The sequence below is a fragment of the uncultured Tateyamaria sp. genome, assembly GCF_947494755.1.
Taxonomy (GTDB): domain Bacteria; phylum Pseudomonadota; class Alphaproteobacteria; order Rhodobacterales; family Rhodobacteraceae; genus Tateyamaria.
In genome coordinates, this window is record NZ_CANLVZ010000013.1 from 1 (window position 1) to 108,776 (window position 108,776).

A 108,776-nucleotide genomic window follows, 5' to 3' on the forward strand; every position below is an offset into this window, starting at 1 on the left:
CCTACGGGTTCTGAAATGTGCTGATCTTGATGCTGGAACGAACAAGAATGGTGGAGCATAGCGGGATCGAACCGCTGACCTCCTGCATGCCATGCAGGCGCTCTCCCAGCTGAGCTAATGCCCCATTCTTGGGCGGCTGTTGCCAGCCGTGCGCCGCTGATTAGGCGCTTTGCACTGCGGGATCAAGCGAAAAAGATCCCGCGTGCAGGGTCGATTTACGTGTCGTCGTCATCGGCAGCGACGTCTGCTATTTCTTCGAGCGGGACGGTGTCCTCGTCATCATCATCGTCGTCCAGCAGATCATCGTCCAACTCGACGTCGACGTCATCATCGTCCAGCACCTGATCCTCGTCCTCGGCCGCAGTCGAAGCCTTGGCTTTGGCTGTGACCGCATCCTCGTCGTCAGCGGCGATCATCCGGGTCTTGGTGCTGTCGAGCTGCACCGCTTCGCCCGTGTAGGGGCTGATGATGGGTGTGCGGTTCATGTCGTAAAACCGTTTACCCGTGGTTGGGCACAGGCGCTTGGTGCCCCATTCTTCCTTTGGCATGCGAGATCCTTGTCTGTCAGTGCAGGCCCCGGCGCGGATGCGCAAACAGGCCGTCCATATTGCGGCGATTCTGGGCAAGTGCCATAAGGCCGGGACGGAGTCAAAGCCTTATGGTCAGATGGGGAAGATGGGATGGATGAACGTGTCCTTCAAGGGGACCCCGACATTGCATTGACACTGCGTCGTTCGGCCCGGGCCCGCCGGATCACCTTGCGGATTTCGCAGCTTGATGGGCGGGTCACGCTGACGTTGCCTCATCGGGTGTCGGAACGCGACGCGTTGGCTTTTGCCGCCGAAAAACGCGATTGGATTGCCCGTCATCTGGCCTCCCGACCTCAGGAAAACATTGTTGGCCTTGGTTCGACCTTGCCGCTCGAGGGGCAGGTGTGCACCCTTGTCCAAGGGGCAGGGCGCGGAATCCGACTTGAGGGGGCTAGGTTGATCGTGCCCGGTCGGGCGGACACGGCTGCGCGTCGGACATTGGGGTTTCTCAAGGCGCGCGCACGGGACCAGTTGGCCTTGCAAAGCGATGTCTATTCTGACCGCCTTGGGGTTGGATATTCGAGCATCACCATCCGTGACACCCGGTCCAGGTGGGGGTCGTGTTCCTCCGAAGGGCGTCTGATGTATTCATGGCGCCTGATCCTCGCCCCGCCCGAGGTGCTGAACTACGTCGCCGCCCACGAGGTTGCGCATCTGGCCCAGATGAACCACTCGCCCGCGTTCTGGGCCGAGGTGGAGAGGATCCATGGCCCCTACAAGGCCGTGCGGCGGTGGCTCAAGACCGAAGGCAATGCACTGCACCAATATCGGTTCGGTGATTGACGGCTTGGTGTGTTTGTGATCACAAACGCATATGCAGCCCAACCTACGCCCCCGAGATGCCACCACTGCCGCCCATGACCGGGTCTATCGCCGCTTGCGCACGCGGATCATGCACGGGGATATTCCACCGGGGCACGCGCTGACTCTGCGTGGGATTGGCAAGCAATACGACGTATCGATGACCCCCGCACGCGAGGCGGTGCGCCGGTTGGTTGCCGAAGGAGCGCTCACTCTATCGCCCTCAGGCCGGGTTTCAACGCCGGAACTGTCCAACGAGCGGATCGAAGAGCTGGCGGCCCTGCGAGCCCTGATCGAGGTGGAATTGGCCACCCGTGCCTTGCCCCGTGCACACCTCGCCCTGATCGAGCGGTTGCAGACCATCAACGGGGCCGTCGCCGAAGCGGTCGCGCACCGGGATGCGGTCAGCTACATCCGCACGAACCTTGAATTTCACCGCACCCTTTATCTGCGCGCCCAAGCCCCGGCTATGCTGGCCATGTCCGAAACGGTTTGGCTGCAAATGGGGCCGACCATGCGGGCGCTTTACGGGCGGTTGCGGCGCACCGAGCCGCCCCATTATCACCGGCTGATCATCGCGGCCCTGCGCGCAGGGGACGAGCCGGGGTTGCGCCTTGCGGTTCGATCCGATGTCACCCAAGGGTTGAGAATGCTCGCCAGCTGACACGTTAAAGCTTTGGTAGGTGCCCGTGCGGTATACCGGCTCAGACGGAGGAGTCGCGCCATGACAGCTATTGATTTCAGCCCCTACGACTTTGTGGATCAGCCGATCTTCGTATTGGTGGCAGGCAAGAAGGGGCTTCCGGTCTATGGATTTGCAAATCAGGCGGTGCGCGATCGGCTTGCCCTGACGCTCGATCAGATTGTCGGGCGTCCCGCCTACGATCTGTTTACGGGCCGGGCCGCGTATTCCGTGTTTCGACGCCAGTGCAAGGCGTGGGAGGGTGGCGAGGCGACGGAGTATGAAATCGCACTGCCCATAGGCACGCACCAGACATGGGTGCACACCCAATTGCGCCCGGTACATGATGCCGATGGGCAGATGACGCATATGGTGGGCATTTCCCGCGATATCACGAAGGACCGTGCCCGGGCGGCGGAACAATCCATGACCGTGGCGTCAGCGCACGAGATGCAGGATTTGATCTGCATGGCAGCCCATGACCTGCGCAGTCCGGTTGGAAACCTCAAGTCGCTGGCTGATGTAATGCGGATTGATTTTGTCGATCACGGCGATGGCAAGGCGCAGTTGATCGACATGATCGATGCACTGGCCGATCAGGCGCTTGAGGTGATCTCCGGGATCATGCTGAGGGCGATGGCACCCGATGCACAGGGGCACAATCGGGTCTTTGATCTGGGCGGATTATGTGACGATGTCCTGGTGCTGCTGGACCCGCAGAGGACGCACAGCGTGTCCTATGAGCGGTTGCTGGTGGACACGGATTATGCCGCCGTTCAGATCGTTCTGCGCAATTTGATCGACAACGCGTTCAAGCACGGACCAAACACGCCCCGCCGCGTCTCTGTTCAGGTCGAAGAGATGAACGCGCAGCGGCTCCGGTTTTCGGTCTGTGATGACGGACCGGGGTTTTCCACAGCGGCCATCACGAAAGGACCGGGGCGCGGTCGCGACGGAACCGGGTTCGGACTGATGGGCATCAGCAAACTCGCGCGCTCTCATGGCGGGGTCGTCAACATTGTGCCACCGCATTCAGGTCACGGAGCTGAGGTGCATCTGGAACTACCGGGCAAGATCGTGCGGCACAGCGCAAGCATCCATGCCTTTGGCTGATCAGGCCGCGAGGCCCTTGGACCCCAGATCAAGGAATTTGTTGCGCCGATCCGAAATCAGGGCTGCCCGGTCCTTGGCATCAAGGTCCTGCAACATCGCAGCGATGGCCGAACTGACGGCCGCCATTGTCGCCTCGGGGTGACGATGCGCTCCTCCGACAGATTCAGGAATGATACGGTCGATCACATTCAACTGCTTGAGATCTTGTGCGGTCAGACGCAGGGCCTCTGCCGCTTCGCGCATCTTTTCGGCATCCTTCCAAAGGATTGAAGCACAGCCCTCGGGGCTGATCACCGAATAGACTGAATGTTCAAGCATCGCGACACGGTTGGCCGTAGCAAAAGCAACCGCGCCGCCAGAGCCACCTTCGCCGATCACCACGGACACTAATGGCACGCCGATCTGCAGGCACTTTTCGGTGGAGCGTGCGATGGCTTCGGACTGGCCGCGCTCTTCTGCGCCCTTGCCGGGATAGGCCCCGGGCGTGTCGACCAACGTGATCACCGGCAGCCCGAAGCGATCCGCGATGTCCATCAGCCGGATCGCCTTGCGGTATCCTTCGGGGCGGGCCATGCCGAAATTACGCTCAATCCGTGATTTGGTGTCGTTGCCCTTCTCGTGGCCGATGACGACCACCGGGCGATCCTCGAACCGGGCAAGGCCGCCCATGACCGCGTGGTCATCGGCAAAGTTCCGATCCCCGGCCAAAGGCGTGTATTCGGTGAACAGCGCCTCTATGTAGTCTACGCAATGGGGCCGCTCGGGGTGCCGTGCGACCTGACATTTCCGCCAGGGCGTCAGATCCTTGTAAAGATCATCAAGCAACGAGACCGCTTTGGCATCCAGCGCCGCCGCCTCATCGGTGACATCCATATCTTCGCTTTGGCGGGCAAGGGCGCGCAGTTCCTCTGCTTTGCCCTCAATTTCAGCCAATGGCTTTTCGAATTCCAGATATTGCGTCACACAGCGCTCCCGATGCGGTTTGGCGATATATGGCCGGGCCGCAGGGGATTTGCAATATTCAGGGGAAAACGACCGGATAAAGCGAGGCAATGAGCAGTGCGGCCATGGTCCAGTTGAATGCCGTCAGCCGGGCGGGATTTGTCAGCACGCGCGCCATTTGCTGGCCAAGCACGGTCCATGAACTGACGGCCGGCAGGTTGATAGCGCCAAAGACCAAGGCCACAACCCCGATCCCCCAAAGCGTGGTGTCGGGCGTGTAGACGGTCACTGCTGTCAGGGCCATCGTCCACGCCTTGGGATTGACCCACTGAAAGGCGGCGGCTTGCAGAAACGTCATTGGCGTGCCCTGACCCTGCCCATCATGAACCGGTGCGGCGGTTGCGATCTTCCACGCCAGAAACAGCAGATAGGCGACGGATGCGACTTTGAGCACAGTGTGGCTGAGCGGGTAGGCGTCAAAGATCTGGATCAGCCCCGCACCGACCAGCATCACCATGAACACAAAGCCTAGCCCGACCCCCAGCATATGCGGGATGGTGCGGCGAAAACCAAAATTGGCCCCGGACGCCATCAGCATCAGGTTGTTTGGCCCCGGTGTGATCGAGCTTACAAAGGCAAAGGCCGCAAGGGCAGAGAGCAGATCAAGTGTCATGACGCAATAAGTGACCGGCTGGCGCGATTTTGGTTGCGAAGTTTGGGACAAGAGACGTATTTTCGCAATATATGGTGAAGATGGATCGCATAAACGAACGGATATTGCATGAGCTTGGCCAAAACGGTCGCATCAGCAATATCGAACTGGCCGATCGTGTGGGCCTGTCCCCCTCGGCGTGCTTGCGTCGGGTGCAGGAATTGGAGCGCGCCGGGATCATCACCGGCTACCGCGCTGTGCTGGATCGGACCAAGCTAGGGTCAGGGTTTGTGGCTTATATCGGCGTTGGCCTCAACAATCACTCAAAGGCCAGTCAGGAAGCGTTTGAACGTGCGATCTCGCGCGCGCCAGAAGTGCGCGAATGCCACAATATCACCGGGACCATTGAGTATCTGCTGCGTATCGAATGCGCTGACCTGCCAAGCTACAAGACCTTTCACACCGACATGCTGGGTGCCTTGCCGCAAGTGAACGGGATCACGTCCTATGTGGTGATGGGCTCGCCGAAGGACGAACGGGCCTAGCGCTACTGCGTCGCCTGCGCGCTGATATCGGCAAAGATGGCGTCGAGTTCACCCGCGATCCGTTCCAGTTCCGGCCCGGCCTCGGCCATGTAGGGCGCAAAGACGGTCGAGGGCAGCTTGTAGCTGAGCGTTGCCGTTTCATCATCGTTTTCAGTGACATAGACCCGGATCGGAGCCTCGATCATTGCAGGGGTCGACAGGCCAAGCACTTCGACCGCGTAAAGGTTGTTGAACAGGCCGATCACCCGATTGCCCGGGATCGTGACCCCTCGGTTCGCAGCGGCCCCCGTTGGTCCGGCTTGGGTCACGACGCCCATCTTGTTGGCTTTGGCCGCCCTTTTCACGTCGTCAATCAAAGCATCGTAGGATTTGGTCGTGGGTGTCACCGACCATCCATCACGGGGGGCCATTTCGGCGTGTGATGTGCCTGCAAACAAAACGAGGGCGAGGGCGGAAAGGGTGCGGTACATGGCGGTCTCCTGATAGGTTTGGCGCAGTGAACATGGTGACGCGCGCGATGCCCAATCACGTCTGTGTGCGTCAATTGGCAAAACGTTGCTTACGATGGACGTTTCCGGGTGGGCAGGATTGTGGCCTCATGTTAGGGCGCGGCCATGAAATGGTTTGTCCTTTTGATTGCGGTCACGTTGGCTGCATGCACATCCGCTCCGGCCCCAGAACCGGTGCCCGTCGTTCCGCTTTATCCCAATGAGACGCCGCAATTGCGCGCCCAGATCGAGGCGGCGGCGGCGACCAATGACATACCCGTCGCTTTGGTCCAAAAGGTAGTGATCCGCGAAAGCACACATCGCCCAAGTGCGCGCAACGGGCCCTATTACGGATTGATGCAGATCTTGCCTGCGACCGCCCGCAGCATGGGTTTTCGCGGCCAGCCGAACGATTTGCTGGATGCCGAAACCAACCTGAAATACGCAACCCGCTATTTGCGCGGCGCGTGGCTGGTTTCGGATGGTGATCTGGACCGGGCCGTGATGTGGTATGCGCGTGGTTATTATTACGAGGCCAAGCGTCGGGGTCTGGTTGCCGAAACCGGCGTCGACGGGCGCAAGGTCTGGCCTGACTAGGACATTGCGTGACGCGCTTTGCCTTTGGCAAAGACGCCCCACCCACCGTCCCTGAGGGCGTCAGTGCCCGGCAATCATCTCGGATTGTTTGACGATGACTTCGGCCTGTTTGATCGATGCGATATCGACAAGTCGCCCTTTGTAGACGGTCGCCCCCTCGCCATTGGCTTTGGCCGTTTCCATGGCGGCCAGGATTTCGCGCGCTTCGCTTACCGCCTCTTCGGACGGGGTGAATACTTCGTTCGAGATGGCCACCTGTTTGGGGTGGATTGCCCACTTGCCCACCATGCCCAAGGTCGCGGATCGCCGTGCCTGCGCGCGGAACCCGTCGTCGTCTGAGAAGTCGCCAAAGGGTCCGTCGACGGGCAAGACACCATGCGTCCGGCACGCTGCGACGATGGCCGCCTGCGCCCAGTGCCAGGGGTCGGACCAGTGCTGCTGGCCCTCGTGCAGCATATAGTAATTGGCCTGCGTGCCACCAATCCCTGTTGTTTGCATCCCCATGGACGCCGCGAAATCCGCCGCCCCAAGGCTCATCGCCTGCAAACGGGGCGAAGCCGCCGCGATTTCCTCGACATGGGCGATGCCTGCCGCGGATTCGATGATCACCTCGAAGGCGACAGGTTTGCTGCGCCCCTTTGCGGTCTCAATGGCGGACACAAGCGCATCCACTGCGTAGATATCAGCGGCATTGCCCACCTTGGGGATCATGATCTGATCAAGCCGGTCGCTCGCCTGTTCCAGCAAATCCACCACATCGCGATACCAATAGGGGCTGTCGAGCCCATTGATCCGCACGCTGAGGAACTTGTTGCCCCAGTCAATTTCGTGGGTCGCCTTGATGATATTTTCGCGCGCGCTGTCTTTGTCAGATGGGGCCACTGAGTCCTCAAGATCAAGGTTGATGACATCTGCCGCCGAGGCCGCCATCTTCTCGAAAATGGCGGGGCGAGAGCCGGGGCCGAACAACTGGCAGCGGTTGGGACGTGCGGGGGGCGTAGGTTGCAGGCGGAACGACATGATCGGCGACCTTTCGGTAAGATTATTGCGTAGGAATTGTGCATTCAGGTATTAAATTACATGAGGTGGTGCAAGCGTGATTGTGCAGGTGCAGCATGACATGGGCGATCCTGTTCTGATCGGTAGTGCGGGCGCAAGAATCTCGTGAAATCTTTCGGCATCTGCAAAATTCTTCGTGATACTGTCGATAGGATGCGCGTTTTGCGATGTCATTGCAGCGGTTATGCGCAAGATTGAAGTGTCACATATCTTTGAGAGGCCGCTATGATTCAGACACCCTATCTTTTGTTTCTGGGCGATGCCCCCGACCAACTGGCCGCCAAGGTTGCCCAAGGGATCAAGGATTGGCGTCCCGAGAATGCCGTGGGTCAGTTTCGTCTGCCCGGTTGCGGTGCCGATATGGGCCTGACCGACATGTCTCTCGAAGAGGGGCTGAAAGCCGGTGCCAAGACTTTGGTGATCGGTGTGGCCAATCGCGGCGGGATCATCTCGGACGAGTGGAAAGTGGTCTTGGTGCAGGCCCTTCAGATGGGCTATGATCTGGCCGCGGGTTTGCACAATCTGCTGCGCAATGAGGATGAGTTGCAGGCCGCTGCCAAGGTGAACGGGCGCACTCTGCACGATGTGCGCGTTCCGTCTGTCGCCTATCCCATCGCCAACGGTGTCAAACGCACGGGCAAGCGCGCCCTGGCCATCGGCACCGATTGTTCCTGCGGCAAGATGTATACGGCCATGTCGATGGATGCCGAGATGCAGAAACGGGGCATGAAATCCTCGTTTCGCGCCACCGGTCAGACCGGCATTTTGATCACGGGCAAGGGCGTGCCGCTGGATGCGGTCATCGCCGATTTCATGGCCGGGGCGGTCGAATATCTGACGCCCGACAATGATGCCGATCACTGGGATCACATTGAGGGGCAGGGCAGCCTGTTTCACGTATCCTATTCCGGCGTCACCATGGCCTTGATCCATGGCGGTCAGCCGGACGCGCTGGTCTTGTGCCACGAGCCGACCCGCACCCACATGCGGGGCCTGCCGCACTATGGGCTGCCCTCGCTCGAGCAACTGCGCGACACCGCACTGCCCATCGCCCAGGTCGCGAACCCGGCCGCGCAGGTGACCGGCGTTTCGGTCAACACCAAGGCGCTGGACGAGAATGCCGCGCGGACCTGTTTGCAGGAGATCGAGGATCGCATGAACCTGCCTGCCACAGATCCGTTCCGGTTCGGTGCGGGCAAGTTGATCGACCCGCTTGTCGACCTGTGAGCATCCGCGCGACGCTGTGCCTCCTTTCAGGACAGATTTCAATGAACTAAACAAGGCGGTTTGATGCGTATTGAAGTGACCCAAGATGTCTTCAGGCTGGCGCAGGTCTTTACGATTTCGCGTGGGTCCCGGACCGAGGCGCAGGTGCTGACCGTCCGCGTGTCGGACGGCGCGCATGCAGGCATGGGCGAGTGTGTGCCCTATGCCCGCTATGGCGAGACGCTCGACGGCGTGACGGCTGCAATCGAAGGACTGCCCGCTGATCTGTCACGCAGGGATTTGTACGATCTGTTGCCTGCAGGTGCGGCCCGCAATGCGGTCGATTGCGCGTTGTGGGATCTGGAGGCGAAGCAGGCGGGCGAGCGCGCGTGGGAACTGGCCGGATTGCCGGTGCCCGGTCCTGAAATCACCGCCTACACCCTATCGCTGGATACGCCCGAAGTGATGCAGGCGCAGGCTGCAAAGAACGCGTTTCGCCCGCTGCTCAAGATCAAGCTGGGCACGCCGGACGATATGCCACGGCTTGAGGCGGTGCGCGCCGGTGCGCCCACATCCCGAATCATCGTGGATGCGAACGAGGGGTGGTCGGCGGAGGTGTACGCCGATCTGGCCCCGCACCTCGTGCGTCTTGGCGTCGATCTGGTCGAACAGCCACTGCCCGCGGGCGATGACGAAGCGCTGATCGGGATGGACCGCCCCGTGCCGGTCTGTGCAGATGAATCCTGCCATGATCGCGCCTCGCTGGCGGCGCTCAAGGGCAAGTACGACATGGTGAACATCAAGCTCGACAAGACCGGTGGGCTGACCGAGGCGCTGGCTTTGCGCGCGGCAGCGCAGACCGAGGGCTATCGTATCATGGTCGGCTGCATGGTCGGCTCGAGCCTTGCCATGGCCCCGGCCACGCTGGTGGCGCAGGGTGCGGCGGTGGTGGACCTTGACGGCCCGCTGCTCTTGGCCGAAGACCGGGCAACACCGTTGAAATTTGATGACGCCGGGATCCACCCGCCCGCGTCCGAGCTATGGGGATGAACATGCGCACAGTCTATGTAAACGGCGAGTATATGCCCGAGGCGGACGCCAAAGTGTCGATCTTTGATCGTGGGTTTCTGATGGCTGATGGCGTCTACGAAGTCACCTCGGTTCTGGACGGCAAGCTGATCGATTTCGACGGGCACGCGGTACGACTTCAGCGCTCGCTCGATGCGCTCGACATGGCCAACCCGATCTCGAAAGACGACCTGCTTGAAGTGCATCGCGAGTTGGTGCGTTTGAACGGGATCGAAGAGGGGATGATCTACCTCCAGATCACGCGCGGTGCGCCGGAGGATCGTGATTTCGTCTTTCCCGATCCCGAAACGACGCCCTGCACCGTCGTGCTGTTCACCCAGAACAAGCCCGGTCTGGCCGACAACCCCGCGGCCAAACGTGGCATGAAAGTGATCAGCATCGACGACATTCGCTGGGGCCGTCGCGACATCAAGACGGTGCAGCTGCTTTATCCCTCCATGGGCAAGATGATGGCCAAGAAGGCGGGGGCGGATGATGCCTGGATGATCCAGGACGGGTTCGTGACCGAAGGGACCAGCAACAATGCCTATATCGTGAAGGGCAACAAGATCATCACCCGCGCCAAATCCAACGACATCCTGCACGGCATAACCCGCGCGGCCGTTTTGCGCTTTGCCCAAGAGGCGCAGATGGAGGTCGAGGAGCGCAACTTTACCATTGAAGAGGCCCGCGAGGCTGATGAGGCGTTCATTACGTCCGCTTCGACCTTTGTGATGCCTGTGGTAGAAATCGACGGGCAGCCGTTGGGCGACGGCACGCCGGGCAAGGTCGCCCCACGTCTGCGCGAAATCTATCTGGATGAAAGCCGCAAGGTCGCCATCTAGGGATAGACCGGGTCGCGCCCGAGCAATTCGTCTAACTGCCGCGCGATCCAGCCGTGCGGGATGAAGTGCCCGCCGGGGTGGATATCGAGTGCAACTTTGGTGTCACCAGCGCAGTCCCATTCCGTCCGGCTCAGCGTCAGGAAGTCAACGGCGGACCAGTCGCGTGTCGCCGTGGGCGTGCCGCAATCGAATTGTGAGCGCCACAGGGCCACCGGGTACGTTTCATCGCCGTCCCGCCCGTACGGAAAATCCAGCACATTGTCGTTCAGTCCGTGGACGTGCCGCACTTCTTGCGGGGCCTGTGCGCAGTCTTCCTGCTGGTTTAGCGTGCCTGATATGCCAAGCAGTGCGCGCACATTCATTTGGGTGCCCCGGTCACAGGCGACGCGCCACGCCATGATCGATCCATAGGAATAGCCGGACAGAAAGATGTTTTCCGGATCAATGGGATAGCGATTGGCGACGTCTTCGAGAACCTCGTGGGCAAAGGCGACGTCTTCGGTTTCGGGCGACCACATGTTCCACGTCTTGCGATTGCCGTTAGGGGCGATCAATAACACGCCCCGCCGCCGGGTCGCCCCGGAAATGCGTTGGTGCTGCACCGGCAGGGCACCGGTGCGCTGCCAGCCGTGAAAGTGGATCAGAACGGGCAGGGGGCTTTCGCCATCCCAGCCATCCGGTTCCTTGACGTGGTAGGAGCGCGCGCCGACCTCGCAGGGCACGTCCAGCTGGCAGTCACGTTGCCATGGGCCCATGGCGGCGGCGGGGAGGGCCCAAAGGGCAAGCAGTGCAAAAAGGTATCTCATGGCGGGCACGCTACGCCACCGTGCGGCGGTGTCATGTCAAATTATCGTGGTCGCAGGAATTGCGCCGCTTCACCGCATCAAGCCAGCGGTCGATCAGGAATATGGGGGCCAGAATGATCGCCCAGCCCGTGAAATTGATGATCGTGAAGGTGATCTTGAGGCCCGTCGCCATATCCGAGCGCCACAGGAACACGTGGGCGATCAGGATCAGGACAACCATTGCGGCGACGAGGTATGTTTTCATGGATCGCAACCTAGCACATGAGCGCCGGATTTCAGCCGGCAAAGACGGACCAGCCGGTAAATTGCGCCAGACGGTGCGCGGCCTCGGTCCCAACTTTGGAATTGCCGTAGTTGTTCAGCCCCGGCGACCAGACGGCGATCGATGCCTTGCCGGGCGCGATGATCAGAATACCGCCGCCAACGCCACTTTTGCCCGGCAGGCCGACCCGAAACGCGAAATCGCCCGACCCGTCATAGTGCCCGCAGGTCATCATCAGCGCGTTGATCCGCCGCGCACGTTCCGAGGATAGCAGGCGCGGGGCATTTTGAAATCGCGCCAGCACCGTACCCGCGCGTGCCAATTGATCCGTGTTCATCGCGATGGCGCATTGATGAAAATACGTCTCGAGCGTGCTGTTCGGCGGGTTGTGCAGGTTCTTGTGCGAGGCGAGGTAGTAGGCGAGCGCGGTGTTGCGGTGCCCTGTGACCTTTTCCGAGGTCGCCACGTCGCCATCGATGTGGATATTCGTGTCACCCGCGGCAGTGCGGATAAAGCCCAGGACCTCGGCTAGCGCATCGGCGGGCATACGACCATCCAGCAAGGCGTCGGTCGTCACAAGCGCGCCTGCATTGATGAACGGATTGCGCGGGCGCCCCTGTTCGCGTTCGAGCAGAACGATAGAGTCAAAGGAGGTCCCCGAAGGCTCGCGCCCGACCCGATCCCAAAGCTCATCTCCGATCCGGCCCAACACGCAAGCCAAGGTGAACACCTTCGACACGCTCTGGATCGAAAAGGGTTGGTCGTGGCAGCCTGCCGACAAGACTTGCCCATCTGGTAATGCGACGGAGATCGCGAATTGATCCGGGGCGATGCAGGCCAGCTCGGGTATATAATTCGCAGGCGTGCCCCAGTCGTTTGCGGCATGCACGGACATGTCCAGATCCGTCAGAAACGATTGTAGGTCGGGGGGCGAAACGCGTGTCATTCTATCCGCCCTTTCGCACGCCCTATCTGCTCAACCCGCCGTGCAGCGTTGGCACGTCGAGGGCGGCAAAGCCGTAATGGCGCAACCACCGCAGATCGCTGTCAAAGAAGGCACGCAAATCGGGGATGCCGTATTTCAGCATTGCAATCCGGTCGATTCCCATGCCAAAGGCAAAGCCCTGCCATTCGTTCGGATCGATGCCGCCCGCCTGCAAGACTTTGGGGTGCACCATGCCCGAGCCGAGGATTTCAAGCCAATCGTCGCCTTCGCCGACCTTGAGTGTGCCACCCTCCCACGAGCAGCGGATATCGACCTCGGCTGACGGCTCGGTGAAGGGGAAGTGCGAGGCGCGGAAGCGCAGATCGACGCCGTCCACCTCGAAATAGGCTTTCACGAACTCTTCGAGCACCCATTTGAGGTTCGCCATGCTGATGTCCTTGTCGATGGCGAGGCCTTCGACCTGGTGGAACATTGGCGTGTGCGTCTGGTCATAGTCCGCGCGATAGACACCGCCGGGGCAGATGATGCGCGTCGGCGCGCCGCTCGCTTCCATGCTGCGGATCTGCACGGGGCTGGTGTGTGTGCGCAGCACATGCGGCGGGCGATCATCGCCGTCGGCACGGTGCATATAGAACGTGTCCATCTCGGCGCGGGCCGGATGGTGGCCGGGAATGTTGAGGGCGTCGAAGTTGTACCAGTCGGTGTCGATCCGGGGGCCTTCGGCCACGCTGAACCCCATCTCGGCGAAGATGGCGGTGACCTCTTCGCTGACCTGACTGATCGGGTGGATGGAGCCCTGACGTTGGGGGCGCACCGGCAGTGACACATCGAGCCATTCCGAGCGCAGGCGTTCATCAAGCGCGGCGTCCGCAAGGCCTGCCTTCTTGGCCGCAAGCGCGCTGTTGATCTCGTCCTTGAGCGCGTTGAGCGCGGGGCCCGCGACCTGCCGCTCCTCCGGGGTCATCTTGCCCAATTCGCGCATCTTGAGCGCGACTTCGCCCTTCTTGCCGACGGCAGCGATGCGGATGTCCTCAAGCGCGGCCTCGCTGCCAGCATCGGCAATCTGGGTCAGGTATTTCGCTTTGAGATCGTCCATGGCATGCGGCTCCTTACGTGCGTCGCCGTGCTATCACATCGCTGCGCTTTGGCAAGGTCACCTGGTGCGGGTGACGACACTGTCGCGCACCGTCGGTGCGTCGCACGGCACCGCAAAACAGAAAAAAGCCCCGCTCGGATCAGAGCGGGGCCTTGCTGAATGTAAATTGTGATCGACTGGCTTAAGCGAGTTGCGCTTTGGCCTGATCCACGATTGCGGCGAATGCGGCAGGCTCGTTGACGGCCAGATCGGCCAAAACCTTGCGGTCCACTTCGATGCCAGCCAGCGTCAGGCCGTTGATGAAGCGGCTGTATGTCAGTGCCTCGTCATGTGCACGCACGGCCGCGTTGATCCGCTGGATCCACAGCGCGCGGAAGCTGCGCTTGCGGTTATGCCGGTCGCGGGTCGCGTACTGGTTGGCCTTGTCGACAGCCTGACGGGCGACCTTGAAGGTGCTCTTGCGGCGGCCGTAATAGCCTTTGGCGGCCTTGATGACCTTCTTGTGACGGGCGTGGGCGACGGTTCCACCTTTGGTGCGGGACATATGTCTATCCTCCTATCAGCGGTCGTAGGGCATGAAGCCCTTGACGATTTTGGCGTCGGGGGCCGACAGGGTCGTGGTGCCACGGGCGTCACGGATGAATTTGCGGGTGCGTTTGATCATGCCGTGGCGTTTGCCGGCCTGACCTGCCAGGACCTTGCCGGTCGCGGTCACTTTGAAGCGCTTTTTGGCGCTCGATTTCGTCTTCATCTTGGGCATTTCCGTCTCCATCATTTGAGTTCGGTAGAACGCGCGACTCGGCATGCCACTGTGGCCGGACGCGCGGAACGAAGCCGCTCTTTAGGGGGGGACCGCATCAAGTGCAAGTCAAATATGGGGCCTGATTGATGGTCAGGGCATGAGTTTCGCAATCACGCGCACAAAGACGTCGGGGATGTTTTCGAGCCGATAGCCGCCGGGCTGCGTCTGGATGGCCAGCAGGATAAGTCCGCCTGCAATCAAGACTGTAATCGCTGAGGCCCGCGGCGCACGCCTGTCGGACAACGCAGACAACACCGAAGGGATCGAAAGCCCGGCAAGAACAATGCCGAGCACCAAATACATATCCGGAGTCATCTCTTTACCCTACTTGATCGCGGGGCGACGTTACTCTGGATCGGTGGAATAAATCAAACGTTCATCGCAAGGGGCAACGCGCAGAATGTTCGTGGTGCCGGTGACGTTGAAGGGAACACCGGCCGTGACCACGATCCGATCCTCGGCCGTTGCAAACCCCTTGTCGCGTGCAGCCTTGGCCGCCCCCACAACCGCCCCTTTGAAGCGATCCATCACGCCGGTCACAACGCAATTGCAGCCCCAGGTCAGCGCGATCCGACGTGCAGTGCCCTTGAGCGGTGTCAGCGCGAGGATCGGCACACGGGGCCGCTCGCGTGCGACCAGCAACGCAGTGGTCCCGCTTTGGGTAAAACAGCAGATCGCCTTGATGTCGGCCGTCTCCGCAATCTCGCGCGCGGCGGCCACGATACCGTCCGCAACCGAGGCGCGGTTGGCGCTGCGGCTGGATTCGATAATCTGCGTGTAGGTCGGATCCTGTTCGACCTCTGCAGCAACCCGGTCCATGGTTGTCACAGCCTCGATGGGAAAGCTGCCCGCCGCACTTTCGGCGCTCAGCATCACGGCATCCGCACCTTCATAGATCGCCGTGGCCACATCGCTGACTTCGGCGCGGGTCGGCATGGGGCTTTCGATCATGCTTTCGAGCATTTGGGTCGCCACGATCACAGGCTTGGCCGCATGGCGACATTTGCGCACGAGGCGTTTCTGGATCGGCGGCACGTTCTGGACCGGCAGTTCAACGCCCAGATCACCACGAGCCACCATGATCCCATCGCTAACAGCCAGAATGTCGTCAAAGCGATCCACGGCGTTGGGTTTTTCGATCTTGGACAGGATTGCGGCGCGCCCTTTGACAAGCTCGCGGGCCTCTTCCACGTCAGCTGCGCGCTGCACAAAGGACAAGGCCATCCAATCGACACCCAACTCGGCGACATATTCCAGATCGGCACGGTCCTTGTCGGACAGGGCGGCGAGGGGCAGTTCCACGTCAGGAACATTGACACCCTTGCGGTTGGAAATCACACCACCGGCGATCACCACACAATCCGCGAAATCGGCACCGCAGGCTTCTACGCGCAGCCGGATCTTGCCGTCATTGACCAATAGGGATTTCCCGGGCTCGAGCGCCGCGAAAATCTCGGGGTGGGGCAGGCAGACACGGCTCGCATCACCGTCGGTCTTGTCCAGATCAAGGCGGAACTTCGCGCCTTCATCGAGCATCTCGCTGTCACCGGCAAAGACACCTACGCGCAGCTTGGGACCCTGCAGGTCGGCCAGAATGGCGATGGTGGACCCGCAATCCTCTTCAACCTGACGGATGATCTTGTGCTTTTCGGCGATCTCTTCATGGCTGCCATGGGACATGTTCAAGCGAAACACATCCGCGCCCGCCTCGTGCAATGCGCGGATCATCTCGTATGTGTCCGAAGCCGGGCCAAGCGTGGCCACAATTTTCACGTTGCGCTGGCGTCGCATATGACAGAGTCCTTTTTGGTGATACCGCTAACACGTGCCTTATTGCCCAATTCACATCGTGTGGCAACTGGCCTAAACCTAGCGCAACGCGGGCGACAACAGCATGACATACTCTCCATTTTCCATTCACGGCGCAGACCGGTCAGGGCACTGGGTGATCACCTGTGATCATGCCTCAAACACGGTGCCCGAGGTCGTGGGTGGCGGCAGTCTGGGGCTGCCCGAGGCCGAAATGGAACGCCATATTGCCTATGACATCGGGGCCATGGGAACCGCACTCGCACTCGGCGAGGTGCTTAACGCGCCGGTGGTCTGCTCGAACTTCTCGCGACTGGTGATTGATCCGAACCGGGGCGCGGATGATCCAACGCTGATTCCGCAGCTTTATGATGGCACGATCATAGAAGGAAACCGACGCATCGACGGGGTTGAACGAGCCCGCCGGATCGCAGCATTCTATCAACCCTATCACAACGCGATTGTCGAAACCGCACGGGGCAAGGACATCGCGTTCCTGTCCATACACAGCTTTACCAGGCAGCTTCAGGCCCGCGCGCCACGACCGTGGGAAATCGGCGTGCTGTCGGCTCAGGATCGCCGGATCGCGAACCCGCTGATCAGACGCCTTCAGGGGGCGCTGACCAGTCCCGTCGGCGACAATCAGCCCTATGCAGGCTTCTTTCCCGGTGACGCAATGACACAGCATGCACATTCAAAAGGGCGGCCAAACGTCATCCTGGAACTGCGTCAGGACCTGATCGAGACTGAGGCGGGCCAAACCAACTGGGCCCAGTTCCTCGCCGCCCATCTTGAAGCGGCGAGCAAAGACGCCAATCTTTGATCCAACTTCATTTCGCCCAATAAACCGCGGGGTCTGGGGCAGCGCCCCAGTCCGACATAACATAGGAACCAGACCGATGGACGCACAAACCCAGCTTGAACTCGAAGCCGCAGCCTTCCGCCGTTTGCGTCAACACCTGATGCAGGACCGCACGGATGTGCAAAATATCGACATGATGGACCTGACCGGCTTTTGCCGGAACTGCCTCGGCCGCTGGTATCAGGAGGCTGCAAATGAACGCGGGATCGACATGACCAAGGACGAAGGGCGCGAGGCGTTCTACGGGATGAGCATGGCCGAATGGAAAACGAACTTTCAAACCGACGCGAGCGGCGCGCAGCAGGAGGCGTTCAAGACCACCTTTGCCGAGAATGTCGACAAAAACTAGCCCGCGCGACGCAAGGCAGACACCCCGGCCATCGCGATTAACCCGCCCATGACTGCAATGTTTTTGAAAAACAATGACAGTTCTGTGCGAAAATCTTCTGCCGGTACTGACCAGAACGGGTGAAATACGACGTTCACCGGCAATGTGTAACCCGCCAATCCCAGCGCGATCAGGCCCGTGCCGCGCAGGCCTGACGCCACCCAAAGGCCACCGCCCAGCTCAAGTGCTATCACCAGCGGCAGAACGATGCTGGCAAAGGGCAACCCGCCTGCCTCGATCTGCGCCAGGGTTGCGGACGGATCGCCAATCTTGTTGAGGCCGGCCAGGATGAACAGGCTCGCCAAAACGGCGCGGCCAATGTGTAGCGCCCAGATCGCCTGCACTCGGCTCATCCTTCAGCCTCCGCCCGTGCAGCGGCCGCCATGCGCGCCATGGCCCCACCCAGATAGGCATCAAACGCACCCCGCCTCGAATTTACGATCCATCGCGCAAAAGCGTTCTTGGGCTTGATGCTATAGGTCCAGTCAAAGCGGGTCTCGCCCGCGCTCACTTCTGTAAAGGTCTGGACACCTACAATTTGCTCTACCGCACGACCGGCAGCATTGGTGAAAACCCAGATCTGATACTCAAAGCGCTCTGGTTCATTCCGCAAAATCCGCTCAATCACATAGTGCCCATCCTCAAGTCGTAGCCAGCGCACCGCGCCGGCCTGAGGCCAATCGCCCTCCAACACTTTGCCTTCGGCCGGCGGGGCCAAACCGTCAGCGGGTTCCAGGAAATCGATCAGCGGCGCACGTTGCAGAAAGGCGCGCAACTCCGCCAGGCTCAATGGCACGGTGGCCGTGGTTTCAATCACCACAGCCCCTTGCGTACTGACCGCGGGCGGGTGGGTGAACGCGGGCGGGCCATCCGGTGGCGCGGCGGTGCAATTGGCAAGGACAAACAAAACTGCGATGACAAGAAGATGCATGATGGGATCTCTTTGGTACGTTATACGTACCATATAGATAGTACGCAGGACGTATCAATGGTCAAAGAAGCAGAAATCGAAGAATTGGCAGGCGGCATCGCTCTGGTGATCCGCGCGTTGCTGGTCGCAGGGCGCAAAGGCCAACCCGCCGAAGGCAAAATGCCGTTCAATCCGCTCTATTTCAACATGCTGCGGATGCTGGATGAGGGGCCAACGCGGCCAACCCATATGGGCACCAAGCTGGGCGTCTCCAAAACCACCCTGTCCACAGCCGTCAAGGCGCTCGAAAAGCGGGGGCTGCTGCAACGTGCAGCGGACCCAGATGACGGACGTGCGCAGGTGCTGTCGGTCACCGATGAGGGGCGCGATGTGATGACGGCGATCAAACGTCAGGACAAACGCAACGCTGCCGCGATGCTGTCCGTGCTTGAGCCGGGCGAAACCGCTGCCTTTGCCTCGGCCTTTCGGCGGATTGGAGAGGCGCTCGATGACCAGTAACACATTGCGACAATGATCACCGAAAAGGATCGATGATGTCTGACAACCCTTACCGCGTGGGCGAACGCAACCCTGACGTCGCTGCCCCAACCGCCTTCACACCCGACCCGTTCAAGCGCGCCAAACCACCCCAGCCCTTGCAATTCGAGGTCAATCTGGTGGCCGAAGCGCAGTCCAAACAGCAAAAAACCGGCACCGTGTCGGTCAACATCCCCGGCTTTTCGCCGCTCAAACTCTACTGCGACGAACAGCCCCCAGTGGGCGATGATCAGGCCCCGCCACCGCTGGCCTATTTCTGTGCCGGGATCGGGTTTTGCCTGATGACGCACCTCACCGACATCTACACAGCCCGCAAGATCGAGATCACGTCGCTGCGCCTTGAGCAGCGGGTGCGCTTTGCTACGAACCTGTCGCATATGCGCGAATTGGGGCATGCAACAACAGGGCAAACCGAGCTGGTCGAGACCCATGTGTTGATCGACAGCCCTGAACCACGCGAGAAAATCCAAGAGTTGTTGGACGAGGCTGAAGGGGCCTGCATGGCGCATTTCGCCCTGCGCAACCCGATCCCGTGGTCCACGCGGCTGGTGCAAAACGGGGACGAAACCGTGAACCGCTCCGGCAATGGTGCCCCCTGAATGTAAGGCAGAGGTGTCCTCCGCCCGGCTTGCACCTCTGCGCGATCTTTGCCATTGCAGGCCGACACTCAAACCCAAGACCAAAGCGCGAAAAGGTGAAGGCATGAAATTCACACTCAGCTGGCTCAAACAGCACCTCGACACCACCGCATCCGTGGACGAGATCACCTACGCGCTGACCGATCTGGGCCTTGAGGTTGAAAAGGTCGAGGATCGTGGTGCCAAACTGGCCGATTTCACTATTGGCAAGGTTGTCAGCGCTGAAAAACATCCCGATGCGGATCGGCTAAGGGTGTGTCAGGTCGACACGGACGAGGGCATGAAGCAGATCATCTGCGGTGCCCCGAACGCGCGCGAAGGGATCACCGTCGTTGTTGCCAAACCGGGCGTGTATGTGCCCGGCATCGACACCACCATTGGCGTGGGCAAAATTCGCGGCATCGAAAGCTTTGGCATGATGGCCTCCGAGCGCGAGATGGAACTGTCCGAAGAACATGACGGCATCATCGAACTGCCCTCAGGCGAGGTCGGAGACCGGTTCGTGGACTGGCTGGCGCAGAACGATCCGGCCAAGGTCGACCCGGTGATCGAGATTGCAATCACCCCCAACCGTCCTGACGCCTTGGGCGTGCGCGGCATCGCCTTGGATCTGGCGGCGCGCGGTGTCGGCACGATGAAACCGGCACCCGAACCGTCGCTTGAGGGGGCATTCCCATGCCCGGTGAGTGTCAGCATCGACGAGGACACGCTTGATCAGTGCCCGGTGTTCTTTGGTCGCGTCATCCGGGGCGTCACAAACGGCCCCAGCCCCGCATGGTTGCAGGACCGCCTGCGCGCCATCGGGTTGCGTCCGATCTCGTTCCTTGTGGATGTGACCAACTACTTCACTTTTGACCGCAACCGTCCGCTGCACGTGTTCGACGCCGACAAGATCGCTGGAGACTCCTTGCGCATCCACCGCGCCAAAGGGGGCGAGACGCTCGTTGGGCTGGATGAGAAAGAATACACATTCCAACCCGACATGACTCTGATTTCGGGTGCCAATGGCGTCGAAAGCATCGGTGGCGTGATGGGCGGGCTGCCGTCGGGCTGTACGATGGACACCGTGAATGTCTTTGTGGAGGCCGCTTACTTCGACCCGGTCCGCACGGCCTATACAGGTCGCGCGCTCAAGATCAATTCGGACGCGCGCTATCGGTTCGAGCGCGGGATTGACCCAGCCTTCACGCCTGGAGGTCTTGATCTGGCATGCGAAATGATCGTCGAATATGCGGGTGGTGAGGTGTCGAGCCGTGTGCAGGCGGGTGCGATCCCCGACACGTCGCGCGCCTATCGTCTGGATGCGGCTCGCGTGCAAAGCCTCGTGGGTATGGACATTCCCGAAAGCGAACAGCGCCAGACGCTGACCGCCCTTGGCTTTCGCCTTGAGGGCGACATGGCGCACGTACCCAGTTGGCGGCCCGACGTGATGGGTGAGGCTGATCTGGTCGAGGAAGTCGCCCGTGTGGCCTCGCTGACGAAACTGCAGGGGCGCCCCTTGCCGCGTTTGACCAGCGGTGTGCCCAAGCCGGTGATGACCCCGATCCAGCGGCGCGAACAGATCGCACGGCGCACGGCGGCGGCTCTGGGGTACAACGAATGTGTGACCTACAGCTTCATTGATCAGGCGGCAGCAGCACTGTTTGGTGGCGGTGACGCTGCAACCAAGCTGGAAAACCCGATTTCGTCGGATATGAGCCATATGCGACCGGCCTTGCTGCCGGGGCTGCTACAGGCGGCGGCGCGCAATCAGGCGCGGGGTTTCATGGATCTGGCCCTGTTCGAAGTTGGCCCTGCCTTTCATGGTGGTGAGCCGGGCGAGCAGCATTTGCTGATTTCCGGTCTGCTGGTTGGGCGCACGGGGCCGAAAGATGTGCACGGGGCTTCTCGTGCGGTCGATGTCTATGACGTCAAGGCGGATGCCGAGGCGGTTTTGTCCGCAATGGGCGCACCTGCCAAGGTGCAGATCATGCGCGGTGCCGAAGGGTGGTGGCATCCGGGCCGTCACGGCAAAATCTGCCTTGGCCCCAAGAAAGTGTTGGGCGTGTTCGGCGAACTCCACCCCCGCGTGACCGAGGCGATGGACATCAAGGGACCGGCGATGGCCTTTACCCTGTGGCCAGCCGAGATTCCGCTGCCCCGCAAGGCGGGTGCCAACAAGGGCGCGCTGGATATCAGCGATTTGCAGGCGGTCGAGCGCGACTTTGCCTTTGTCGTGGATACCGAAGTCGAGGCACTTACGCTGATCAATGCGGCCATGGGGGCCGACAAGGCGCTTATCGAAGACGTGCGCGTGTTTGACGAATTTGTCGGTGGCAGTCTGGGCGAAGGTAAGAAATCGCTGGCCATTACCGTGCGGTTGCAGCCCCGGGATGGGACGCTGAAGGATGCCGATATTGAGGCCGTCGGCGCGAAGGTCGTGGAGAAGGTGACCAAGGCCACTGGTGGTGCTTTGCGCGGATAATCAGGGAGAGTGTCGATGCTGAAAGTCTATTTATCCGGTGAAATTCACACCGATTGGCGTGAGCAGATTGTTGATGGTGCCAACGATCTGGATGTTCAGTTTTCCGCCCCCGTGACCGATCACGGTGCCAGCGATGATTGCGGTGTTGCGATTCTTGGGGCGGAGGACAACAAGTATTGGCACGACCACAAGGGCGCGATGGTCAACGCGATCCGGACCCGCAGGGGGATTGCGGATGCAGATGTGGTCGTGGTCCGCTTTGGGGATCAGTACAAGCAGTGGAACGCGGCCTTTGATGCGGGTTATGCTGCGGCACTGGGCAAGTCGTTGATCATTCTGCACGGGCCCGATCACGCCCATGCGTTGAAAGAGGTTGATGCGGCGGCGCTGGCCGTGGCGCGGGAACCGGCGCAGGTGGTCGAGATCCTGCGCTATGTGCTGACCGGCGCGCTGCTAGGATAGTCGTCGGGCGGGACTGTTCCGGGCCGGTGGCCCGAAATGCGCCCACCCACCGACCCATGGTCACGCTTGTGTTGCGCGGGGTGTCCTCCTAGCCTTGGTGCAGGAGGAGCGCCATGAAGTTCGACTATGTGATTGTGGGCGGCGGGTCAGCCGGATGCGTTATGGCCTCTCGTCTGAGCGAGGATGCTGCTGTCAGCGTCTGTCTGATTGAAGCGGGCGGATCGGGCCGCGACATCTTCGTCCGTGCGCCTGCGCTGGTCGCGGGCATGATCTCTGGCCGTCCCAAGATCAACAATTGGGCGTTTCATACCGAGCCGCAGCCCGAACTGAACGGGCGGCGTGGTTTTCAGCCGCGGGGCAAGACCTTGGGGGGATCAAGCGCGATCAATGCGATGCTGTATGTGCGCGGTCATCCTGCTGACTATGATGAATGGGCAGATCTGGGAGCCACCGGGTGGGACTGGAACGCCGTGCTGCCCTGGTTTAAACACGCCGAAGGCAACGCCCGGGGCTTGGATGATCTGCACGGCAGTGATGGCCCCTTGCAGGTTAGGGACCAGTCCGAACCGCGCCCGATCTCCCATGCCTTTGTCGAGGCCGGGGCGCAGACACAGATCCCGGTCAGCACGGATTTCAACGGGCCCGACCAAGAGGGCATTGGCCTTTATCAGGTGACCCAGCATCATAAGGGCGATGCGAAGGGTGAGCGATGTTCTGCGGCCTCTGCCTACCTGCCCGATGCTGTCCGTGCACGGGCGAATTTGACCGTCTTGACCCGCGCGATGGCGCAGAAGGTCGAGGTCGAGGCGGGACGCGCCGTTGGCGTGCGTGTCAAACATCAAGGCCAGGTCAAACTGGTTGAGGCTGCCCACGAGGTCATCTTGTCCGCGGGCGCGTTCGGATCGCCACAACTGCTGTTGTTGTCTGGGATCGGACCACGTGATGAGTTGGCGGCCCATGGTGTCGAGACGGTGAAAGAATTGCCCGGTGTGGGCCAAAACCTTCAGGACCATCTGGATTACATCATCAGCTATCATTCCAAACGCGATGATGTCGTGGGTTTGGGCCCAAAGGGGCTGATGGCTTTGGGCAAGGCCGGGTTGAGGTGGCGCAAGGATGGCACGGGTCTGTTTGCGTCACCCATGGCCGAGGCGGGCGGGTTCATCAAATCCGAACGGGGTCTGGATCGCCCGGACCTGCAACTGCATTTCGTCGTCGGCATCGTGGATCAACACATGCGCAAGATCCACGTCAAGTTCGGGTATTCCTGCCACGTCTGTGTGTTGCGCCCTGAAAGCCGTGGCTCGGTTGGTCTGCAATCGGCAGACCCTGCTGCGCCGCCGCGGATCGATCCCGGATATCTGTCTGATCCACACGATCTGGCCGTCTTGATGAAAGGGGCGCGCGAGATGGAGCGTATTCTGGACGCGCCTGCGCTTGCCCCGTGGAAGGGCAAGAAGCTATACGCTCATGACGGGAGTGATGCCAGCCTTGAGGCCGACATTCGCGGCCGTTCGGACACAATATATCACCCGGTCGGGACCTGCCGTATGGGGACAGACGACATGGCCGTGACCGATGCGTCGGGCTGTGTTCATGGGGTTGAGGGCTTGCGCGTGGTTGATGCATCGCTGATGCCGCGTCTGGTTGGGGGCAACACCAACGCGCCAACCATCATGATGGCTGAAAAGATCAGTGCAGGGATGCGCGGCGCGCCAAACCTTTAAGATGCGCGCCGCTTGATCGTTGTGTTTCAGGTATTTTTGGCGAACGGAAGTCAGGGTCGGGGTGGCGTATTCATCCCTTTGGTCACCGCAGGCCGGGCCATGAAACGGTCCAGATAGGCCCCGAGGTTCTTGTGATCATCCCAGTTCACCATGTCCTTGGCTTCGTAGAAGTTAAGCGCGTTCAGCCACGGTGCGATCGCAATATCCGCGATGGAATAGGCACCCGTGATCCAGTCCTTGTCGGATAGCGCGGTGTCGAGCACGCCGAGCAGCCGCTTGGCTTCGTCAACATAGCGTTGCTGGGGTCGCTTGTCTTCCCACTCGCTGCCTGCGAATTTCACGAAGAACCCCATCTGTCCCAGCATTGGGCCCAATCCGCCCATCTGAAACATGAGCCATTGGATCGTCTTGGCGCGCTCGGTCGCCGTGTTGCCCATCAGTTTGCCTGACTTCTCAGCGAGGTAGATCAGGATTGCACCGGACTCAAACAATCCGATGGGGCCGTCCGGCCCATTCGGGTCGATGATGGCCGGGATCTTGTTGTTGGGGTTCAGCGACAGGAACTCGGGGCTTTTGACATCCGCGTCTGCGAGGGTGACGAGGTGTGCCTCATAGGGGATTTCCATCTCCTCGAGGGCGATGGATGCCTTGACCCCGTTGGGCGTGGGGAAGGCAAACAATTGCAGGATATCAGGGTTTTGAGGCGTCCATTTTCGGGTGATCGGGAAGGCGCTGAGGTCGGCCATATCGGGCATCTCCATGTAAACTACGGGTAGGACATAAGCGATTTTCCCCGTCAAAATAACCTTGGACCTGTGAGAACATGTGTTAACAGGTGTTCATCTGCGCACCAAAACAACAAAACGCGCAGCACTAAGCCAACAAGGGACAAGATATGCTAAACGAATTCAAAGACTTTATCGCCAAGGGCAATGTCATGGACATGGCCGTCGGTATCATCATCGGGGCGGCATTTACGGCCATCGTGTCGTCGCTGGTGGCGGACCTGATCAACCCCTTCATCGGTCTGTTTACAGGCGGTATCGACTTTACTAACATGTATTTTGTGCTGTCTGGCGATGTGCCTGAGGGCGCGTCTCTTGAAGCGGCGCGTGAGGCGGGTGCTGCCGTGTTCGCTTACGGCGCGTTTGTCATGGCTGTGATCAACTTCCTGATCATCGCGTTCGTTGTGTTTATGCTGGTCCGCAGTGTGAACAAGATCAAGGCGGCGGCTGAAAAGCCTGACGAGGTGGCCCCTGAGGTGGAAACTGGTCCAAGCGAGTTGGATATCCTGATGGAAATTCGGGACTCCCTGGCGAAGTAAGTCACTGGTTAGATTGTGAAAGGTGCTGCTTCTTTATTGAGGTGGCGCCTTTTTTTGCCCGGTTTCGAAAATGGGGCTGCTGGAGGATCGTAGCAGGCGGGTCTCGTGTGCCGCTGAGGTCAAAGCCCTGTGACCGCGAGAGCGAGAATACGGTCGCTTTCGATACCAATTTCGGAATATTGTGCGTCATTGGAAAGTCTCGTGCAAACAATGAGCGTATATGTCACTTGATCCAACTGATCGTCGTATCCTTGCCGCCCTGCAAAAGCGGGGACGCATGTCGAATGCGGATCTCAGCGAGGCTGCCAACCTGTCCCCGTCTGCGTGCCATCGCCGGGTGCAACGACTTGAAGAGTCGGGGTATATCCGGGGTTACGTCGCCCTTTTGGACGCGCGCAAGATGGGTGTGCCGACCACCGTGTTTGTGGAAATTACCCTTCAGGGTCAAGCGGATGAGGTGCTGGACGCCTTTGAAAAGGCGGTGTCGCGGATACCGGATGTGTTGGAATGTCATCTGATGGCGGGCACCGCGGATTACATCCTCAAGGTCGTTGCGGAAGGCACCGAAGATTTCGCGCGCATTCACCGTCAGCATTTGGCGCGCTTGCCCGGTGTGGCGCAGATGCAATCGAGCTTTGCGCTGCGGACGGTGTTCAAGACAACGGCGCTGCCGGTCTGAGATAGCCGCAATTAGCAGAATTTTTAGACCTGTCCTGTAGCACGCCTCACAACTCTTGTTTGTTTAGGTGTCGCGATGCGTATTTGGATCATGATGATGGCGTTGGTGCTGTCAGGCCCGGTGGCGGCACTGGCTGTCGCACCAGAGCCTGAAGAGGGCTTGGCTCTGGTCATTGTCGCGCCTTGGCAGGATCCAGCACCCATTCTGGCTGCGATGGAGGGGCATGAAATAGGACCCGTGCGCGCGCCAATGGCCTTTCTTGTTCAATCCTCCGATCCCGAGGGACATGCCAAAGCCTATGCCGCTGGCGCGATTTGGGTCACCAACAGCGCAGTATTGGCCACGATTTGTGGAGTGGCCTTATGAAAACTGACGTCCTGTCCGCGCTGGATCAATCCCGCTTTCAGGCGGCTGAGTGGATTTTGTACTGGTGCGCTGGAATCGGGTGCGTCGTTGCGGTGTTCGGGGTGGTACTGCCCGTGGAGTCAGTCCTGCCTGGGGTGATTGCCTTGGGGGCCACAGGGGTCGCCTATTGGTCGCTGAAACGACGACACAAACATCATCGCCTGTTGGTCGGTCAGGCCGCAGTTGCCCAAGCCATCGGCCTTGTCGCGGCATTTTCGGGGTCCGGGTGGCAGATCGATGCGCATATGTTGTTCTTTGTTGCCATGTCGACGCTTGTGGGCCTTGTCGATACGCGCGCGATTGTGTGGGCGGCGGTGACGACAGTCTTGCACCACCTTTCCCTCGGGGTCTTTCTGCCCCAATTGGTATTCCCGTCCTTTGATTTGATCGAGAATGTCAAACGCGTCTTGTTTCACGGCGTCATTGTCGGGTTTCAGGTGGGGGCGTTGTATTGGGCTGTGTCCAACAGACTGCAGCTGACGGAAGAAGTTCAGGGCGCATTGAGCACCGCTGAAACACAGGCGCGGCGCGCGTCACAGGCGGGTGACGTGGCCGAAGCAGCGCGTCAGGACGCCCAAGCCGAAGCACGCCGCGCGCAAGAGGCGCAGGCCAAGGCCGAGGAATTGGTGAAGGTCTTGCATGAGGAACAAGCGGCACGGGAGGAGGCGGATCAGGCCAAACGCGCAGCCGAGGAGCGTAGCGCCGAAACACAGCGTGCCCGCATGGAAGAACAGGACCACGTCGTCACAGCCTTGCGTGGGGGGCTCGAACGCATTGCAAGCGGTGACCTGTCGAGCCCGCTGGATGCTCCATTTCCGCACGCTTACGAGCCACTGCGTAAAGACTATAACCGTGCGATCTCCAAACTCGCGTCCGTGCTGACCCAAATTGTTGACAGCACCAATGATCTGTTGATGCGCGTCGCCGCGGTCAGCCGTTCAGCCGATGAATTGGCAAGCCAGACAGAAAGGCAGGTTGCTTCCCTGGATGCCACAAGCCACTCCGTTGACAATTTGCACGCCGTTGTGCGCGACTCGACCGAAAATGCTACCTCGACCGCAGCAGTCGCCGAGGCGGTCAAAGGCGACGCGATCGCGGGTGGAGATATCGTGCGCAAGGTCATCACCGCGATGAGTGAGATTGAAAGCTCCTCCCGAGAGATTGCTGAAATCAATGCCGCCATGGATGCGATTGCATTTCAGACAAACCTGCTTGCCCTCAATGCTGGGGTTGAGGCCGCGCGCGCCGGTGAAGCCGGACGTGGGTTTTCGGTTGTGGCGTCGGAGGTGCGCGCGCTGTCACGCCGCGCCACCGAAGCGGCGCAGGGCATCAATGAATTGACCCAACGCAGCGGGCGGCAGGTCAATGCCGGCGTGGTGTTGGTGAAAGACGCCGGGGATGCCTTGGATGGGATCGTGAAATCGGTGGCGGATATGACGACATCCGTCGATCATATCGCCGCAGCCGCGCTCAAACAGTCAGACGGGCTTGGTGTGGTCAAAACGTCTGTGACCGAGCTTGACGCCGTCGCCCAACGAAACGCCATGATGTTTGAAGAAACGACAACGGCCTGTCAGGCGTTGACCTCCGGGATGGAAACCATCGCCGCCAATCTCAAGGCGTTCAAATTGGCACCGTCCGTGCGCCCAGCACCGACTGCGTTTGAGGCCGCCCATGACCATCGTCAGGATGCGGCTGCGTCATAGTCGTCCTTTGATCGGCGCATAAAAAAACCCCGAGAGGTTGCCATCTCGGGGAATCACTATTCTCGAAAAAAGCCACAAAGGGTAACTTACATCATACCTTCGCGTTGCGCTTTTTTGCGTGCCAGCTTGCGGGCACGGCGGATCGCTTCAGCTTTCTCGCGCGCTTTTTTCTCGGACGGTTTCTCGAAATGTTGCTTGAGCTTCATTTCACGGAACACGCCTTCGCGCTGGAGCTTTTTCTTCAGAGCCCGGAGAGCCTGATCGACATTGTTGTCGCGAACACTAACCTGCATGTGGTTGTCACCACCTTTCTAGATTCGAGTTGCAAGGATTTGCAGGAAGTGGCCGTATAGCAAGCACGCCCTACCTTGTCCAGCATTCCCCTTGCGTCGGAGCACACCCATGTCGAGCGACTATGAAACCACCAAAGACACGCTGCTGGACGCGGCCTTGCTGCATGTTCCCTTCGATGGCTGGTCGGATGCGACACTCAAGGCAGCGGCCCGCGATGCGGACATCGACATGGCGATGGCCCGTGCCGTGTGTCCGCGCGGCGCGGTCGATCTGGCGCTTGCCTATCACGCGCGCGGAGACGCGGCTATGGTGGCCCGGCTCAAGGCGGATCCGCTGCCAGACCGGTTTCGCGACAAGGTGGCCGCCGCAGTCCGCGCGCGGATCGAAGCCGTCAGTGACAAGGAGGCCGTGCGCCGTGGCACAACGCTGTTCGCCCTGCCGACCTATGCGGCGGATGGGGCCAAGGCCATCTGGGGCACGTCGGATTTGATCTGGAACACGTTGGGCGACACGTCCAAGGATGTGAATTGGTATACAAAACGCGCCACCTTGGCTGGCGTCTACAGCACCACGGTTCTGTATTGGCTGGGCGATGATAGTGCCGACAACCAAGCGACCTGGGCGTTTCTGGACCGCCGAATCGACGATGTGATGCAGATCGAAAAGGTCAAAGCGCAAATCCGCGACAACAAGGTGCTGAGCAGTTTGTTGTCCGGCCCAAACTGGTTGCTTGGCCAGATCAAGGCCCCTCAGCACATGACGCCCCCGGACATGCCCGGAAGCTGGTCCTCGCGCAGCAAATAGACGTGTTTCGAGATGTGTGGCGCGGACCGCGAGGTGCCGACAGCGACGCCAATGGCTGCGGCACCAAGTCGGTCGTCTGCGCACAGCAAGCCGTATGTCTTCCATTTTCCAGCCCAAAGACGATACGCTGTCCCAAAGGGAGCAGATGCCGATGACCGAGCTGATGAATGCGATTGAGATCACCAAACCAGGCGGCCCCGATGTGCTGCGCGTTGTGGATCGTCCACGACCCGAGGCCGGGCATGGCCAGGTCGTCATCCAGGTTGCATGGGCGGGCGTGAACCGACCGGATGCGCTGCAACGCGCCGGTCTTTACAATCCGCCCCCGACCGCAAGTGACCTGCCGGGGCTGGAGGCGTCTGGCAAGATTGTGGCCATCGGTGCGGGCGTCAGCGGTTTGGCTGTCGGCGACCATGTTTGCGCGCTGCTGCCCGGAGGTGGCTATGCGGAATATGTCGCAACGCCCGCCGCGCATTGTTTGCCGATCCCAGAGGGGATGAGCTTGAGGGACGCGGCCTGCCTGCCCGAAAACTATTTCACGGTGTGGTCCAATGTTTTCACACGAGGTGGCCTCAAAGGCGGAGAGCGGTTCCTGGTCCATGGCGGGTCCAGCGGCATCGGAACAACGGCCATCCAGCTTGCCCATGCCTTTGGTGCACGGGTCTTCACCACGGCCGGTTCCGAGAAAAAATGCCAAGCCTGCCGCGATCTTGGTGCCGAAGTTGCGATCAACTATCGCGACGCGGATTTCGTCGAGATTCTGAAGGCACAAGGTGGCGCTGATCTGATCTTGGATATGGTCGGCGGGCCCTATATCCAGCGCAACCTGAGCGCCCTTGCGGATGATGGCCGCCTTGTTCAGATCGCCTTTCTTGAGGGGCCCAAAGTCGAGTTGAACATGGTGCAGATGATGACGCGCCGCTTGACCCTGACGGGCAGCACGCTGCGGCCGCAAAGCGATCTGGCCAAGGCGCGGATTGCGCAGGATCTACGCGAAGCCGTGTGGCCTTTGCTTGCGGCGGGACGAATTGCGCCGATTATGGACTCCGAGTTCTCCTTGAGCGACGCCACAGCGGCACATGAGCGGATGGAAAGCTCGGATCACATTGGTAAGATCGTACTAGAGGTGGCTGGCGGTTGAAGAGGGGGCCAGTCCCCTCGGTCTTTGGCCTCACCCCCGCGGTAATTCCGACCAGAAGAAACGCCAAGTTAATTCTGAGGTGCTGATATCAGCACACGGTACAGGCTGCGGAGCCGTTGGCCGTGTCAGAAGAAGCAATGCTTGTATAGCGCCTGCGGTGCTCACAGGGTGAGTGGCGCGGGCGTTTTTATTTCTTTTGACCGAAAATACCGCTGCCGGAGGCATCCGGACGGTTCGATTCGCGCGGACCCCAGCTTTGGTGGATTCGTCATGCAGATAGATTGCTCGGGCCTATCGGACGGGCGCAAATAACGCATTTTGCAGTGTGCAATCGCGAACAACATCCTGTCCGCAGGGGACCGGTTCAAGGTCGCGGGACAGGCAAATCCGGGCTTCCTGAATGTGCCCCTCGCGGCAGGTGATCGTGATACCGTCGGGCTCCATGGTGGGGTTGGATTGCAAGAACGCATCTTGCACCACAGATGCGGGCAGTCTCACTGTGTCCCCCAGCTTACGAAACACTGGTGGTCGCACGACCCGCGCGTAGGCATCGCGCGAGACGGCGTAATAGTCCGCTGCCGACAGGCCCGAACAGACCCCGTGTTTTTTCCATTGGTGCCATGCGAGACCAGATGTGCCCATGATATCTGCCATCTCGGCGGTCATTCCACGCGAGGGCGGGCGTTCCGATGTCGGACAATAAGACGGGTAGCCGCGATGAAATTGTGGCCACAGCCCGTGCATGATCCAGCCGTGATCGTGGCGCGCGTCACATTGGTCCGACCCACGTGCGTCACCCTCATAGGCGCACCAGTTGGGCGACCAGCTGAGGCTTAGCACGTAGTAGTCGAATACCCCCGACCGCTCCCCTTCGGCCCAGGCGGGCATCGCCAGCAATATCCAGATCACCACAGCACGCATAAGGCTTTCCTTTTTCGACCTCACCCCTTATATCCCGCCCAAGTTCCCCTACAACGGAAACCCGCCTTGGGCCCCAAGGCCGCCGATTTCAGGCGACGGGACAGATATGCGCGAAGGAGCATGACAATGGCAAAACCGATCATGGCCAAGGCCACCGCCGTCTGGCTGGTGGACAACACAACTCTCAGCTTCAAGCAGATCGCTGACTTTGTGGAAATGCACGAGCTGGAAGTGCAGGGCATTGCTGACGGCGATGTGGCCGCAGGTGTCAAAGGCTTTGATCCTATTGCCAACAATCAGCTCACGCAGGACGAAATTGACGCGGCTGAACAGAACCCGCTGCACAAGCTGGCGCTGAAATACAACGCCGCCGCCGTCGGCGAGGAAAAGCGTCGCGGGCCCCGGTATACCCCTCTGTCCAAGCGTCAGGATCGCCCCGCTGCGATCTACTGGCTGGTTAAATTTCACCCCGAACTGACCGATGGGCAGATTTCGAAACTGGTCGGCACCACCAAACCGACCATCCAGTCGATTCGGGATCGCTCGCATTGGAACATCTCGAACATCCAGCCCGTCGATCCGGTCGCTTTGGGCCTGACAAAGCAGTCTGAACTGGATGCCGCCGTTCAAAAGGCCGCCGCCAAGAAGGCCGCCGATGGTGTGGTCATGTCTGATGATGAACGCCGCAAGCTGGTCAGCACCGAACAAAGCCTTGGTATGGAAGCGGAACCCAAAATCCCGACCGCCATCGAAGGTCTCGAGACGTTCTCGCTGTCGATGGATACCGATGCCGATGAGGATGAGGACGACAAGTCTACCTTGGTGGATGCTGACAGCCTGTTCAACCTGCCCAAAGATGGCGGCAAGGATGAAGACGAACAGCCCTAAGCGTCGCACCATTTGAACCGACCAGATGGGCGCGCTTTCTTCTGAGCTGCGCCCATTTTTTTGCCCGAGGGATTCTGATGACCCAATATGCATCCACCCAGTTGACCACCGACATCATCGCGGATTTGCGCAGCGACACTGTCACGGCCCCTGATGCAGCCATGCGCGCGGCCATGGCTGACGCCGAGGTGGGGGATGACGTGTACGGAGAGGATGCAACCGTTAATCGGCTTGAGGCTGAGTTGGCCGAGCGCTTGGGCAAGGAGGCCGGTTTGTTTCTGACCTCTGGCACGCAAAGCAACCTGGTCGGCATGCTCGCCCATTGCCAGCGTGGCGACGAAATCATCACCGGGCGCGGCTATCACATCTACAAATACGAGGCGGCAGGCGCATCCGTGTTGGGCGGTGTTGCTCTTGATCCGCTGGATGTGGCGCGCGATGGCGCATTGGAACCCGACGCGATCACAGCCGCCGTCAAAGATGACGATCCGCATCATGCAATCACCCGTCTGCTTGGTCTTGAAAACACCCATAACGGTCACGCTGTCTCGCTGGCGCGGTGCCAGCAGGCGGCGGATGCTGCACGTGCTGCGGGTTTGTCGGTCCATCTGGACGGTGCGCGGTTTTTCAATGCGGCCGAGGTTTTGGGCTGTACAGAGACCGACCTTGCCGGCATTTTCGATACCGTTTCGATTTGCCTATCCAAAGGGCTGGGCGCGCCGGTTGGTTCGGTTCTGGTGGGGCAGCGTGACCTGATCGCGCGTGCGCGGCGCTGGCGCAAAATGCTGGGCGGCGGCACACGCCAATCTGGCATTCTCGCGGCTGCGGGCCTTCATGCGTTGCGGCACAACGTGGATCGCCTGACCGAAGATCGCCAGCGGGCCGCCCGTCTGGGGCAGGCATTGTCGGCTTACGGCGATGTCACGCAAGCGACCAATATGGTGTTCTTCACACCCAAGAATGGGATCACACCGCAGATCATTTCCCGTCTCGCAGCTTCGGGTGTCCGCCTGAGCGGTGCCTTGGGGACAACCCGTCTGGTGTTGCACAAGGATGTGACCGATGAGGGGTTGGAGACCGCGATTTCGGGGTTTGAGCGGGCGTTGGCCTGAGCCTTCAGATCGCTTTGCGCGCTTTGAGTGCGGCGCTGATTGTCCCATCATCGAGATAGTCCAACTCGCCCCCGATCGGCACGCCTTGCGCCAGAGAGGTCAGCGTCACCCGTCCCTCCAACTGGTCGGCGATGTAATGCGCGGTGGTCTGCCCGTCGATCGTGGCGTTCAAGGCGAGGATCACCTCGGTGATCTCTTCGGTGGCCACCCGGTCCATCAGGCGGGGGATGCGCAGATCGTCCGGGCCGATGGCGTCCAAGGCGGACAGTGTCCCGCCCAGCACATGATAGCGTCCCTTGAACCCGCCAGCCCGCTCCATCGCCCAGAGGTCGGCCACATCCTCAACCACGCATATTTCGCCGTTTTCCCGCTTGGGCGAGGTGCAGATATCGCACACATCCGCAGTGCCGACATTGCCGCAGTTGAGGCACTCGCGCGCGGTCACGGCGACGGTTTGCATCGTGTCGGCCAGCGGGGTCAGCAACAGCGCGCGCTTGCGGATCATATGCAGTACCGCGCGCCGGGCTGAACGTGGCCCAAGGCCCGGCAGCTTTGCCATCATCTCGATCAGGGCGTCGATATCGCGTGTACTGCTCATGCGGGCACAATCTATTGCGGTTTGGGTCGAACAGGAAGGGCGTTCATGGGCTTTTAACCATCGCTCGCTAGGCTTTGTCTGTCACGCTGTAAAAGTGAGGTTTTGATGCGTCGGATTGTGTTCATTGGCTATCTATGGGTCTGTGCGATGATGGTGTCGGGTCCTACGCTGGCTTGTGCGTATCCGCCGGGCATCCAGGTGTTGGTCAAGACGCTGAATGATGTGCGCCTCAGCGGGGCAGAGGTGGCAATTCATCAACGCAACCGGTTGCGCCTTGGGTTAAGCCGCCTCGATCCGGCGGTGGTGCGCACGACACTGCCCGGTGAACTCAGCCGGGCGAACATGCGGTCGGTGAATGCTGTCCTGGCGGTGTCTGCCGCGCTGGCCAAAGGCAATGGCGTGCGATTGTCGCCCGCTGACATGCGGCATACGGAACGTCTGGTCACCGCTATGCGCGAGGGCTGCGAAGATGGCAATTCCAGCATTGCAGGAACCGAGCCAGCGAAGGGCGTGGAAAGTGGTGCGCGCCGCGCGAACGAGGGCAGTGGCACAGCACTCACATTTCGCGAAGGGCTCAATCGGCTGAGCATCACGTTTGCCCTCTATGTGACGTTCCTAAGCACGGTCGTGATCATTCGGCGCACCCAACGTGCGGGGCAGTCGACACCAACGCCGGATCTGCTCATGGATGGGCTGATGCCGCCGACAGTCGTGCGGCCGTCGCGCAAGTCCTAGCGGAGTACCTGAATGTCGGGTTTAGAACGGTAGCTTCATACCGGCGGGCAGGCCCATCCCTTCGGTCAGCTTGCTCATCTCTTCCTGCGCGCGTTCGGAGGCTTTCACCTGCGCGTCCTTGATCGCCGCCAGGATCAGATCTTCAACCACTTCCTTGTCGTCTCCGTTGAAGATCGACGGATCGATATCAAGTGCGGTTAACTCTCCCTTGGCCGTTGCCGTCGCTTTGACCAGACCCGCGCCCGACTCGCCCGTCACCGAGATGCTGTGCAATTCGTCCTGCATCTCGGCCATCTTGGTCTGCATTTCCTGCGCTTTTTTCATCATCCCGGCCATATCGCCAAGGCCGCCAAGTCCTTTGAGCATTTGTCGTTATCTCCGTCTGTCAGTCGCCGCTTTTGTGCGGCATGGTGTACAAAACAACTGCAACACATATTGCAGCCGCCGCTGCAATGAACAAGGTCGGCGGACCAACGCAGCCCTCCGCCATGGCGGCTGGGCGCTGTCCGTCTGAGTCGGCCATGGTCACGAAGGTGATGAACGCTGTCCACAGCAGGACGGCAACCAGCCCACCCCATTGGCTGCGCACCAAAACCGCCATGACCGTCGCCGCCAACAAAAACAGGCCCATCGGCGCGGTCAGCAGCCCGACCGCTTCGCCAATGGCTGACACAGACGTGCCGTCCCAATCCGGGCGCAAGATGGCACAGGCCTCCGCATGCGCCATGGTCGGCCATCCCAACACTGCCGTACCAAGTGAGGCGAAGGTGCGCTTAGTCCTCTTCAAAGGGGTCCCATTCATCGTCGACTTCGGGCAGTGCTTCGATATGGGCCTCTTGCGCGATGTCTTCGGCGGTGCGGATGGCGGTGATCGTGGCCTTTGGGAATTGGGCGATGACGGCCTGGACCAGCGGATGCGCTTCGGCCTTCGACTTCAGGGCCAAATCCGCGGCATCGCGGACCTCGGCGACGGTCTCGGCACCGCCTTCGTTCACGACCGACACGGCCCACCGGTTGCCAGTCCACAACTGCAGCCGCGCGCCAAGCCGTTGGGCCAGATCGCGGGGTGCTTTTTCGGTGGGCACAAATTCGATCCGCCCCGGCTGGTAGGCCGCCAGCCGCAAGGTTGTTTCAACCTCGACCAGCAGTTTGACGTCCCGATTGGCGCGGATCAGCTCCAGAACGTGATCAAAGCTGGGGTAGCGGGCCAAGGCCGCGTCGCGATCTTGGGCCAAGGCAGTCGTCTGGCCTACGGCATTAGGCCGGGCCGCCATTCGGCTTTGCGCTTGCTGCACCGCCTGAACGCCGGAAGACGTGCCGCTTGGCGTCGGGGGGGCGGTCGGTGCTGGCGGCACCGCGTTTTGCAATTTGCGCACCAACTCGTCAGGGCTGGGCAGGTCGGCCACATGGGTCAGGCGGATCACGGCCATTTCGGCAGCCATCATAGCGTTGGGGGCTGCGGCCACCTCGTCCAGCGCCTTGAGAAGCATCTGCCAGAGCCGGGTCAGCACCCGCATCGGCAACGCCTCGGCCATGGTCAACCCACGCGCGCGTTCATCGGGGGAGATGGTCGGATCATCCGCCGCTTCCGGTGTGATTTTTACCACCGACACCCAATGCGTGATCTCGGCCAAGTCGCGCAGAACGGCCATCGGGTCGGCCCCGTCCGCGTATTGCCCGCCAAGCTCGGTGAGCGCACCGGCGGCGTCTCCCTTGAGGATCATGTCAAACAGATCAAGCACCCGCCCCCGATCCGCAAGGCCCAGCATCGCGCGCACCTGATCGGCGCTGGTTTCACCCGCCCCGTGCGAAATCGCCTGGTCCAGCAAAGATGTCGCATCGCGCGCAGACCCTTCGGCCGCGCGGGTGATCAGCGCCAGCGCATCAGCCGCAATCTCGGCCCCCTCGGCAGTGGCGATCTTGCGCAGCAGCGCGATCATCACTTCCGGTTCGATGCGGCGCAAATCGAACCGCTGGCAGCGGGACAGCACCGTCACGGGCACTTTGCGAATTTCAGTGGTCGCAAAGATGAATTTTACATGGGCGGGCGGCTCTTCCAGCGTCTTGAGCAGCGCGTTGAAGGCGCTGTTGGACAGCATGTGCACTTCGTCGATGATATAGATTTTGTAGCGCGCCGAGGCCGCGCGGTAGTGGACCGAATCGATGATTTCACGGATGTCATTGACGGACGTGTTCGAGGCGGCGTCCATCTCGAGCACATCGACATGCCGCCCTTCCATGATCGCCACGCAATGTTCGCATTGCCCGCAGGGTTCGGTGGTCGGCCCGCCGTTGCCGTCGAGCCCAATGCAGTTCATCCCCTTGGCGATGATCCGAGCGGTTGTGGTTTTGCCCGTCCCGCGAATCCCCGTCATGACAAAGGCTTGGGCGATCCGGTCCGCCTCGAACGCATTTTTCAGCGTGCGCACCATCGCGTCCTGACCCACAAGGTCAACAAAGGTTTCGGGCCGGTATTTGCGGGCGAGGACCTGATATTTCTGGGGTTCTTCGGACATGGGCCTCTGGCTTTGGTGGGGTGGATTCGGCGTGCGAGTGCAAACCTACGGGGCGCGCGCGGCGGCGTCCACCACCGGCGTCACCAAACCGCGCCCGGCGCGAAAACCTTTCAAATCGTCATGCGATGCAACTATTGTGCCCCATCAAGCGTTGACGCGCGAGGACACGGAGGAAACAGCATGCGACTGCGCGGGATTACCAGAAGCCGAAACATCGAAGATCGCAGAGGGCGCGGGCGTGGCCGTGCGGGTGCTGCGGGCGGTTTGGGGATCGGCGGTATCCTGATCGTTCTCGTCATTGGCTGGGTCACGGGCATCGACGTCATGCCGTTTTTGTCGGGCGGGCAGGCCCCTGCCACCGCAAGCCGGCCGGTGACCGAGGCCGATCAGCGCGAAGGCGAATTTGCCGCTCGCGTCCTTGCGACCACCGAAGCCGTCTGGGCGCAAGAGTTTCCCGAGCAGGTGGGCCGTCCCTATACGCCGCCGGTGATGGTTCTGTATTCAGGCGTTACGCAAAGCCCTTGCGGCGGAGCCTCCGGCGCGACGGGGCCGTTTTACTGCCCCGCCGATCAAAAGGCCTATCTGGACACGGCATTCTTTTCGACCATGCGTAACCGCCTTGGCGCGGGTGGAGATTTCGCCGCCGCCTATGTCATCGCCCACGAGGTCGCGCATCACGTTCAGAATGAATTGGGGATTTTGGGTCAGGTCCATCGCGCCCGCCAGCAGTCGTCTGAGGTTGAGGCCAACCAACTGACTGTCCGTTCCGAGCTGATGGCGGACTGTCTGTCCGGCATCTGGGCGCGCAATGTCGGGGATTTAATGGAACGTGGCGATCTGCAAGAGGCGTTGAATGCGGCCCGCATGATCGGCGATGACCACCTGCAGCGTCAGGCCGGGCGCGTGCCCCAGCCTCACACCTTTACCCATGGCACCTCCGAACAGCGCGCGCGTTGGTTCCAGCGCGGCTATGATTCGGGGCAGATGAACGATTGCGACACATTCGCTGCGCGTCAGTTGTAAGCCGCTAGAGCGACCACAAGACGGCACCCGTCGCCACGGTGGCGACCGTCAGCGCCAGCGCGATCAATGTGAAATTGCGCGGTGACTGCGTGATCACATCATTTTCCGTGAGCCGCACAATCGAGGTGCAGGCCTGTTTGCGGGCGGTCCAGTAGAGGATGATCGCGATGATCAGGAACAGGCTGGCGACCACTTTGGCCACCCATGTGGGGTCGGTTGCGCCAAACACAGCCTTGAGCGCGATGGCTATCCCGACACCACCCAGCCCCGTCCCGATCCAGCTTGCAAATGTTCGCTCGATGGCGAGGAGCGTGCGGTCTTCGGCCCAACGCGTGCGGGTCTTTGCGTCATCTTCAGATCTGTCTGCCATTGCTCTGCCCCATCCCTAACTTTTGCCGCCTTATAGCAGCGCGGGCAGGGTGCGCAAAACGTCCGAGTCGCGCCGGGCACGCGCCAGCATCCACCCACCTTGTATTAGCACGAACAGGTTTTCCGCGTTGGTTTGCGCCTCGTCCTCGGGCAGGCCGAAGCGTTCGGCGTGATCGTGTACTTCGGCGATCCAGCCTTCGTAAATGTGGCTGGCATGGGCGCGGAATTCAGTGTTGTCCGGCCCTTCGAACAGTGTTGCGGCAATCGGGCATGTGTCCCAGCCCGTCAGATCGAACAGTTTGGCCAGCTTGAAACACAAGGTCGTGGCCCCGTCCTTGAACGTCTTGGCCCCGTCGAAACTCGCCGCGATCAGCCGCAGCATCTGGTCTGAGGCCCACGTGGCCGCCGCCATTGCCAGGTCCGACTTCCCGTTGGGAAAGTGGTGATAAAGCGACCCTTTGGGCGCTTTGGCATGGCTCAGCAGATCGGCCAGACCCACCCCGTGATATCCGCGCGTGCGAAACAGCGTGGCCGCCGATTGGATCAGGCGGTCTTTGGTCGGAAGGGCGGGCGTCGTCATCATTTAATCTTGACAGGAATAGACCGATTGGTCCAGCGTCGAGATTAGACCATTCGGTCTAGTCCCGCCACGGTACCAAAAAGGGGGTTCACCATGTTCGATGCAGACGCGCTACAACGTGCTGTCCGTGAGCGATCGGTCGCGTTCAAGACCGAGGATGGGGCCGAGCTGGTCGGTCGCTTGTATCTGCCATCGGGGCGTCCGTTTGCGGCTGTGGTTCTGAACAGCGCAACCGGGGTGCCCCAGACGTTTTACACCCATTTTGCGCGCTGGCTGGCGGCGGAACGGGGGATGGCCTGTCTGACCTACGACTATCGTGGGACAGGGCGATCCTGTGCCGGGCCGATGCGCAAGGTGGTTGCAGATATGTCCGACTGGGGCATCCGCGATCAGACTGCGGCGCGTCGCATCATGCGCGATGAGGTGCCCGGCGTTCCGTTGTGGATCATCGGCCACTCCTTGGGTGCGATCATGTTACCCAACCAGTCCGATATGGACGATGTGGTGCGGGTGATCGGCGTGGCATCGGGCATGGTGCATCATTCAGACCATCCATGGCCTTATCGGGCGCTGGCCCTGAATTTCTGGTTTGCTCTGGGGCCTGTCGCCACCCGCCTGTATGGGTATCTGCCTGGCAAACCCTTGAAGTTCGGAGAGGACCTGCCCGCTGGAGTCTTCTGGCAATGGCGTAGATGGTGCACGTCCCGTGACTTTTATGATGCCGATATCGGCACCCGCATGCCCGCGCCGGATTGGCAAAGCGAGGCGCGAGTACGGCTCCATTCCTTTGCGGATGACGATCTGATCCCGGTCCATTGCGTGGAACGCCTGCGCAACGTCTTTGGGCCACGGGCCGAACATGTGACCATCGATGCAAAGGACCATGACCTCGACACGATTGGTCACCTGGGCGCATTCTCACGACGCAATCGGGCGATCTGGGGGACGCTGCTGGAGGGCTGAGTGGCCCGCCCCGCATCGCGCACGTTTGCGCAGATGGGGCGGCTGGTGAGAGATTGACAACGACCCAAGCGGGGCTCGTTACGGCTGCTTCCTTCCGGATCTGACCGGGTTGGCGAGGCGCTCGCCCGCGCCAACCTCTCGACCCGCATATAAGTCGGGCGCGCGCGCAACGCAAGATGTCCTCAGATCAAAACCTTGATCCGCAGAAAGCCTGCGTCGCTCAGTCCGATGGGGATTGGATCAAAGACGGCAATATCATCAAGATGTTGCGCCGCATTGGGTGAGGTTTCGATGATGGTTGGGGTGTCATGGGCCCCGTTGAAATGCCAGACCGGGTGCTGCTGGACAGGGATGGCGCCGCGCCTCGACAGTTGGTCGCGCAGTGCCGATTTCAACTCGACATCGGTGCGCACCAATGTCGTGTCGCGGGTGAGGCCCGGATATGCACCCCCGCCTGCACCGCGATAACTTGTCATCGCGACGAGAAATCTGGCGTCTTCGGCGATTGGCACCCCATTCAGCGTCAGCGCGGTCACCCGGCCCGCATTTGCTTGGGTCGGGATCCCTAGCGGGGTGTATTTCGGAAGTGCGAACGGGTCGATCAGGGTCATTGGCCCGTGCAGAAGATCAAAGTTGAAACAGGGGACCGTCGGGTTCACCAAGTTGCTGAGCCCAGTGCGCGAAGGGGAAAAATAGACTGCGGATCGTTCGGCCCAGGCCCACAAATCGCTGCCCGTCAGCACGGCCGCCCAGATCGCGTTGCGATAGGGGCACAGAGTCGACAGGTGGCCAGTGGTGAGCGGCCCCTTGGCGACCTCGACAAAGTTCGTGGGGCCGGCGCGCCCCCCAAGGGCCATGGGTGCAACAGAAGCTATGACCGGCAGTGCCGCCAGTTCCGTGCCCGCAACATGGTCGGTGATCGTTTCGGTCATTGCATCCGCAATCAGTTGCGTGCTTGGCCCGGATTGCAGCATGTCAAAATAGCTGTGAAATCCTGTGTCCGTTTGCGCAATGACTTCGCCAAGGGCGGCGCGGGTCTGTAGCACTGCGGGGGCCGCGATCTGGGTGATTGCAGCGTCGGGCATCTGGTCTGCGCGATTGCGCCGCAGGGCAACGCTGTGGCCTGTAACCTGCCAAGCGTCATCGGCATATGACAACGCCAGATCGATCACGCCCAACATCTCGGCCGCATATCCCGGCATGACTGCGGGCACATCGGACACGGTGCCTGCATCCGGGCAGACTTCATCGCCTCCGTCATGCTGGGTGGCCGGAAATTCCCGGTGGGTGTGCCCCATAATCATCGCATCTATACCGCTGACTTGCGCGGCGATGGCTGTGGCGAAATTCTCGCCGTCGGCGGGGCTGGCCAAACCGCTATGGCACAGCATGACGACCAGGTCGGCGCCATCGGCCCTGAGCGTCTGGACCGACCGGCGGGCGGCTGCAACGCCGCGCGCAAAGGCGACGCGCCCCGACAGGAACCGGTGGTTCCAGATGGCGGTCTGCGGGGGCAGGACGGATGTGACCCCGATGGTCAACGCCCGCGTTTCGCCGTCAGAGCACGCGACGTCCCGCTTGAGAACATGGCCAGCGCGGACTCCTTTGACGTCGCCAGCCCCGATGCTGGCACACAGCACAGGGGCGTCAATCTGCGTCACGATCTGTTCCAGAAACGCGAGCCCGAAGTCGAAGTCGTGATTGCCAAGCCCGACCGCATCGAAGTCCAACGCATTCAGAACATGCGCCCAGGGATGCGGCTCTGATCCCGGCATCTGAGCGCACACATCGCCCATCGGTGTCCCTTGCAGCGCATCACCATTGTCAAACAGCAGACAGGTCCCGGCAGCCTCCTGCCGTGCGGTGGCGATCAGTGGTGCAAGGTTGTCCATCCCCCGACCTGACACGGGCGCATCACGCAAGGCATCCCATCCAACGATGTGCATATGCACATCACTTGTGGCGAGAAGGCGCAGATGGGCTTTAGGCGAGTTCATCCGTTCACGTTCACCCAGAGGTAGAGTAATGGCAACCCGCATCACGGGAAAATCTGTTTGATGTCGCGCGCTTGTTCGCGCGTGCATTGCACCGCCGGGCGTGTCATGCCAAGCCTGCACGGCAGATACGCCAGCGCAGGGAGCACGCATCATGCGACACGCCGAAACGGTCACGTTTGGGGGATCCGGTCTGGACCGTGCAGGGGAATTGCGCGCGGATCCTGCCGCCCTGGCGGATGCCGCAGCGGACCCGGCGGCACGCACGATCCTGCTGTGGCAGGGCAAACCACTGATCTCGAAGACCCGGCCCGCCGCGCTGTTGCGCGTGCCGCTTGATCATCCCGCCTTGGCGGATGCGGCAGCCTCGCCGGTCTTTCTGGGCCGCGAAGATGGTGCGCCCCGCTTTGCCCATGATCTGTCGGGATGGACCCCTGTGGATATCGACAACGCGCAATTGGGCGCGTTTCTGGATCCGAGCGAGCAGCACCACCCCGCCTTTGCGCCTAATGAAGTCTTTGCCGAGCTCCGCCGCATCATGACGTGGCTGACCCCGCGCGATGCGGAACTGGCCGCGACGGCAAAGGCGATCTTTGGCTGGCACGAAAGCCACCGGTTTTGCGCCAGGTGTGGCGCTGCCTCGGATATGGGGCAGGGCGGGTGGCAACGCATCTGTCCGACCTGCGGTGCGCACCACTTTCCGCGCACGGACCCGGTTGTCATCATGCTGATCACCCATGGCAATTCGGTCCTGATGGGGCGATCGCCCGGTTGGCCCGAAGGGATGTTTTCACTGCTCGCGGGGTTTGTCGAGCCGGGCGAAACTCTTGAGGCCGCCGTGCGCCGTGAGGTGTTCGAAGAGGCGGGCGTGCGGGTGGGGGCAGTCGATTATCTGTCAAGCCAGCCCTGGCCGTTCCCGGCCTCACTGATGTTCGGGTGCCGTGGCATCGCCACCAGCCGTGAGATCACAATTGACCCTGTCGAAATCGAAGCCGCAATGTGGGTCAGCCGAGAAGAGATGATGCACATCTTTGCAGGCGAACACCCGACGATTCTGCCCGCCCGCAAAGGGGCCATCGCTCACTTTTTACTGGAAAACTGGCTTGCGGATACGCTGGATTAAGGGAACACTGCGCAAAATCCCGGCTGACAGGCACATTCCATGAAATTCTCAACGCGCGAAGATATCGCTGCCCCGATTGATCAGGTGTTTGAAGCATTGTGTGACTTCGAGGGGTTCGAGCGTCAGGCGATGCGGCGTGGCGCTGATGTGCAACGCATTGACCCACTCACCCAACCGGGCGTGGGCATGAAGTGGAAGACGGCCTTTGATGTGCGTGGGCGGCGGCGCAATGTCGGCGTCGAAATGGCCCGCTTTGATGCCCCCAACGAGATGGTGTTCGAGGTGAAGTCATCGGGGATGGAGGGCAGCTTTGATGTGGAGTTGCTGGCGCTGTCGCGCAGCCGGACCCGGATGAACATCGCGCTTGAGATCAAGCCGCTGAACCTGTCGGCCCGTTTGCTGGTGCAGTCCCTCAAGCTTGCCAAGACCAACCTGACCAAGCGGTTCAAGCTGCGGGTGGCCGACTACACCAAGGGGCTTGAGGACCGGTTGCAGCGCACCGCCTAGTCCCGTTTGGCCGCCGCTGGATAGACCCCCAGAATGTCGAGCCTGTTGGTGAAGTAGTCCAACTCCTCCAGCGCGCGGGCAAGATCTGGGTCATCGGGATGCCCTTCGACATCGGCATAAAACTGCGTGGCCGTGAACGCGCCGCCCACCATGTAGCTTTCGAGCTTGGTCATGTTGATGCCGTTCGTCGCGAAGCCGCCCATGGCCTTGTAAAGCGCGGCCGGGATGTTGCGCACCTCGAACACGAAGGTGGTAATCATTGTCTCGCCCCGGCGCGACATGTCCTCGTCCGGCGACATCAGCAGGAAGCGGGTGGTGTTGTGGCCCTGATCCTCGATGTCCGTTGCCAGCACGTTCAGCCCGTGAATGTCGGCGGCCACATGCGAGGCCAAGGCACCCACGCCCATTTCACCCGAGGCGGCAATCGCGGCTGCGGCACCTGCGCTGTCAGCGGCGGCTTCGGCGGTGATCCCGTTGGCATCCAGAAAGGCCCGCGCCTGGGGCAGCAGCACCAGATGGGCGCGCACATGTTTGATATCCTCAAGCGTTTGCCCCGGCAGCGCCATCAGCGAAATGCGCACCCGCACGAACGCTTCGTCCACGATGTGCATCCCGCTTTCGGGCAACAGCCGATGAATGTCCGCAACCCGCCCATAGGTCGTGTTTTCGACCGGCAGCATGGCCATATCGGCCCGCCCCTCGCGCACGGCGGCAAACACGTCTTCAAATGTGGTGCAGGGCACAGGCGTGCCAGAGGGGCGGGTACTGAGGCAGGCCTCGTGACTGTAGGCACCCAAATCGCCCTGGAACGCAATCCGCTCTGACATCGTTACATCCTTGTCCATGCGCCGCAGTCCGTGTCAGGGCAGGGCGATTGGTCGCGCTTTCTATACCTTGCCAGTACGGAGGGGAAGCAATAGATATCGCGCGGAACGCTAACAAAAGTCGCGGAACGGAATCCTTATGTTCGACACGATGACCTTCACCAAAATCGCTGCCAGCTTTTGTGGGGCGCTTCTGATCCTTTTGCTGGGCCAGTGGGCCGCTGATGAATTGTATCACTCCGGTGGCCATGGTGAGCAGTCCTATGTAATCGATACAGGTGCCGAAGAAGCGGACGAGGATACGGTCGAAGTCGCCTTCGCCGACGTTTACGCCTCCGCCGATGCCGAAGCCGGTGTGCGTCTGTTCCGCCAATGTAGCGCGTGCCACAAGGCCGAAGCGGGCGAGAACGGCGTTGGTCCCTACCTGCACGGCGTTGTGGGCCGCGAGATCGGCTCGACCGACTATGCGTCCTACTCCGGCGCTCTATCGGAAGTTGCAGAGGTGTGGACCCCTGAAAACCTCAACGGTTTCCTTGAAGACCCACGCGGTTGGGCCCCCGGCACCTCCATGGGCTACAACGGCCTGAGCGACGTCGAAGACCGAGCCAACCTGATTGCTTACCTCGACAGCCTAGACGACTGATTTTGGGCACTTTGACAGAATTGAGACCGCGTGCGCTCCCGCATGCGGTCTTTTTCGTTGTTATGTTTCAAATGCGGGGCCTCATGCCGCTGTGAGATCACGGAATCTCAAGTTGCAAATTGGCGCGGCAGCGATTTAGCTTAAATTCCAACGACAAGACGGCCCTGAACGCCACATTGGAGGACAACCGATGCGTGACACCAGATCCCGGACCCAAGCACAGGCGCGTACCAAGGCGGTGCGAGAGACATCTCTGCGATGGGGGGCTTTGGTCGTCTTGGGGCTGATTACCACGTTCGCATGGGCCAGTCTGACGCGCGCCGACGGGCATGAAACGATCATCGAATCCCACGGTTTCTCGTTTTACGGTGATCTGACCTATCCCGAGGATTTTCCGCACTTCGACTATGTGAACCCCGACGCACCGAAGGGGGGCGAAATCTCCCTTGGCACGGTCGGCACATTTGATTCCCTGAACCCCTATTCGCGCAAAGGCCGCGGCGCTGCCTTGTCGAGCGTGATGTATGAAAGCCTACTTGGCGAAGGGGTGAACGGAACGCCCGCCCCGGCGGACGTCTACGCCGAATATTACGGCTTACTGGCGAAACGCATAGAATACGACGAGGGCAAGAACTGGGTCATCTTCCACATGCGTCCCGAGGCCCGGTTCTCCACCGGCGATCCCGTCACCGCCCACGATATCTACTTTTCGCACAACCTGCTACTGGATCAGGGTTTGAAATCCTATGGCGACGCTGTCCGCAAGCGCATCCCCAAAGTCGAGGTGCTGGACGATCACCGCATCAAGTTCTACTTTACCGAAGGCATCTCGCGCCGATCGTTGATCGAACAGGTCGGCTTCGTCCCCGCCTGGTCCAAGAAGTGGTACGAGGAAACCGGCGCGCGTCTGGATGAAAGCCGCCTAACCACATCACCCGGTTCGGGGCCCTACATGCTCGACAGTTTCGATGTGAACCGGCGCGTGACTTACAAACGCAACCGCGACTACTGGGGCAACGATCTGCCCATCAACGTGGGCCGCAACAATTTCGACAGCATCCGCATCGAATATTTCGGCGATGCAGAGGCCGCCTTTCAGGGCTTTCTGGCTGGCGAGTTCACGTATCGCACTGAAAACGACTCCAAGAAGTGGGCGACCGGCTATGACACGCCCAAGGTCAACAGCGGTGCGATCCAGTTGCGCGAGTTGCGCGACGGCACGCCGCCCACTCCGTCAGGCATCGTTTTCAACCTGAATTCCCCTGTGTTCGAGGACCGCCGCGTGCGCGAGGCAGTGGCACTGGCCTACAATTTCGAGTGGACCAACGCATCACTGCAATACGGTCTGTTCCAACAGCGCGCGTCCTTTACCCAAGACACGCCGATCATGGCGACCGGTGTGCCTGAAGGGGCCGAATTGGAGTTTCTGCAAGGTCTTGGCGATCTGGTCCCGCCCGAAGTCCTGAGCGAAGAGGTGCGTATGCCGCATACCTCGAACGAGGCGCGATTGTTTGACCGGCGCAATGCGCGCAAGGCCATGGCGCTGCTGGACGAGGCGGGATGGGCCGTCGGTGATGACGGCATCCGTCGCAAGGAAGGGCAAACGCTGACCATCAACTATCTGTTCAATTCGTCCTCGCCCGACACGCTGTCCGGCGCGATGGAAAATTTCGTATCCAACGTCGAAAAGCTGGGCATCGACATCCGCCTCGAAAAAGTGGACCCGTCCCAATATACCTCGCGTGAACGCGATCGCGACTATGATCTGGTCTATGATTCCTACGCTGCGTTCTTGGGCACCGGCACGGGGCTTGCCCAACGCTTTGGCTCCGAAGCTGCCGAGTTCTCCCTGTTCAACCCTGCCGGGCTCGCCAGCCCCCTGATTGACGCCATCATCGAAGGATCGCTGCTGGCTGAAACCCGCGAGGAGGAGCAAGCCTCGCTCATGGCGCTCGACCGGGCGCTGCGCCACGAGTTCATCATGATCCCGTTGTGGTACAAACCCAATCACTGGGTCGCCTATTACGACATGTACGAGTTCCCTGACGTGTTGCCGCCCTATGGCCTGGGGCAGCTCGATTTCTGGTGGTACAACGAAGAAAAGGCAGCCGAGCTGCGTGCCTCCGGCGCGTTGAGGTAAGCGGATGGCCCCCTATATCCTGCGCCGGCTGCTGTTGGTCATACCGACATTGCTGGGCATTTTGCTGGTCAACTTTACGCTGACCCAATTCGTGCCCGGCGGCCCGGTCGAACAGGCCATTGCGCGCGCCCAAGGGGGCGGCGACGTGTTCGGTGGCTTTGCGGGGGGCAATAACGATGCCGGAACGGACGAGCTGAATACCGCCTCCGACAGCTCCTACGTGGGCGCGCGTGGCCTACCGCCCGAGTTCATCGCCGAGTTGGAGCGGGAGTTTGGGTTTGACAAACCCCCCGTACAGCGCTTCCTCAACATGGTGTGGAACTACGCCCGGTTTGATTTTGGCGAGAGCTACTTTCGATCTATCGGGGTGATTGATCTGGTCATCGAAAAGCTGCCTGTGTCGATCAGTCTGGGGCTGTGGTCGACCCTCATCGCCTATGTGATTTCGATCCCGCTTGGCATCCGCAAGGCGGTCAAGGACGGCACGCCCTTTGATACATGGACCTCCGGCGCGATCATCGCCGCTTACGCCATCCCGGGCTTTCTGTTCGCGATCCTCTTGCTCGTACTTTTCGCGGGGGGCAGCTATTACCAGATATTCCCGTTGCGCGGCCTCACCTCGGACAACTTCGATGAATTGAGCGCGCTCGGCAAAGTCGCCGACTATTTCTGGCACATCACCCTGCCGGTGCTTGCGGGCACCATCGGGGCCTTTGCCACGCTGACCCTGCTGACCAAGAACAGCTTTCTGGACGAGATCAAGAAGCTTTACGTCATGACCGCCCGCGCCAAGGGGCTGTCGGAACGGCGCGTGCTTTATGGCCACGTGTTCCGCAACGCGATGCTGATCGTGATCGCAGGCTTTCCGGCTGTGTTCATTGGCGTGTTCTTTGGCGGCTCGCTGATTATCGAAACGATCTTTTCGCTCGACGGTCTGGGGCGGCTCGGGTTCGAGGCGGCGGTCGCGCGTGATTACCCCATCGTCTTCGGCACGCTTTATATCTTCGGCCTCATGGGCCTGCTCGTCGGTATCCTGTCGGACCTCATGTACGTGCTGGTCGATCCGCGCATCGACTTTGAGCGGAGGGAGGGCTGATGGCTGTACAAGACACCGACGCGCCCGTGGTCGTCCCGGCCCCCAAGCGGAAATTCTTTTCGCTCTCGCCGCTCAATCAACGCCGCTGGCGCAGTTTCAAGAAGAACCGCCGCGCCTATTGGTCGCTGTGGATTTTTGCCGTGCTTTTCGGATTGTCGCTGTTTGCCGAATTTCTCGCCTATGACAAACCGATCCTCGTGCGCTATCAGGGCGAATTCTACACCCCCATCTGGAACTTCTATTCCGAGACAGACTTCGGCGGTGATTTCCAGACCGAAGCGTCCTACCGCGACCCCGAGGTCGAATGCCTGATCGTGTCGGGGGGGCTGGATGCCTGTTTTGACGACCCCGAAGGCGTGATCGAGGATGCCCAGGACGGCGAAGTGGACGGTGAGGCGATCACCAGGGGTTGGACGATCTGGCCGCTGATCCCCTATTCCTATGACACGGCCGTCGAGCGCCCCGGTGCCGCCCCGCTGCCCCCCAACGGCGAAAATCTGTTGGGCACCGATGGCACCAAACGCGACGTGATGGCGAGGGTCATTCACGGCTTTCGCCTGTCGGTTCTGTTCACACTGATCGTCACCGGAGCGAGCGCGGTGATCGGGATCATCGCGGGCGCGGTGCAAGGCTATTTCGGCGGGCGCACCGACCTGATCTTTCAAAGGATCATCGAGATCTGGTCCTCGACCCCCAGCCTTTATGTGATCATCATCATGTTCGCCATTCTGGGACGAAGTTTCTGGCTGCTTGTGTTCCTGCTGGTGCTGTTCGGCTGGACCGGCCTTGTGGGCGTGGTGCGCGCCGAATTCCTGCGGGCACGCAACCTCGAATATGTGCGCGCCGCCCGCGCGCTTGGCGTCAACAACCTCACGATCATGTTCCGCCACATGCTGCCCAACGCGATGGTGGCGACACTGACCATGCTGCCTTTCATCATCACCGGCACGATCTCTTCGCTGGCGGTGCTCGACTTCCTCGGCTTTGGCTTGCCGTCATCGGCACCGTCCTTGGGTGAGTTGACCCTACAGGCCAAGCAGAACCTGCAAGCGCCGTGGCTCGCCTTCACCGCCTTTACGGTGTTTGCGATCATGCTGAGCCTTCTCATTTTCATCTTCGAAGGCATCCGCGATGCCTTTGATCCGCGAAAGACGTTTTCATGACCCCATTGCTCGACGTCAAGGACCTGCGGGTGGGATTCCGGCAGGACGGCAAGCTGACCGAGGCGGTGCGCGGCGTGTCGTTCTCGGTTGCGCGGGGCGAAACGGTCGCGCTGGTGGGCGAATCCGGATCAGGCAAGTCGGTGTCGGCCCTGTCCACCGTGTCCTTGCTGGGTGACAGCGCGGAGGTGTCGGGGTCGGTTACTTACGACGGCCAGCAGATGATCGGCGCGGATGAGCGGCTGTTGCGCAAGGTGCGCGGCAACGACATCTCGTTCATCTTCCAAGAACCGATGACGTCGCTGAACCCGCTGCACACCATCGAAAAGCAACTGGGCGAAAGCCTTGCGCTGCACCAGGGGATCGTGGGCGAGGATGCAAAGGGCCGTATCCTCGAACTGCTCGACAAGGTGGGCATTCGCGACGCCGAAAGCCGCCTGTCGGCCTATCCCCACCAACTCTCTGGCGGGCAGCGCCAGCGCGTGATGATCGCCATGGCGCTGGCCAACAAGCCGGATGTGTTGATCGCGGATGAGCCGACCACCGCGCTGGATGTCACCATTCAGGCGCAAATCCTCGACCTGCTGGCCGGGTTGAAAGAGACCGAGGGCATGGGCCTTTTGTTCATCACCCACGACCTCGGGATCGTGCGCCGCATTGCCGACCGGGTGTGCGTGATGCAGCAGGGCGAAATCGTTGAGACGGGTCCGACCGCCGAATTGTTCGCCAACCCGCAGCACCCTTATACGCAAAAGCTGCTGAGCGCGGAGCCTACGGGCCAGCCCGCTCCGGTCCCTGCCGATGCGAAGCTGGTGGCCGAAACGGCGAACCTCAAAGTCTGGTTTCCGATCACGGCAGGCTTTCTGCGCAAGACGGTCGGACACGTAAAGGCGGTCAACGACGCGACCCTGCAAGTCCATGCGGGCGAAACCGTGGGCATCGTGGGCGAATCGGGGTCAGGCAAGACGACGCTGGCGCTTGCGATCATGCGTTTGATCGCGTCCGAGGGCAGCATTGTGTACATGGGCCAAGACATCCGCGCCTGGTCCGTGCGCGAATTGCGCCGGCTGCGCAAGGACATGCAGATCGTGTTTCAGGACCCCTATGGCTCGCTCAGCCCGCGCATGACGGCGATGCAGATCATCGCCGAAGGGTTGGGGATCCACGGGATCGAGGACGGGCGCGGCCCGCGCGAAGTTGTGGCCGAGGTCATGGCCGAGGTAGGCCTCGATCCGTTGACCATGGATCGCTACCCGCACGAGTTCTCGGGTGGTCAGCGCCAGCGCATCGCCATCGCGCGCGCCATGGTCCTGCGCCCCAAGCTGGTGGTGCTGGACGAGCCGACTTCGGCGCTCGACATGACGGTGCAGGTGCAAATCGTTGAATTGCTGCGCGGGCTACAGCAGAAATATGGGCTGGCGTTCTTGTTCATCAGCCATGACCTCAAGGTCGTGCGCGCGATGAGTCACAAGGTGCTGGTGATGAAACAGGGTGATGTGGTCGAGCAGGGAGCGGCGGATGATCTGTTTGAGCGACCTCAAACCGATTACACCCGCCTGTTGCTGCAAGCCACGCACTAGGCGAGCAGGCCGACCACCATGGCTGCTGCCGCGACCACGTGGATCAGCATGATCGCGCGGTCGTTCCAGTGCAGCCCGACGATAAACCAGCCCACGATGCCTGCGCTGAAAAAGTAAAGGTTGAGGGGCGTGGCCTCCATCGCCGTGGCCCCGTAGCCGAAGATTTGGAGTGCGGATGCAATCCATTTGATCACGTCCGTGCTCAGCGTCTGACGCAGCGCGATCCTCATAGTCTGTTCAGATCGATGCAGGTCATGCGACGGGTGTGCCACCATTTACGTTTGGGGGAGCTGACGGGGACGCAGCGCCGGGTACGCGATGCAGTCATGAAAGTTTGGGCATAGATATCGAGCATGGGGGAACCTCGTTTGTTGATGTCGTTGTGCCACCAAACTTGCGCAAACGGCGTTATAATGCGACTCAATTGAAAATATAAAATGTAAGCTGAGTTGACATATGGACTGGAGAGACCTCCCCCCGCTCGCCGCATTGCGCGCCTTTGCCGCCTTTGTGGAGACAGGCAGCGTGGTGGAGGCGGGTGCGGCGCTTAACGTCAGTCACGCGGCGATCAGCCAGCAATTGCGTGCGCTTGAGGCGCATCTGGGCGTCAGCCTGTTGGACCGGTCGGGGCGCGCCATGGTGCTGACCCCTGACGGAGAGATATTGGCCCAGGGGTGCAGCGATGGGTTTGCCAGCATCGCCCGCGCGGTGGCGCTGGTGACCGGGGCCGAGGCGGCGCGCCCACTGCATATTTCGCCCACACCCAGCTTTGCCGCCGCATGGCTGATGCCGCGCCTCTCCGAATTCCGCGCCGTTCATCCGGGGATCAATCTGGTGCTGAACCCCACCGCTGATCTTGTGACGCTGAGCCCCGGCGGGGTCGATGTGTCGATCCGCTACGGCGTGGGCGGATGGGACGGGTTGGACGATGAATTGCTGCTGGAGACCTCAATGGTCGTGGTGGCCGCGCCTGCCTTGGTGGCTGGCCACGACACAACGGATCTGACGCGCTTGGGCGAGTTGCCGTGGCTGGAGGAGGTCGGTACCTCTGAAAGCACCCGCTGGCTCGAGACAAAGGGTGCGATGGGGGGGCTGCGCGGGGTGCTGACCCAAGTGCCGGGCAACCTGATGCTGGATGGTGCGCGGGACGGGCAGGGGTTGGCCGTCACGGTGCGGGCGTTTGTGGAAGCAGATATTCAGGCCGGTCGTCTGATCGTTCTGCATGAGGATGCGATCCCGGGGGCCGGATATCATCTTGTGACTCGCCCAGGCGTGCCGCGCCCTGCGCTGCGCGCTTTCGTCAAATGGATCCGCAAGGCAGCCCGGGGGTAGGGAGACGCTTAGGATGGTCCGATCATGAAGCAGGTCATGTTGCGTGACTGCAAACGACGGCAGGCCAGATCAGCTGTATCGCGGGTCATGCCCATGAAGTTGGCGTCAAAACCTGTCGGGCGGCGCACCACTTTGCGCAAGGAACCATCCAGCGACGACATCTCGGCCAGTGCCGTCTGCAACAACACCTTTTCGGCTTTGTAGCGGCTGGCATAGCGGCCGATGTTCACACCCCAATGGCGCCCGCCTGAGGTGGAGACGCGGGTGACGACCTCGGGTTCGGGTTTTGTAAAGGCCACCGCTTGCGGACGTGCCGCGGGCCGCATGGTGGGCACCAGAGCGTCCGAGATGGCCGTGGCGGCGGCACTCGCGGTAGTCTCTTCGGTTTGGGCGGCCTGAAGTGCGAGTTGGATGTCTTCGGACATGTCCACGGTGTTGGCAGGCGCTTCGGCCACGACCACAGGTGCCGGTTCGGCACCGGGCCGCATTTTGGGACGATAGGAGGTTTTGACCGCGCCACTCAGCCGGATGACCTTGCCCGCCCCTTTGGGGGCGTCCTGATTGCCCGCGATGATGATGGGATCATCCCCCGGCACGTATTTTGGTTTGGCGGGCTTGCGCAGTGGGGCCTGGCTAGGCGCACGACGAAAGCCGAGGTCGAGCAGTTCAGCCACTTTGGCATTGCGCGACACTGTGGATTTGCCGCCGAAAACGGTTGCGATGATGCGTTCATTGCCACGCTCAGCAGAGGCGACGAGGTTGAAGCCTGCGGCACGGGTATAGCCCGTCTTGATCCCGTCCGCGCCCTTGTAGGCCCCGAGCAGGCGGCGGTTGGTGTTGGCCACTTCGGTGATACCCGCATGAGTGGTGCGGCGCGAAAACAGGTTATAGTACTGTGGGTAATCATACAGCATGTGCCGCCCCATGATCGACATGTCACGAGCGGTCGACATGTGCCCCGTTTCGGTCAGGCCATGGGCGTTCTTGAAGGTCGTGCGGGTCATGCCAAGGGACTTGGCGGTGCGGGTCATGCGACGGGCAAAGGCCGCTTCGGAACCGGACACAGCCTCGGCAAGTGCAGTGGCCGCGTCATTGGCGGATTTCACGGCAGCGGCGCGGATCAGATAGCGCAGTTGAATGCGGGATCCGGACTTGAGGCCCAGTTTCGAGGGCGGCTCGGACGCGGCATGTTTGGAAATCGTGATCTTCTGGTCCAGCGACAACTCGCCCCGTTCGATGGCCTGAAAGACAACGTAAAGCGTCATCATCTTGGTCAGCGATGCGGGATGTAGTCGCGTGTCTGCGTTGCGGGAATGGAGCACTTCGCCGGTGCGCGCATCCATCACGAACGCCGCGTAGGGCGCTGCCTTAACGGATGCAGGCAAAACCACCAGCATCCAGATCGCTGCTAATAAAAAAAGCCCAAGCCGGGCCGGCTGTGCGCGCCGAACCTTCATGATAACCTGCCTATGTTTGCCTCTGGCCGCCGATTATTCGACTGACCTTTTTATAATTGCCTCAAAGCTAACACAGGTTGGATTTTCGATAAAGTGTTGATGCGGCAGGTGAATTGGTTTTTCTGCACCGCAGCTTCTCAACATGTTGGGGATACGCAGCGGTATCATGCCATACCGGCCATTGTGGCAGGAATGTGGCACCGACTCGGCCCGTCCGCTCAGTCGAGTGTCGCCAACATGTCCGGCAACGCCCCAAGGTCTGCGATCTCGTTATATTTGGGGTGGTCAACCGGCGCATCTGCAGCCTCAAGCCCCCATTCCAGATCGTGCGGCACGTAGACGCCATGCCCGCCCGCCTTGATCATGGGCACCACGTCCGACTTCATCGAATTGCCGATCATCATCGCACGATCCGCACCCCCGAATGGCGCAAAGATGCGGGTGTAGACCTGCACCTGTTTGTCCGAGACGATCTCGACCCCGTCAAACAACTCACCCAGACCCGATTGGGCCAGCTTGCGTTCCTGATGCAGCAAATCACCTTTGGTGATCAGCAGGACCGGGGCGTGGGCCTTGGCCGCCTCGACTGCGTCACGCGCGTGGGGCAGCAGGTCGATAGGGTGGTGCAGCATGTCCTGTCCTGCCGCGATTAACTCGGCGATCACCGATCCCGGCACCTGATTGTCCGTCACCTCAAGGGCGGTTTCGATCATCGACAGCACGAAGCCTTTGATGCCGAAACCGTAGTGACCGATATTGCGCCGCTCGGCCTCCATCAGCTTGGTGTCAAGATCGGGGACATCCACATGGGGCGCGAGCAGGTCGGCAAACCGGTCTTGGGTCAGTTTGAAGAACCTCTCGTTATGCCACAGCGTGTCATCTGCGTCGAAACCGATACAGGTCAGCGTTTTGGACATATCCGCACCCCCCTCTTTTCTAAATCGCTGTGCGCGTTATATAGACAGACCCAAGGCTCACCACAGGATTCTAGGTTTGATGAGGACGCTGATGCATTCGGACGTACATATGATGGCAGGCCCGTCAAATGACGATGGCGATGCAGATGTCCTCACGGACACCAAACCCAAGACCAAGCGTCCGCCGCTCTACAAGGTGATGCTGCTGAATGACGACTACACCCCGATGGAGTTCGTTGTGCACGTGCTAGAACGGTTCTTTGGCCTGAACCATGCCCAAGCCTTCGAAATCATGCTGACCGTCCACAAAAAGGGTTTGGCAGTGGTGGGGGTGTTCAGCCACGAGATTGCGGAAACCAAGGTGGCGCAGGTCATGGACTATGCGCGCCGCCACCAGCACCCGCTGCAATGCACCATGGAAAAAGAAGAATAATCACGTGATCGGTGATCGCCTGCCATTGGCGCTTGCAGCTGTCGAGCTTGCAGGCGATGGCCCCGTTGCGGTGCTGCATCCAAGCGTGGATGCGGACCTGTCGGCCCTGGCGCGTGAGCGGGTGTTGGTGATTTCGCCGATGGCCACGGTGTGCGCAGCATTTCAGGCACGCGGGTTCGAAGTCGCGGCCACCTTTCCTGCCGACATCCGATTTGCCGCTGCGGTGGTTTGCCTGACCCGCGCGCGGGCCGAGGCGCAGGCGGTGCTTGCCGCCGCGATGAGTGTCACCGACGGGTGGGTGCTGATCGACGGGCAAAAGACAGACGGTAGCGACTCAATGCTGAAGGCGTTGCGCGCGCGAACAGATGTGTCTGCTCCCATATCCAAAGCGCATGGCAAGATTTACTGGACCCGAGGAGGCTCGGATTTCAGCGATTGGGCGGCTGGCCCCGAGTTGCATCCCGGCGGGTTCTGGACCGCGCCGGGTGTGTTTTCCGCAGATGGGGTCGACCCTGCATCCGCCCTGCTGGTGGCCGCATTGCCCGAGAAAATGGCAGGCACGGTGGCGGACCTTGGGGCCGGGTGGGGCTATCTGTCCGCCCACGTCCTGACCCGCGACGTCAAGGCGGTGCATCTGGTCGAGGCGCATGACATGGCGCTGCAATGCGCGCGCCACAATGTGACCGACCCGCGTGCGCAGTTTCATTGGGCCGATGCGACCACATGGAGGCCGGATGATTTGGTGGACACGGTTGTGATGAACCCGCCCTTTCACACAGGGCGTATGGCGGACCCGTCGCTTGGGCGCGCCTTTATTCAGGCTGCGGCCCGTGTTTTGAAACCGCATGGCGCGCTGTGGATGGTCGCCAACCGCCATCTGCCTTATGAGGACACGCTGGCCACCAGCTTTGCCAAAGTGGTTGATCTGGACGGCGATGCGCGGTTCAAACTGGTGCGGGCCGAACGACCCAAACGGATACGGGGATAAGCGATGTCATTTTCGATCTCAGGCAAGACGGCCATTGTGACGGGGGCCGCCAACGGTATCGGCCTTGCCATTGCGCGCAATTTTGCGGATCGCGGGGCCAATGTGATGTGCGCGGACATGGATGAAAAGCGTCTGTCCGAAGAGTTGGGCGATGTCGCGGAAGAGGGCAATATCCGCTATTTCGCGGGCGACCTGCGCCAACGGCTGACGATTGCCAATCTGGTCTCGGCCACAATTGATGCCTTTGAGCAGGTCGATATTCTGGTCAATGCGTCGCGCCAGGTGATGGAGACGGACGCGCTGAACCCCGAAGATACCTCGGTCGAGACGCTGATTGATCAGAACCTGATGACCGCTCTGCGCCTCAGCCAGCAGGTCGCGCGGCGCATGATCAAGCAGGCGGATGGGCGCGACGGGGATGCGAGTGTCGGTTCGATCATCAACCTCAGCTCGATTGCCGCGCATCAGACGCGGCCCGAGTTGTTGGGATATTCGATCGCTGCCGCCGGGCTTGAGCAGATGACCCGGTCGATGGCGTTGGCCCTGGCCCCCCACCGCATCCGGGTGAACGCGGTTGCGTTCGGGTCGGTGATGTCGGCCTCGCTGCAATCGTCTATCGGGGATCATCCCGACTGGCGTGACGAGATCGAAAGCCGCACGCCACTGCACCGGATCGCCAGCCCCAAGGAGCTGGTGGATGCGGTTCAATTTCTGGCTTCGGACGGGTCCGGCTTTGTTACAGGTGATGTGATGACAGTCGATGGGGGCCGCAGCCTGCTTGATCCTGTTGACGCCCCTGCGCATTGATCCTGCGATTTCTTCCTTGGCCATTGTGCGCGCCTTGAGCTAAAAAACTGTCAACCTAGCAGGACAGTTTGCATGACCGAACATTTCGACACTCAGAAGGCGCGCGCGGCGGCGTGGTTCCGGCAATTGCGCGACGATATCGTGGCCGCATTCGAGGCGTTGGAAGCCAGCCATTCGGACGGTCCAATGGCGGACGCGACACCGGGTGCGTTTGAAGTGACCGAGACCAAGCGCACCTCGGATGACGGATCGGATGCCGGTGGTGGAGTGATGAGCGTCATGCGCGCAGGCCGGGTGTTTGAGAAGGTCGGCGTGAACATCTCGACCGTTTATGGCACGCTCGGTGAACGGGCGCAGGGGGCGATGGCCGCGCGCAAAGGCATTCCGGGGATGAAGGATGATCCGCGGTTCTGGGCGGCGGGCATTTCGCTGGTCGCGCACATGCAGAACCCCCATTGCCCTGCGGTTCACATGAACACCCGCATGTTCTGGACCCCCCACGCGTGGTGGTTCGGGGGCGGGTCGGATTTGAACCCCTGCCTGGAGTATGACGAGGACACAGCCCACTTCCATGCCCAGCAAAAGGCGCATCTGGACCCGCACGGGGTCGATCACTACCCCAAGCTCAAGGCCTGGGCGGACGCGTACTTTTATATTCCGCACCGCAACCGCGCGCGTGGTGTGGGCGGGATTTTCATGGATGATCTGTGCACCGGCGATTGGGAGGCTGATTTTGCTCTGACCCAAGATATTGGTCGCGCGTTTTTGCCGGCTTACGTACCATTGGTCGAAAAGCGTCGTGTGCAGCCTTGGGATGATGCCGACAAGGATGCGCAATTGGTGCATCGCGGTCTCTATGCCGAGTACAACTTGGTCTATGACCGCGGGACGAAGTTTGGCCTGGAAACCGGCCATGATGCCAATGCTGTGTTGATGAGCCTCCCCCCCTTGGCCAAGTGGGTCTGATCGGCGGGCGGGACTGTTCCGGGCCAAAGCCCGAAAGGCGCCCGCCCACCGACCCGTTCAAGGCGTGCGTTGCGGCACCCGGCGCAATTGCATCCCGTGTTTCTGGTCCGCGCGGAAGCCGAACCTTTCATAATAGGTCTTAGCCCCTACCTTCGTGCCCGTCAGGAGCATGATCTTATAGGCATTTGCACCCCAAGCGGTCTCGATCGCGGCTTCCATGACGGCGCGACCCAATCCTTGCCTGCGGACCTCCGGTGCAGTCACCACGTTTTCAATTAGCGCATAGGGCCGTCCATGTTGTGTGATGTTGGGCAGGATGTGTAGCGTCAGCATCGCACTGAGCGTGCCCGCGTGATCCGCCCCGATCAGTGTGGTGCCGGGGTGGGCCAGAAGGGCCGCAAATTGCGCGGTGCTGGTATCGATTCCCTGATCGCCGACCAGCGCGCGGTATAGGGCGAGTGCGGCGTCGTGATCGTCGCGCGTCAGGGTCCGCGTCAGGCCCATCCCGCCTCGGCCAATGCGGCCCGGTAGCTCGGTGCGACATTCATCTGCTCTCCGAGCCCTTTGCCGACCAACAGCGCATGCAGGCGGGACAATCGCCAGCAAGGCACGTGCATGATCATGTGATGTTCAAGGTGATAGTTGACCCAGTAGGGCGCGATGAATGTCTTGGCGATGGGGCCTGCAAAGGTGGTGCGCACGTTGCGCAGGGGATCTTCGGACATTTCTGTGGCACCATGTTCGGCGATGTTACGCACCCGCAGCACGAATTGGAACCATGTGAGATAGGGCACGATCCAGAATGCGAGTCCCCACCACCAGTCTCCGATCAGACTGATCCCGAGGGCGATGCCGAAAAACACCGGGAATGCCGTGTAGATCGTGTTTGATTTGAAGGCCTGGGCCGCATCCCCTTTGGCCGCCTCGATAGCGTCATCGTCGCCAGCAAGCCGGATAAAGGTCATGATCTGGCTGTAGAGTTGTTTTGCCCCCGTCTGACCTGTGAGGTCGCGGGTGAATTTGCGTTTCAGCGAGGCTTTGCTTGTCGGGAAATTCTGGCTGAGTACCAGATCCGGGTCCTTGTCGGTTTGCGTGTAGCGATGATGGGTCAGGTGATAGTGCCGATAGGCTTTGAGATCGGCCATGATCGGCCAGCCGCATAACCATGTACCGACGAACTCGTTCAGCTGGCGCGTCTTGAACAGCGCATTGTGCGCCGCTTCGTGCATCAGGATGGCGAGACCAAGTTGGCGCGATCCGATTAACATGACCGCGAGGAGTGCAGTGAGCGGGTTGGGCCAGAGCGCGAACAACCCGATTGCGCCTGCGATCACCCCCCAACAGTGCAGGATCAGGAAGGTGCCTGCCACATCAGAGCGTGCAGCGAGGGGGCGAATGTCTTGGGGTGTCAGATAGGCTTTGCCGGGAGTCATGACCGCATCCTTTCATCCCCATCAATTTGGGGACCCAAGGCAGGGGCAGTCAAGTCTGACGCTGCGACGGGCTCTGCCCCGGCCTGCGGCCTCCCCTAGGTATTTTTGGCGAAAGGAAGGGTTAGTGCCAGTCGAAGAATGCGGGCCCTGCGCGTTTGAGCAGGTCGTTGGCGAGATCAAAGCCCATGTCCGCGCCGTCAGCGATGGGGCCGCTGCGGGTGTCAGAGATCGCCTCTGACCCATCGGGGCGCAAGACTTCGCCTGTCAGTGTGAGCGTGCCTGACTCAAGCGTGGCCAGCCCCGCAATCGGCGTTTCGCAGGACCCATCCAGCGTGAGCAGGAAGCGCCGCTCGGCCATGAGCCTTTGACCGGTGGGTGTGTCGTGAATAGCGGCCAGAAGGTCCGCTGTGTTGGTGTCGCTGATGCGCCGTTCGATCCCGATGGCCCCTTGCGCGATTGCAGGTAGCATGTCGCCCGGATCGACGGGCGTTGCGGGTACCTCCGTCATCGACAGGCGGTTCAGGCCCGCGCAGGCGAGGAAAGTGCATTCGGCCACGCCCTGATCGAGTTTCTTGAGCCGGGTTTGCACGTTGCCGCGAAATTCGACCACGTTCAGGTCGGGCCGTTGGTGCAGCAACTGCGCGCGGCGGCGCAGGGATGAGGTGCCCACAGTTGCGCCTTGTGCCAGGCCCGCGATCCCGCTGAGTGTGGGTGAGATGAACGCATCCCGCACGTCCTCGCGCGGGAGGTAAACGTCAAGGATCAACCCATCGGGCTGGATGGTCGGCATATCCTTCATCGAGTGAACCGCGATGTCGATTTTGCCGGCCAGCAGGTCCTCTTCGATCTCGCGGGTGAACAGCCCCTTGCCGCCGATCTCCTTGAGTGGGCGGTCCTGGATGGCGTCCCCTGTGACCTTTATGATCACGATTTCGAACGCGTCTTCGGGCAGATCAAATGCCTGTCCCAAACGGGCCCGGGTCTCGTATGCTTGGGCCAAAGCCAAGGGCGACCCGCGGGTGCCGATTTTCAGCGGTTCGGTCGGGCTGGGAAGGCGTATTGTCATGGGTTTATCTTTTAGGTGTGTCAACTTATGTTGACAACTAGAAACACAAAGCTAAGGGCTGTGCACGATGAAAGATGCGGTTCAAACCAAAACGATTTTGCGGTCGCTGGCCGGAGAAACCTTGCCCACCCCGCCGATCTGGATGATGCGTCAGGCGGGCCGGTATTTGCCCGAATACAAGGCCACACGCGCGCAGGCGGGCGACTTTCTGTCCTTGTGCTATAATCCCGAATTGGCGGCCGAGGTCACGTTGCAGCCCATTCGCCGCTATGGCTTTGATGCTGCGATTCTGTTTGCCGATATTTTGCTGGTCCCACAGGCCTTGGGGGCGGATTTGTGGTTTGTCACCGGTGAGGGGCCGCGCCTGTCGACCATCACGTCTCAGTCCGATTTTGATGTGTTGAAGCCGGTTGAGGCCATCCATGACACGCTGAATCCGATCTATGAGACGGTAAAGATCCTGCGCCGTGAACTGCCTGCAGAAGCCACGCTGATTGGTTTTGCGGGCGCCCCATGGACGGTCGCGACCTATATGATTGCCGGCCAAGGCACGCCGGACCAGGGCCCTGCACACGCCTTGCGCGAAGGCAATGTGGCGTTGTTCGAAGCCCTGCTGGACCGGATCACGGCGGCCACCATCGAATACCTGTCTGCGCAGATCGAAGCAGGTGCCGAGGTCGTCAAGATTTTCGACAGTTGGGCAGGCTCACTCAAGGGCGATGCGTTTCAGAAATATGCCGTGGCCCCGTGCGCCGAGATTACCGCAGCTCTCAAGGCCCGCTATCCCAATATTCCCGTGATCGGTTTTCCGCGTGAGGCGGGTGATGGATATGTCGGCTTTCATGCCGCCACGGGCGTGGATTGCGTGGCACTGGATAACTCAGTGTCGCCCGATTGGGCGGCTGCGCACGTGCAGAAAGACGGCTGCGTGCAGGGTAATCTGGCCTCGTCCCATATGGTTACGGGCGGGCAGTCGTTGGTCGACGAAACCCGTGCCATCGTAAAGGCATTTTCGAATGGGCCTCACATCTTTAATCTGGGCCATGGGATTACTCCGGATGCGGACCCTGAAAACGTAAGCCTCATGATTGAAACGGTGCGGGCGGGCTAGTTTGGTTTTGTGGCTTGACGACTCTGATGCCCTGCCATAGGTCACGCCTCCATGGCGCGGTAGCTCAGTTGGTTAGAGCGATCGACTCATAATCGATAGGTCGGGAGTTCAAGTCTCCCCCACGCCACCAACCTTCTGCCTCCCGGATATTGATTTGTGGTTCCGCTGCTGTCTTTGACCCGGCGTAGGCGCGTCCGCTACGCGGCCACTCTGCGTCAGGAGGTCAAGTCTCCCCCACGCCTCCACAACTTAATCGAGCTTTGCGGCCTTTTGCGCTGCCACCAACGCGGCCATCGCACGCTCTGCGTCCTGTTCAGGGACGAACACATGATCGTGGTGATAGGCGGCCACCACGTTGCACGAGATGTTCTCGTCGGTCAGTGCCTGCGCCACGGCGGCCGTCAGGCCCACGCCTTGCAGATCCGAAAACACGTCCAACGTGATCTGCCGCATCGGCACCGTCGTGTCATAGCCGTGAGCCTGCGCGACGTCCTCCGGCAGGATCAGCGTGACCCCTTCCGCCTCGCGGATAACGGCACAGGCCTGTGCGCCGTGTGTGGCCGCCTTGTCGGGGTCGGTCTGGGCGCAATAGACCCATCGGCCGGGGACCAGAACCGGGGTCATTCCGGCGATCATTTCGGTTGTGTCGGAGACGGTCATGGGTCTTCGGGCTTACGGGTACTGGATATCAAACATATCGCGCAGTTTGGCATCCGTTTTGTCATCGATATAGGTCGGCTGATGCGTTGCAAGGATTTCGTCCACACGCACACTGGCGCGATCCCAGGCGCTGAGTGCACCGCCCTCGGCCCAAGCTCTGGGCGTGTCCCGGTCCGCAAGGTCGGGATAGACATAATCGCGTTCCATCGCGGCGATGGTCTGCGCGCCGCCAAGGAAATGACCCTCGCCCAGGACCGCCTCGCGAATGGCGTCAAAGCCCAGCATCTCGTCGCTTACCTCGACCCCGCGCAATATGCGATAGGTCGCGGCGTGCATGTCGTTGTCCAGCACAAAGGCCTCGAAACTCGCGCCAAGGAGGGCTGAGGTCATGCCTGAACTTTCATAGATCAGGTTGCCGCCCGCCAGTGCCGCCGCCAGTGAGGTGAGGCCCTTCTCCATGCCGTATTGGGCATCAAGGGCCTTGGCGTCCGTCATCGAGGCTGCCACTCCGGAGACGAGTCCGAGCCAGTTGATGAGTTGCGCGGAGGCGGCATTCAGCACAGCGATTTCACCACCCCCGCCCGCAAATGCCCCGGTGCGCAGGTCGATAACCAAGGGCCAGTTGGAAAAGACCATCGGGTGACCGGGCTTGATCGCATGCACCATCACGAGGCTGGCGAGGGTTTCGGCCAAGGATTGGGCGAGGAATCCGGCCAGCGTGGCGGGCGCGGTTGCCCCGGCCTGAGCGGCTGTGATGCAGGACACGGGGATGTTGTGGGCAAGGCATTCATAGACCGTGTCGACCGCATCCGCGCCAAAGCGCATGGGCGAGATCACGGGGCTGATATGTGCCTTCACAAACGGGCGCTTCGCGAATGCACCTTCGCCACCCGCGATCATGTCGAACATGCCGACAATGGGTGCGACATGTTCAGCAAGCGTAAAGGCGGTCGCGACCGGCTTGGTCGTCCCCCGCATCAGCGCGTAGGCAGTGTTGATGTCGAGCGTCCATTCGTCTGGCAGGTCTGTGGCGATGCAGCAGCGCGTGAACCAACTGACATTCACGAGAGCATCCTGAAGCCGGGTGAAATCGTGCAAGTCCGCAAGCGTCGAGGGACGGTAAAGGCGGCTTTCCCGGTCCAGCGTCTGAACGGCGGCCCCGCCGGTGCCGAAATGCACGGAGTCTCCACCCACCTCGATGGTGCGGTTGGGATCGCGGCCATGCAGGGGAAAGGTCTTGGGGGTGCTGGCGATCGCGTCCTCCACCAAGGACCGAGGCAAAGCGATCCGCCCGTTTTCAAGGTTCTGCACCCCGGCCCCCTCAAGGGTTTTGCGCAGACGGTCGGGCACCTCCCCCATCCCCAACTCCGCAAGCAGGCGCAGAGCGGTCTGGTATATGCTGCCCATCTCGGCTTCGCTCAAGGGTGTGTACTGACCGCCGCTTTGACCGGGTGGTGCCGGGTTCATCGGAGGGCCAGCCGCGCGGGCGGCTTTGCGGGCGCTACGTCCGGAGCGGCGGGGAGCTGGATCTGACATGATCCCAAAGGGCCTTGGGCTGCCCACCCGTGCAAGCCGTGAGTTGTGAATTCGGTGTTCGCAAATGAGTATTTTCAGAACGATGAAGATAGGTGGGGCGAATTGACCTGTGCCGCGCTGTCCCCATTGTGCGACCAGATCCGGAAACCCAGAGGTGCACCATGAAATCCCAGACCCGCGCAGTTGTCATTGGTGGCGGTATTGCAGGCTGTTCGACCTTGTATCACCTGACCCAAGAGGGGTGGTCAGACGTGGTGCTGGTGGAGCGTGACGAGCTGACCAGCGGCACCACATGGCATTCGGCGGCGCAAGTCACGAATTTCGGGATGAACCAGACTATGGTGGGCCTCAAGACCCATTCCATCAATTTGTACAAAGCATTGGCGGACGATCCCGATTATCCGATCAACTACCACCACGCCGATGGGGGTATTCGTCTGGCCAACACCGAGGCGCAGATGGACGGGTATCGCCATTTTGCGTCCATGGCGCGCGGGATGGATGTGCATTTCGAGGTCCTGGATGCCGCCGAATGCGCGCGCCGTCATCCGCTGATTTCGACCGACAATTTGATTGGTGGGTTGTGGGACCCGTTGGATGGGGACATTGACCCGGCCCAACTGTGTCAGGCCCTTGCACGGCGCGCGCGCAAGGCGGGGGCGGAGGTTTATCGCTACACCGCAGTGACAGGCCTGACCCAGCACAAGGACGACAGTTGGACGGTCCACACCACCAAGGGCGACATTGATTGTGAGGTGGTGGTGAACGCTTGCGGATACCGGGTGAACGAGGTGGCTGAGATGATGGGTGTGCACCACCCCGTCATGTCGATGGAACACCAGTATTTCCTGACCGAAGAGATCCCCGCGATCCGCGATGCAGGCCACCGAATGCCCCTGCTGCGCTGCCCGATCAGTGACTATTATTGTCGTCAGGAAAAGAACGGGCTGTTGCTGGGTTTCTATGAACAGGATTGCAAAACGTGGGGCATGGACGGGATTTCACCCGACTTTGCCAACGCGCTCTGCCCGGACGATCTGGACCGGGTGACGGATGTGCTGGAAGGGGCCTTTGCCCGGATGCCCGCGCTGATGGAGGCGGGCGTGCATACTGTGGTGAATGGTCCGATCACTTACACCATCGATGGCGCGCCCTTGGTCGGGCCCATTCCAGGCAAGCGGAATGCGTTCTGCATCATCGGTCTGCGCGCGGGCCTGGGCGAGGGGGGTGGTCACGGATGGCTGCTCGCCCAACAGATCGTGCATGGCGAGGCGTGCTATGACACTTGGGTGATTGACCCGCGCCGGTTTACTGGGCACGCCAATGTCGAACTCACCGCTCTCAAGGCGATCGAGGACTATCAGAACGAATTCCGCTTTCATTTCCCGCACGAACATCGCCCTGCGGGCCGCCCAATGAAGACCACCCCTTTGACGCCGATCCTGGCGGCAGAAGGCGCTGAATTTACTGTGGTCAATGGTTGGGAACGGGCCGAGTATTTCAAACCCACGCCCGATTTTGCGCTCACCCATGGCTTTGGCTTTGATGAGGCGTTTGATGTGGTCGCTGCTGAGGTGGGGGCCGTTCAGAACGAGGTCGGTCTGGCAGAGGTCAATGGTTTCAACCGGATCGAGATCACAGGGCCGGACACGCACGCCTTTCTCGACCACATGATTTGCGGGCGGGTGAGCGCGAAGCCGGGCAAAGTCGGGCTGGGCTATCTGCTGAATGACCATGGATGCATCAAGGCCGAAGCCACAGTCGCCAACATTCCCGGTGGGCCGGTGTGGTATGGCTCCGCTGCGGCGGCGGAATGGCACGACATGGATTGGCTGACGGGACATGCCGACGGGTTCGATGTTCAACTGCGCTCTCTGACAAACGACCACACGATCCTTGTTCTGGCCGGCCCCAAGGCGCGTGATGTGCTGTCGGCGGTCAGTCGCGGCAATTGGTCGGCGGCCGCGTTCCCATGGTTGTCGGTGCGCCGCGCCTTTGTCGGGATCGCCCCCGCAGTTGTGATGTCTGTGAGCTTTTCGGGCGAATTGGCCTATGAAATCCACGTGCCCAACAACCAGCTATACGCCGCTTACCTTGCGCTACGCGGGGCGGGACAGGCGCAAGGGATGCGTCTGTTCGGGGCGCGCGCCGTTGAATCTATGCGCATCGAAAAGGGGTATCTGCACTGGAAGGCGGACCTGATCACCGAGTTCGACCCCTTTGAAACCGGGCTGGACCGGTTCGTGAAGATGGACAAGGATTTCGTGGGCAAGGCCGCTCTGGAGCAGCGACAAGCCGATGGTTTGACAAGAAAATTGGCGTCTTTGCAGATCGATACAGGTGATGCTCCGGCGCATGGCGGGGCCTCGGTTATGGTGGGAGCCGAGGTGGTTGGCACGGTCACATCCGGCGATTGGGGGCACCGGGTGGGCAAGAACATCGCTTACGCTTTTGTGCAGCCCGAATTGGCAGCCATTGGGCAGACGCTTGAGGTCGATATCTGCGGCACAAGAGTGCGTGCGGTTGTGTCCGAACGCAGCCCCTACGACCCCGACACGCAGCATCCCCGCGCCTGAGCCACGGCAGAATAGTTACAAAGGCGCGTGACAGGATTAGTTGCGTTGCATAACAATTCCCCCGGAAGAGCGAGTCACGTCACCTTTGACAGACCGAACAGGGAGGAAATTCATGTCCGTAACACGCAAATCATTTTTGAGCCTCGTGGGGGCCGCGGCCCTTGCCATGGGGGTCACCGGCACCGCACAGGCCCAGGAGGTCACGCTGTCGCTGCACCAGTTCCTGCCTGCGCAGGCCAATGTGCCCAAGCTGGTTCTGGATGTCTGGGCCGACAATGTCGAAGCGGCCTCTGACGGGCGCATCAAGGTTGATCGCTATCCGTCGATGCAACTGGGCGGCAGCCCGCCGGAGCTGATGGATCAGGCCATCGACGGTGTGGCCGATGTGGTCTGGACGGTCGTCGGCTACACGCCCGGCCGCTATCCCAGCACCGAAGTTTTCGAGCTGCCCTTCATGATGAGCGACGCCCGCGCCATGTCCTCGGCCTATTGGCAGATGTTCGAAAAGCACATGAAGGATACCGAGTTCAAGGACGTGCACATCCTTGGCACATGGGTCCACGGCCCCGGCATGATTCACGTCAACAAAGAGGTGAAGACGCCCGCCGATATGGAAGGACTCAAGATCCGGGGCGGGTCGCGCACTGTGAACAACCTGCTTGAAAAGATGGGCGCGACACCTGTGGGCATGCCCGTGCCCGCCGTGCCCGAGGGCCTGAGCAAGGGCGTCATCGACGGCACCACGATCCCATGGGAAGTGACCGGCGCGCTTAAGGTGCCCGAACTGGTCGAGAACCACACCGAGTTCGACGGCAACGCGCTTTATACGCTGACCTTCGTTCTGGCGATGAACAAGGATCGCTATGAGGGTCTACCTGCGGACCTGCAAAAGGTCATCGATGACAATTCCGGGCTTGAGTTCAGTATCTTTGCCGGTGGCACCCAGGCTGATTCCGATGGTCCCTCGCGTCAGGCGGCAGTGGATCGCGGCAACAACATCGTAACCGTGTCGGGTGCTGATCTGGACGCTTGGAACGAGGTGGCCCAGCCCATCTATGACGAATGGGTCGCCGACATGGAAAGCAAGGGGATCGACGGTCAGGCGCTGATCGACGAAGCCCGCGCCCTGATGGACGCATATGACGGCTAAGCCGTTGCGGGGCTGTATTTCGACAAGAGATGCAGCCCCATTTCTTTCAGTAAAATGAGGCGTTTATGCACCATCTGGTGAAATGGCTGGCTCGTGCCTCTGCTGTGATTGGGGGGCTTGTGCTACTGGCCCTTATCCTGCTCACCACCCTGTCGATCATAGGGCGTGAGCTGTCCAAGCTGGGCCATTCCTTGGGCGACGGATGGCTGGGCCAGATGCTGATCGCCACCGGCGTGGACGAGATCAAGGGCACCTATGAGCTGACCGAAGCCGGGGTCGCCTTTGCCATCTTTGCCTTCTTTCCCATCTGCCAGTTCTACGGCAATCACGCGACGGTTGATGTATTCACCTCGGCCCTGCCGCGTCGCCCTTTGGGCTGGTTGCGCGCCTTTTGGGAGGTTGTGCTGGCGTTCGTGATCGTGTTCATCAGCCTGCGGCTGTACGAGGGGATGCAGCGCTATCTTGGCAACGGCGAGACGACGCTGTTCCTGCAATTCCCGGTCTGGTGGGCCTATGCCGTCAGCGTGGCCGCCGCTGCCATCGCCAGCCTCACGGCCATCTATTGCGCCTATGTCCGCATTCTCGAGGCCGCCAAAGGCCGTATGATCTTGCCCGAAGGTTGACGAAATGGACTGGATCAAAGACCTCGTTCAATTCATCGGACTAAGCCGCCTTGAACTGGGCTTTTGGTCCTTTCCGATCCTGCTGGGGCTGATTTTTCTGCGTGCGCCCATCGGGTTGGCAATGTTCTTGTGTGGTCTTTTGGGATGGGTGTTTGCCATGAACGGCAACGCGGTTCCGATCCTCGCTAAATTGAAGTCTGAAACCTACACCACCTTTTCCAACTACTCGCTGACGATCATCCCGATGTTCCTGCTCATGGGGCAATTCGCCACCCTGTCGGGGATGTCGAGCGCGTTGTTCAAGGCGGCGGAAGGGTTTTTGGGGCATCGACGCGGCGGGGTTGCCATGGCGTCGGTCGGGGCCTGTGCAGGGTTCGGGGCGATCTGCGGCTCGTCCCTCGCTACGGCGGCCACGATGGGCCGCGTCGCACTGCCGGAGTTGAAACGCTATGGCTACTCGGGCGGCTTTTCGACGGCCACGCTGGCCGCAGGGGGGACCTTGGGCATCCTGATCCCGCCCTCCGTGATCCTCGTGATCTATGCGATCATCACCGAACAGAACATCGCCAAGCTGTTCCTCGCCGCGTTCATCCCCGGCATTCTGGCAGCAATCGGTTATGTGATCACCATCTCGATCTATGTGCGGCTATACCCCGATTCTGCAGGCACGCGGCCCCCTGTGCCAATGGCTGATCGGTGGAAAGCGTTGGGCGAAACCTGGCCAGTCCTGGCGATCTTTGCGCTGGTCGTTGGCGGTATTTATGCGGGGTGGTTCACGCCGACCGAAGGGGCGGCCATCGGCGCGGCAGGCACAGGGCTGGTGGCGCTGGTTGGTGGAAACCTGACATGGCGGGTTCTGGGCGAGGCGTTGATTGGCACCGCAAAAACCACCGCGATGATCTTTTTCATCGTGTTGGGTGCATCGCTTTACAACAACTTTCTGGCGCTCTCGGGTGCGCCGCAATGGCTGGCCGATTTCGTTTTGTCTCAAGGGTTTACGCCGGTTCTGGTCCTAAGCGTGATCCTTGTATTCTACATGGTGTTCGGCTGTGTGATGGACAGTTTGTCGATGATCCTGCTGACGGTGCCGATCTTTTTCCCGGTCATCTCTGGCCTCGATTTTGGGATGTCACCCGAACATGTGGCGATCTGGTTTGGCATCCTCGTTTTGATTGTGGTCGAAGTGGGACTGATCACGCCGCCAGTGGGCATGAACCTGTTCATTATCAACGCAATGGACCGCGAAACGCCTATGACCGAGACCTACAAAGCCGTGCTGTTCTTCGTCGGTTCGGACATCGTACGAGTTGTTCTACTGGTCATGTTCCCGGTCATCACGCTGTTCCTGATCCCCGCCTAGGCGCGCCTACAGGCTTGCCAGATCGGATACATCCATGCTTGGATAGTTATGTGGCATAACCAAAGGATGCGGTGTGGGTAGTGATCTGAAGATTGAGGTGGATGGGGCGATTGCCGTTTTGACCCTCAACCGACCGGACAAACGCAATGCCATGTCCGATGGCTTGCTGGCTGAGATCGACGGGTTCTTTCAGGCACCACCGGAAGGCGTGCGCGTCGCTGTCATCACCGGCGCAGGTGGGCATTTTTGCGCAGGTCTGGACCTGAGCGAACATGTGAGCCGCGATGCTGAGGCGACCATGCATCACTCGCGCGGTTGGCATGATGTGATGGACCGCGTGCAATCGGGCGGGTTGCCGGTCGTGTCTGCCCTGACCGGGGCGGTGATCGGGGGTGGGCTGGAATTGGCCACCTCGACCCATGTTCGCATCGCCGAACCGGGCTGCATTTTCCAACTGCCCGAGGGGCGGCGGGGCATCTTTGTTGGCGGTGGTGCGACTGTCCGGGTGGGTCGAATTCTGGGCGCTGATCGCATGACCGAAATGATGCTGACGGGCCGCAAATACGGCACGGATGATGCGGTTGCCCTTGGCCTTGCGCATTATGGGGTCGGTGCGGGTGAGGCGCTGCCCCGCGCGCTTGAGATCGCCGCACAGATTGCCCAGAACGCGGCACTGTCCAATTACATGATGATCCAGGGCGTTGCGCGCATTCACGATATGTCCCGCAGCGATGGGTTGTTCGTCGAAAGCTTGTGTGCCGCCCTGGCCCAGACCAGCCCCGATGCGGTCGAGGGGCTTGCCGCCTTTCTCGACAAGCGGGCCCCATCCTTCCGATGAGCGCGCGCGTTGACCCCGCAGCACCTGTAACAGAGGTGTCTGACGCCAGCCTGCGCGACTTTGTCGGTTACAAGATGAAGCGCGCCTTCAACGTGCTGCAGGCCGATTTGACCCGGACGCTTGATCCCTTCGGTCTGCGGATGCTTACCTATTCCGCGCTTGCTTTGATTGTCGAAAACCCCGGTCTGCGCCCAAGCCAATTGGCGACGGCCCTGTCGGTCGAGCGGGCGAATGTCGCCGTCTATCTGGATCAGCTTGAGCAGGCGGGGTGGGTGCGGCGGGCATCTGCGCCGCAGGACCGCCGCGCCTATGCGGTCTTTGCCACGGTGGCTGGACGGCACCTGTACGACCGCGCGCAGGCGGCGGTTCAGGCACATGATCGCCGCATGCTGGACGGGTTGGGTGCTGCGGAGGTGGAAATTATTCATGCGGCGTTGACCAGAATCGAGGGGCAGGGATGACCGCGCATCTGGGTCTGCTGCCACACCGGGTGATACGCGAGGATCGCGCAGACGGTTCTATCTTGCTGCGCTCGGACCACCCATTAGAGGGGGTAGCGACGTCCACCGGAGCTTGGTTGAACCATTGGGCGCATGAGACGCCAGAGGCCGTATTCCTGGCAGAACGTTTGGGAGATGGTTGGAAGACGCTAGCGTATGGTGAGGCATTGATGCGGGTGCGTTCCTTGGCGGCGGGACTGTTGGAACGGGGTGTTGACGGGCCGATTTTAATTCTGTCGGGCAATTCAATCGACCATGCGCTGCTGTCGCTGGCGGCCCAATATGTCGGTTTGGTCACCGTGCCGGTCGCCGAGCAATACAGTCTCATCCCGGCCGCTCAATCGCACCTTGAATATGTCCGCGATCTGGTCCGTCCGGCGCTGGTCTTCGCCAAAGGTGAGGGGTTTGCGCGGGCGCTGGCCCTGTTCGAATGCCCCGTGCTGTCCGGCAACACGCTGGCTGAGCTGGAGGGCTCTGCCGCAGATGTTGACGCTGCACATTCGATTGTTGGGCCAGATACTCCGGCTAAGCTGTTGCTCACGTCCGGCTCGACCTCTGATCCCAAGGCAGTTGTCACAACCCATGGCATGATGACGACCAATCAGGCGCAGATACGAAAATGCCTGCCTTTTATCGCGGCGCGCCCGACTGTTTTGGTCGATTGGCTGCCGTGGAACCATGTGTTTGGGGGATCGCATAACTTTAATCTGGTGTTGGCCAATGGCGGCGCACTTTACATTGACGATGGCAAACCACTGCCAACTGCATTCGGGCGTACTATCGAAAATCTAAGCCTGATTTCGGGGACCATATCGTTCAACGTGCCCGTGGGCTTTGCGCAGTTGGTGGAGGCGATGGATGCAGATACGCACCTCAGAGAGATGTATTTTCGCGATCTGGATATGATCTTTTACGCGGGCGCATCACTGCCTCAAGACACGTGGTCCAGACTTGAGCGTATGGCGATGGATACGGCGGGCCGCATGCCCCTGATCACATCAAGCTGGGGTTTGACGGAAACGGCCCCGGCTGCGGTGTTACAGCATGAACCGGTGCGCGGTGCGGGCATTGTCGGGGTTCCCTTACCAGACGTCACACTCAAGCTGGTCAATGACGGCACCGGGCGAATGGACGTCCGCGCGCGCGGGCCGAACGTGTTCCAGAACTACTACCGTGACGAGCGCAGAACCCGGCAATGCTTTGATGATGAGGGATATTTTATCACCGGCGACGCCATGCGCTTTGTTGACCCGGCAGACATGAACAAGGGCCTGCAATTTGATGGGCGCATGTCCGAGGACTTTAAGCTCAGCACCGGGACGTGGGTCAAAGCCAGCGCATTGCGGCTGGAGGTTTTGGGCGCGCTGAAAGGTATCGCGCAGGATGTGATCATCTGTGGGCATGGCCGGGATGAGGTGGCAATCTTGATCGTGCCGGGACCGGAGGGGCATAAAGGCACGCGGGATCAGGATGCGTTATGCTGCGCAGCATCGGAGGACATACGTAAGCGTATAGAGATGTTGAACGCCAAGACATCGGGCTCGGCGCGGACCATCGCGCGCGCGCTTGTTATGGCGGATCCACCCGACATCGGCGCGGGCGAGGCGACAGCCAAGGGCAATATCAATTTCGCCCGTTTGCTTGACCGGCGCGCACATCTAGTAAGCCGCCTTTACGATGACAATGACATTGCGAGCATCACGATATGATTGATCTGGACTCCATTCTGGCCATCGACATCCACACCCACGCAGAAGAGCCATGCGGGTGCCATCCGGACGACGGCTATGACGCGCTGCAATCAACCATGGCCGAATATTTCCGCGCGCCTTGGAAACACCCGCCTACGGTGCCCGAAACCGCCGCCCACTACCGGGCGCAGAAAATCGCGGCTGTCATCTTTCCGGTCGATGCGGAACGCGAGACCGGCTATCGCCGCTACGCCAATGAGGAGGTCGCCGAGATCGCGGCTGAAAATGCCGATGTGCTGATCCCCTTTGCCAGCATCGATCCGTGGAAGGGCAAGATGGGCGTGCGCGAAGCCCGCCGCCTGATGCGCGAGTTCGGCATCAAGGGGTTCAAGTTTCACCCGACGATGCAGGGTTTCTATCCCAACGATCGCATCGCATACGACCTCTACCGCGCGATTGAGGAAGAGGGTGGCATCGCGCTGTTCCATACCGGCCAGACGGGGGTCGGATCGGGGATGAAAGGTGGAAACGGGATGCGCCTGAAATATTCCAATCCGATGTATATGGATGACGTGGCGGTCGATTTTCCGGACCTCAGGATCATCCTCGCCCATCCGTCCTTTCCCTGGCAGGAAGAGGCGCTGGCCGTCGCGCAACACAAACCCAACGTCTATATCGATCTGTCAGGTTGGTCGCCGAAGTATTTTCCGTCGATCCTTGTGCGCTACTGCAATTCGATCCTGCGCAAGAAGATGCTGTTTGGGTCGGACTGGCCGATGATCGCGCCAGAGCGATGGCTTGCAGATTTCGAGGGGATCGGCATCAAGGATGAGATCCGCCCGGACATCCTCAAACATAATGCAGCGCGTTTGCTCGGACTGCAGTAAACTGCCTATCTCGAGACCGTGAGTTGCGAGATGGCCATACGAAACGCACTATTTAGCAGATTTATGAGCTTTGGGAGGGGCACGTGGCCAACGCAGCGACCTTTTTCGTAGATCGACATCTGGGCGAAGGGCGCGCCGAAAAGCTTGCCTTCCGCGAGGTCGGGACCGGACGAAGCCTTACATACGGGGCGCTGGCAGATGCCTCGGGGCGTGCTGCTGCTGCGCTCTTGGCGCAGGGCATCTCACGCGAAGATCGCTTGGCCATGCTCGTTCTCGACCAGATCGAGTTTCCCATTCTGTTTTGGGGCGCGATGAAAGCGGGCGTGATCCCCGTGCCGATCAACACGCTGCTGGCGTCTCCGATCTACGACGCGATTTTGCAGGATTGCCGCGCGACGGCTTTGGTCGTGTCATCCGAACTGTTCGAAGTTGTGGCCCCGGCCTTGGCCCAGAACCCGTATCTGAAAGCCATCATCGTAGTTGGCGATGCGCGTCCCGGTTGCCTCAGCTTTGAGGCTTTCATGTCCAAAGGCGACACCGCATTGCCCGCCTGTGAGGCCAGCGATGATGAAACCGCCTTCTGGCTCTATTCTTCCGGATCAACGGGCGCGCCCAAAGGGGTGCATCACGTGCATTCTGCCCTGCGCGCGACGGCTGACACCTACGGGGCGCGGGTGCTGGGAGTGCGGTCGGACGATGTGGTCTTTTCCGCCGCCAAGTTCTTTTTCGCCTATGGGCTGGGCAATTCGATGACATTCCCGATGTCCGTCGGGGCCACTGTGGTCATCTATAACGGGCGGCCCACGCCGGACGGCATTGTTGATATCCTGCGGCACGAACAGCCAACAATTTTTTGTGGCGTGCCCACCCTATACGCTGCGATGCTCGCACATGTGGAGGACACGGCCCCGCCCGATGTGCCGCTGCGTGTCTGCATTTCCGCTGGCGAGGCTTTGCCCGAGGACGTTGGAACCCGCTGGCAGCGCATGATAGGGGTGCCGATCCTTGATGGGGTCGGATCGACCGAGATGCTGCACATCTTTCTCAGCAATGCGCCCGGCGACTTGGAATATGGCACGTCCGGTGTGCCGGTCCCGGGGTATGACGTCCGCCTCGTGGACGAGGCCGGCGCAGAGGTAGGTGTCGACGAAGTGGGCGAGTTGCTGGTGAACGGCGCGTCCGCTGCCGGCGGTTACTGGAACCAGCGGGCCAAGACACGTGATACATTCGAAGGCGTATGGACGCGCACGGGCGACAAGTACGAACGGCGCGCGGATGGGCGCTATATCTACTGCGGGCGCACGGATGACATGTTCAAGGTGTCCGGCATCTGGGTCAGCCCGTTTGAGGTGGAACAGGCGATCAGCAGCCATGCCGGAGTGCTCGAATGCGCCGTCATCGCACAACGAGACGGCGATGGTCTGGAAAAGCCCAAAGCCTTCGTCGTGCCGCGCGGCACACCCACGGACGGATTGGAGGACGCGCTGCGTGAACACGTCAAAGATCGGATCGGCAAATGGAAATATCCCCGCTGGTTCGAGTTTGTGGAAACGCTGCCCAAGACCGCGACGGGCAAGATCCAACGGTTTAAGTTGCGAGAGGGCGGCGCATGAAATGGACGGATGGCGCGGTTTCTATTGGCGCTGACACTCTCGAATATGCGTGTTGGGGGCCGCCGCCTGCGCAAGCGCCGACCCTTGTCATGCTGCATGAGGGCCTTGGGTCCGTCGGGTTGTGGCGTGACTGGCCCGAGCAGCTCGCAGATCTGATGGGTATGGGCGTGCTGGCCTATTCGCGCGCTGGATATGGCCGATCCTCGGCGGCTGCCTTGCCGCGCCCAACGGATTACATGACGCGCGAGGCGGTCGCGGGTCTGGGTCCGATGCTGGACGCAGCGGGCGTCGAGCGTTGCGTCCTGTTGGGCCATTCCGACGGGGCCACCATTGCAGGCATCTACGCCGGGACCGTGTCGGATGTGCGGGTGCGCGGGCTGGTCCTGATCGCCCCTCATTTCTTTACTGAACCGGAAGGGCTGCGCGCGATTGCCGAGGCCAGGACCGCATATACGAATGGTGATCTGAAGATACGCCTGGCCCGTCATCACGATGACCCGGATGGCGCATTCTTTGGCTGGCATGACGTTTGGACCTCACCCGAGTTCGCGGATTGGAACGTGGCGGATGTGATTGATCACTGGCGTGTTCCCGCGCTTGTGGTGCAGGGGTCTGATGACCCCTATGGCACGCTCGCGCAGGTGCGGGAGGTCGAGGATCGCGCCTATGCACCGGTCGAGGCGCTCGTGATAGAGGGTGCTGATCACGCGCCACACGCGGCGTTTCCAGAGGTTGTGGGTCGCGGGGTGGCTGAGTTCTGCGAAACGCTCTGGCGGCTGGAGAACGAGCCGGTTTCAATCGCTTAGGTTCAAGAATGGCACTAAAATGCAATCTAGGCGGTTCTCTGTGATGTATTGAGCTGAATCATTGTAAGATACTGCCAAAATAGGAAGCGCGCCGCGGCCATGCCTCACACCATAGATTTTCAGACTGACCCGTCTCGCTATCGCCATTGGCGGGTCGAATATGATGGGCCGATTGCCCGTCTTTTCATGGATGTGGACGAAGATGGCGGGCTGTTCGACGGCTATCAACTCAAGTTGAATTCTTACGATTTGGGCGTCGATATCGAACTTGCCGACGTGGTGCAGCGGATGCGCTTCGAACACCCCGAGGTGAAGGTCGTCGTCATGCAGTCGGCCAAGGACAAGGTGTTTTGCGCCGGGGCCAACATTCGGATGCTGGGTGGGGCTGCGCATGCCCACAAGGTGAATTTCTGCAAGTTCACCAACGAAACCCGCAACACTTACGAGTCGGCGGACGCCGACAGCGGCCAGAAATACGTGGCCGCGATCAAGGGCGCGTGCGCGGGCGGCGGGTATGAGCTGGCGCTGGCCTGCAGCCACATCATGCTGACGGATGACTCTTCGTCCTCCGTCTCTCTGCCCGAAGTGCCGTTGCTGGCGGTGCTGCCGGGTACTGGGGGGCTCACCCGTGTGACCGACAAACGTCACGTGCGGCGCGACCTGGCGGATGTGTTCTGCTCGACCGAGGAAGGGGTCAAGGGCAAGCGCGCCGTCAAATGGGGCCTTGTGGACGAGGCTGTGCCCAATGCCCGCTTTGACGATGTCGTGGCCGAGCGTGTCGCGGAGTTTGCTGCGGCGAGCACCAAGCCGGACGTAGCGCAAGGCATCACCCTCGGGCCGCTCGATAAGACAATCGTAGTGGACGGTGCGGTAACCTACAGCCTTGTCGAAATCAGTGTGGATCGCGATGCCCGGCGCGCTGAAATTCTAATCAAAGGGCCGGATGGCGATGCCCCGGCTGATCCCGATGCTCTCGTGGCGCAGGGCGATCAATCCTACCTGCTACGCCTCGCCCGCGAGTTGGACGACGCGGTGCTGCATCTGCGCCTCAACGAAATCGACCTGGGTGTCTGGGTCATCCGCAGTCAGGGCGACCCCGACGCGGTGCTGGCGCATGAGGCGGTTATCCTCAACCACCCCGATCACTGGCTGGCGAACGAAATCCGCCACTACTGGAAGCGCGTGCTCAAGCGGATCGACGTCACCTCCCGCTCGCTCGTGGCGCTGGTCGAACATGGCAGTTGCTTTGCCGGGGTGCTGGCCGAACTGCTGTGGGCCGTCGATCGCAGCTACATGATGGAAGACGAATTCGAGGGCGACAATCGACCCCTTGCGACGATCACGCTGAGCCAAGGTAATTTCGGCGCCTACCCGATGGGCAACGACCTGACCCGGCTTGCCACCCGGTTCTATGGCACTGACAGGGCGCAGGGGCTCGACGTCCATATAGGCACCCCGCTTGAGGCCGAAGAAGCCGAGGAGACGGGCCTTGTCACCATGATCCTCGACGACATCGACTGGGAGGATGAAATCCGTATCTTCCTCGAAGAACGCGCCAGCTTTTCCCCCGATGCGATGACGGGGATGGAGGCCAACCTGCGCTTTGCCGGCCCCGAAACGATGGAAACGCGGATTTTCGGGCGGCTCACGGCTTGGCAGAACTGGATTTTCAACCGCCCCAACGCAGTCGGGCCTGAAGGCGCATTGCAGCGCTACGGCACTGGCGTGCGCGGCAATTTCAATATGGATCGGGTGTGAACCCTCACAAGACAGGAGACGGATGATGGACTTGGTGAACGTAAGTTATGACTCGCAGATCCCGAACAACGTGGGGCTGAGTGAGGATCGCAAGGTGCTGAAGGCGCTTGAAAAATGGCACCCCGGTTACATCAACTGGTGGAACGACCTGATCCCGCAGAACTTTCAGGAAAGCATGGTCTATCTGCGCACTGCCGTCAGCGTGGATCCGAAAGGTTGGGCCAAATTCGACTATGTGAAAATGCCCGAATACCGTTGGGGCGTCTTGTTGGCCCCTGCCGTCGAGGATCGGCGCATCCCGATGGGCGAACACTACGGCGAGCCCGCTTGGCAAGAGGTGCCGGGCGAGTATCGTAACATGCTCAAGCGGCTGATTGTGATTCAGGGCGACACCGAGCCGGGCTCGGTCGAGCAACAGAAATTCCTCGGCCTGACCGCCCCCAGCCTTTACGACATGCGCAACCTGTTTCAGGTCAATGTGGAGGAAGGGCGGCACCTGTGGGCCATGGTCTACCTGCTGCAAAAATACTTCGGCAAGGACGGGCGGGAAGAGGCGGATGACATGCTTGTGCGCTCATCAGGGTCCGACGATTCACCGCGTATGCTGGGGGCTTTCAACGAGGAAACGCCAGACTGGCTGTCGTTTTTCATGTTCACCTATTTCACCGACCGCGACGGCAAGATGCAGCTTGAAAGCCTTGCGCAATCCGGGTTCGACCCGCTGTCGCGCACCTGCCGTTTCATGCTGACCGAGGAAGCCCACCACATGTTCGTCGGTGAAACCGGCGTGGGCCGCACCATTCAGGCGACCATCGAGGCGATGCAGGCCAATGGCATCGAAGACCCCTATGACATCGACAAGATCCGCGATCTGGGTGTCATCGACCTGCCCACGATCCAGAAAAAGCTGAACCTTCACTATACTTTGTCGCTCGACCTGTTCGGCCAAGAGGTCAGCACCAATGCCGCCAACGCCTTCAACGCAGGTATCAAGGGGAGGTATATGGAGCAGCGGATCGAGGATGATCACAAGTTGCAGGGCGACACCTACAAGGTCGCCAGCATCAGGGATGGGCAGATCGTGACTGAGGATGTGCCCGCGCTGACAGCGATCAACATGCGGCTCCGCGACGATTACGTGCGCGATGCAAGCGGCGGGTTGAGGCGCTGGAACAAACAGATTTCGCGGACCGGGATCGAGTTCGAACTGAAACTGCCCCACGAGGGGTTCCACCGCAAGATCGGCGTGTTCAAGGACCAACCCATCACGCCCGAGGGCACCTTCATTTCAAAAGAGGCGTGGGACGCGCGCGCCCATGAGTGGTTGCCGACCAAAGAGGATGGAGCCTTTATCCAATCCCTGATGAAACCGTGCTATGAGCCCGGCAAATACGCCAGCTGGATCGCTCCGCCCCGCGTCGGCATCGACAACAAGCCGGGCGATTTCGAATACGTCAAATTGCACATGGCCTGAGGTGAAGCGCATGAAGATAGGATTGTACTACGGGTCGGAAACCGGCAATTCGGAGATGCTGTGCGAGGACATCGAAGCGGACTTGGGCGAAGGGTTCGACTGTCATATCAGCAGCTTGGCCGATGTGGACCCGGGTGCCCTGGACAAGGACACGTTCTATATTTTCGTGACCTCCACTTATGGCAACGGCGATCTGCCCTCGACCGCGCTGCCGTTCGAAGAGGCGTTGACGAGCACCAAACCCGACCTCAGTGGCATCCGGTTCGCGATGTTCGGCCTCGGCGATCAGGTCTTTGCCGAGACATTCAATCATGGCTCGCTGAAGCTGAGCGAAATGCTGATCGCGCATAAGGCCGAGATGGTGGGCGAACGAGGGCTGCATGACGCTTCGGGCTTCGAGATGCCCGAGGACATCGCATTGCCGTGGGTGCAGGGGGTCATGGAGCAGGTGCAGGCGGCCAAGGCGGCCTGACATGGCCGAGCCGTTCACACACGAAATCCGCGTCACGTGGGGCGATTGCGACCCTGCACGCATCGCCTACACCGCGCGGCTGCCATGGTTCGCGCTGGATGCCATCAACGCCTGGTGGGAGGCGCATCTGGGCGGCGACGGTTGGTATCAGCTTGAGTTGGACCACAATATCGGCACGCCCTTCGTGCATCTCAGCATGGATTTCCGTGCGCCCGTCACCCCGCGCCACAGGCTGATCTGCGAGGTGTGGCCGACACGGCTTGGCGAGCGGTCGATCACTTTTGCCGTGCATGCGACACAGAACGACGTCTTGTGTTTCGAGGGCACGTTCACATGCGTCTTTGTCATTGCCAATCAGTTCAAGAGCCAACCCGCCCCGCCGCACTTGCGCCAGATCATCGCACCGATGGTTCGTGAGGGCTGAGATATTGAACCGCCGCCCGCGCGGGCTACAACCAATTGTTAAGACAATAACAAGTGCGCATGACCTCACCCAAACCCATACCCGCTGCGTCTGTTGCGATGATCGAACGCCTCGCCACCCGCGTGCGCGCCGCGCGCACTGCGCAGGGGCTGCCGCGCCGTGCCTTGTCGGACATGTCCGGTGTCTCGCCGCGCTATCTGGCGCAGCTTGAGGCGGGCGAGGGCAATATCTCTGTGATCCTGCTGGACCGGGTGGCGACAGCATTGAATGTCCGCATTGAGGATTTGCTGAGCGAAGCGCCACCCATGCGGGCCGACGTGGCCCGTGTGGCGCGCCTTTATGAGGTGGCCGCCGCCCCGGTGCAGGGCCGTGTGCGCGCTTTGCTGGCCCCTGAAAACCCGATGGCTTTGCGGGCGCAACGTGTCTGCCTGATTGGCTTGCGCGGGGCGGGGAAGTCCACTCTCGGGCGGCGTGCCGCCGAAAAGCTGAAGGTGCCCTTTGTCGAATTGACCGACGCCATCGAGGCCGAGGCGGGTATCCCCTTGGGTGAGGTCATGGCGCTTTATGGTCAGGATGGATACCGCGCGCTGGAGGCTCAGGCGATAACCCGTGTCATTGACGATCACGACAAGCTGATCCTCGCGGTGGCCGGCGGGATCGTGGGTGAACCTGCGACCTATGCCCAGGTGCTAGAGCGGTTCCACACTGTCTGGGTCCGCACCAGCCCTGCCGAGCATATGGCCCGCGTGCGCGCCCAGGGGGATTTGCGCCCGATGGAGGGCAACCCGGGTGCGATGGACCAGCTAAAGTCCTTTTTGACCACCCGCACGCCTTTGTATGAACGTGCGCTGGCTCAGGTCGACACCAGCGCCAAGCCCGTGCAGATGTCGGTGAACGACCTGTTGGCGACCATCGCCTCCAACCGGTTTCTGGACAGCATCGGCACCGAATGACCGCCGCGCTGCACCCTTTGCAAGATGCGTTCTGGCAAGCCTGCGAGCGCATGTTGATCCATCACACGAACCCATGGGAACTGGATGAAGCGTTGGTGGCATGGGGCTACGAGATGGGGCCGTCCGAGGCGCAGGATTTGATCGGGCTGGATGTGGTGCTGGAGGCGCGGGCAGGCTCGGAACCTGCCCCCATTCTTGCGCGTATGGTGGCTGAGGGTCGCCTGGGCAAGAAATATGGATGGGGGTACTATCGGTATCCGGGTGGAGGCGGCGCGGTGATCGACCCATTGATCGAGGATTTGATCCACGAGGAATCCCGCTTTGCCCGCATCACCCGAGAAGAGTTGGACGGCCCGCAACTTGTGACCCGGCTGCATGACCTCGTCGGCCCTGTCCTGCGCGCAGATCCAGCCCTGTCCGCACAGATGCTTCATATCCCCGTGGCACGTCTGGCGGCTGTGTAGTCCCGCCTATCCCTGAGCCAACAGGATGAGTGTGCCGATCCCCCACAGCGTCATCTGATAATGCGTGTTCTGCGCGCCCTCGTGGCAGAACCAATAGCAAAAGTGATTGCCCACGATCAGGAATCCGGCCCACACCGCGGTGAACCCCATCGTGCCGATCATCGCGATACTGCGCGCAGTCTCTGCATTGACACCGCCAACCATGGCCAGCACCAGCGCGACCACCCCAGCCCACAGCACCAGCGTAGCGACCAGTTCGGCCCCGACCACCAGCCGAAATGCGGCCTGCTGCACCGAGCGGTTCGTCACTGCGCGGTGGGCCACATGGGCAAAGCTGTCAGGGTAGTCCGCCTTCATCCGCGTCATCTCCATCACCTCGGCGGTGTAGGTTTCATTCACGGCCGGGTGTTGGATGTTGTCGCGCACGCCAAGGGTCAGCCAACTGGCGATCAGGCCGGTGCCAAGCGCCTGTGCGGCAAGCAATGTGGTTTCCATGGCGAACCTCGGTTTGGGGGGCTTCCATAAAAAAGGGGCCACGTGATGTGGCCCCGATTTCGCGATCTATGATCTGTTGGATCAGGTCCAGGCGATCTGCTCGGGACGGATTTCAAACGAGATGTGGTGCTCGCCACCCACCAGACCGTCTTTGGTGTGGTTGTAGAGCGACCGCCAGTAGGGCTGGATCGTGACCCCTTCGTCCTGGATCATCTTCTGACCCGTCGCCATCAGGGCGCGGCGCGCCTCGAGGTCGGGGGTCGCCAGTGCTTCGGCCAGCAGGGCGTCGAACTCGGCATTGGACCAGCCGAACTCGTTCCATGCCTCACCCGAACGATAGGCCAGCGCCCAGATCTGGACGCCCAGAGGACGGTGGTTCCAGTTGGTGGACGAGAACGGGTATTTCGCCCAATCGTTCCAGAAGGTCGAGCCGGGCAGGATGGTCCGCTTGACCTTGATGCCTGCATCGCGCAACTGGGCCGCCACCGCGTCGGTGGTGTCCTTGCGCCACGCATCGTCGATCGAGATCAATTCGTGCTCGAAATCGCCCATGCCCGCTTCGTCCATCAGCGCCTTGGCGGCGGCTGGATCAACGACACGCTCGGGGATTTCCGCAAACTCGGGGTGGACAGGGGCGACGTGGTGGTTCGCCGCTGGCACACCGCGACCGGCATAGCCCAGTTCAAGCAGCACTTCGTTGTCGACAGCCATGGTGATGGCCTGACGCACACGCTTGTCCTCGTAAGGCTTCTTGCCGTCGACTTCGGCCAACTGGTTGGGGCGGATCACGATGGTCGATGCGGTCACAACCTCGTTGTTGTTCCAGCCATCCAGCGTGTCGAAGATGTCGACGAACTCACCCTCGATGGAGTAGGTCATGTCGATCTCGTCCGCTTCGGCAGCGGCGACAAAGGCCGACGGGTCCGTGCCGTAGTCGATATACTCGACGCGGTCCAGATAGGCACCGTTGCCTTCGTTCCACCAGGTGTGGTCCTCGTTGCGCACCAGCACAGCCTTGACACCCACTTCCAGCGACTCGGGCAGGTAAGGGCCTGTGCCGATAGGGCTGGATGTGTCGTTCAGCGACGTGTCTGCGTGCACGATGGCCGCAGGATAGTCCGCCATGCCAGGGATCAACGAGATGTCCGGCGCAGGCAGGTTCAGCTTGACCGTGTGGCTGTCGACAACTTCGATGCTGCCTTCGATGGCTTGACCAGTGTCGGCGTCGATCAGGGTCGCAAAGCGGCCCGCCATTGAGTTGCCCTCAAGTTCCTTGTCACACCAGCCTGCGATGTTGCGTGCCACGTCTTCGGCGGTGAAGTCGTCACCATTGTTCCACTTGACGCCTTGGCGGACGTTCAGCGTGTAGGTCTTGGCATCGTCCGAGATTTCCCAGCTTTCCAGCAGTTTGCCGGTGAATGTGCCATCGTTCTCGTAGTGGACGAGGTATTCCTGCCAGCCGCGCGAGAAGTTCGCGATCTGCGACCAGTCATAGGTGCGTGGGTCTTTGAGGCCGCGGACTTCTTGCTGGATACGCACGGTGCCGCCGGTTTTGTGTGCGGCGGCGTTTGCGGGGGCCGACAGGCCCATCATCGCATAGGCGGTTGCGGTGGTTGCGCCGAACGCGCTGGCCAGTGCCAGAAACTCACGGCGGCTGACCGCGTCATCACCAGCACGTGCTGCTGAATCCACAATGGATTGCGGCAGCGGTTTGCCGGTTTTAGTGAAAAAGGTCATAGTCTTCCTCTCTGTTGGTGTCGCGAAAAGGAATATTCGCTCCCCGTGTCGGCGGGTGAGTGCCCACCTTGTTGGTGTTGCAGTTGATCTGCTATTTTATCGCCTCCCCTTTTCTGGGGACGCCCGGACTTCAAACGATCAGGGCCATGGCGTCAACCCCATCTAGCGAGGTTGTAGATACACAAATACCCCACCAAAGTTCTGCTTCATTGTGGTTCTGCGCCCCTCTTGGGTCAAAAACCGTCCTTTCTGCGTAAATCGAGCGTGTTGGTGATCTGGACAGTGAATTCACGCACATTATTGAAACGCCCGAAGCCGCACAGTTGATCACCCCGCGTTACTGTGGCCTTTCGCCTCAATCTCGTCCGGATCGAGGTGTTTTACATCATCCCAGAACCGCGACTTGGCCGCGTTCAGCAGCCCCTTTGGATCCATCCGTTTTTTCCAAGCCAAATGCGTATAGTCAGGTTTCAGCCCGCCCCCTTCGACGTTCCATGTGTGTGCGTCATAGACGGTAAACCCGTGCGCCTCGTAGGTGATGTTGATTTCGGCCAGCCGTTCGGGACTTTGAAACCAGATGATCGGCAGGTCAAAGGTTACGATCTCGCCCCCGACCCGCGCAAATTCGTGATGCATCCAGACATCATCCCCCAGATGTGGGCGAACATCCGCGATGGCTTTCGCATCTGGCGGGATCGGGCAACCGACTTGCTGATAGGTCGCCTTTCGATCTGCCTTGAGCACTTGCAGCGTAGTGTGATTGTAGCTGAAGTCGAACACATGCGGCAGCTTGAGTGCTGCCCGTTCCTCATCTGTCAGCATTAGATCGACATGGCCACCCATCTGCGTGATCAGTGTGCGCAGGGGGTCGACATCATGCGGTCGGATCATTGTGACCAAAAGGTGCTTGCCCGCCCGGATGTGCCCTTCCAGTTTGGGGAAATAGGCGCAGATACGGGCATCCACCGTGGTCAGCAATTTTGCATGGATCGTCTCCGCCTGAGCGATGGCATATCCGGCGGCATAGCCGTCTTCATAGCTGTCAAATGTCGCCATGCCTCCGACCCAGTCGTAGCGTTTGACGGTGCGCAACGTCACCTCGGCAATCACGCCGTTCAGGCCCCACGCGTGATGGATGTGCAGCGCATCCGCCCCATCAAAGCGGCGCAGTTCAGGCGTGTCTGTCACCGTCATCGCAGTCAACGAGAGGATGTTGCCCGGATCGCGCAACGCCCCGTTTGCGACCGATCCGATGCCTGCACTGCCGCCCGCGACAAAGCCACCGATGGTGGCAATATCCTGCGTCGAGGGGAACATGGCCAACTCGGCCCCGTGCGGTGCAAGGGCTGCGTTTATGTCTGCCAGCAACGCGCCGGCCTGCGCCGTGACATAACCCTCGCCGATCTCGATCACTTGGTTAAGAGCAGTGGTCTCAACGATCAAACCACCGTCCATTGGAACCGCCTGTCCGTAATTGCCCGTGCCGCCGCCGCGTATGGTGATGGGCGCATCATGCGCATAGGCGACCGCGAGGGTGCGGGCCAGTTCTTCGGTCGTTTTGGGCCGCACCACCAGATCCCCAAAGCACCGTTTGAGCGCGTCGTTCAGGATGGGAGAGTACCAAAAGAAGTCGCGGCTGCGTTTCTTGATCAGCACCGGTTCCGTGATGGTTTCAACAGGCGCGAGTGCGGCGGTAAAGGCATCCCAGTCGATGTCAGTCTTGCCCGAAAGTGAGGTCATGTCAGCGTCTCCATCGCGGGGCGCAGGGTGGTGCGCCCGGAAATCAGGTCAGCGGTGTGTGCCGCGTCACAGCTGCGCAGATCGCTTAGCAATGCACCGTCCACGAAAGTAGGTGCATGGCCCAGTGCGGCGGCGGCATCGGTGGTGATCGCCCGCAGCCAATCACCCAAGGGCGGGTCGAGATGCGCGGTCACGCAAGCTAGGGCCAGCGCGGCGCGCGGATCGTGCCGACCCAAGGGGCAAAATGCATCGGCCACATTGTCGGACCCGATGACGACCGGCACACCCGCCGCGCGTAGTTCACGCAACCGGGTGATCCCGCGCCGGTCCGGTGTGCCGCTCGTGCGCCCTTGCAGGTACAGGTTGGTGACGGGCAGGGTACAGACCGTGATGCCCGCGCGCGTGCATTTGTCCGCGATCCGGTCAAAATCCTGTGGACTCCGGTCCATCAGGCTCACTGCATGACCACACAGGATCGGGCGTTCGAATGCCGTGGCCAGTGCCATGTCCGCAATCGCTTCCAGCCCATTGTAGCCTCCAAGCCCCTCGTCCACGTGGAAATCCAGCATCAGATCGTGGCGTTGCGCGGTGGCAAAGACGTGTCTCAGCCCCGTTTGCATCGTGTCGTGGCCCAAGACAAAAGCCCCAAGCACGCCTCTTGTACGTGCAAGGATTTGTCCGATCTGGTCGGCAAAATCGGCATCCGCCAGCTTTCCAATACCAATGAGGGCCGCAAGTTGCAGGCCCGGCATATCCCCCCCGAGATCGTTCAGCACCGACCAACTGAGGGGTGGGTCAACACCATCGCCCCAGTCCACATGGCTGCGGATCAGGTGGCATCCATTGGCGCGTGCATCGCTCAACCCCTTGGTGGCGCGCGTGCGGATATCGTCCTCGGTCCAATTGGTCTTGTCATCCCACTGGCATTGAATGGCGTGGGCCAAGTCGCCACCAACCTGCCCAAGCCGATGGATCGTGTGGCATTTGTCGAGATGGCAATGGGGCTCGACAAGGGCAGGGATGATCATCTGCGGGGCAGTGCCCTCGGGGGGTGTCAGGCCGATCAGGCGCCTGTCCTCGATCACGGGTACCCCGCGCAGGCAATCGCCCATCTCCGTCCCGCCAAAGCGAGTGGGGTGCTGAACAAGGGCGGTCGGAACCAGAATGTCGCTCACGTCGTAGCTCTGTGATCAAACAGTGCGAAATCCTCCAACCACGCGGCGAACCCTTGTGCTGCGCTGTCCAGCAGTTGCGTACCCTTTTCAACCGTTGCTGCCGCCGCATTGCCAAGCGCCCCTTCGGGGTTCAGATCGTCAATGATCCAGCCGGGGCGCGCAGGCTGACCGGTCAACCCGGTCTGGTGGCCTGCCTGTTCCCAATCCTGCATCGCGCTACGAAAGTTCTGCGCCCGGTTCATGTCCACAAGGTCAGGTTGTGCAGCCAGCATCGCGCTTGTTTCAAGGTCGCCTGCGTGCAGGTCATATGCAACCGCGTCCGCGTCAAACAGGCTTTGATCGGCAAAGGCAAACCAGCTGGTGCTGGCGCAGATCATGTTGTGATCAATCCGGGCGGCACGGGCCGCAACCTCGAGCAGGGCCGTGTTGCCCCCATGGCCGTTGAAGAAAACGAGGCGCCGGACCTTCGTGCGCGCCAATGAGGCCGTGATGTCATCCAGCATTGCCAGCAGAGTCGCAGCGCCAAGGCCGAGGGTACCTGCATGGCGATGATGTTCGTCGCTTTTGGTGATCGTGAGCGTGGGCAGTTGTAACACGGGCGCAGAGGCTTCAACGCGGTCCAGAACCGCTTCAGTCAGGATGGTATCAACACCGAACGGCAGGTGTGGGCCGTGCTGTTCCGTCGCGCCAAGGGGCAACACGGCAATGGCATTGTCGGGCAGGGCGGCAAAGTCTGCCTGCCCCTGGTCCGCCCATCGCGCGATCATAGCGCACCTGCGAAATAACCGGTGAGGAACCCGTTGAACCATGCGCCCTGCGCGGCGTCATGTTCCAGCATGAGCCGCGTCTGCGTGTCTCGATCCTGAACTCCGGGTTCGGAATACCGCCCCCAGCCCTCGCCCCGCGTCTGCCAGCGCATGAAGCCGGTCACGGTCTGTTCGGGATGAAATTGAAAGCCGACCACACGGGTCCCGACCGCAAAGGCCTGATTTTCAAACAACGCACTGCGCGCGATGTGGCGCGCGCCTGTGGGCAGGTCGAAAGTGTGGAAATGCGCCTGGGCAAAGTGATGGGCGGCGGGCAGAATATCGCGGCCTTCCTCGGTTGGTGTGACCTCGTACCAGCCGAACTCGTGGCTGCCATGGGCGGGCACGCCGGCCCAAGCGCCCATATGATGCGCGATCATCTGCGCGCCTTGGCATATCCCAAGTAGCGGCACGTCGGCTTTCATCGCCGCATCAATCATCCGGTATTCATCGCGCAGAAACGGATGCAGATCGGTGTCGTAGGCGTTGTAAATCCCGCCATAGACCACAACGCCTGCCAGATCATCGGTGACCTCGCCCAGATCATCGCCCTGCCACGCCCGCCGCACATCAAGCCGCACGTTATGCGCCCCGCACCAGGTCGTAATTCTGTCGTCCATGGGTCCATCGCCATGGCGGATGCACAAGAGTCGCTTGTCCATGTCTTCCTCCGTCCTCGGTTGGAAGTGGATGTCAGCGGCCCTAAAGACGTAAATCTGTGCCAGAGATGGTCCGCGCAGGCTTTCAAATTTTGCACCGCTGCGCAAGGGTGTTGCGATGAGATCCCTGAACCCGACCCGTATTGCCCCGCCCTTTGCCCGCTATTCCCATGGGATCGAGCTGCCGCAGGGCGCGCGCATTGTGCGCACGTCAGGCCAGTTAGGGCTGGGCGATGGCGTAGTCCCTGACGGGGCCGAGGCACAGGCACGGATTTGTTTCGACAATATCGCCGCCATTCTGACCGAGGCCGGCATGGGCGCGGGGGATGTGTTTCACATCAGCGCCTTTGTGACAGATCGCGCGCATATGGCCGGGTACATGGCCGCACGGGACGCATTTTTGGCGGACCGTGATGTGTTGCCCACATCGACATTGATGATTGTGTCGGGCTTCACCCGTCCGGACTTCGTGGTCGAGATCGAAGTATGGGCCGCCGCTCCCTAGCTGTGATCGCGCCGGATCAGCTTGCGCAGGGTCCATATCAAGGTGCCGCCGAAAAAGGCGGTGCCGAGGCCGATGGCTTCCCACCCGCCGGGGCCTGTGGGCAAACCCCGAAACGCCAGCGCAGCCCCCACCAGCGCCAGCCCGACCAGTGAAAAGCCAAGCCGGAATTTGAGATCGTTGCGGGTGGGGCCGTATTTGTTGGTCATGGCGTGGAGTTTGGTGGATGTTTGACGCGGGGCCAAGCCCCCGGATTTTTTGCTCGGGACGCTCGATTATGATTATGTCGTGAAGGGGTCGTCCAGCGCAGGCAGGATGGTGCCTGTGCAGGGACCGAAACCAATCCGGTAACCATCGCCTCGCGCTTCGCCGGTCATCGTAACGGTGTCGCCGTCCTCGAGAAACGTACGGGTTTCGCCGGTCGCAAGCGTCAGCGGTTCTTTCCCACCCCAACTGAGTTCCAGCAGGCTGCCCCGCTCAGGCTTTGTCGTCCCGGAAATGGTGCCCGACCCCAACAGGTCGCCCGCGTTCATCGGGCAGCCGGACGTGGCGTGATGGGCGAGTTGCTGTGCTGCGGAATAATACATTTCGCGGTAGTTGGTCTGCGTGATCGTGCTGGCAGGCTGCCCTAGGGGCGCGAGCGTCACGGTGAGGTTGATGTCATAGAGCATCGGCCCTGTGTCCTTCAGATGCGCTAGCAAGGGCACGTCGCGAGGTGGCGTGTCGACCCGGAATGGCTCAAGCGCGGCCTTGGTGACGATCCAAGGGCTGATCGAGGTGGCGGTGGCCTTGGCTTGAAACGGGCCAAGCGGTTGGTATTCCCACGCCTGAATGTCGCGCGCGGACCAGTCGTTCAACAGGACATAGCCAAAGATCGCTGCATCCGCCGCGTCGACTGACAAAGGTCCCTCGGACGAGGTGCCGACAATGGCCCCCATCTCAAGTTCCATATCGAAGCGCCGAGAGGGCAGGAAGGCAGGCGCATCGTGATCGGGGGACTTCAACTGCCCCCAAGGGCGGCGCACATCCGTACCCGACACCACCACAGACGATGCGCGCCCATTGTATCCGATGGGCATGTGCAGCCAATTGGGCGGCAGTGCGTTTTCGGGACCACGGAACATCGTGCCTACATTCGTGGCGCGGTGACGGCCTGCATAGAAGTCGGTGTATTCCGAAACGACAAAGGGCATGTGCAGGGTCGCATCAGTCATGGGTGTCAGCAGCGGTTCAAGTTGAGCGCGCGCATCTGACCCCTCGGCGAGCAAGGCCATCAACCGATTGCGCAGCGCGGTCCAGACGGCGGGGCCTTGCTCCATCAGGTCGTTCCAATAGGGGGCTTGAAACAGCGGATCATCCGTGAGGGCGACAAGCCCTTGCGCCTCTGCTTCGGCCATATCGAGGATCATATCGCCGATCGCGACCCCGCATCGTGCCTCAAGCGTCGTGGTTGAAAACACGCCATAGGGCAGGTTGTTCAGGGGAAAATCGATGTCGGCGCTGTTGGCGCTGGCCACCCAGCTGTTCAAACGCGTCATGGGGGGTGTGGTCTTTCTATGAAGGGGCACGTCCTGCCCGGTCTGCCGTGAAATATCTTTTCGATATCGGACGGGTAGTCAATGTCGTCGTCCTGCATCGGGCCTTGCATTGTGGCAAAGCGCGCGTGGTTTGGCGCGTCGCGTACGCCCTTGCGCAGATGGTCGCAGATGTAATAGTTGTCTTTGTAACCAATAGGCGGTGCGGATGATGCGTGACGATCCCGATTTTGATGTGGAGGACTTTCTGCCCTACCTTCTGAACCAGGCGGCCGAAGCGTCAAGCCTTGAATTCCAGCGTGTTTACAATGACCGCTACGGGATGTTGCGCAACGAATGGCGCGTGCTGTTCCACCTTGGGATTTACGGACGGATGACCGCGAGCGACATCGGCGCACGCGCGCAGATGCACAAGACCAAGATCAGCCGCGCGGTGCAGCGTTTGGCCGAGCGGCGCTATCTGATACGCCAGCGGGATGAGACCGATCGCCGGGTGGAGCACCTTGAACTCACGCCAACGGGGCAGAAAGTCTATGCCGACTTGCGCAATGTTGCCCGCGACTACAATGACGCCCTTGTGGAAGGGTTGGCTGATGCCGATGTGGCGCGGTTGCGATCCGTCTTGCGCGCCTTGGCCAAAAGACGCGGCTAGGCGCGTGATCCAGAGATTGTGATTTGCGCCTGCACAGGTGTGGCCCTCAGGGTGTGCTTGCATGAACAAAGGATGGTGTGATGCGCTTCGTTTTGGCAGCTTTTTCGATGGTTTTGGCGTGCGCAGCCGTGCCCGCCCTTGCGCAATCACACCCATGTGGTGACGCCGAAACACCCTGCGAGACGGCGATGGGGACATACCACATGGCCGAGCCGACCGTGGCCCCCAAAGGCGTCGTCATCCACCTGCATGGGGGCGGCGGGCGGGGGCGTGGCTTGCTGAATTCCGGTCTGGGACGCGGCGCGGTCGAGCGTGGCTATGTGTTTGTCGCCCCCAACGGCTTTCACCCCGGCAATCGGTGGGAGCGGGACTGGTCGGTGCGCGCCAAGGGCACGTCCCACCCGCGCAGCGACGCAGATTTTCTGCGTGAAGTGATGGCTGAGGTGACGGCCAAGACGGGTACCGAAGGTCTGCCGGTGTTGCTGGCCGGGTTCTCGCGGGGTGGATCAATGGTCTGGGATATGGCCTGCAACGATCCGGACTTCGCCACCGCCTATGCGCCGCTTGCCGGGGCGTTCTGGGACGACCTGCCAGACAGCTGCGCCGCGCCTGTGCGCCTTTTCCATACCCATGGCTGGAATGACCGAACCGTCCCGCTTGAGGGGCGGTCATTTGGCGGAGGTGCGGTGGTGCAGGGGGATGTGTGGGCATCGCTCAAGATCATCCGGGCCACGAACGGATGCGATACGCGCCAGCCCGAGCGCAGCAGTTATGAGGACGATCTGTGGCTGCGGCACTGGACGGACTGCGCCGCAGGGGAAATCCAGTTGATGCTGCACAAGGGCGGCCATGGCGCGCCTAAAGGGTGGTCCGGGCGAATGCTCGATTGGTTCGAGGCGGGTGGTGCCTAAACGTCGACCTCGACCCCGGGCAGGTTCAGCGATTTCAGCAATTCGCGCAATTCCTGACGTGCGGCCACGTTCGATATGTTGAGTTGCTTGACCCCGATATCCTTGAGATCCAGCAGGGTCAGCCCGCGCGGGAACAACTCGCGGAAAATCACCCGCTCGGAAAAGCCGGGGGCGATGCGAAAGCCGATGCGTTTGGACAGCATCTTGATCGCCTTTTCCATCTTTTCCTTGTTGACCATGCGTTGTGCGCCCATGCGGTTGCGCACCACGATCCAGTCGATGGGTTTGAGGCCCGCCTGAGCCCGCAACTGGCGCGCATTCCATACCATTTCAGAATAGACGGACGGCCCAAGGATCTTTTCCCCGGTCGAGTCGATCCGCGCGAGCAGGTCAAAGTCGATGAAGCTGTCGTTGAGCGGCGTGATCAACGTGTCGGCCAGCGAATGGGCCACTTGGCTAAGGCGCGTATGCGAGCCGGGGCAGTCGATCAGGATGAAGTCGCTGTCCGGCTCAAGCGTGGCCACGGCTGCCGACAGGCGATGATCATAGATATTCTCGCCGGGTTTCAGTGCGGAGGCGTCAATTTCAGGCAGGTCGTGCACATCTGGCGAGGGGAGGTCGAGGTCGGATGCCTTGATGAAGGATACACGGTTTTCGACATATCGGCCAAAGGTGCGCTGGCGTAAATCCAGATCGAGTGCGCTGACTTTGTGGCCCATGCGGGACAGTGCTGTGCCCACATGCATCGACACCGTCGATTTGCCTGCGCCGCCCTTTTCGTTGCCGACGACGATGATATGCGCCATGCCCGTTCCCCCGGAGCTTGCCCGTGTCCGCTATGCGGATTTTGCGCCACTATATGTTGTGGTCAGGAGCTTGGAAAGCGGCCTACGCGCTTTTCCTGTTTATCGTGGCACGGTGGGCGCAGGTGGTTTCATGTTACCGCTATCAGTGCTATGGAGATAGCAATATTTTCAGGCCCGGGAGAGCACAATGCCCCTTAACCCAACAGTCGTCGAAGTTACCGAACGGATCATCAAACGCAGCGCTCCGACACGGCGGCGTTATCTGGATCGCATGGCCAAGGCCAAATCCGACGGACCGGCGCGCGCGCACCTATCGTGCAGCGGTCAGGCGCATGCCTTTGCCGCCGCTGGCGAGGATCAGGCGCGCCTTGCCGGGGCCAATACGGGCAACCTTGGGATCGTGACGGCCTATAACGATATGCTGTCCGCCCACCAGCCGTTTGAGCGGTATCCGACGCTGATCCGCGATGCGATCCGCGCCGATGGCGGCACCGCGCAGGTCGCAGGCGGGGTGCCGGCCATGTGTGATGGCGTGACCCAGGGCGAGGCGGGCATGGAACTGAGCCTGTTTTCGCGCGATGTGATCGCATTGGCCGCGGGCGTCGCGCTGAGCCACAACACCTTTGATGCGGCCGTGTACCTTGGAGTCTGCGATAAGATCGTGCCGGGGCTGATCATAGCCGCGCAATCCTTTGGCCATATCCCGTCCGTGTTTCTGCCCGCAGGGCCGATGACCAGTGGCCTGCCGAACGACGAAAAGGCAAAGGTGCGCCAGCGGTTCGCTGCAGGCGAAGCCACGCGCGAAGAGTTGTTGAAGGCCGAGATGGCCGCCTATCATGGTCCCGGCACCTGTACATTCTACGGCACCGCCAACACCAATCAGATGCTGATGGAATTCATGGGGCTACACCTGCCGGGTGCCTCGTTCGTGAACCCCAACACCAATCTGCGCGATGCGCTGACAATCGAAGGGGCCAAGCGCGCGCTGTCTCTGTCCGCCCTTGGCAATCACTATACCCCGGTTTGCGATGTGCTGGATGAAAAGGCCTATGTAAACGGGATCATTGGACTGAATGCGACGGGTGGGTCCACCAATCTGCTGATCCACCTGATTGCGATGGCGCGGGCGGGTGGGATCTTGCTCGACTGGGAAGACTTCAGCGATCTATCGGAGATCACGCCCTTGATCGCGCGGGTCTATCCCAACGGTCTGGCGGATGTGAACCAGTTCCACGCTGCTGGTGGTCTCGGCTTCATGATCGGGCAGTTGCTCAACGCAGGTCTGCTGCATGACGATACCCGCACGGTGTCGGGTGAGGGGCTCGAAAGCTATACGTACGAACCCAAGCTGACGGATGCGGGCCTGACGTGGACCCCGGGCACGGGCACATCGCTCAACACCGGTATCCTGCGCCCCGCGACCGAGCCGTTTCAGGAAACCGGTGGTCTTGCGCGGCTTGTCGGCAAATTGGGCACGGGCGTGATGAAGATTTCGGCCGTCGCGCCCGAGCATCGGATCGTCGAAGCACCTGCGCGGGTGTTCCACGATCAGGACGAGGTGAAGGCCGCGTTCAAGGCCGGTGAATTCACCGACGACGTGGTCATTGTGGTCCGGTTCCAGGGACCGAAGGCGAATGGGATGCCGGAACTGCACAGCCTGACGCCGCTGCTTGGGATTTTGCAGGGGCGTGGGCAGAAGGTGGCACTGGTGACGGATGGGCGGATGTCCGGGGCGTCGGGCAAGGTGCCCTCGGCCATCCATGTCTGCCCCGAGGCGCTGGATGGTGGCCCGATTGCGCAGGTGCAGGACGGCGATATCATTCGCGTCGATGCTGAGGCAGGTGCGCTCGAGATCTTGACCGAAGGGGTGCTCGAACGCCCGCACGCGACCGCCGATCTGTCGGACAATCACTGGGGGGTGGGGCGCGACATGTTCACGGCCTTCCGCAACACCGTCGGGTCTGCCAATACTGGTGCAACCGTATTTGGAGAATTTTGAGAATGATCACTGCCAAAGCTGCCGCTGTCCGCGCCAAGGAAATCTGTGCGCTCGCCCCTATCGTGCCCGTGCTGGTGGTCGAGGATGTGGCGCACGCGCGCCCCTTGGCCGAGGCGCTGGTGTCGGGCGGTTTGCCCGCGCTGGAGGTCACGTTGCGCACCCCCGCAGCCCTTGAGGTGATCGCGGCCATGGCTGACGTCGAAGGCGGGGTCGTGGGGGCGGGCACGCTGGTGACCCCCGAAGATGTGCGCGCCGCCAAAGAGGCGGGTGCGCAGTTTGGCGTGTCGCCCGGTGCAACGGATGCGTTGATCGCGGCTTGCGAGGCCGAAGGGCTGCCGCTGTTGCCCGGGGCCGCAACCGCGTCCGAGGCGATGGCGCTTTATGAGCGCGGCTACGACATGCTGAAATTCTTCCCGGCCGAAGCCTCCGGCGGCGCCCCTGCGCTGAAAGCCATCGGTGCGCCACTGCCCCAGATTTCGTTCTGCCCGACGGGCGGGGTCAGCCCCTCAAACGCAGTGACTTATCTGAGCCTGCCCAACGTGGTTTGCGCAGGTGGCAGTTGGGTTGCACCCAAGGACAAAGTGGTTGCAGGCGACTGGGCGGGCATTGAGGCGCTGGCCCGCGATGCCGCCGCACTGCCGCGCTGATCCAAAGGTGTGCCTGCGGCACACGCGATATTTTAGGGGCTCTGCCCCAGCCTTCGGCTTCCCCGAGGTATTTTGGGCGAAAGGAAGTAAGGCTTGGGCGGCGTTCGGGGGCGGCACGCGCCATTCGTGATGTCCCAACGAAAAAGGCCGCTCTGGTGTAGAGCGGCCTTTGATTTTTGCGCGGTGCCGGGGTTTAGAACCCAAGACCTGCGTATTTGTTCTTGAACTTGGACACGCGCCCACCGGTGTCCATCAGGCGCGATGTGCCGCCGGTCCATGCGGGGTGCACGGAGGGGTCGATGTCGAGCGACAGTTGGTCGCCTTCCTTGCCCCATGTCGATTTCATTTCCACGATCGTGCCGTCTGTCATTTTGACGTTGATGGTGTGGTACTCGGGATGCGTATCGGCTTTCATGCCTTGGCTCCTTCGGACTTGGGTTTGTAGTTGGTGACTTCTGCGATCCGGGCGGATTTGCCGCGACGCGAGCGCAGGTAGTAGAGCTTGGCGCGACGCACGCGACCGCGGCGGACCACGGTGATGCTGTCGATGTTGGTCGAATAAAGGGGGAAGACACGTTCCACGCCCTCACCAAAGGAAATCTTGCGCACAGTGAAGGACCCGGCAATGCCGTGGCCGTTGTTGCGTGCGATGCAGACGCCTTCGTAGTTCTGGACCCGGGTGCGTGTACCCTCGGTCACTTTGAAGCCGACGCGGATGGTGTCACCGGCTTTGAAATCGGGGATATCGGCCCCGAGGGCGGCAATTTGCTCCGCCTCGATTTGTGCGATCACGTCCATTGACGATCTCTCCTATATGGCTCGTGGTTTGGTCCACGAAGGTTTGTGTGCGCGCCCCAGAGCTCTCGTGTCTTCATCGGGTCCGCATCCGCGCCCGCCGGAGATAGGGTCATCATTTCCTTGCTGTTCCTGTCGCGCCGCCTGATCATGCCGAAGAAGGCATTACAGCACAAAAGGTCCGCCCGCAGCGAAAGGCCCCGAGTCGGAATGGGCGGGGTATAGGAGGGATCGGCGCGCCGATCAAGCAGACTTTACCCGAAGTTCAGAAAGTCACCGAAGCTGTAGATCAAGGCGCAAAGGATCATTGCCCCGACGATCAGCATCAAGGCCGATGCGATGAATTGCAGCGCCACCGCGCTGACCCCGAGCCCGAGCGCCCAGAGCGCGATATCGCGCCGTTCGCGCAGCAACAGCGCGGCCGCGCCACAGAGGGCCGCGATGACGCCCAGCACCACGCCGACCAGCCACAGCGTGCGGTCGATTGTCCATGGGACGGGTTCAGGGCCGGGCTGTTCCATTCCCAGCCAATTGCGCAAGGTCGCCTTGCCCGCCTCGGCGGCGATGTCGCCCAAGGTCACGCCGACCGTGTTTTGGGGTGCGAAGGGGCCGCCGACAAAGCTGATCACGACGACAAGCAACGCCAGTCCACCCAGCACAAATCCTGCAATGCCCATGCGGGTGCGCGCAGGTTGAGGGATATCTGTCGTGTCTGTCGTCATGAGTCACCTTTGATCTGGTGGCATCGGGATACAGGTCAAATGGGGCGGAACTATGGACGTAGTCTGTGGATCATTTTGTGGTGCGTTTGGCCCACAGGTCGGGGCGGCGCGCTTGCGTCAGGGATTCGGACTGCTCTTGCCGCCATGCTTTGATCTTGCCGTGATTGCCCGACATCAGAACCTCGGGGATGTCGCGTCCCTCCCATGTGGCGGGCCGGGTATATTGCGGATGTTCGAGCAGGCCATTCGAGTGGCTTTCCTCGACCGCGCTTTCGGCATTGCCAAGCACGCCCGGCAGCAGGCGCACGGTCGCATCCAGCATGGCTTGGGCGGCAATCTCACCACCCGTCATCACGAAATCGCCAATGGAGACTTCGGTCACCCCGAACTCGTCGAGCACCCGTTCATCCACGCCTTCAAACCGCCCGCATAGCATCGTTACCCCATCACAGCGAGCCAGATCGCGGGCCATTCCCTGATCAAAGGGGCGTCCACGCGGCGACATATAAAGGATCGGCCAGCGTCCGCGGGCGTGGGCTTGCGCCTCGGCCAATGCTGCGCCCACCACATCGGCGCGCAGCACCATGCCTGCGCCGCCCCCTGCGGGTGTGTCGTCAACATTGCGGTGCTTGCCGACCCCATGGGCGCGCAGGTCATGGGTGTGGAGTTGCCACTTGCCCTCTTGCAGCGCCTTGCCGGTCAGTGAGGCCCCAAGCACGCCGGGAAAGGTATCCGGAAACAGCGTCACGACCCGCGCTTGCCAGATCCCAACAAGGTCCGGCGTTTCGTCCATCAGCGAGGTCGGTGTCAGCGTCGGACGAATGGACTTGCGGCCATGCGATTTGGGCTTGGAGGTGGTCATGGGGCAAGGCCGTCCTGTCCTGCAAGGCGTTAAAACAAGCCCTCGGGCGGGTCAGCGATGATGCGGCGGCTGGCCAGATCGACGGTGGGTACAGCAGCTTGGGTAAAGGGCAGAAGCACAGTGGCCGTCGCATCAGCTCGGTGAATTTCAAGCAGATCAGCCGCCCCGTGGTTCTGCACGGACTTCACATGGCCAAGCGATGTGCCGCCAGTATCAAACACTTCGATCCCGACAAGGTCCGTATAGTAGTATTCATCATCCGGCAGGTTGGGCAGTTGATCGCGCGCGGCGAACAGTTGCACACCCTTGAGCGCGTCGGCCTGTTCTTTGGTCGCCACATCTGCGATCCGCGCGACAAAGCCGTTTTTCATGGGGCGGATCAGGGCGAGCGCAAAGCTGCGCGCACCGTCCTCGGTCGTGAGGGGGCTGTAGCTTTCGATGTCGTCAGGCTGGGCGCAAAAGGATTTGATCCGCACTTCGCCCTGCACCCCGTAGGCGCCGCTGATGGCCCCGACACAAATCCGCCCTTCACTCATTCCAGCACATTCCTTCGCGCATGATCCCGCCCATCCCGTCGCAGGCATCTGCCACGCCACTGCGTTCAAACATCAATCCCGCCAAAAAGGCGATCAGAACAAGGATTGCGGTGCGAAACAGGCCGAACATGAGCGCCCTTTGATATGGCGGAGACGAGCCAGTGCATTTGCGCTACCAACAGGGCTCTTGTCCAGAGCGGGGTTGCAAAGACAGCACCATCGCGCGACGCTGAAAGCGCGCTGCACCATGGGGTGTGGCATCGGAGTATTCATGTTTGTGACGTTGGGCACCTGCCCAGCCATCTAAGACCAGATGGCGATGAGGATGACAGATGGCTGCCTGAGCGGCCCTGTTTTTGTGCCCGAGCGACAGGCTGGCCGAATGGCCGCAACACTTCTGAAATGACATAACCTATCAAGAGGATGGCCAATGCCAGACCTATACGAAACGCGCGATGCGCGCACCTCCGACATTCCTGCCCTTGCAGTGATCGCCGATGCGACGCTGTTTCCGGGTGAGATGTTGGGCGACATGATGGCCCCTGCACTGACGGGGGAAGGCGACGATATCTGGCGGGTGGTGTGCAAGTATGACACGCCCGTCGGCTTCGCCTTTGCACAACCCGAGGCGATGACCCAAGGCACGTGGAACCTGCGCGCCATCGCCACGGACCCTGCGGTGCACGGATCGGGGGCGGGCACTGCGCTGCTGGCCGCTGTTGAGGCCGCATTGGGTGACGCCCGATTACTGGTGATCGACACGACCCAGACCGAGGATCAGGCCCGCGCCCGCCGTTTCTATGCGGCGCGGGGGTGCACGCATGTCGCGACGATCCCGGGTTTTTTCGGCCCGGACGAAGACAAGGTCACGTTCATCAAAACGCTGACCTGATCCAAGGCCGGGGGCAGGGGCGATCCTTGCCCCCGGGCACATTGGGGCTTGCCTCTCCGTCCTGTTCACCTTAGTTCTGAACCACTTGGTTCCAATTGTAGGAGAAGGTCGGCGATGGCATGGTTTTATCTGGGGCTGGCGGCTGTTTTCGAAGTTACCTTCGCGATGTCGATGAAATATTCCGAAGGGTTCACCAACCTGCGCGCCAGCCTGATCACGGTTGTTGCGGTGATCGCAGGGATTGGCTTTCTGACGCTGGCCTTGCGCGATTTGCCCGTCAGTGTGGCCTATCCGATCTGGACGGCGGTGGGCACGCTTGGGACTGTGGCGTTGGGATATGGGTTTCTGGGCGAGGCGCTAACGCCGCTCAAGGTCGTCTCGGCGCTGGCCATCGTGGCTGGCGTGGCGGGGCTGAAGATCTCAGCCGGCTAGCGGATCTCGATGGGAACTGAGCCGCGCCGATCTTCCCAGCCTTTGGTTTCAAGCTCGGGTGTTTCGGAATTGGCTTCGGGCCAGCCGATGCAGAGATAGGCGACAAGCGACCAAGTGTCCGGCACATCGAGATCGCGGGTCAGCCGGTCGGGATCGAGGATCGACACCCACCCCACGCCCAGCCCTTCGGCCCGTGCCGTGAGCCACATCAGCGCGATGGCCCCGACCACGGAATAGCGGCGCATTTCGGGCATGGTACCCGCACCAAGGCCGTGACCTTTGGTTGTGGCGTCATCGCAAAACACAGCGATGTGTTCGGGGGCCTGCTCCATTCCGGAGAGTTTGAGTTGGCTGTATCTGGCGGCCTGATCGCCCTCATAACCCGCAAGAGCATTCGCATTTGCCGCGCGGTAATTGTCGAGAGCTGTGGCGCGGGTCTGTGGGCTTTGGACCCGGATCACCCGCCAGGGTTCTGACAAACCCACGGAGGGGGCCAGTCGAAACGTGTCGAGGCAGCGCATCAGCACTGCCTCGTCCACGGGATCGGTGCGAAAGCGGCGCACATCGCGCCGCCATGCCATCAGATAGGCAAGGTCGCGGCGGAAGTCTTGGGAAAAGGCATCCATCGCGCGTGTCCTGCTTACTCTGTGGTTTCTTCGGCAGGGGCGTCCTCGGCGGGGGCCTCTTCGGCGGGTGCTGCGGCAGCTTCGGCGGCGGCTGCGGCCTTGGCGGCTTTCTCTTCTGCACGCTCTTGGGCTTTCTTGCCGGGTGCGCCTTTTTTCAGGTTGGCGCGCTCTTTCTTGGGCAGCACGTCAGCGGCTTCGAGCATGCGTGCGATCCGGTCTGTGGGCTGTGCGCCCTCGCCGAGCCAGTATTGCACACGCTCCATGTTCATCTTGACGCGTTCTTCGCTGTCTTTGGGCAGCAGCGGGTTATATGTTCCGAGTTTTTCGATGTAGCGACCATCGCGCGGCATGCGGCTGTCGGCGGCCACGATGCGGTAAAAGGGGCGTTTCTTGGAGCCGCCGCGGGCGAGACGAATTTTCATGGACATGGTGTATTTCCTTTTGGTTTCTTGAGGTTGGCGGGGGACACCCCCGCCTTACGATTGGTGACTTTTGTGGTGCTGAATGACTTCAGCGATGATGAAGTTCAGGAACTTCTTGGCGAATTCGGGGTCGAGTTCGGCCTCGGTCGCCATAGCTTCGAGCCGTGCGATCTGGTCCCGTTCGCGGGTCGGATCGGACGGTGGAAGGTCGTGTGCGGCCTTGAGTTTCCCCACGGCCATCGTGTGTTTGAACCGCTCGCCAAGCGTGTAGACGAGGATCGCATCGAGCCGGTCGATGCTTTTGCGGTGTTCCCTGAGCACCTCGGCGGCGCGGGTGGTTGCATCAGTCAAGGGCCCATCCTTTCGGTTTGAACATTGGATTGGCGTAGTGCCCGATTTCCATTTCGATCCCATGCGCAAGCTGGCTGTTTTGCAACGCGGCCGGGTCGGGGTGGCGATAGACCGCGTCCGAGCCGTCGATGGTGGGTGCGTCCGCGTCCCGGACCGCCCCGAGCCGTTCGGCCAGCCGGATGCTGTCGAGGTTCTTGGGATCGATATAGCTGACGGCGGTGTCCCATCCGTTGGCGTAGTAGTGCTTGCGCACCGCATGTGTCGCCTCGAGCGCGTAGCCCTTGCCGCCCTTGTCGGGCCAGATGATCCACGCGATTTCGCGCTCGGGCCATTTCGCTGGCTGCCACCCCCCGGCCATGCCGAATGTTTCGCCAGTGTTCTTGTCGTGGATCATCCACATGCCGAAGCCGCGGATCTCCCAATGCCCGATCTCGGCGGCATAGAGCATCCACGCCTCATAGGCATTGAGCGGCCCGCCCATGAAACGCGAGCGGTAGGATACGAACGTCGCCTTGAAGTCCGGGTAATCCTCCGGCTGCGGTCCGCGCAGGGCGAGCCGGTTGGTTTCGATCACGGGGATGCGCAAGAGCGTCATGGCGTTGCCCCGCGTGGCTGATCGGCCCTCCGGGGGGAGTTTGTCCGGCAAGATGAAGGGATCATGCAGCACCCCGCATGTGCCGGTAGACTGTCGTGTCCTGAGCGTTTTCACCATCGGGCCGTGGCGCGTCATCGTCGGGGTGCGCGCCCAGTTTCTCGGCCAGCACGGCGGAGCGGGCATTGGTTGGTGTGACGTAGCTGACCAGCGTGGTGGCGTCCGTGTTGGCCCAGTACCAAGCGAGGACCGCGCGCGCGGCTTCCTGCGCATATCCGTGCCCTTCGGCGTCGCGTGTCAGGGTCCAGCCCAGTTCGGGCTCGGGGAAATGCTGGTTCTGCGTGACGAAGATTTCACCGAGCAGTGTGTCGGTGCCGTCGGTGATGATCCAACCGCCCGCGCCGTCCAGATGCCAGGCGGCGATGATCTGGTTGAATTCGGCCCAGGCCTGTGCGCGCCCGAAGGGTCCGCCCATATAGGACGTGCGCGGATCGGCCAGCATCGCGGCGTAGGCGTCAAAATCGCGCCGCTCAGGCGCGCGCAGCGTCAGCCGGTCGGTGGTGAGCGTGGGGATCACAGGCCAAGCTCCTCAACCGAGGCACCGCTCAGAACGGGACGGGTGAAGGTGCGATCATAGCTGAGGATACAGCCGGTGTCTTGCGCATGCCGGTAAGCCCGCTGGCACTCCGCGTCCTCGGCCATGGCGTGCCGGTAGTCTTCGTAGGCCGCCAGCGAGGGGAAAGAGAACATTGCCCACGCCTTGTTGTTGGCCCCCTCATGCGGCAGGAAATAGCCGTGATGGGTGCCGCCCATCCGGTTCACGAGGTGGATCCACGCCCGTGCGTAGACCTCGAACGCCGCGACCTTTGACGGGTCGATCACATATGTAATCGTCGCCGTTATCATTTCTTTTTGCCGAACCCCGACAGGCCCGGGGGCAGGCCCATGCCGCCGCCCAGACCGGGCATCCCGCCGGGCATCTTGCCGCCCAACTGCTTGGCCGCCGCCTCAAGCTGTTTCTGATCCATGCCGCCCATGTCCGGCATCCCGCCCTTGCCGCCCATCATGCCCGCAAGCGCCTTTTTCATCATTCCGCCTTTGCCCTTGCCAAGCTTCTTCATCATGTCCGACATCTGGCGGTGCATCTTGAGCAGCTTGTTAAGGTCGCTCACCTCCATGCCAGACCCGCGCGCGATCCGCTTTTTGCGGCTGGCTTGCAGGATTTGCGGGTTGGCACGCTCTTTCTTGGTCATGGAGCCGATCATGGCGATCTGCTGCTTGAGGATCTTGTCGTCAAAGCCTGCGTCCTGCACCTGTTTGGCCATCTTGCCCATGCCGGGCATCATGCCCATCATCCCTTCCATGCCGCCCATCTTGAGCATCTGTTCAAGCTGCATGCGCAGGTCGTTCATGTTGAACTGACCCTTGGCCATACGCTTCATCATGCGCTCGGCCTGTTCGGCCTCGATCGTGTCCTGCGCCTTTTCGACGAGGGCCACGATATCGCCCATCCCAAGGATGCGGCCCGCGATCCGCTCGGGCTCGAAGGTTTCGAGCGCGTCCATCTTTTCGCCAAGGCCAACGAACTTGATCGGCTTGCCGGTGACGGCCCGCATCGACAGGGCCGCACCGCCGCGCCCATCGCCGTCCATCCGCGTCAGCACGACGCCGGAAATTCCGATGCGGTCGTCGAAGTTCTGCGCCGTGTTCACAGCGTCCTGCCCGGTGAGGCCATCGACCACGAGGATCGTCTCGCGCGGGTTGGCCACATCGCGCACGGCCTCGACCTGCGCCATCAACTCTTCGTCGATGGACAGGCGTCCGGCGGTGTCGAGCATGTAGACGTCATAGCCGCCCATGCTGGCTTGGGTCTTGGCGCGCTTGGCGATGGCGACGGGGTCTTCGCCCTTGATGATAGGCAGGGTGTCGACGCCGATTTGGGTGCCGAGGATGGCGAGCTGTTCCATCGCGGCGGGGCGGTTCACGTCAAGGGACGCCATCAGCACGCGCTTGCCTTCGCGCTCGGTCAGACGTTTGGCGAGTTTGGCGGTGGTTGTCGTCTTACCACCCCCTTGCAGGCCAACCATCAGGATCGGGGCGGGGGGGCTGTCGATTTTCAGCGCGCCGGGCTCGCCTTCGCCTTTAAGCGTGTCGATCAGCGCGTCGTGCACGATCTTGACGACCTGCTGGCCGGGGGTGATCGATTTGGTGACAGCCTGTCCGGTCGCCTGTTCCTGCACCGCTTTGACGAAATCGCGGGCCACGGGCAGTGACACATCCGCCTCAAGCAGGGCGACGCGCACTTCGCGCAGGGCTGTTTTCACGTCCTCCTCGGACAGCGCGCCCTGTTTCGTCAGCCGGTCAAAGACACCGGAGAGGCGTTCGGATAGATTTTCAAACATGGGCCATGCTCCTGTGCGAGGCGTTGACGTTGACCTGAACGTAGGGTCAGGCGGTGATGATCCCAAGGCAGCAAACGAAAATCACCCCCGTGGGCGCAACGCGCTGACGGAGGGCGATCCCGGGTGATCCCAAGGGACCGGAAACTGTGATGCTTCCGGATGTTGTGCGCCGATTACGCAAGAGCGCGGCGCGAGTCAAGCGTCGGGGGGGCGTCTGCGCCCCCATGCTGCGTCAGGAGATCTTGAAGGCCTTCTTGATTTTCTTGATCGCCTCGTTTGCCTTCATCTTGATCTTGTTCTTCTTCACGTATGCCTTGGCGGAGCGTGGCCCGTCCGATTTCTTGTCAGCCTTCAGCATGGCAGCCACATTGGCGAGGGCCTTCTTGTCGGTCACGCCCAGTTCCGCCATCAGGCCAGGATAATTTTTGCGGTACATCTGCTTTTCCAGCATGAAGACGTGATGCGCTTTGAAGGCTGGGTCCTTTGTGAAAAAGGTGATCTGGAACTCATTGCCCAACATGGAATCCGTGTCGGCAATGGCTGTGTCATAGACGCGCTTCCACTCTTTCGACGTCCAGTCCTTGGCTTTGCCAAGCCGTTTGGCCGCGACCAGCGCGTCGGACGAGGCGTTGACGGGATATTTCGCGCCGTCCTCGAAGAAGAGTTTAAACTGGGATTTCGGATCGCGTTTTTTCGCAACGGCATCGAGGAAGATGTACTTCTCTTCGGTGCCCTTCTTTTTGAGGTAGGCCCGGAACATCGGACCCAGATGCGGGTCTGCCAGAATTTCAATCGGGGTGTCGGGGTAACTGATGCCATCAATCTTTTCCATGTCGTCCTCGTGTTTTCAGATGTTTTGAGTTCCGGTCTGAAGAGGAAACACGGGCGTGCGGACTATTATTCGAAAGGGGGGGGACTTTTTGTCGGAACGTCTTGCGCCGCGCCTTGGCTTGAGTGCGGTTTTAATTCAGGCCGAGAGGCGCTTGTAGCTGCGCAGCCAGTCATTGATCGCATCCGCCGCGTTGTGCGGGCCATTGCCCCCCACATAGGCTTCGATCAGCGGATAGGCTGGTGTCGCGTCATGAAAGGTCAGCGTCGGGCGTGTGGTGTCGGAAAATGCCTCGACCTCGGCGCGACGCACCGTATCGAGCGGGAAGGTGGCGGAGCGGTACCCGAGCAGGGTGCGCCGCTGTACGGTCGCGGTGCCGGTGCTTGCATCAAAGATCACCTGATCGCGTTTGATCGCCAGCGCGAAGATACCCAAGGGCACGCCCGCACCAGCCGCCACGGTGGCCAGCCCCACGACCTCGCCCTGCGCCAGCAGAGCAAGCCCGGCGGCAGCACACGCGATGATGCACACGATCAGCCCACCGCCCAGCACCCATGGGGCGTGGGCGAGCACCAACTGGCCGGGCATGTTGCGCAGGATCGTCATGGCCGCGATCCTAGCCAGCGGGATGGCGCGGCGTCCAGCGGGATGCGACAGCACGACGGGCAATGAAAAACGCGCCGGATGCAGACTGCACCCGGCGCGTTTGGTCGTGAGTGGTGGTGGATAGAAGCCGTTAGGCCGCGAGCTTGTCGATTTGCGCATTCGCTTCGGCAATCGCTTCTTCGCCCTGGGCCATCACGCGGTCAGCAGCGACGATCTCGACATCGTGGATGCCGATGAAACCCATGATGTGCTTGAGATAGCCGGTGGCGAAATCGATATCGCTGCCCACAGCCGTCCCGCCCGAGGCAAAGGCGAGGATGGCGCGTTTGCCCTCAAGCAGACCGACGGGGCCGTTTCCGGTGTATTTGAACGTCTCGCCCGCACGGGCCACGAGGTCGATCCATGCCTTCAGGGCGGCCGGAACCGAAAAGTTGTAGATTGGCGAGCCGATGACGACGGTGTCGGCGGCGCGCAATTCGGCGATCAGGGTTTCGGACAGCGAAAGCTTGTCGCGCTGCACCGGGTCGCGGTCCTCCTTCGGGGTCCAGGCCGACCCGATCCATGCCTCATCAATCAGCGGCAGGGCTTCGGTCAGGTCGCGGCGGATCACGTCACCGCCGCCAAGCTGGGCCACGATGCGGGCGCTGAGGTCGCGGCTGACGGAGCCTTCGGTGCGGGCGGAGCTGTCTATGTGCAGAATGGTCATGCCGGGTCTCTTTCATCAGGAGTGGTGTCTGGATAGGACAATACTTGACCCTTGCAAATTCGAACGCAATTCCTGAAACTCAACGGCATCTGTTTGGATTTGCACATGAGGTTGGGCATGGACAATTGGGACGAGATCAAGACGGCATATCAGGTCGCGCGCATGGGCACCGTCAGCGGTGCAGCCGAGATGTTGGGTGTCCACCATGCCACCGTCATCCGCCACATTGATGCGCTGGAAAATCGGCTGGGGGTGAAGCTGTTCCAACGTCACGCCCGGGGCTACACTCCGACCGAGGCCGGCGATGATCTGTTTCGGGTTGCGCAGGCCACTGATGACCAGTTCAGCCAGTTGGTGGGGCGGATCAAGGGGCGCGGCACCGAGGTTTCGGGTGAATTGGTCGTCACCTCACTTGTTGCGATGGCCCCGCGCATGGCCCCTGTGCTGACCGCGTTTCAGCAGGCCCATCCGGATGTCATTGTGCGCTACCTGACCGGGGATCGCCTGTTTCGCCTTGAATACGGCGAGGCGCATGTGGCGATCCGGGCCGGGACCGCGCCGGATCAACCTGACAATGTGGTGCAACCTTTTGTCCGCCAATCCATGGGGCTTTACGCGACCAAGACCTATGTGGCCGCCCACGGGCACCCCCAACAAATCGAGGGCTGTTCGGGGCACCGTTTCGTCAGCCATGACGCCGAAGACAACCGCGCGCCCTTTCACAAGTGGCTGCGCGCGCAGGTGCGTGCAGAAGACATCACCTTCCGCTCCACCGACGTGCGCGCGCTGGAGCAGGCGGTGCTGGCCGGTGCGGGCATCGGATTCTTGCCGGTGATGGAGGCGCGTGCCAATCCCGATCTGATCGAAATCATGACCCCGCGTGAGGATTGGTCATCGCCGCTGTGGCTCGTCACCCACGTCGATCTGCACCGCACTAACAAGGTGCAGGCGTTCCTGACGTTCCTCAAAGACACCTCAAAGGACTGGCAAGTTCTGTGAGCCCGGCGCTGTGGGGCCATGCTGCGATGCTGTGTTTCTCGGCCCTTGTGGCCGGGTCCTTTGCGCTCGGGTCACTCGCTGCGAACGAGATCGAACCAGCCGCGCTGAATGCGGCCCGGTTTGCGATTGCGGCCTGCGTGATCGGGACTGCGGTGCTGGCCACGGGCGGGATGACCCGGTCGGCCTTGCGCGCGCCCTGGCGGTATCTGGTGCTGGGCGCGCTGTTCTCCGTCTATTTCGTGTTGATGTTCGAGGGGCTAAAAACTGCGCCGCCGGTCAGCGCGGCGGCGGTGTTTACCCTGACGCCTATCCTAGCCGGTCTGTTCGGCTGGCTGTTGCTGGCACAGGTCACGACCCCACGTATGGCGCTTGCGCTGGCCATTGGCGCGGCGGGCGCGCTTTGGGTGATCTTTCGCGCTGACATCTCGGCCTTGCTCGCGTTCGAGGTGGGCCGGGGCGAGGTCATCTATTTCGTGGGCTGCATTGCGCATGCGATCTACACCCCCATGATCCGCAAGCTGAACAGGGGCGAGCCTGCGGTCGTCTTCACCTTTGGCACATTGCTTGCCGGGGTGTTGGTGCTGGTGATCTATGGCTGGTCCGACATCATCGCGACCGATTGGGTGGCCTTGCCACCCATCGTCTGGATCACGCTGGTTTACATTGCAGTCTTTGCGTCCGCGGCCACTTTCGTGCTGCTGCAATTTGCGACCCTGCGCCTGCCCAGTGCCAAAGTCATGGCCTATACCTACCTCACGCCAAGCTGGGTGATCTGCTGGCAAATCGCGCTTGGGAACCCGGTGCCAAGCGGCTTGGTGTTCGGGGGCATCGGGTTGACGATCATCGCGCTGCTCTTGCTGCTGCGGGATGACAGCCAACGTCAGAGCATGCCGTGATCTGACAGGCTGGTCTTGAGGGCCGCAAGGTCAAGCGGGCTTGGGGTGCGTTGACCGTATGGGCGCACCCGTGGATCGATCAAGGCCGGTGTGATACCCGCAAATGCCTGCATCTGCGCGCCAAGCAGTGTCAGCATTTCAGGCCGGTTGCGCCGCAAATAGATCGCAGCCCGCGCACCCGATTGCAGCACAAACGGCGCAAGGTGAAAGGCGCTGCCATCTGCACCCACCACGAAACGGGCAGCCTTCAAGCGGGCGCATTGCTCTTCGAAACTGTGCGTTTCGGGAGCAAATATCTCGTATCCTGCATCTGTCATCATCACTTCGATGGCGTCTTCCTGATCGACCTGTTTGGACTTGGCCGTCAGCATGTTGCGTGTGAGGTAGAGCCGTTCCGGCCCGTTGGGGCGCACATCCGCGAACCGCGCCATGACATAGCTGCGAAATTCCGGCGTGCCGGTGATCCATGGGCCATGCCCAAAACCTTGGGTGGGCAGCATCAACCGCTCAACCCGCGTCGGCTCGGCAATGGCACGGACCGGCAAGCCATCGCATAGCCGATCAGAGACGGGGCGCAGATGCCGCGACAACGCCCATTGCAGACTGGAGCCGGGCAGTTGGGGGGCCACCACGCCATCGACTTTGCGGTCACTGCGCTCAAGCGCCCAGATCCGCGCCATGGTCTCGATCAGGAAGTGTCCGAAAT

At 61.0% G+C, this 108,776-nt stretch carries 123 protein-coding genes, 2 tRNA genes, 1 other RNA gene and 1 pseudogene (1 of these 127 running past the window's edge); 65 read left to right on the forward strand and 62 right to left on the reverse strand.

The annotated features are described in order from the left end of the window. Nucleotides 1-48 precede the first annotated feature (48 nt). Nucleotides 49-124: transfer RNA gene (locus Q0908_RS15200), tRNA-Ala, on the reverse strand. A 91-nt stretch (nt 125-215) separates the two neighbouring features. Next, the gene (locus tag Q0908_RS15205) at nt 216-548 is read right to left on the reverse strand and encodes a TIGR02300 family protein (RefSeq protein WP_299286256.1); all 333 of its coding nucleotides are present in this window, start codon (nt 546-548) and stop codon (nt 216-218) included. 132 nt (nt 549-680) lie between these two features. On the opposite strand from Q0908_RS15205, the gene Q0908_RS15210 reads away from it, so the two are divergent. From Q0908_RS15210 to Q0908_RS15220, 3 genes are read left to right on the forward strand one after another with little or no spacing between them, the layout of a single operon-like run. Next, complete coding sequence (locus Q0908_RS15210) at nt 681-1,373, forward strand: SprT family zinc-dependent metalloprotease (RefSeq protein ID WP_299286259.1); 693 nt, start codon at nt 681-683, stop codon at nt 1,371-1,373. A gap of 31 nt (nt 1,374-1,404) precedes the next feature. Then, nucleotides 1,405-2,055, forward strand: coding sequence for a GntR family transcriptional regulator (locus Q0908_RS15215; RefSeq protein WP_299147091.1), 651 nt, complete (start codon nt 1,405-1,407; stop codon nt 2,053-2,055). A gap of 60 nt (nt 2,056-2,115) precedes the next feature. Continuing rightward, nucleotides 2,116-3,186, forward strand: coding sequence for a PAS domain-containing sensor histidine kinase (locus Q0908_RS15220; protein WP_299286262.1), 1,071 nt, complete (start codon nt 2,116-2,118; stop codon nt 3,184-3,186). On the opposite strand, the gene Q0908_RS15225 is transcribed toward Q0908_RS15220, so the two are convergent. Together Q0908_RS15225 and Q0908_RS15230 are read right to left on the reverse strand one after the other, a co-directional pair. Next, the gene (locus Q0908_RS15225) at nt 3,187-4,149 is read right to left on the reverse strand and encodes an acetyl-CoA carboxylase carboxyltransferase subunit alpha (RefSeq protein ID WP_299286265.1); all 963 of its coding nucleotides are present in this window, start codon (nt 4,147-4,149) and stop codon (nt 3,187-3,189) included. Nucleotides 4,150-4,207: 58 nt separating this feature from the next. Next, complete coding sequence (locus tag Q0908_RS15230; protein ID WP_299286268.1) at nt 4,208-4,801, reverse strand: LysE family translocator; 594 nt, start codon at nt 4,799-4,801, stop codon at nt 4,208-4,210. Nucleotides 4,802-4,872: 71 nt separating this feature from the next. Between Q0908_RS15230 and Q0908_RS15235 the strand changes: the two genes are divergently transcribed. Further along, nucleotides 4,873-5,325, forward strand: a complete 453-nt coding sequence (locus tag Q0908_RS15235) for an Lrp/AsnC family transcriptional regulator (protein WP_299286271.1) — start codon at nt 4,873-4,875, stop codon at nt 5,323-5,325. Nucleotides 5,326-5,327: 2 nt separating this feature from the next. Here the strand turns inward: Q0908_RS15235 and Q0908_RS15240 are convergent, their stop codons facing one another. Further along, entirely contained in the window at nt 5,328-5,795 is a 468-nt protein-coding gene (locus Q0908_RS15240; RefSeq protein WP_299286274.1) for a DUF302 domain-containing protein, read from the reverse strand. 144 nt (nt 5,796-5,939) lie between these two features. Here Q0908_RS15240 and Q0908_RS15245 point away from each other — a divergent pair, with 144 nt between their 5' ends. Next, nucleotides 5,940-6,410: a lytic transglycosylase domain-containing protein gene (locus tag Q0908_RS15245; RefSeq protein ID WP_299286277.1), complete on the forward strand. Its 471-nt coding sequence runs from the start codon at nt 5,940-5,942 to the stop codon at nt 6,408-6,410. Nucleotides 6,411-6,470: 60 nt separating this feature from the next. Here the strand turns inward: Q0908_RS15245 and Q0908_RS15250 are convergent, their stop codons facing one another. Then, nucleotides 6,471-7,430 carry an L-malyl-CoA/beta-methylmalyl-CoA lyase gene (locus Q0908_RS15250; RefSeq protein WP_299286280.1) on the reverse strand — a complete coding sequence of 320 codons (960 nt, stop codon included), beginning with the start codon at nt 7,428-7,430 and terminating at the stop codon, nt 6,471-6,473. A 264-nt stretch (nt 7,431-7,694) separates the two neighbouring features. Here Q0908_RS15250 and dgcN point away from each other — a divergent pair, with 264 nt between their 5' ends. The 3 genes from dgcN to Q0908_RS15265 all read left to right on the forward strand — a co-directional run bounded on the left by dgcN (nt 7,695) and on the right by Q0908_RS15265 (nt 10,588). Further along, on the forward strand, nt 7,695-8,696 hold the full coding sequence (dgcN, locus tag Q0908_RS15255) for an N-acetyltransferase DgcN (protein ID WP_299286282.1): 1,002 nt from the start codon (nt 7,695-7,697) through the stop codon (nt 8,694-8,696). Nucleotides 8,697-8,759: 63 nt separating this feature from the next. Beyond that, nucleotides 8,760-9,725: an N-acetyl-D-Glu racemase DgcA gene (dgcA, locus tag Q0908_RS15260; protein WP_299286285.1), complete on the forward strand. Its 966-nt coding sequence runs from the start codon at nt 8,760-8,762 to the stop codon at nt 9,723-9,725. Then, nucleotides 9,722-10,588 carry a D-amino-acid transaminase gene (locus Q0908_RS15265; RefSeq protein ID WP_299286288.1) on the forward strand — a complete coding sequence of 289 codons (867 nt, stop codon included), beginning with the start codon at nt 9,722-9,724 and terminating at the stop codon, nt 10,586-10,588. Before dgcA ends, Q0908_RS15265 begins: the two co-directional genes overlap by 4 nt. Here the strand turns inward: Q0908_RS15265 and Q0908_RS15270 are convergent. From Q0908_RS15270 to pyk, 8 genes are all read right to left on the reverse strand, one after another. Then, nucleotides 10,585-11,394, reverse strand: coding sequence for a polyhydroxybutyrate depolymerase (locus tag Q0908_RS15270; RefSeq protein ID WP_299286291.1), 810 nt, complete (start codon nt 11,392-11,394; stop codon nt 10,585-10,587). The two genes, Q0908_RS15265 and Q0908_RS15270, sit on opposite strands and share 4 nt — an antisense overlap. A 31-nt stretch (nt 11,395-11,425) precedes the next feature. Next, nucleotides 11,426-11,638 (reverse strand): phenylalanyl-tRNA synthetase subunit beta, encoded by a 213-nt coding sequence (locus tag Q0908_RS15275; RefSeq protein ID WP_299286294.1) that lies wholly within the window; start codon nt 11,636-11,638, stop codon nt 11,426-11,428. Between the two features lie 31 nt (nt 11,639-11,669). After that, nucleotides 11,670-12,602, reverse strand: coding sequence for a glutaminase (locus Q0908_RS15280; protein ID WP_299286297.1), 933 nt, complete (start codon nt 12,600-12,602; stop codon nt 11,670-11,672). Nucleotides 12,603-12,624: 22 nt separating this feature from the next. Continuing rightward, nucleotides 12,625-13,698: a phenylalanine--tRNA ligase subunit alpha gene (gene pheS, locus Q0908_RS15285; protein ID WP_299286300.1), complete on the reverse strand. Its 1,074-nt coding sequence runs from the start codon at nt 13,696-13,698 to the stop codon at nt 12,625-12,627. A gap of 181 nt (nt 13,699-13,879) precedes the next feature. Beyond that, the gene (gene rplT, locus Q0908_RS15290; RefSeq protein WP_299147070.1) at nt 13,880-14,242 is read right to left on the reverse strand and encodes a 50S ribosomal protein L20; all 363 of its coding nucleotides are present in this window, start codon (nt 14,240-14,242) and stop codon (nt 13,880-13,882) included. A gap of 15 nt (nt 14,243-14,257) precedes the next feature. After that, nucleotides 14,258-14,458: a 50S ribosomal protein L35 gene (rpmI, locus tag Q0908_RS15295; RefSeq protein WP_014873788.1), complete on the reverse strand. Its 201-nt coding sequence runs from the start codon at nt 14,456-14,458 to the stop codon at nt 14,258-14,260. Between the two features lie 132 nt (nt 14,459-14,590). Continuing rightward, nucleotides 14,591-14,815, reverse strand: coding sequence for a hypothetical protein (locus Q0908_RS15300; RefSeq protein WP_299286306.1), 225 nt, complete (start codon nt 14,813-14,815; stop codon nt 14,591-14,593). 30 nt (nt 14,816-14,845) lie between these two features. Continuing rightward, the gene (gene pyk / locus Q0908_RS15305; protein WP_299286310.1) at nt 14,846-16,291 is read right to left on the reverse strand and encodes a pyruvate kinase; all 1,446 of its coding nucleotides are present in this window, start codon (nt 16,289-16,291) and stop codon (nt 14,846-14,848) included. Between the two features lie 103 nt (nt 16,292-16,394). Here pyk and Q0908_RS15310 point away from each other — a divergent pair, with 103 nt between their 5' ends. After that, nucleotides 16,395-17,132, forward strand: a complete 738-nt coding sequence (locus Q0908_RS15310) for an N-formylglutamate amidohydrolase (RefSeq protein ID WP_299286313.1) — start codon at nt 16,395-16,397, stop codon at nt 17,130-17,132. A 76-nt stretch (nt 17,133-17,208) separates the two neighbouring features. Continuing rightward, complete coding sequence (locus Q0908_RS15315; protein ID WP_299286316.1) at nt 17,209-17,520, forward strand: DUF1244 domain-containing protein; 312 nt, start codon at nt 17,209-17,211, stop codon at nt 17,518-17,520. On the opposite strand, the gene Q0908_RS15320 is transcribed toward Q0908_RS15315, so the two are convergent. Continuing rightward, entirely contained in the window at nt 17,517-17,912 is a 396-nt protein-coding gene (locus tag Q0908_RS15320; protein ID WP_299286319.1) for a DoxX family protein, read from the reverse strand. The genes Q0908_RS15315 and Q0908_RS15320 overlap by 4 nt on opposite strands. After that, entirely contained in the window at nt 17,909-18,490 is a 582-nt protein-coding gene (locus Q0908_RS15325) for a hypothetical protein (protein WP_299286322.1), read from the reverse strand. Before Q0908_RS15325 ends, Q0908_RS15320 begins: the two co-directional genes overlap by 4 nt. Nucleotides 18,491-18,547: 57 nt before the next feature. On the opposite strand from Q0908_RS15325, the gene Q0908_RS15330 reads away from it, so the two are divergent. From Q0908_RS15330 to Q0908_RS15350, 5 genes are all read left to right on the forward strand, one after another. After that, nucleotides 18,548-18,988, forward strand: coding sequence for a MarR family transcriptional regulator (locus Q0908_RS15330; RefSeq protein ID WP_299286326.1), 441 nt, complete (start codon nt 18,548-18,550; stop codon nt 18,986-18,988). Nucleotides 18,989-19,023: 35 nt separating this feature from the next. After that, entirely contained in the window at nt 19,024-19,626 is a 603-nt protein-coding gene (locus Q0908_RS15335; RefSeq protein WP_299286329.1) for an OsmC family protein, read from the forward strand. 103 nt (nt 19,627-19,729) lie between these two features. Further along, nucleotides 19,730-22,129 (forward strand): phenylalanine--tRNA ligase subunit beta, encoded by a 2,400-nt coding sequence (gene pheT / locus Q0908_RS15340; protein WP_299286332.1) that lies wholly within the window; start codon nt 19,730-19,732, stop codon nt 22,127-22,129. A 15-nt stretch (nt 22,130-22,144) separates the two neighbouring features. After that, nucleotides 22,145-22,591 (forward strand): YtoQ family protein, encoded by a 447-nt coding sequence (locus Q0908_RS15345; protein ID WP_299286335.1) that lies wholly within the window; start codon nt 22,145-22,147, stop codon nt 22,589-22,591. A 113-nt stretch (nt 22,592-22,704) separates the two neighbouring features. Then, nucleotides 22,705-24,318 carry a GMC family oxidoreductase N-terminal domain-containing protein gene (locus Q0908_RS15350; RefSeq protein WP_299286338.1) on the forward strand — a complete coding sequence of 538 codons (1,614 nt, stop codon included), beginning with the start codon at nt 22,705-22,707 and terminating at the stop codon, nt 24,316-24,318. Between the two features lie 50 nt (nt 24,319-24,368). Here Q0908_RS15350 and Q0908_RS15355 read toward each other — a convergent pair whose 3' ends face one another. Further along, the gene (locus Q0908_RS15355) at nt 24,369-25,064 is read right to left on the reverse strand and encodes a glutathione S-transferase N-terminal domain-containing protein (protein ID WP_299286341.1); all 696 of its coding nucleotides are present in this window, start codon (nt 25,062-25,064) and stop codon (nt 24,369-24,371) included. A gap of 149 nt (nt 25,065-25,213) precedes the next feature. Here Q0908_RS15355 and mscL point away from each other — a divergent pair, with 149 nt between their 5' ends. From mscL to Q0908_RS15375, 4 genes are all read left to right on the forward strand, one after another. Further along, the gene (gene mscL, locus Q0908_RS15360) at nt 25,214-25,642 is read left to right on the forward strand and encodes a large conductance mechanosensitive channel protein MscL (RefSeq protein ID WP_299286344.1); all 429 of its coding nucleotides are present in this window, start codon (nt 25,214-25,216) and stop codon (nt 25,640-25,642) included. Nucleotides 25,643-25,862: 220 nt separating this feature from the next. Then, complete coding sequence (locus Q0908_RS15365; RefSeq protein ID WP_299286347.1) at nt 25,863-26,321, forward strand: Lrp/AsnC family transcriptional regulator; 459 nt, start codon at nt 25,863-25,865, stop codon at nt 26,319-26,321. Between the two features lie 75 nt (nt 26,322-26,396). Further along, complete coding sequence (locus Q0908_RS15370; RefSeq protein WP_299286350.1) at nt 26,397-26,687, forward strand: hypothetical protein; 291 nt, start codon at nt 26,397-26,399, stop codon at nt 26,685-26,687. Beyond that, complete coding sequence (locus Q0908_RS15375; RefSeq protein ID WP_299286353.1) at nt 26,684-28,432, forward strand: methyl-accepting chemotaxis protein; 1,749 nt, start codon at nt 26,684-26,686, stop codon at nt 28,430-28,432. Before Q0908_RS15370 ends, Q0908_RS15375 begins: the two co-directional genes overlap by 4 nt. 86 nt (nt 28,433-28,518) lie before the next feature. Here Q0908_RS15375 and rpsU read toward each other — a convergent pair whose 3' ends face one another. Continuing rightward, complete coding sequence (gene rpsU / locus Q0908_RS15380; protein WP_007118112.1) at nt 28,519-28,725, reverse strand: 30S ribosomal protein S21; 207 nt, start codon at nt 28,723-28,725, stop codon at nt 28,519-28,521. Between the two features lie 109 nt (nt 28,726-28,834). On the opposite strand from rpsU, the gene Q0908_RS15385 reads away from it, so the two are divergent. Beyond that, entirely contained in the window at nt 28,835-29,530 is a 696-nt protein-coding gene (locus Q0908_RS15385) for a COQ9 family protein (RefSeq protein ID WP_299286358.1), read from the forward strand. Nucleotides 29,531-29,681: 151 nt separating this feature from the next. Next, the gene (locus Q0908_RS15390; protein ID WP_299286361.1) at nt 29,682-30,671 is read left to right on the forward strand and encodes an NAD(P)H-quinone oxidoreductase; all 990 of its coding nucleotides are present in this window, start codon (nt 29,682-29,684) and stop codon (nt 30,669-30,671) included. A 291-nt stretch (nt 30,672-30,962) separates the two neighbouring features. On the opposite strand, the gene Q0908_RS15395 is transcribed toward Q0908_RS15390, so the two are convergent. Further along, a complete protein-coding gene (locus tag Q0908_RS15395) occupies nt 30,963-31,592 on the reverse strand; it encodes a ribonuclease T2 (protein ID WP_299286363.1) in 630 nt (209 codons plus the stop codon). 126 nt (nt 31,593-31,718) lie between these two features. On the opposite strand from Q0908_RS15395, the gene Q0908_RS15400 reads away from it, so the two are divergent. Together Q0908_RS15400 and ltaE are read left to right on the forward strand one after the other, a co-directional pair. Then, complete coding sequence (locus tag Q0908_RS15400; protein ID WP_299286366.1) at nt 31,719-32,480, forward strand: DUF1013 domain-containing protein; 762 nt, start codon at nt 31,719-31,721, stop codon at nt 32,478-32,480. A 77-nt stretch (nt 32,481-32,557) separates the two neighbouring features. Further along, nucleotides 32,558-33,592, forward strand: coding sequence for a low-specificity L-threonine aldolase (gene ltaE, locus Q0908_RS15405; RefSeq protein WP_299286369.1), 1,035 nt, complete (start codon nt 32,558-32,560; stop codon nt 33,590-33,592). A 4-nt stretch (nt 33,593-33,596) separates the two neighbouring features. Here ltaE and recR read toward each other — a convergent pair whose 3' ends face one another. Further along, a complete protein-coding gene (gene recR, locus Q0908_RS15410) occupies nt 33,597-34,190 on the reverse strand; it encodes a recombination mediator RecR (RefSeq protein WP_299286372.1) in 594 nt (197 codons plus the stop codon). A gap of 105 nt (nt 34,191-34,295) precedes the next feature. Here recR and Q0908_RS15415 point away from each other — a divergent pair, with 105 nt between their 5' ends. Further along, entirely contained in the window at nt 34,296-34,925 is a 630-nt protein-coding gene (locus Q0908_RS15415; protein WP_299286375.1) for a hypothetical protein, read from the forward strand. Nucleotides 34,926-34,946: 21 nt separating this feature from the next. Here Q0908_RS15415 and Q0908_RS15420 read toward each other — a convergent pair whose 3' ends face one another. The 3 genes and pseudogenes from Q0908_RS15420 to Q0908_RS15430 form a co-directional block, all read right to left on the reverse strand. After that, entirely contained in the window at nt 34,947-35,291 is a 345-nt protein-coding gene (locus Q0908_RS15420) for a YbaB/EbfC family nucleoid-associated protein (protein ID WP_299286378.1), read from the reverse strand. A gap of 19 nt (nt 35,292-35,310) precedes the next feature. Next, nucleotides 35,311-35,652 (reverse strand): hypothetical protein, encoded by a 342-nt coding sequence (locus Q0908_RS15425; protein WP_299286381.1) that lies wholly within the window; start codon nt 35,650-35,652, stop codon nt 35,311-35,313. Nucleotides 35,653-35,698: 46 nt separating this feature from the next. Next, nucleotides 35,699-37,453: pseudogene (locus Q0908_RS15430) on the reverse strand (DNA polymerase III subunit gamma/tau); the annotation flags it as partial. Between the two features lie 168 nt (nt 37,454-37,621). On the opposite strand from Q0908_RS15430, the gene Q0908_RS15435 reads away from it, so the two are divergent. Then, nucleotides 37,622-38,464, forward strand: a complete 843-nt coding sequence (locus Q0908_RS15435; RefSeq protein ID WP_299286384.1) for a neutral zinc metallopeptidase — start codon at nt 37,622-37,624, stop codon at nt 38,462-38,464. A gap of 4 nt (nt 38,465-38,468) precedes the next feature. Here Q0908_RS15435 and Q0908_RS15440 read toward each other — a convergent pair whose 3' ends face one another. Next, nucleotides 38,469-38,834, reverse strand: coding sequence for a DUF202 domain-containing protein (locus Q0908_RS15440; protein WP_299286386.1), 366 nt, complete (start codon nt 38,832-38,834; stop codon nt 38,469-38,471). Between the two features lie 30 nt (nt 38,835-38,864). After that, nucleotides 38,865-39,413: a TetR/AcrR family transcriptional regulator gene (locus tag Q0908_RS15445; protein WP_299286389.1), complete on the reverse strand. Its 549-nt coding sequence runs from the start codon at nt 39,411-39,413 to the stop codon at nt 38,865-38,867. A gap of 93 nt (nt 39,414-39,506) precedes the next feature. On the opposite strand from Q0908_RS15445, the gene Q0908_RS15450 reads away from it, so the two are divergent. Beyond that, on the forward strand, nt 39,507-40,376 hold the full coding sequence (locus Q0908_RS15450; RefSeq protein ID WP_299286392.1) for an alpha/beta fold hydrolase: 870 nt from the start codon (nt 39,507-39,509) through the stop codon (nt 40,374-40,376). A 43-nt stretch (nt 40,377-40,419) separates the two neighbouring features. Here Q0908_RS15450 and ffs read toward each other — a convergent pair. Both ffs and Q0908_RS15460 read right to left on the reverse strand, forming a co-directional pair. After that, nucleotides 40,420-40,517: signal recognition particle sRNA small type (gene ffs / locus Q0908_RS15455), an RNA gene on the reverse strand. A 41-nt stretch (nt 40,518-40,558) separates the two neighbouring features. Beyond that, complete coding sequence (locus tag Q0908_RS15460) at nt 40,559-42,415, reverse strand: 5'-nucleotidase C-terminal domain-containing protein (protein WP_299286396.1); 1,857 nt, start codon at nt 42,413-42,415, stop codon at nt 40,559-40,561. Between the two features lie 109 nt (nt 42,416-42,524). Here Q0908_RS15460 and nudC point away from each other — a divergent pair, with 109 nt between their 5' ends. Continuing rightward, nucleotides 42,525-43,493 (forward strand): NAD(+) diphosphatase, encoded by a 969-nt coding sequence (gene nudC, locus Q0908_RS15465; protein ID WP_299286399.1) that lies wholly within the window; start codon nt 42,525-42,527, stop codon nt 43,491-43,493. A 39-nt stretch (nt 43,494-43,532) separates the two neighbouring features. Continuing rightward, nucleotides 43,533-44,000 carry an SRPBCC family protein gene (locus tag Q0908_RS15470; protein ID WP_299286401.1) on the forward strand — a complete coding sequence of 156 codons (468 nt, stop codon included), beginning with the start codon at nt 43,533-43,535 and terminating at the stop codon, nt 43,998-44,000. Here the strand turns inward: Q0908_RS15470 and Q0908_RS15475 are convergent. Then, entirely contained in the window at nt 43,997-44,845 is an 849-nt protein-coding gene (locus Q0908_RS15475; RefSeq protein WP_299286403.1) for a prephenate dehydratase, read from the reverse strand. The genes Q0908_RS15470 and Q0908_RS15475 overlap by 4 nt on opposite strands. A gap of 118 nt (nt 44,846-44,963) precedes the next feature. On the opposite strand from Q0908_RS15475, the gene Q0908_RS15480 reads away from it, so the two are divergent. From Q0908_RS15480 to Q0908_RS15500, 5 genes are all read left to right on the forward strand, one after another. Continuing rightward, nucleotides 44,964-45,467: a cytochrome c family protein gene (locus Q0908_RS15480; protein WP_299286405.1), complete on the forward strand. Its 504-nt coding sequence runs from the start codon at nt 44,964-44,966 to the stop codon at nt 45,465-45,467. 190 nt (nt 45,468-45,657) lie between these two features. Then, nucleotides 45,658-47,607 (forward strand): extracellular solute-binding protein, encoded by a 1,950-nt coding sequence (locus tag Q0908_RS15485; protein WP_299286409.1) that lies wholly within the window; start codon nt 45,658-45,660, stop codon nt 47,605-47,607. Nucleotides 47,608-47,611: 4 nt separating this feature from the next. Beyond that, nucleotides 47,612-48,703 (forward strand): microcin C ABC transporter permease YejB, encoded by a 1,092-nt coding sequence (locus Q0908_RS15490; RefSeq protein WP_299286412.1) that lies wholly within the window; start codon nt 47,612-47,614, stop codon nt 48,701-48,703. Further along, entirely contained in the window at nt 48,703-49,866 is a 1,164-nt protein-coding gene (locus Q0908_RS15495) for an ABC transporter permease (protein WP_299286415.1), read from the forward strand. Before Q0908_RS15490 ends, Q0908_RS15495 begins: the two co-directional genes overlap by 1 nt. Next, nucleotides 49,863-51,443 carry an ABC transporter ATP-binding protein gene (locus tag Q0908_RS15500; RefSeq protein ID WP_299286418.1) on the forward strand — a complete coding sequence of 527 codons (1,581 nt, stop codon included), beginning with the start codon at nt 49,863-49,865 and terminating at the stop codon, nt 51,441-51,443. Before Q0908_RS15495 ends, Q0908_RS15500 begins: the two co-directional genes overlap by 4 nt. Here Q0908_RS15500 and Q0908_RS15505 read toward each other — a convergent pair. Further along, on the reverse strand, nt 51,440-51,673 hold the full coding sequence (locus Q0908_RS15505; protein WP_299286421.1) for a DUF6552 family protein: 234 nt from the start codon (nt 51,671-51,673) through the stop codon (nt 51,440-51,442). The genes Q0908_RS15500 and Q0908_RS15505 overlap by 4 nt on opposite strands. Before the next feature lie 226 nt (nt 51,674-51,899). Here Q0908_RS15505 and Q0908_RS15510 point away from each other — a divergent pair, with 226 nt between their 5' ends. Beyond that, a complete protein-coding gene (locus tag Q0908_RS15510) occupies nt 51,900-52,775 on the forward strand; it encodes a LysR family transcriptional regulator (RefSeq protein ID WP_299286424.1) in 876 nt (291 codons plus the stop codon). Nucleotides 52,776-52,783: 8 nt separating this feature from the next. Here the strand turns inward: Q0908_RS15510 and Q0908_RS15515 are convergent, their stop codons facing one another. Further along, nucleotides 52,784-54,172 carry a D-alanyl-D-alanine carboxypeptidase family protein gene (locus Q0908_RS15515; RefSeq protein ID WP_299286427.1) on the reverse strand — a complete coding sequence of 463 codons (1,389 nt, stop codon included), beginning with the start codon at nt 54,170-54,172 and terminating at the stop codon, nt 52,784-52,786. Nucleotides 54,173-54,450: 278 nt separating this feature from the next. After that, a complete protein-coding gene (locus Q0908_RS15520) occupies nt 54,451-55,149 on the reverse strand; it encodes an HAD family hydrolase (protein ID WP_299286431.1) in 699 nt (232 codons plus the stop codon). Between the two features lie 91 nt (nt 55,150-55,240). On the opposite strand from Q0908_RS15520, the gene clpS reads away from it, so the two are divergent. From clpS to hemF, 4 genes are all read left to right on the forward strand, one after another. Further along, nucleotides 55,241-55,582: an ATP-dependent Clp protease adapter ClpS gene (gene clpS / locus Q0908_RS15525; protein WP_299147507.1), complete on the forward strand. Its 342-nt coding sequence runs from the start codon at nt 55,241-55,243 to the stop codon at nt 55,580-55,582. Beyond that, the gene (locus Q0908_RS15530) at nt 55,530-56,570 is read left to right on the forward strand and encodes a methyltransferase (RefSeq protein ID WP_299286434.1); all 1,041 of its coding nucleotides are present in this window, start codon (nt 55,530-55,532) and stop codon (nt 56,568-56,570) included. The genes clpS and Q0908_RS15530 overlap by 53 nt, the downstream gene beginning before the upstream one ends. Before the next feature lie 3 nt (nt 56,571-56,573). Beyond that, a complete protein-coding gene (locus Q0908_RS15535) occupies nt 56,574-57,377 on the forward strand; it encodes an SDR family oxidoreductase (protein ID WP_299286437.1) in 804 nt (267 codons plus the stop codon). 72 nt (nt 57,378-57,449) lie between these two features. Beyond that, nucleotides 57,450-58,343, forward strand: coding sequence for an oxygen-dependent coproporphyrinogen oxidase (hemF, locus tag Q0908_RS15540; RefSeq protein ID WP_299286440.1), 894 nt, complete (start codon nt 57,450-57,452; stop codon nt 58,341-58,343). A 57-nt stretch (nt 58,344-58,400) separates the two neighbouring features. On the opposite strand, the gene Q0908_RS15545 is transcribed toward hemF, so the two are convergent. The 3 genes from Q0908_RS15545 to hemC all read right to left on the reverse strand — a co-directional run bounded on the left by Q0908_RS15545 (nt 58,401) and on the right by hemC (nt 60,842). Continuing rightward, nucleotides 58,401-58,847 carry a GNAT family N-acetyltransferase gene (locus Q0908_RS15545; protein WP_299286443.1) on the reverse strand — a complete coding sequence of 149 codons (447 nt, stop codon included), beginning with the start codon at nt 58,845-58,847 and terminating at the stop codon, nt 58,401-58,403. Beyond that, nucleotides 58,838-59,776, reverse strand: coding sequence for a fatty acid desaturase family protein (locus Q0908_RS15550; RefSeq protein ID WP_299286446.1), 939 nt, complete (start codon nt 59,774-59,776; stop codon nt 58,838-58,840). The genes Q0908_RS15545 and Q0908_RS15550 overlap by 10 nt, the downstream gene beginning before the upstream one ends. Nucleotides 59,777-59,897: 121 nt before the next feature. After that, nucleotides 59,898-60,842 (reverse strand): hydroxymethylbilane synthase, encoded by a 945-nt coding sequence (hemC, locus tag Q0908_RS15555; RefSeq protein ID WP_299286449.1) that lies wholly within the window; start codon nt 60,840-60,842, stop codon nt 59,898-59,900. Nucleotides 60,843-60,909: 67 nt separating this feature from the next. Here hemC and hemE point away from each other — a divergent pair, with 67 nt between their 5' ends. Together hemE and Q0908_RS15565 are read left to right on the forward strand one after the other, a co-directional pair. Next, entirely contained in the window at nt 60,910-61,953 is a 1,044-nt protein-coding gene (gene hemE / locus Q0908_RS15560; RefSeq protein WP_299286452.1) for a uroporphyrinogen decarboxylase, read from the forward strand. A gap of 53 nt (nt 61,954-62,006) precedes the next feature. After that, nucleotides 62,007-62,083, forward strand: a tRNA-Met gene (locus tag Q0908_RS15565). A 119-nt stretch (nt 62,084-62,202) separates the two neighbouring features. Here the strand turns inward: Q0908_RS15565 and Q0908_RS15570 are convergent. After that, nucleotides 62,203-62,613, reverse strand: coding sequence for an ACT domain-containing protein (locus Q0908_RS15570; protein ID WP_299286456.1), 411 nt, complete (start codon nt 62,611-62,613; stop codon nt 62,203-62,205). Between the two features lie 12 nt (nt 62,614-62,625). Beyond that, complete coding sequence (locus Q0908_RS15575; protein ID WP_299286459.1) at nt 62,626-64,149, reverse strand: trimethylamine methyltransferase family protein; 1,524 nt, start codon at nt 64,147-64,149, stop codon at nt 62,626-62,628. 161 nt (nt 64,150-64,310) lie between these two features. Between Q0908_RS15575 and Q0908_RS15580 the strand changes: the two genes are divergently transcribed. The 16 genes from Q0908_RS15580 to Q0908_RS15655 all read left to right on the forward strand — a co-directional run bounded on the left by Q0908_RS15580 (nt 64,311) and on the right by Q0908_RS15655 (nt 81,738). Beyond that, nucleotides 64,311-66,725: an FAD-dependent oxidoreductase gene (locus Q0908_RS15580; protein WP_299286462.1), complete on the forward strand. Its 2,415-nt coding sequence runs from the start codon at nt 64,311-64,313 to the stop codon at nt 66,723-66,725. 112 nt (nt 66,726-66,837) lie between these two features. Beyond that, the gene (locus Q0908_RS15585; RefSeq protein ID WP_299286465.1) at nt 66,838-67,875 is read left to right on the forward strand and encodes a TRAP transporter substrate-binding protein; all 1,038 of its coding nucleotides are present in this window, start codon (nt 66,838-66,840) and stop codon (nt 67,873-67,875) included. A gap of 65 nt (nt 67,876-67,940) precedes the next feature. Then, entirely contained in the window at nt 67,941-68,498 is a 558-nt protein-coding gene (locus Q0908_RS15590) for a TRAP transporter small permease (RefSeq protein ID WP_299286468.1), read from the forward strand. 4 nt (nt 68,499-68,502) lie between these two features. Further along, nucleotides 68,503-69,858: a TRAP transporter large permease gene (locus tag Q0908_RS15595; protein ID WP_299286471.1), complete on the forward strand. Its 1,356-nt coding sequence runs from the start codon at nt 68,503-68,505 to the stop codon at nt 69,856-69,858. A gap of 73 nt (nt 69,859-69,931) precedes the next feature. After that, entirely contained in the window at nt 69,932-70,696 is a 765-nt protein-coding gene (locus Q0908_RS15600; RefSeq protein ID WP_299286473.1) for a crotonase/enoyl-CoA hydratase family protein, read from the forward strand. Between the two features lie 35 nt (nt 70,697-70,731). Next, a complete protein-coding gene (locus Q0908_RS15605) occupies nt 70,732-71,157 on the forward strand; it encodes a MarR family transcriptional regulator (RefSeq protein ID WP_299286475.1) in 426 nt (141 codons plus the stop codon). Further along, nucleotides 71,154-72,905 carry an AMP-binding protein gene (locus Q0908_RS15610; RefSeq protein ID WP_299286477.1) on the forward strand — a complete coding sequence of 584 codons (1,752 nt, stop codon included), beginning with the start codon at nt 71,154-71,156 and terminating at the stop codon, nt 72,903-72,905. Before Q0908_RS15605 ends, Q0908_RS15610 begins: the two co-directional genes overlap by 4 nt. Further along, nucleotides 72,902-73,774, forward strand: a complete 873-nt coding sequence (locus Q0908_RS15615) for an amidohydrolase family protein (RefSeq protein WP_299286479.1) — start codon at nt 72,902-72,904, stop codon at nt 73,772-73,774. Before Q0908_RS15610 ends, Q0908_RS15615 begins: the two co-directional genes overlap by 4 nt. An 83-nt stretch (nt 73,775-73,857) precedes the next feature. Further along, complete coding sequence (locus tag Q0908_RS15620; protein WP_299286481.1) at nt 73,858-75,387, forward strand: benzoate-CoA ligase family protein; 1,530 nt, start codon at nt 73,858-73,860, stop codon at nt 75,385-75,387. Further along, nucleotides 75,384-76,193, forward strand: coding sequence for an alpha/beta hydrolase (locus Q0908_RS15625; protein WP_299286484.1), 810 nt, complete (start codon nt 75,384-75,386; stop codon nt 76,191-76,193). Before Q0908_RS15620 ends, Q0908_RS15625 begins: the two co-directional genes overlap by 4 nt. Nucleotides 76,194-76,292: 99 nt before the next feature. Further along, on the forward strand, nt 76,293-77,951 hold the full coding sequence (boxC, locus tag Q0908_RS15630) for a 2,3-epoxybenzoyl-CoA dihydrolase (protein ID WP_299286487.1): 1,659 nt from the start codon (nt 76,293-76,295) through the stop codon (nt 77,949-77,951). Nucleotides 77,952-77,973: 22 nt separating this feature from the next. Next, complete coding sequence (gene boxB / locus Q0908_RS15635) at nt 77,974-79,425, forward strand: benzoyl-CoA 2,3-epoxidase subunit BoxB (RefSeq protein ID WP_366869313.1); 1,452 nt, start codon at nt 77,974-77,976, stop codon at nt 79,423-79,425. Between the two features lie 10 nt (nt 79,426-79,435). Continuing rightward, a complete protein-coding gene (locus Q0908_RS15640) occupies nt 79,436-79,897 on the forward strand; it encodes a flavodoxin domain-containing protein (protein ID WP_299286493.1) in 462 nt (153 codons plus the stop codon). Nucleotide 79,898: 1 nt separating this feature from the next. Further along, the gene (locus tag Q0908_RS15645) at nt 79,899-80,321 is read left to right on the forward strand and encodes a thioesterase family protein (protein WP_299286496.1); all 423 of its coding nucleotides are present in this window, start codon (nt 79,899-79,901) and stop codon (nt 80,319-80,321) included. Nucleotides 80,322-80,380: 59 nt separating this feature from the next. After that, entirely contained in the window at nt 80,381-81,274 is an 894-nt protein-coding gene (locus Q0908_RS15650; protein ID WP_299286499.1) for a helix-turn-helix transcriptional regulator, read from the forward strand. Beyond that, nucleotides 81,271-81,738 carry a 3-hydroxyacyl-CoA dehydrogenase family protein gene (locus Q0908_RS15655; protein WP_299286503.1) on the forward strand — a complete coding sequence of 156 codons (468 nt, stop codon included), beginning with the start codon at nt 81,271-81,273 and terminating at the stop codon, nt 81,736-81,738. Before Q0908_RS15650 ends, Q0908_RS15655 begins: the two co-directional genes overlap by 4 nt. 6 nt (nt 81,739-81,744) lie before the next feature. Here Q0908_RS15655 and Q0908_RS15660 read toward each other — a convergent pair whose 3' ends face one another. The 6 genes from Q0908_RS15660 to Q0908_RS15685 all read right to left on the reverse strand — a co-directional run bounded on the left by Q0908_RS15660 (nt 81,745) and on the right by Q0908_RS15685 (nt 88,353). Beyond that, nucleotides 81,745-82,233, reverse strand: a complete 489-nt coding sequence (locus Q0908_RS15660; protein ID WP_299286506.1) for a DUF2165 domain-containing protein — start codon at nt 82,231-82,233, stop codon at nt 81,745-81,747. An 81-nt stretch (nt 82,234-82,314) separates the two neighbouring features. Next, nucleotides 82,315-83,970, reverse strand: coding sequence for an ABC transporter substrate-binding protein (locus Q0908_RS15665; RefSeq protein WP_299286509.1), 1,656 nt, complete (start codon nt 83,968-83,970; stop codon nt 82,315-82,317). Nucleotides 83,971-84,297: 327 nt separating this feature from the next. Next, complete coding sequence (locus Q0908_RS15670) at nt 84,298-85,710, reverse strand: FAD-binding oxidoreductase (protein ID WP_299286512.1); 1,413 nt, start codon at nt 85,708-85,710, stop codon at nt 84,298-84,300. Then, nucleotides 85,707-86,885 carry an amidohydrolase family protein gene (locus tag Q0908_RS15675; protein ID WP_299286515.1) on the reverse strand — a complete coding sequence of 393 codons (1,179 nt, stop codon included), beginning with the start codon at nt 86,883-86,885 and terminating at the stop codon, nt 85,707-85,709. Before Q0908_RS15675 ends, Q0908_RS15670 begins: the two co-directional genes overlap by 4 nt. After that, complete coding sequence (locus Q0908_RS15680; protein ID WP_299286518.1) at nt 86,882-87,652, reverse strand: creatininase family protein; 771 nt, start codon at nt 87,650-87,652, stop codon at nt 86,882-86,884. Before Q0908_RS15680 ends, Q0908_RS15675 begins: the two co-directional genes overlap by 4 nt. Continuing rightward, nucleotides 87,649-88,353 (reverse strand): gamma-glutamyl-gamma-aminobutyrate hydrolase family protein, encoded by a 705-nt coding sequence (locus Q0908_RS15685; protein ID WP_299286521.1) that lies wholly within the window; start codon nt 88,351-88,353, stop codon nt 87,649-87,651. The genes Q0908_RS15680 and Q0908_RS15685 overlap by 4 nt, the downstream gene beginning before the upstream one ends. A gap of 115 nt (nt 88,354-88,468) precedes the next feature. Between Q0908_RS15685 and Q0908_RS15690 the strand changes: the two genes are divergently transcribed. Beyond that, nucleotides 88,469-88,855, forward strand: a complete 387-nt coding sequence (locus Q0908_RS15690) for a RidA family protein (protein WP_299286524.1) — start codon at nt 88,469-88,471, stop codon at nt 88,853-88,855. Here Q0908_RS15690 and Q0908_RS15695 read toward each other — a convergent pair. Together Q0908_RS15695 and fahA are read right to left on the reverse strand one after the other, a co-directional pair. Continuing rightward, a complete protein-coding gene (locus Q0908_RS15695) occupies nt 88,852-89,061 on the reverse strand; it encodes a hypothetical protein (protein ID WP_299286527.1) in 210 nt (69 codons plus the stop codon). The two genes, Q0908_RS15690 and Q0908_RS15695, sit on opposite strands and share 4 nt — an antisense overlap. 72 nt (nt 89,062-89,133) lie before the next feature. Next, nucleotides 89,134-90,390 carry a fumarylacetoacetase gene (fahA, locus tag Q0908_RS15700; protein WP_299286530.1) on the reverse strand — a complete coding sequence of 419 codons (1,257 nt, stop codon included), beginning with the start codon at nt 90,388-90,390 and terminating at the stop codon, nt 89,134-89,136. A gap of 208 nt (nt 90,391-90,598) precedes the next feature. On the opposite strand from fahA, the gene Q0908_RS15705 reads away from it, so the two are divergent. Both Q0908_RS15705 and Q0908_RS15710 read left to right on the forward strand, forming a co-directional pair. Then, entirely contained in the window at nt 90,599-91,039 is a 441-nt protein-coding gene (locus Q0908_RS15705; protein WP_299286665.1) for a MarR family winged helix-turn-helix transcriptional regulator, read from the forward strand. A gap of 203 nt (nt 91,040-91,242) precedes the next feature. Further along, on the forward strand, nt 91,243-91,950 hold the full coding sequence (locus tag Q0908_RS15710; RefSeq protein ID WP_299286533.1) for a polyhydroxybutyrate depolymerase: 708 nt from the start codon (nt 91,243-91,245) through the stop codon (nt 91,948-91,950). Here the strand turns inward: Q0908_RS15710 and Q0908_RS15715 are convergent. After that, entirely contained in the window at nt 91,947-92,756 is an 810-nt protein-coding gene (locus tag Q0908_RS15715) for a division plane positioning ATPase MipZ (RefSeq protein WP_299286536.1), read from the reverse strand. The two genes, Q0908_RS15710 and Q0908_RS15715, sit on opposite strands and share 4 nt — an antisense overlap. 187 nt (nt 92,757-92,943) lie before the next feature. Here Q0908_RS15715 and edd point away from each other — a divergent pair, with 187 nt between their 5' ends. Continuing rightward, nucleotides 92,944-94,755 carry a phosphogluconate dehydratase gene (gene edd / locus Q0908_RS15720; RefSeq protein ID WP_299286539.1) on the forward strand — a complete coding sequence of 604 codons (1,812 nt, stop codon included), beginning with the start codon at nt 92,944-92,946 and terminating at the stop codon, nt 94,753-94,755. Nucleotides 94,756-94,757: 2 nt separating this feature from the next. Next, nucleotides 94,758-95,402, forward strand: a complete 645-nt coding sequence (gene eda / locus Q0908_RS15725; protein WP_299286542.1) for a bifunctional 4-hydroxy-2-oxoglutarate aldolase/2-dehydro-3-deoxy-phosphogluconate aldolase — start codon at nt 94,758-94,760, stop codon at nt 95,400-95,402. Nucleotides 95,403-95,595: 193 nt separating this feature from the next. On the opposite strand, the gene rpmE is transcribed toward eda, so the two are convergent. From rpmE to Q0908_RS15755, 6 genes are all read right to left on the reverse strand, one after another. Continuing rightward, complete coding sequence (gene rpmE, locus Q0908_RS15730; RefSeq protein WP_298974744.1) at nt 95,596-95,817, reverse strand: 50S ribosomal protein L31; 222 nt, start codon at nt 95,815-95,817, stop codon at nt 95,596-95,598. Further along, nucleotides 95,814-96,200: a 50S ribosomal protein L19 gene (rplS, locus tag Q0908_RS15735; RefSeq protein ID WP_299146978.1), complete on the reverse strand. Its 387-nt coding sequence runs from the start codon at nt 96,198-96,200 to the stop codon at nt 95,814-95,816. Before rplS ends, rpmE begins: the two co-directional genes overlap by 4 nt. 251 nt (nt 96,201-96,451) lie before the next feature. Next, nucleotides 96,452-96,919: a hypothetical protein gene (locus Q0908_RS15740; protein WP_299286547.1), complete on the reverse strand. Its 468-nt coding sequence runs from the start codon at nt 96,917-96,919 to the stop codon at nt 96,452-96,454. Between the two features lie 70 nt (nt 96,920-96,989). Continuing rightward, nucleotides 96,990-97,781, reverse strand: a complete 792-nt coding sequence (gene trmD, locus Q0908_RS15745) for a tRNA (guanosine(37)-N1)-methyltransferase TrmD (RefSeq protein ID WP_299286550.1) — start codon at nt 97,779-97,781, stop codon at nt 96,990-96,992. A 29-nt stretch (nt 97,782-97,810) separates the two neighbouring features. Next, entirely contained in the window at nt 97,811-98,317 is a 507-nt protein-coding gene (rimM, locus tag Q0908_RS15750; protein WP_299286553.1) for a ribosome maturation factor RimM, read from the reverse strand. Continuing rightward, nucleotides 98,310-98,447, reverse strand: coding sequence for a hypothetical protein (locus tag Q0908_RS15755; RefSeq protein ID WP_299286556.1), 138 nt, complete (start codon nt 98,445-98,447; stop codon nt 98,310-98,312). The genes rimM and Q0908_RS15755 overlap by 8 nt, the downstream gene beginning before the upstream one ends. Before the next feature lie 300 nt (nt 98,448-98,747). Between Q0908_RS15755 and Q0908_RS15760 the strand changes: the two genes are divergently transcribed. Together Q0908_RS15760 and Q0908_RS15765 are read left to right on the forward strand one after the other, a co-directional pair. Continuing rightward, nucleotides 98,748-99,209: a GNAT family N-acetyltransferase gene (locus tag Q0908_RS15760; RefSeq protein ID WP_299286559.1), complete on the forward strand. Its 462-nt coding sequence runs from the start codon at nt 98,748-98,750 to the stop codon at nt 99,207-99,209. Nucleotides 99,210-99,323: 114 nt separating this feature from the next. Next, nucleotides 99,324-99,641, forward strand: coding sequence for a multidrug efflux SMR transporter (locus Q0908_RS15765; protein WP_299286562.1), 318 nt, complete (start codon nt 99,324-99,326; stop codon nt 99,639-99,641). Here the strand turns inward: Q0908_RS15765 and bluB are convergent. The 10 genes from bluB to Q0908_RS15815 form a co-directional block, all read right to left on the reverse strand. Beyond that, nucleotides 99,638-100,267 (reverse strand): 5,6-dimethylbenzimidazole synthase, encoded by a 630-nt coding sequence (gene bluB / locus Q0908_RS15770; protein WP_299286565.1) that lies wholly within the window; start codon nt 100,265-100,267, stop codon nt 99,638-99,640. The two genes, Q0908_RS15765 and bluB, sit on opposite strands and share 4 nt — an antisense overlap. 14 nt (nt 100,268-100,281) lie before the next feature. Beyond that, nucleotides 100,282-100,695 (reverse strand): 30S ribosomal protein S16, encoded by a 414-nt coding sequence (rpsP, locus tag Q0908_RS15775; protein WP_299286568.1) that lies wholly within the window; start codon nt 100,693-100,695, stop codon nt 100,282-100,284. A 48-nt stretch (nt 100,696-100,743) separates the two neighbouring features. Then, entirely contained in the window at nt 100,744-101,040 is a 297-nt protein-coding gene (locus Q0908_RS15780; RefSeq protein WP_299286571.1) for a chorismate mutase, read from the reverse strand. Further along, complete coding sequence (locus Q0908_RS15785; RefSeq protein WP_299286574.1) at nt 101,033-101,635, reverse strand: GNAT family N-acetyltransferase; 603 nt, start codon at nt 101,633-101,635, stop codon at nt 101,033-101,035. Before Q0908_RS15785 ends, Q0908_RS15780 begins: the two co-directional genes overlap by 8 nt. 61 nt (nt 101,636-101,696) lie before the next feature. Beyond that, complete coding sequence (locus Q0908_RS15790) at nt 101,697-102,209, reverse strand: GNAT family N-acetyltransferase (protein WP_299286577.1); 513 nt, start codon at nt 102,207-102,209, stop codon at nt 101,697-101,699. After that, nucleotides 102,206-102,538 carry an NIPSNAP family protein gene (locus Q0908_RS15795; RefSeq protein ID WP_299286580.1) on the reverse strand — a complete coding sequence of 111 codons (333 nt, stop codon included), beginning with the start codon at nt 102,536-102,538 and terminating at the stop codon, nt 102,206-102,208. Before Q0908_RS15795 ends, Q0908_RS15790 begins: the two co-directional genes overlap by 4 nt. Further along, nucleotides 102,535-104,034 carry a signal recognition particle protein gene (gene ffh / locus Q0908_RS15800; protein WP_299286583.1) on the reverse strand — a complete coding sequence of 500 codons (1,500 nt, stop codon included), beginning with the start codon at nt 104,032-104,034 and terminating at the stop codon, nt 102,535-102,537. The genes Q0908_RS15795 and ffh overlap by 4 nt, the downstream gene beginning before the upstream one ends. A 232-nt stretch (nt 104,035-104,266) precedes the next feature. Next, nucleotides 104,267-104,866, reverse strand: coding sequence for a hypothetical protein (locus tag Q0908_RS15805; protein WP_299286586.1), 600 nt, complete (start codon nt 104,864-104,866; stop codon nt 104,267-104,269). A 135-nt stretch (nt 104,867-105,001) separates the two neighbouring features. Beyond that, nucleotides 105,002-105,469 carry a hypothetical protein gene (locus tag Q0908_RS15810; protein ID WP_299286589.1) on the reverse strand — a complete coding sequence of 156 codons (468 nt, stop codon included), beginning with the start codon at nt 105,467-105,469 and terminating at the stop codon, nt 105,002-105,004. 130 nt (nt 105,470-105,599) lie between these two features. Continuing rightward, on the reverse strand, nt 105,600-106,175 hold the full coding sequence (locus Q0908_RS15815) for an NAD(P)H-dependent oxidoreductase (protein ID WP_299286592.1): 576 nt from the start codon (nt 106,173-106,175) through the stop codon (nt 105,600-105,602). Between the two features lie 117 nt (nt 106,176-106,292). Between Q0908_RS15815 and Q0908_RS15820 the strand changes: the two genes are divergently transcribed. Both Q0908_RS15820 and Q0908_RS15825 read left to right on the forward strand, forming a co-directional pair. Next, complete coding sequence (locus Q0908_RS15820) at nt 106,293-107,174, forward strand: LysR family transcriptional regulator (RefSeq protein ID WP_299286595.1); 882 nt, start codon at nt 106,293-106,295, stop codon at nt 107,172-107,174. Then, complete coding sequence (locus Q0908_RS15825; protein ID WP_299286598.1) at nt 107,171-108,070, forward strand: DMT family transporter; 900 nt, start codon at nt 107,171-107,173, stop codon at nt 108,068-108,070. The genes Q0908_RS15820 and Q0908_RS15825 overlap by 4 nt, the downstream gene beginning before the upstream one ends. Here Q0908_RS15825 and Q0908_RS15830 read toward each other — a convergent pair. After that, nucleotides 108,055-108,776, reverse strand: partial view of a glycosyltransferase family 61 protein gene (locus Q0908_RS15830; protein ID WP_299286601.1) — the 3' portion only. 238 nt of this gene lie beyond the right edge of the window; the window shows 722 of its 960 coding nt (coding positions 239-960); the start codon falls outside the window, past its right edge; the stop codon is at nt 108,055-108,057. The two genes, Q0908_RS15825 and Q0908_RS15830, sit on opposite strands and share 16 nt — an antisense overlap.

Bases quoted from the DNA above. Each gene is read 5' to 3' on its own strand.
- Q0908_RS15205 (WP_299286256.1), bottom strand. From the start codon at position 548: ATGCCAAAGGAAGAATGGGGCACCAAGCGCCTGTGCCCAACCACGGGT.
- Q0908_RS15210 (WP_299286259.1), top strand. From the start codon at position 681: ATGGATGAACGTGTCCTTCAAGGGGACCCCGACATTGCATTGACACTG.
- Q0908_RS15215 (WP_299147091.1), top strand. From the start codon at position 1,405: ATGCAGCCCAACCTACGCCCCCGAGATGCCACCACTGCCGCCCATGAC.
- Q0908_RS15220 (WP_299286262.1), top strand. From the start codon at position 2,116: ATGACAGCTATTGATTTCAGCCCCTACGACTTTGTGGATCAGCCGATC.
- Q0908_RS15230 (WP_299286268.1), bottom strand. From the start codon at position 4,801: ATGACACTTGATCTGCTCTCTGCCCTTGCGGCCTTTGCCTTTGTAAGC.
- Q0908_RS15235 (WP_299286271.1), top strand. From the start codon at position 4,873: ATGGTGAAGATGGATCGCATAAACGAACGGATATTGCATGAGCTTGGC.
- Q0908_RS15240 (WP_299286274.1), bottom strand. From the start codon at position 5,795: ATGTACCGCACCCTTTCCGCCCTCGCCCTCGTTTTGTTTGCAGGCACA.
- Q0908_RS15245 (WP_299286277.1), top strand. From the start codon at position 5,940: ATGAAATGGTTTGTCCTTTTGATTGCGGTCACGTTGGCTGCATGCACA.
- Q0908_RS15250 (WP_299286280.1), bottom strand. From the start codon at position 7,430: ATGTCGTTCCGCCTGCAACCTACGCCCCCCGCACGTCCCAACCGCTGC.
- dgcN (WP_299286282.1), top strand. From the start codon at position 7,695: ATGATTCAGACACCCTATCTTTTGTTTCTGGGCGATGCCCCCGACCAA.
- dgcA (WP_299286285.1), top strand. From the start codon at position 8,760: ATGCGTATTGAAGTGACCCAAGATGTCTTCAGGCTGGCGCAGGTCTTT.
- Q0908_RS15265 (WP_299286288.1), top strand. From the start codon at position 9,722: ATGAACATGCGCACAGTCTATGTAAACGGCGAGTATATGCCCGAGGCG.
- Q0908_RS15270 (WP_299286291.1), bottom strand. From the start codon at position 11,394: ATGAGATACCTTTTTGCACTGCTTGCCCTTTGGGCCCTCCCCGCCGCC.
- Q0908_RS15275 (WP_299286294.1), bottom strand. From the start codon at position 11,638: ATGAAAACATACCTCGTCGCCGCAATGGTTGTCCTGATCCTGATCGCC.
- Q0908_RS15280 (WP_299286297.1), bottom strand. From the start codon at position 12,602: ATGACACGCGTTTCGCCCCCCGACCTACAATCGTTTCTGACGGATCTG.
- pheS (WP_299286300.1), bottom strand. From the start codon at position 13,698: ATGGACGATCTCAAAGCGAAATACCTGACCCAGATTGCCGATGCTGGC.
- rplT (WP_299147070.1), bottom strand. From the start codon at position 14,242: ATGTCCCGCACCAAAGGTGGAACCGTCGCCCACGCCCGTCACAAGAAG.
- rpmI (WP_014873788.1), bottom strand. From the start codon at position 14,458: ATGCCCAAGATGAAGACGAAATCGAGCGCCAAAAAGCGCTTCAAAGTG.
- Q0908_RS15300 (WP_299286306.1), bottom strand. From the start codon at position 14,815: ATGACTCCGGATATGTATTTGGTGCTCGGCATTGTTCTTGCCGGGCTT.
- pyk (WP_299286310.1), bottom strand. From the start codon at position 16,291: ATGCGACGCCAGCGCAACGTGAAAATTGTGGCCACGCTTGGCCCGGCT.
- Q0908_RS15310 (WP_299286313.1), top strand. From the start codon at position 16,395: ATGACATACTCTCCATTTTCCATTCACGGCGCAGACCGGTCAGGGCAC.
- Q0908_RS15315 (WP_299286316.1), top strand. From the start codon at position 17,209: ATGGACGCACAAACCCAGCTTGAACTCGAAGCCGCAGCCTTCCGCCGT.
- Q0908_RS15320 (WP_299286319.1), bottom strand. From the start codon at position 17,912: ATGAGCCGAGTGCAGGCGATCTGGGCGCTACACATTGGCCGCGCCGTT.
- Q0908_RS15325 (WP_299286322.1), bottom strand. From the start codon at position 18,490: ATGCATCTTCTTGTCATCGCAGTTTTGTTTGTCCTTGCCAATTGCACC.
- Q0908_RS15330 (WP_299286326.1), top strand. From the start codon at position 18,548: ATGGTCAAAGAAGCAGAAATCGAAGAATTGGCAGGCGGCATCGCTCTG.
- Q0908_RS15335 (WP_299286329.1), top strand. From the start codon at position 19,024: ATGTCTGACAACCCTTACCGCGTGGGCGAACGCAACCCTGACGTCGCT.
- pheT (WP_299286332.1), top strand. From the start codon at position 19,730: ATGAAATTCACACTCAGCTGGCTCAAACAGCACCTCGACACCACCGCA.
- Q0908_RS15345 (WP_299286335.1), top strand. From the start codon at position 22,145: ATGCTGAAAGTCTATTTATCCGGTGAAATTCACACCGATTGGCGTGAG.
- Q0908_RS15350 (WP_299286338.1), top strand. From the start codon at position 22,705: ATGAAGTTCGACTATGTGATTGTGGGCGGCGGGTCAGCCGGATGCGTT.
- Q0908_RS15355 (WP_299286341.1), bottom strand. From the start codon at position 25,064: ATGGCCGACCTCAGCGCCTTCCCGATCACCCGAAAATGGACGCCTCAA.
- mscL (WP_299286344.1), top strand. From the start codon at position 25,214: ATGCTAAACGAATTCAAAGACTTTATCGCCAAGGGCAATGTCATGGAC.
- Q0908_RS15365 (WP_299286347.1), top strand. From the start codon at position 25,863: ATGTCACTTGATCCAACTGATCGTCGTATCCTTGCCGCCCTGCAAAAG.
- Q0908_RS15370 (WP_299286350.1), top strand. From the start codon at position 26,397: ATGCGTATTTGGATCATGATGATGGCGTTGGTGCTGTCAGGCCCGGTG.
- Q0908_RS15375 (WP_299286353.1), top strand. From the start codon at position 26,684: ATGAAAACTGACGTCCTGTCCGCGCTGGATCAATCCCGCTTTCAGGCG.
- rpsU (WP_007118112.1), bottom strand. From the start codon at position 28,725: ATGCAGGTTAGTGTTCGCGACAACAATGTCGATCAGGCTCTCCGGGCT.
- Q0908_RS15385 (WP_299286358.1), top strand. From the start codon at position 28,835: ATGTCGAGCGACTATGAAACCACCAAAGACACGCTGCTGGACGCGGCC.
- Q0908_RS15390 (WP_299286361.1), top strand. From the start codon at position 29,682: ATGACCGAGCTGATGAATGCGATTGAGATCACCAAACCAGGCGGCCCC.
- Q0908_RS15395 (WP_299286363.1), bottom strand. From the start codon at position 31,592: ATGCGTGCTGTGGTGATCTGGATATTGCTGGCGATGCCCGCCTGGGCC.
- Q0908_RS15400 (WP_299286366.1), top strand. From the start codon at position 31,719: ATGGCAAAACCGATCATGGCCAAGGCCACCGCCGTCTGGCTGGTGGAC.
- ltaE (WP_299286369.1), top strand. From the start codon at position 32,558: ATGACCCAATATGCATCCACCCAGTTGACCACCGACATCATCGCGGAT.
- recR (WP_299286372.1), bottom strand. From the start codon at position 34,190: ATGAGCAGTACACGCGATATCGACGCCCTGATCGAGATGATGGCAAAG.
- Q0908_RS15415 (WP_299286375.1), top strand. From the start codon at position 34,296: ATGCGTCGGATTGTGTTCATTGGCTATCTATGGGTCTGTGCGATGATG.
- Q0908_RS15420 (WP_299286378.1), bottom strand. From the start codon at position 35,291: ATGCTCAAAGGACTTGGCGGCCTTGGCGATATGGCCGGGATGATGAAA.
- Q0908_RS15425 (WP_299286381.1), bottom strand. From the start codon at position 35,652: ATGGCGCATGCGGAGGCCTGTGCCATCTTGCGCCCGGATTGGGACGGC.
- Q0908_RS15435 (WP_299286384.1), top strand. From the start codon at position 37,622: ATGCGACTGCGCGGGATTACCAGAAGCCGAAACATCGAAGATCGCAGA.
- Q0908_RS15440 (WP_299286386.1), bottom strand. From the start codon at position 38,834: ATGGCAGACAGATCTGAAGATGACGCAAAGACCCGCACGCGTTGGGCC.
- Q0908_RS15445 (WP_299286389.1), bottom strand. From the start codon at position 39,413: ATGACGACGCCCGCCCTTCCGACCAAAGACCGCCTGATCCAATCGGCG.
- Q0908_RS15450 (WP_299286392.1), top strand. From the start codon at position 39,507: ATGTTCGATGCAGACGCGCTACAACGTGCTGTCCGTGAGCGATCGGTC.
- Q0908_RS15460 (WP_299286396.1), bottom strand. From the start codon at position 42,415: ATGCGGGTTGCCATTACTCTACCTCTGGGTGAACGTGAACGGATGAAC.
- nudC (WP_299286399.1), top strand. From the start codon at position 42,525: ATGCGACACGCCGAAACGGTCACGTTTGGGGGATCCGGTCTGGACCGT.
- Q0908_RS15470 (WP_299286401.1), top strand. From the start codon at position 43,533: ATGAAATTCTCAACGCGCGAAGATATCGCTGCCCCGATTGATCAGGTG.
- Q0908_RS15475 (WP_299286403.1), bottom strand. From the start codon at position 44,845: ATGGACAAGGATGTAACGATGTCAGAGCGGATTGCGTTCCAGGGCGAT.
- Q0908_RS15480 (WP_299286405.1), top strand. From the start codon at position 44,964: ATGTTCGACACGATGACCTTCACCAAAATCGCTGCCAGCTTTTGTGGG.
- Q0908_RS15485 (WP_299286409.1), top strand. From the start codon at position 45,658: ATGCGTGACACCAGATCCCGGACCCAAGCACAGGCGCGTACCAAGGCG.
- Q0908_RS15490 (WP_299286412.1), top strand. From the start codon at position 47,612: ATGGCCCCCTATATCCTGCGCCGGCTGCTGTTGGTCATACCGACATTG.
- Q0908_RS15495 (WP_299286415.1), top strand. From the start codon at position 48,703: ATGGCTGTACAAGACACCGACGCGCCCGTGGTCGTCCCGGCCCCCAAG.
- Q0908_RS15500 (WP_299286418.1), top strand. From the start codon at position 49,863: ATGACCCCATTGCTCGACGTCAAGGACCTGCGGGTGGGATTCCGGCAG.
- Q0908_RS15505 (WP_299286421.1), bottom strand. From the start codon at position 51,673: ATGAGGATCGCGCTGCGTCAGACGCTGAGCACGGACGTGATCAAATGG.
- Q0908_RS15510 (WP_299286424.1), top strand. From the start codon at position 51,900: ATGGACTGGAGAGACCTCCCCCCGCTCGCCGCATTGCGCGCCTTTGCC.
- Q0908_RS15515 (WP_299286427.1), bottom strand. From the start codon at position 54,172: ATGCTGGTGGTTTTGCCTGCATCCGTTAAGGCAGCGCCCTACGCGGCG.
- Q0908_RS15520 (WP_299286431.1), bottom strand. From the start codon at position 55,149: ATGTCCAAAACGCTGACCTGTATCGGTTTCGACGCAGATGACACGCTG.
- clpS (WP_299147507.1), top strand. From the start codon at position 55,241: ATGCATTCGGACGTACATATGATGGCAGGCCCGTCAAATGACGATGGC.
- Q0908_RS15530 (WP_299286434.1), top strand. From the start codon at position 55,530: ATGCGCGCCGCCACCAGCACCCGCTGCAATGCACCATGGAAAAAGAAG.
- Q0908_RS15535 (WP_299286437.1), top strand. From the start codon at position 56,574: ATGTCATTTTCGATCTCAGGCAAGACGGCCATTGTGACGGGGGCCGCC.
- hemF (WP_299286440.1), top strand. From the start codon at position 57,450: ATGACCGAACATTTCGACACTCAGAAGGCGCGCGCGGCGGCGTGGTTC.
- Q0908_RS15545 (WP_299286443.1), bottom strand. From the start codon at position 58,847: ATGGGCCTGACGCGGACCCTGACGCGCGACGATCACGACGCCGCACTC.
- Q0908_RS15550 (WP_299286446.1), bottom strand. From the start codon at position 59,776: ATGACTCCCGGCAAAGCCTATCTGACACCCCAAGACATTCGCCCCCTC.
- hemC (WP_299286449.1), bottom strand. From the start codon at position 60,842: ATGACAATACGCCTTCCCAGCCCGACCGAACCGCTGAAAATCGGCACC.
- hemE (WP_299286452.1), top strand. From the start codon at position 60,910: ATGAAAGATGCGGTTCAAACCAAAACGATTTTGCGGTCGCTGGCCGGA.
- Q0908_RS15570 (WP_299286456.1), bottom strand. From the start codon at position 62,613: ATGACCGTCTCCGACACAACCGAAATGATCGCCGGAATGACCCCGGTT.
- Q0908_RS15575 (WP_299286459.1), bottom strand. From the start codon at position 64,149: ATGTCAGATCCAGCTCCCCGCCGCTCCGGACGTAGCGCCCGCAAAGCC.
- Q0908_RS15580 (WP_299286462.1), top strand. From the start codon at position 64,311: ATGAAATCCCAGACCCGCGCAGTTGTCATTGGTGGCGGTATTGCAGGC.
- Q0908_RS15585 (WP_299286465.1), top strand. From the start codon at position 66,838: ATGTCCGTAACACGCAAATCATTTTTGAGCCTCGTGGGGGCCGCGGCC.
- Q0908_RS15590 (WP_299286468.1), top strand. From the start codon at position 67,941: ATGCACCATCTGGTGAAATGGCTGGCTCGTGCCTCTGCTGTGATTGGG.
- Q0908_RS15595 (WP_299286471.1), top strand. From the start codon at position 68,503: ATGGACTGGATCAAAGACCTCGTTCAATTCATCGGACTAAGCCGCCTT.
- Q0908_RS15610 (WP_299286477.1), top strand. From the start codon at position 71,154: ATGACCGCGCATCTGGGTCTGCTGCCACACCGGGTGATACGCGAGGAT.
- Q0908_RS15615 (WP_299286479.1), top strand. From the start codon at position 72,902: ATGATTGATCTGGACTCCATTCTGGCCATCGACATCCACACCCACGCA.
- Q0908_RS15625 (WP_299286484.1), top strand. From the start codon at position 75,384: ATGAAATGGACGGATGGCGCGGTTTCTATTGGCGCTGACACTCTCGAA.
- boxC (WP_299286487.1), top strand. From the start codon at position 76,293: ATGCCTCACACCATAGATTTTCAGACTGACCCGTCTCGCTATCGCCAT.
- boxB (WP_366869313.1), top strand. From the start codon at position 77,974: ATGATGGACTTGGTGAACGTAAGTTATGACTCGCAGATCCCGAACAAC.
- Q0908_RS15640 (WP_299286493.1), top strand. From the start codon at position 79,436: ATGAAGATAGGATTGTACTACGGGTCGGAAACCGGCAATTCGGAGATG.
- Q0908_RS15645 (WP_299286496.1), top strand. From the start codon at position 79,899: ATGGCCGAGCCGTTCACACACGAAATCCGCGTCACGTGGGGCGATTGC.
- Q0908_RS15650 (WP_299286499.1), top strand. From the start codon at position 80,381: ATGACCTCACCCAAACCCATACCCGCTGCGTCTGTTGCGATGATCGAA.
- Q0908_RS15655 (WP_299286503.1), top strand. From the start codon at position 81,271: ATGACCGCCGCGCTGCACCCTTTGCAAGATGCGTTCTGGCAAGCCTGC.
- Q0908_RS15660 (WP_299286506.1), bottom strand. From the start codon at position 82,233: ATGGAAACCACATTGCTTGCCGCACAGGCGCTTGGCACCGGCCTGATC.
- Q0908_RS15665 (WP_299286509.1), bottom strand. From the start codon at position 83,970: ATGACCTTTTTCACTAAAACCGGCAAACCGCTGCCGCAATCCATTGTG.
- Q0908_RS15670 (WP_299286512.1), bottom strand. From the start codon at position 85,710: ATGACCTCACTTTCGGGCAAGACTGACATCGACTGGGATGCCTTTACC.
- Q0908_RS15680 (WP_299286518.1), bottom strand. From the start codon at position 87,652: ATGATCGCGCGATGGGCGGACCAGGGGCAGGCAGACTTTGCCGCCCTG.
- Q0908_RS15685 (WP_299286521.1), bottom strand. From the start codon at position 88,353: ATGGACAAGCGACTCTTGTGCATCCGCCATGGCGATGGACCCATGGAC.
- Q0908_RS15690 (WP_299286524.1), top strand. From the start codon at position 88,469: ATGAGATCCCTGAACCCGACCCGTATTGCCCCGCCCTTTGCCCGCTAT.
- Q0908_RS15695 (WP_299286527.1), bottom strand. From the start codon at position 89,061: ATGACCAACAAATACGGCCCCACCCGCAACGATCTCAAATTCCGGCTT.
- fahA (WP_299286530.1), bottom strand. From the start codon at position 90,390: ATGACGCGTTTGAACAGCTGGGTGGCCAGCGCCAACAGCGCCGACATC.
- Q0908_RS15705 (WP_299286665.1), top strand. From the start codon at position 90,599: ATGCGTGACGATCCCGATTTTGATGTGGAGGACTTTCTGCCCTACCTT.
- Q0908_RS15710 (WP_299286533.1), top strand. From the start codon at position 91,243: ATGGCCGAGCCGACCGTGGCCCCCAAAGGCGTCGTCATCCACCTGCAT.
- Q0908_RS15715 (WP_299286536.1), bottom strand. From the start codon at position 92,756: ATGGCGCATATCATCGTCGTCGGCAACGAAAAGGGCGGCGCAGGCAAA.
- edd (WP_299286539.1), top strand. From the start codon at position 92,944: ATGCCCCTTAACCCAACAGTCGTCGAAGTTACCGAACGGATCATCAAA.
- eda (WP_299286542.1), top strand. From the start codon at position 94,758: ATGATCACTGCCAAAGCTGCCGCTGTCCGCGCCAAGGAAATCTGTGCG.
- rpmE (WP_298974744.1), bottom strand. From the start codon at position 95,817: ATGAAAGCCGATACGCATCCCGAGTACCACACCATCAACGTCAAAATG.
- rplS (WP_299146978.1), bottom strand. From the start codon at position 96,200: ATGGACGTGATCGCACAAATCGAGGCGGAGCAAATTGCCGCCCTCGGG.
- Q0908_RS15740 (WP_299286547.1), bottom strand. From the start codon at position 96,919: ATGACGACAGACACGACAGATATCCCTCAACCTGCGCGCACCCGCATG.
- trmD (WP_299286550.1), bottom strand. From the start codon at position 97,781: ATGACCACCTCCAAGCCCAAATCGCATGGCCGCAAGTCCATTCGTCCG.
- rimM (WP_299286553.1), bottom strand. From the start codon at position 98,317: ATGAGTGAAGGGCGGATTTGTGTCGGGGCCATCAGCGGCGCCTACGGG.
- Q0908_RS15755 (WP_299286556.1), bottom strand. From the start codon at position 98,447: ATGTTCGGCCTGTTTCGCACCGCAATCCTTGTTCTGATCGCCTTTTTG.
- Q0908_RS15760 (WP_299286559.1), top strand. From the start codon at position 98,748: ATGCCAGACCTATACGAAACGCGCGATGCGCGCACCTCCGACATTCCT.
- Q0908_RS15765 (WP_299286562.1), top strand. From the start codon at position 99,324: ATGGCATGGTTTTATCTGGGGCTGGCGGCTGTTTTCGAAGTTACCTTC.
- bluB (WP_299286565.1), bottom strand. From the start codon at position 100,267: ATGGATGCCTTTTCCCAAGACTTCCGCCGCGACCTTGCCTATCTGATG.
- rpsP (WP_299286568.1), bottom strand. From the start codon at position 100,695: ATGTCCATGAAAATTCGTCTCGCCCGCGGCGGCTCCAAGAAACGCCCC.
- Q0908_RS15785 (WP_299286574.1), bottom strand. From the start codon at position 101,635: ATGACGCTCTTGCGCATCCCCGTGATCGAAACCAACCGGCTCGCCCTG.
- Q0908_RS15795 (WP_299286580.1), bottom strand. From the start codon at position 102,538: ATGATAACGGCGACGATTACATATGTGATCGACCCGTCAAAGGTCGCG.
- ffh (WP_299286583.1), bottom strand. From the start codon at position 104,034: ATGTTTGAAAATCTATCCGAACGCCTCTCCGGTGTCTTTGACCGGCTG.
- Q0908_RS15805 (WP_299286586.1), bottom strand. From the start codon at position 104,866: ATGGAAAAGATTGATGGCATCAGTTACCCCGACACCCCGATTGAAATT.
- Q0908_RS15810 (WP_299286589.1), bottom strand. From the start codon at position 105,469: ATGACGATCCTGCGCAACATGCCCGGCCAGTTGGTGCTCGCCCACGCC.
- Q0908_RS15815 (WP_299286592.1), bottom strand. From the start codon at position 106,175: ATGACCATTCTGCACATAGACAGCTCCGCCCGCACCGAAGGCTCCGTC.
- Q0908_RS15820 (WP_299286595.1), top strand. From the start codon at position 106,293: ATGGACAATTGGGACGAGATCAAGACGGCATATCAGGTCGCGCGCATG.